This window comes from Nitrosomonas marina (assembly GCF_900111605.1).
GTDB lineage: Bacteria > Pseudomonadota > Gammaproteobacteria > Burkholderiales > Nitrosomonadaceae > Nitrosomonas > Nitrosomonas marina_A.
Map to the genome: position 1 here is coordinate 57,672 of NZ_FOIA01000004.1, position 97,055 is coordinate 154,726.

A 97,055-nucleotide genomic window follows, 5' to 3' on the forward strand; every position below is an offset into this window, starting at 1 on the left:
AGCAAGCGCGCCAATGGCTGGATTGCATTTTTTCGTATCCATGACGGTATTTTTTGGTAATACTGATTGTAATATTCTCCCTGGTATCGCCGATAACCGCCAAATAATTCATCGCCCCCTACGCCACTAAGAATAACCGTTACATCTTTTCTGGCGAATTCGGAAACCAGGAAGGTTGTGATAAACGCAGTGTCTGCAATCGGTTCATCCATGTGCCATAAAAGCTTGGGCAATAAATGTACAATGTCGGGCCTAACGATGATTTCGTGGTGTTCTGTGCCGAATAAATCGGAAACCTGTCTGGCATAGGGAAGTTCGTTGTAGATTTGTGCCGGTCCATTCATATCAAAACCAATGGCATAGGTTTTCACCGGTTGTGAAGTATGCTTTGCCATCAAACCGACAACCAGACTTGAATCGATACCGCCGGAGAGGAACGCACCTATCGGTACGTCACTGACCATTTGCGACGCGACAGACGCTTCCAGTTGTTCGCGAATCGCGCGTTTCCACTGACTGACAGAGTAGGCGCGCTGGTTGTAATCCGGCCGCCAGTATTCATTTATTGTAAAACTTCCCCGAGTCGCCCTGATATATGAAGCGACCGGTAGTTTTTTAATCCCTTCAAAAATAGAATGCGGCGCCGGGACATAACCCAGTTGAAGATATAACCCGGTAGCAATAGTGTCCAGCTTTGGTGTCAATCCACGAAACTGAAATAGCGCTTTCGCTTCCGTTGAGAACAAAAGAACATTGTCATCCAGATAATAATACACTGGTTTAATGCCAAGTCTGTCGCGGGCAATGATCATAACTTCTTTATCTGCGTCCCACAGTGCGAGTGCATACATGCCGTTTAAATGGTGCAGAAACGCTTCGCCGTACTGCTCGTAGAGATGAATGACAACTTCCGAATCGGAGTGCGTGGAGAAACGATGTCCTTGATTGATAAGTTGTTCTCTAAGCGTTTGGAAATTATAAATTTCACCGTTACATACAGCTGCAATACGCTTGTTTTCGTTAAATAAGGGTTGGTGTCCGCCGGACAAGTCGATAATCGACAGGCGGCGCATGCCAAGAGCAACTTGGTCGGTGACAAAGGCGCCCTCATCGTCAGGCCCGCGGTGGGCTGTAACACGCCCCATACGATTCAGTAACGAGGCATCAAGCTGAGTGTTGGCACGTAACGCGATGCCGCCGTAAATTCCACACATAGATATGGACTCAGAGTTGTATTATCGTAAGAAGAAAAAATTGATGTTTGTTTGTATTGTATCTATAACACTTGAACAAGTTTGTACGCGGCTTAATTCAGGCTTTTACGCCAGAAGCTAAAAAAATTGCCTGACAGGTGCTTCATGTTATTTTGTTGCGGATATTGTTGTGGGTGTCGGGTCGTTTTTTTCATCTTCCAGGATTTTTATCGTCATAACCAAAATGGCCAGGTAATGGTAAAAAAGATCGAAATAAGCCAGTCCCAAAAAAGCGCCGCCGACAGCATATCCAATAAATGAAACCTGCAGCATTGCGGCCAGGTCAAGTGCCCATTTGTTTTGACCGGTATCCTTGCAGATTCTAATGATTTTGTTTGCACTTCGCCAATATTGTACAAACAACATCAAAAAAATAAACAAACCAACAAAACCATGCTCGGCCAGAATTTCGAAATAAATACTATGATAATCGTGAAATGTGGCAATGCCTTGCTCTATCTGGTGTGGTACATAGCGCTCATAATTTTCAACTGTATGGCTTTCATAGCCGCCACCGGTGAAAGGTCGGTCAAGTGCCATGGCATATCCGAACTCCCACGCTTTCAAGCGAGACATGGCAGATCCATCCTCTTCATAATTTTGTATGGTTGCCATACGGTCGTGCCAGGATTGCGGCATGACCATGTAAAAAAACGGGGACAGCATCAGTAATGCTATAAAGATTACCATCTTGCGCGAGCTTTTAAGCCACAGGAAAACTGAAACGGCAGAAATTGCCAGAAATGCACCGCGGGACTGTGTTCCGAGTATTCCGATGGCAATAAGAAACATAGATAACACTAATCCATAACGTATCCATTTGTTTTGAGAATGTAAATATAAATACCAGACCAGCGGCAGGATCATGACGAGAGCCAGGCCAATCTCAGTATTGCCTGCTATAAAGCCACCCCGTGGGCCCAGTACATGCGAACCGCCGCCTGTCGTCAAAGTAAAAATGCCGCCTTTAAAGCCATAGAAACCGATTGATATAACGATGATCCAGACAAAAATGTGAATTTTTTCCCTGTCGACCAATGCAAATAGAGTCAGGAATATGACTAACTGTATCTTTATTATTTTTTCCCATTGGGACCATGCAACATCCGGGTACATGGCAAATATAGTCGATATCAGCATCCAAATATTGAAAAATATCAGCCAGCCCATTGTTGGCGACCAGAAAAATTTCAGTTTCTTTGATGATACAAAAAAGGAAATCAGGGTTACCAACCCGATAATCTGTGCGAATGGGAAATAGAATGCAAAGCTCCATCCTAATCGGTGAGGGTTCATATATCCGATCCATGACCAAAGATAGATTCCCCAGTGCGGCCTTTTAAATACATAGGGCAGCAATCCAAAAACGATCAGGAAAATCAATAAATCTCTCAAATACCGCCTCCTCTGACAGTCCAGTCATCAGACGCGTGTACTAAACGAATTATTACATTTGGTCGGTGCATGCTTGATAAACTTGTATTGTTAATTGTTGCAGGCAGTGTTGTATATTTTGTCAAGCATTCGGTCTAAATTGATAAGGCAATACATACAAATATGCTGGTTAGTTTGCGAGCGAATACATCGGGAGTCTTACTACTGGATGTTTCTGCTGACAAGACTCAGAAATCCGTAGTGCGATTGTTGTTAATTGTAATCCAGAGTTGTTTTTGTTTAAGGCTTGATTTATGCGCATTGTCTGCCGCTTCTCGTGGTTTAAGCTGGTGGTGTTGTGCAGAAGGATCACTGCCGGTTGATCTTTTTGCAAACTATTCATGATAGTTAAGTTGGCGTCATGTCTAAGTTATACTGTCCGGAATAAAATTTATATTTTTACAGTGCGGCTTTAAGTGTTTTTCACAAAACCGGATTAGATAATTTCTATTCCTTCATTGCTGAACATTTCAATTAAGGCAATCAACGGTAAACCGATCAACGCATTGGGGTCGTCACCACGCATGTATTCCATTAATGCAATTCCAAGACCCTCTGATTTTGCACTGCCAGAACAGTGATAGGGTTGCTCTTTACTCAGATAATTTTTAATCTGCTGATCGCTCAGGTACCGAAATTTGACATGATAGGGAATCACACGGGTCTGCAGTTGATTCGTATGGCTATTGAGCAAGCACAAAGCTGTATAAAAGGTGACTTCATTGCCGCGTATTAACTGTAATTGTTTGAATGCGTTTGCATAGGTCAGCGGTTTGCCAAGATGTGTTCCATTAAATACAGCCACCTGATCAGAACCGATAACCAGTACCTGCTGTCTATATTGCTTAGCTACTGCATGTGCTTTGGATTCAGCCAGACGCCGGGCAGTTTGTTCAGGTGCTTCATCAGGCAGGATTGATTCTTCAATTTGAGGACTGACGGATTCAAAAGGTATTTGTAATCGTTCCAGTAATTCCCGACGATAAACAGAACTCGATCCAAGAATAATAGTACGTGAATTTTTTTTTTTGCTTGAAGCATCCATTTTCATTTTTTGACACTTAAAGATAAAGAATATAACATGCGCGCCTTATGTCTGTGCGATTTGTAATCAATGCTCTTGATTTTGTACGCAAAGCAGGAGAACGTCATGGTAAAATACAGCTCGCCGATTTAGAGCGTATTCAGGATTTTCTTCATGAGAATGGCGGTGACGTCGAATATAGGATCAATGGGATTGTCGGGCGGGACAATAAACCATATCTGCAATTGCAGATAAAAGGAGAAATGCATCTTTGTTGTCAGCGATGTCTGGGCAGTCTGGTCCATCAGCTTGAGATACAGACTTCGCTGTTGTTGGTCGAAACTGAAGCAGAATTGATCCAGGCGGATGAGGATGAAACTGTTGATGCATTATTGGCGATTGCAGACATGGATGTACAAGATTTAATTGAAGAAGAGATTATTCTGAGTCTTGCGATTTCCTCGCGTCACAAAGAGGGCGAGTGCGATGTCTATGATTCAAAGCGGTATAAAGCGACAGAAAATTCAGATTCTGAGAGTCCGTTTGCAGCATTGAAGTCGCTGAAAAAGATACGCTGAAAACGATATAGTATTTGTAAAGGAGTTATTGTATATGGCTGTTCAACAAAATAAAAAGTCACCGTCAAAGCGCGGCATGCATCGGTCGCATGATGCGTTGAAGAATCCTCCCCTGGCAATAGAGCCGGGCACTGGCGAGGTGCATCTGCGTCATCATATTAGTCCAAACGGTTATTATCGCGGAAAAAAAGTTGTAAACACCAAGTCGGACGATTAACCTTTCTTTTCATCTTCTGTTTTCTCCGTTTCAAGTGTTGATATACAGCTGGCCAGAAAGGCTTCGAAATTGAATATAACAGTAGCGATCGATTGTATGGGGGGGGATCATGGCCCCCATGTGACTGTACCTTCGGCAATTAATTTTCTTCGTTGTGATCCTGAAGCCAATATCATTCTGGTAGGTATTCCGGAAGCCATCGAATCGGAGTTGCGGGTACAAAAGATTAATTCCGGTCATCGCGGCATACAAATTCATCCGGCCAGCGAAATTGTCGGTATGGACGAATCGCCTGCGCTTGCGCTGCGCAACAAAAAAGATTCATCAATGCGTGTTGCAATCAATCTGGTCAAAACAGGTGAGGCTCAAGCTTGTATCAGTGCCGGCAATACTGGTGCGCTACTTGCTACATCGCGTTTCGTTTTGAAAACGATTCCAGGAATTGATCGCCCCGCACTGGCGGTGATTTTGCCAACTGTAACCGGCCACACATATGTGCTGGATATGGGTGCCAATGTAAATTGCACAGCAGAACATTTATTGCAGTTCGGCGTCATGGGCGCTTCACTAGTGTCTTCTGTTGAAAATAAAGTTGCGCCCAGTGTCGGGTTGCTGAATATCGGCGAGGAGGAAATCAAAGGTAATGAAATCGTTAAACGGGCGGCTGATCTCCTTCGTAGTAGCGGGCTTAATTTTTATGGTAATGTAGAAGGCGATGATATTTATAAAGGAACTACAGATGTTGTCGTTTGTGATGGTTTCGTCGGTAATGTCACGCTAAAAACATCAGAGGGGCTGGCACAGATGCTTGCAACTTATTTGCGCGAGGAGTTTAAACGTAACCTGTTGACAAAGCTGGCGGGTGTTTTTGCGGTGCCAGCTATCAATGCATTCAAGCGCCGAGTAGATCATCGTCAGTATAACGGAGCAAGTTTTCTTGGGCTGAAAGGCATCGTGATTAAAAGTCATGGCTCTGCGGATACTATTGCTTTTACAGCTGCGATTAAACGAGCTTCGGATGAAGTGCGCGGAGGAATGTTACGCCGCATCAGCGAACGTGTAGCCGAACTTTCTCAATAATCCTGAATGATTTTTTGATTGTTACGAAAAAATTTATAAATAATGTATTCACGAATCACAGGAACCGGTAGCTATCTGCCCGAAAAGATTTTGACCAATCATGACTTGGAAAAAATGGTGGAGACAAGTGATGAATGGATACGAACACGCACAGGAATTACGCAACGACATATTGCGGAAAAAAGCCAAAAAGCAAGCGATCTTGCTTTGTATGCCAGCCAGGAGGCCATGAAAGCTGCGAACATTGCCAGCAGTGACATTGATCTGATTATAGTGGCTACAACGACGCCGGATATGGTCTTCCCTAGCACGGCCTGCATTTTACAGCATAAGCTGGGTGCGGATAATTGCCCTGCCTTTGATGTGCAGGCTGTGTGCAGTGGTTTTGTATATGCGCTGGCTACTGCCGATCAGTTTATTCGTTCGGGAAAATGTAGAAATGCGCTTGTGGTTGGTACCGAGATTTATTCCAAAATACTGGATTGGAATGATCGCAGCACCTGTGTTCTATTTGGTGATGGTGCTGGTGCAGTTGTGTTGTCTCAGAGCGAGCAGCCCGGCATTTTATCGAGCCACTTGCATGCAAGTGGCAGTTATAAGGACGTATTGTCGGTGCCTGGCAGTATAGAGAGCGGCGCTGTTCAGGGTAATCCTTACATTAATATGGAAGGTGGCACGGTTTTTAAATTTGCAGTAAAAGTACTGGAAGATGTGGTGAGAGAAGCTGTTGAGGAGAACAAGTTGAAACCTTCGGATATCGACTGGCTGATACCCCATCAGGCCAATATACGTATTATACGTTCAACTGCGCAAAAGCTGGGCATACCGTTGGATAAAGTCGTTGTGACAGTTGATAAGCATGGTAATACATCAGCCGCATCCATTCCGTTGGCATTGGATATTGCGGTTAAGGATGGGCGTATCCGTCAAGATCAGCTAGTGCTGCTAGAGGGCGTTGGCGGCGGTTTTACCTGGGGAGCGGTACTACTTCGCTGGTGATATTGATGAAATTTGCATTTGTTTTTCCTGGTCAGGGCTCGCAGTCGATCGGCATGATGAATAATTATGCAGATGTACCGGCTATACGTGAAACATTTGACGAAGCGTCCGATGTGTTAAGTCAGGATTTCTGGTCGTTGGCGAGCGATGGCCCGGCAGAATTACTGAATCTGACAGTCAATACCCAGCCGCTTATGCTGACGGCGGGTGTAGCGGTATATCGATGTTGGCAGGCACTGGGGGGTGACCGGCCTGCGTTCCTGGCTGGCCACAGTTTAGGTGAATATACTGCGTTGGTTGCCGGGGGAGCGCTAAACTTCTCTGATGCGCTCGAGTTAGTACGTTTCCGTGCTCGTGAAATGCAACAGTCAGTTCCTGAAGGTGTTGGTGGAATGGCCGCGATACTGGGTTTGGAAGATGCGGTTATTGAAGCGATCTGCCAGGATATTACAGAATCAGCCGACCAGGAGTCCATTGAGGCTGCCAATTATAATTCGCCGGGTCAGGTGGTCATCGCCGGCCATAAGAGTGCGGTGTTGAAAGCTATCGAGATGGCCAAGGAAAAAGGGGCGAAGCGGGCAGTAATGCTGCCGATGAGTATTCCATCACACTGCCGGTTGATGAAACCGGCTGCGGACAAAATGCAGCATCAGCTATCTCACACAGCCATGCGTTCCCCCGATATACCAATTATTCATAATGTCGATGTGCAAGTACACGATAATGTGGATACGATCAAGGGGGTTTTAACGAGTCAGCTATATAGTCCGATACGATGGGTTGATACGATAAAAACACTTGCTGCTGAAGGTGTTACGCATATTGCTGAATGCGGCCCGGGGAACGTTTTAACCGGACTTAACAAGCGTATCGACCGCAGTGTCCAGTATCTGTCATTTTCGAGCAGTGATGCGGTCAAAAAGGGGCGCGACGTTCTTTCGTGATAACACACTGGCAGTATTCGGGCATAATACGTGCCAGCAAGAATTTTATGGAGTCTGAATTTGCAAAATAGGATTGCATTAGTTACAGGTGCGAGCCGCGGTATAGGGCGGGCAATTGCACAGAAGCTTGGGTCGCATGGCGCCATAGTAATTGGTACGGCTACAACGCAGACAGGTGCGGATTCGATTGGCCAATATCTGAGTAATGCGGGCATTCGAGGGGCTGGAAGCGTTCTGAATGTAAGAGATGCTGATCAGGTTAATAGTGCGTTCGAAGCTATCCGTGAGAAATTTGGTGAAGTTGAAATTTTAGTCAACAATGCAGGGATTACGCGTGATAATCTTCTTGTGCGCATGAAGGACGAAGAATGGGATGAAATTATGGAAACCAATCTCAAATCTGTTTTTCGATTGTGCAGAACTGTGTTGCGTGCCATGATGAAAGCGCGTTATGGGCGTATTATTAATATTTCTTCTGTAGTAGGTACTATTGGAAATATAGGGCAGGCAAACTATGCGGCCGCCAAGGCGGGTATGTTTGGTTTTGGTAAATCTCTCGCGCGCGAGGTGGGCAGCCGTAATATTACGGTCAATTGTGTGGCACCCGGCTTTATCGATACCGATATGACCAGGGCGCTCAGTGAAGAACAACAACAAAGCCTGATTCAGCACGTCCCGTTAGGAAGACTGGGGGCCGCTGAGGAGGTTGCATCGGCAGTTGCTTTTCTGGCCTCTTCTGAGGCCGGTTACATTACCGGTTCAACGCTGCATGTCAATGGCGGTATGTATATGGATTAACAATGAGTGCGAGTGTTACTCAACTATTTGTTTTTATTGTAAAAAACTTGCAAAATGTTGTTGGCCGCCTGCACGAACACAAGCCAGATATTTGTTTTGCAGATTTTTAAAATTTGTTAATATATCAAAATCTTTTTCTTATTTTGAAGGAAGCATTTAAATGGAAAACGTAGAACAGCGCATTAAAAAAATCGTAGCTGAACAACTTGGTGTAAAAGAAGAGGAAGTCAAGAATGAGTCATCATTTGTAAACGATTTGGGAGCAGATTCTCTGGATACAGTGGAGTTGGTAATGGCGCTTGAAGAAGAATTTGAATGCGAAATTCCAGATGAACAGGCTGAAAAAATCAATACTGTTCAAGAAGCAATTGATTACGTTACTGAGAACGCAGGTAATTAACACTTATTTGTAATTGAACGGAGTTATTTTGTCCAAACGCAGGGTGGTTGTAACCGGGATGGGTATTATCTCACCCGTTGGCAATACAATTTCAGAAGCATGGGAAAATGTAACCGCTGGCAAGTCGGGTATCCGCCGTATTACCCGGTTTGACGCATCAGCTTTTACCTCACAAATTGCAGGAGAAGTAGAAGGTTTTGATGTCAGTGAATATTTACCAGTCAAAGAGGCGCGCCGTATGGATGTTTTCATTCATTACGGTATGGCAGCTGCAATACAGTCCATAAAGAATGCAGGCATAGAAGACATATCCGGTCTGGAGGCTGAACGTATCGGTGTAAATATTGGTTCTGGAATAGGTGGTTTGCCTATGATCGAGAATACTGATGAAGCCTATCATAAAGGTGGGCCGCGTAAAATCTCCCCTTTTTTTATTCCCAGTACAATCATTAACATGATTTCGGGTAATTTGTCCATAAAATATGGTTACAAAGGGCCCAATCTTGCAATCGTAACTGCATGCACAACAGCCACGCACAGTATTGGAAATTCTGCGCGCATGATTGAATATGATGATGTCGATATCATGATTTGCGGAGGAGCTGAGTCCTGCGTTACTCCATTGGCAATAGGTGGATTCGCGGCTGCCAAGGCATTGTCGGTGAGTAATGATAATCCACAAACAGCGAGTCGGCCTTGGGACCTGTCGCGGGATGGTTTCGTGTTGGGAGAAGGCGCAGGGGTATTGGTGCTGGAAGAAATGGAACATGCCAAAAGCAGGGGAGCGACTATTTACGCAGAGCTGGCAGGATTCGGTATGAGTGCAGACGCCTATCATATGACTGCACCCAGTGAAGACGGAGAGGGCGCATCACGGTGTATGGAAAATGCACTAAAAAATGCGCGAATGAATCCATCGGAGATTGATTATGTGAATGCGCATGGAACGTCAACACCTTTAGGCGATATTGCAGAGACAATCGCTGTCAAACGTTGTTTTGGTGAGCATGCCATGAAACTGGCGGTGAATTCGACAAAATCAATGACCGGACACTTACTCGGTGCTGCGGGGGGGATCGAAGCTATATTTTCTACATTAGCTGTTTATCATCAGATATCACCACCGACAATCAACCTTGAAAATCAGGATGCGCAATGTGATCTCGATTACGTCGCCAATGAAGCGCGGGAAATGAAAATTGAGGCTGCATTGTCTAATTCTTTTGGTTTTGGTGGTACCAATGGCACGTTAGTATTTCGTAAAGTGTAGATAGATTCGTTGGCGCATGCTTTCGCTAAAACGCCTGTTTATTTTTCTCTTCGGATTTGTTTTTATAGCCATCCTGACTCTAGGATGGCTTTATTATCATTATCATCGCAATTTACCTTTGCCGGTTGTGCCTTATGAGTTTTCAATTGAACCAGGCAGCAATTTAAAGCAGATAAGTAGCCAATTGGTTCATGAAGGTATACTTCCAAACAGCTGGTCCTTCGTTTTGTTATCACGCTTGCTTGGAAAAGAGTCGGCCATCAAGGCCGGTGACTATCGACTGACACAGGAAATTTCTCAAATAGCCCTGCTGGCATACCTGATTAAAGGTGATATACGGCAAAATGAAGTCAGATTTATTGAAGGTTGGACATTTTCTCAGTTCATGGAAGCGTTGTATGCACACCCAAACATACAGAATACAACCATCGGATTGAATGAAGAAGAAATTCTTCGTTTAATTGGCGCCAGCGAAAATGCCGCAGAGGGTCTTTTCTTTCCTGATACCTATTACGTTATTAAAAACAGTAAGGATGTAGAGGTCTTGCAACGCGCCTATCGGGCAATGCAAAAACATTTACAGGAAGCCTGGTCAATGCGGAAGGATTCATTGCCGCTGGAATCTCCGTATGAAGCGCTGATTCTAGCATCTATAGTCGAGAAAGAAACCGGATTGGACAGTGATCGTGCAGAGATTGCGGGCGTTTTTATCAATCGGTTGCGTATCGGTATGCGCTTGCAAACTGACCCGACTGTGATTTACGGTCTAGGAAACCAGTTTGATGGTAATTTGCGTAAAATAGATCTGCAGACGGATCATGACTACAATACCTATACACGTTCCGGTTTGCCGCCAACCCCGATAGCAATGCCCGGTCTTGCATCTATTTATGCAGCAGTTAATCCGGCAGCGACCGATTCACTCTATTTTGTTGCAAAAGGTAATGGAGAGTCGATTTTTTCTACCAACCTCGCAGACCATAATCGGGCTGTCGCTAAGTATCAGCGACAGCAAAAAAAATAAAAATGTTAAGCCAAAAATTTACATCTGAAATCTGTGAGATTGCATGACTCAATTTTCGATTGTTGTTCCGACACTGAATGAGTCAGAAAATATAGATTTACTGTTAGCACGTCTTTTTGCATTAAATATTCCATCCGACACGTTTGAAGTTATTTTTGTCGACGACAGTTCAAACGACGGCACACCCGAGAAAATACGCAACTGGCAGAAACATACCAATATACATTTGATCGAGAGATCCGGTAAACCAGATTTGACGGCTTCGATTCTGGCCGGAACGGATGCAGCACAAAGCGATATCATTGTTGTCATGGACGCCGATTTAAGCCATCCGCACGAGCAGTTAAAAGCCTTGGTTGAACCTTTACTGCATGATCAATATGATGTGGTTATTGGCAGTCGGTATATAGATGGGGGTGGTGTTCATGGATGGCCTTTTTATAGGCATATGCTGTCGCGCATTGGCGGCTGGCTGGCTCGCCCTTTTTGTGATGTCAGTGACGCGACCTCAGGCTTTTTTGCATTTCGGCGCGAGTTCGCCGCGACCGTTTCAAAACAGGCCCACGGTTACAAGATTTTACTCGAGATTCTGATGGCCAACGACGGTAATCTGCGTATCAAAGAGATTCCAATCTGTTTTCGTGACCGTGCACATGGTGCTTCTAAGCTTTCATTTTCTCATCAACTGACTTATTTGCAGCGCTTGATGACACTGGCAGGCGGTTCGGTTTCCGCAGGTACAGCAGGTCGTTTTGCAGTAGTAGGGTTGTTGGGCATGGTGGCCGATGTTCTAATGTTCCAGTGGATGATCAGTCGCGAAACCGGGCTCGCTCTGGCGCATATTGCCAGTTTTCTGGTAGCGATTTGCATAAATTATGCAATGAACGCAACTTGGTCGTTTCGTGCCAACGATATTTACCATTTGCAGTGGACTCAGTTTATACGTTTTCTTACGATTGGCGCGCTTTCGCTGCTGTTGCGAGGCGGAGTGCTTGCGTTATGTGTGCATATACTGAATATGTCGCCATCTGTGGCCATATTTCCTGCCATTGCTGCAACTGCCATGGTTAACTATCTGGGCACCGCTTTTTATGTTTTTCCAAACGGGCAACATTTTCCATCGCAGCATATGCGCTGGCGTGTTGCTGCAGTCGGTGTCGTGGGATTCTGTATTCTGTTACGCCTAATCTATCTTGGTCTTGCGCAACTAATACCGGATGAGGCTTATTACTGGCAATATGCTCAACATATGGATTTGAGTTTTTATGATCATCCACCGATGGTTGCCTGGCTGATCTGGTTGAGCACTGCCATTTTTGGTGATAATGAAGCGGGAGTGCGTGCAGGGGCATTTGTGTGCAGTCTGTTGGTGTTGGGGTTTCTTTATGCTTACGCGCAGAATCTATACGATAAATCAACTGCATTCCGGGCGATACTGTTGTTTTCTGTGTTGCCAATGGGTTTTGCATCCGGATTTTTGATGACACCGGATGCTCCGCTGGCAGCCGCCTGGATGGCTGCGCTTTTTTTTATGGAGCGGGCGCTTGTCGCGGATCAACAGTCGGCATGGCTGGGTGTGGGTGTGGCATTCGGCCTCGGCATGCTATCCAAATATACATTGGGCTTACTGGGGCTGGCTGCGTTGGTTTTTGTGTTAATCGATCCTGTGGCACGCCGATCGATGGCGCGACCGCACCTTTATCTGGCGATTATTCTTGCATTGCTTATTTTTTCACCGGTGTTAATCTGGAATTTCCAGCATGACTGGGCGTCTTTTGTATTTCAATCGACGCGACATGTGGCAAACAGCAGTCAGTTTTCAGTTCATTTTTTGATTATTTACATAATCATTCTGTTAACACCTGTTGGTTTTCTTGCTGCGGTTCTGGCGCTGACTCAACACGCTGGTAGCGAAAAACAGAATATATTTCCATACAAATCAGGAGCCAGAAAGCAGCTGTTTATACAGATCATGACCGGTGTACCGTTTTTGGTGTTTCTGGTTTTCAGTACATTCGACCATCCAAAATTTCATTGGACAGGACCTATCTGGCTTGCGGTATTGCCGTCTATCGCCTGGATGCTTGTTAAAACGGAAGGTGTGAACAGATTTGCTGCCTGGGTGCAGCGTACATGGCAACATACAATCGCGATTTGTCTGCTAGTGTATGCATTTACTTTGCATTATCTTGTTCTGGGAGTGCCAGGAATCCCTTATCATTTGTTCACAGAGCATTATTTTTGGCGCGAAACAACCTATGTGGTTGAGCAGATTGCGGAAGAAGTCAGAAAGCAATCCGGTATGGAACCAATAGTTGTCGGTATGAGTAAATGGTCGGTTGCAAGCAGTTTATATTTCTATAATCATGCGCGTGGTGATCTTGATATTCGCTCGCGAAATTTGTTTGGTGACAGTGGCGCAATGTACAGTTACTGGTTTCCATCTCAGCTACCTACAAACAGAGCAATTATTCAGGTTGGCATGAAACCGGCTCACCTGGATCAAATTCGCGAGGGTGATAATTTGAAACAAATGCTGATTCAACCCGGTGCAGTTCAGTATCGTACGATCCATAACAATGGAATAGTTCTAAGACGTGTCTATTTTCGTGTAGCCAGAGGGTTTAAAGGAGTGCCCGCTTGAGAGGCGTTTCATCTTTTTTCTGCTTGCTGAACAGCATTCTCATAATAATCTCGTCAAACTAATTTGCATCAACCGAGATTTATGTCGACAGTTTAATATATGACAAAACCGTTAATTATCCCGGTTAAGAACGACTTTTTCTGCTTTTAAATCGTATCTTGCGGAGTGATTTGTAAATCAGATGTGGCAGTAAAATATAAAGCGGCATGCGAATCAAATGGCTGCGCAGGTACATTAGCAGTCGTGCAAGTGATGCGGACAGCATCGGTTTGTCCGGGTGCTGCGGAAATAATGCTAATGGCACCAGCCGGTGCATTATCCACAGTTTCAGCCTTCCTGGTCGTGCATGCAGACGAACAAGGGCTTTTCCAGGTACAGGCGTATTGAATATCAGTTGACTGAAATACAGGCCATAAAACACGGTCTTGCTTAATTTCAACTGGTTGGAGCGATCAATTAACCACGTCCAGAAATCAGGCGTTCGTTCACTAAAAAAAACCATTAAATCATGCAGGTCCAGCAAATCCCTGAGATCGTTAGCGAGCTCATTATTCTGAAACAGATTTACGGCGCAATGAATGACCATATCAACCGGACTCAACAGTCTGATGGTTGAATTCTTGACTGGAATGGCAGCGTCGAAGAGCAGTTTTGGGTCGATTTTCACCCGATTGGTCAGGGGTATCAGTGTATGATGAATATCGACCTCAGTTTCTCGTTCGGCATGTACCAACGGTGGAATCTCATGGCTCCATACGCGGTAATAGTGCTCATCGTAGGCTGAAAGCGGGCGATGCTTCCAGCCTTTGACCACAAGTAGTGACTCAATGTCTGCCAGATCCGACTGGTGGACCAGTAAATCGAGATCGACGGATAAACGTCCCGATGCGTGCGGTATCGCTGCTAAACTGTATGCGATGCCCTTTAGTGCGATAATTGAGGTGTCAAAGTCATTTAGTGCCCAAAGAACTCTGTTTAACTCCCATCGGTTAAGCTGTTGCAGTTTTTCAACCTGAACGAGTCCCGATGTCAATTGAGTGGAGACTCTTGGCGGAACCTGATCCCAGGTACCATATTCCTTTACGAGTAATCCCAAGCGTCCGAGTAATTTTACACGCCTTGCCATCCGGATCAGCAGTTCCCAATCCGAGTCACAATAGCGAGTGAGACAGGCGGGGTTGGTTAATCCGTTGAGTAAAATCTGACAATGCGGGGGAAGATCAAGTTTCATTGGTCAGTTGATGCAAAACTTCCATGACGCTGTCGAAATCAGAATATACTAGTTTAAAGCAATCACAACTGCGAATCAGGTCGGCAACTGCGCAAAACCCAGTCGCGCCTAGTGCTTCATAATTGAATGCGTTGCTTGCAAGCATCATAAACGCTTCAGAATCGGAAATTGCTTCAATTTTAACCGGCGTATCAGCTATCCATTTGGGAAAAATTATCCATCTGGCCTTACAGGTATGTTTCGACAGTAAAATACTTTTTTCTGGTGGACGGACATGCGCAACGGTTCCTTTTTGGGTGTTTGGTATGGGGCGACCCATAACTATATCGGGTAGATAGTTGCGGATGACGGCGATAGATTCGTTTTTAAGCGGCATTAAACGTGGAATCGGAAGAAAAAGTTGCTGCTGTGTGTCCATCAGTCCAAACTCGTCAGAAAACAGGCGGAATCCCTGATAAGACAGGACTGTGCATAAAGTTGTTTTTCCGCTTCCCGGCCAGGCAGGAAATAAAATTACGTGACCGTTTTTTTCAACTACAGCCGAATGTAGTAGCAACAGGTGATTGACCCGGACAGCTATAGCCAGATTAATGCCCCATTCCAGTACTGCAAGTGCTTGTTCCTGAGGGAAACTTTCAAAAGGAGACTGGCCATCCAGCAGAAAACGGATATTACGTTTGAACGGATTCCTGAGGGAACGTTCTGTCACGATTCGTACATGAAATTCGGCGATTTCATCTTGTGTTATTCGGTAATGACTGTAGAGCAGATAAAGTTGTTCAATCAGTGGTTTGTATGACGTATGGATGCAGACATTGAAAGGACCAATTGCAACTCTCAGTCCTTGTCTGTGTAATAGCATATGAAATTCTTCAAATGGAATCTGGTTGACCACCATGTCAAGAACCCACAAATGATTTTTTGACTAGTCCCAATGTGTCAAAATGATAAAGTACCTTTTCTATATTTCGCTGAAAATCATGATCTGGTTCTTGCTGAAACTGCACTGCCAAATAAGCGCTGATTTCTTCAAGTGTTGCCGGCTTCTGATCAAGGTAAATGAGCATTTTCATGCTCATGTGATTTAAAAAGTGAGTTTTGCCGGAATCTGGCTGGAAAACAGTATACTCTTCGTCCCAGTTTTCAATCAGCAATGTTTCAAAATGATTTGTTCGCCAGTGCATGCTTGTGCAGAATCAATCTAAAAACTGGAGTTTATCATTAGACTGAATCAAAGGAACATGCACCGCCCATTGTTAAATCGGTTCAGGTGCTTGTGGAAGCTGTATGCTGCAGACAAAAATAGCTAAACAAACAAAAGACTGCATCTAAAATCCAAGAAGATACAGTCATGATGAGTTTTCTGACGGCTTGTCTATCTTATGTCGACTGCCTTGCCGAATATTTGCGTCAGCTCGAATTGACAGAATGTGTAATCAGGTTTTGGCTGGCTACCAGGTCGGATTGATGTTGATACCCGTTTTACTCATGATCGAAGTATACGCAACAGCCGAAATCATGATTCCACCGCGAGCATGGCATTCCTCCAATTGCTGCATTTTACTGGTTAAAACTGTTTCAGCACTTGCGGTGAGGTCAATCTTGGGCTCTTGGATAAGTGTTGCCTGCGGAAACTGACCGAGATCATAAGGGCCGCCGGGAATTTGTGTTTGCATCGGATCGGGAAAAACACACAGTAATTGAGGGCCGTTGATTGTGTCTTTGAAAACGGCATTTTCGATAGAATCCGCTTCCCCCGTGATATTGCTGGTACGAGCCAAAGCCGCGCCACTATATAGCGTCATGACAACCGGCACCGCCACTGTTCCTTTTAATAATTTTCTTCTCTTATGCTTATGAATGTTATCCATGGACGCTTTAAGTGACTGCCGTGCAGTTTCAGTTTGTAAGTGTGATCGTTTTTCAGTCATGCTTGATAAATCTCGCAGGTGTATTCATCAATAATGGATACAATATAGTCTTATCAATAAATAAGCAAGTATCGGGCCAGTTTGATAGGCAAATAAATTAATTCAGAAATACAACAAGTTGCTAATCGATCGTCATTTATGCCGGGGCGGTTGATAAAAAAGTGTCAAGTTTTTCGACATTCTTGATCAATTCATGTTCACTTTTTGTTTATATTTTCTGTTCTTTTATTGTAGATAATATGGTACAAAACCGGTAGTACCAGCATGGTTAGCGTCGTCGATGTAAACGTACCGCCAATAACGACAGTAGCTAAGGGTCGTTGTACTTCTGCGCCAATACTAATGGCCAGTGCCATCGGCAGAAATCCGATAGCATCAGTCAGGTCTGTCATCAATACCGGTCGCAGACGTGTCAATGCACCCGTTTTAATTGCGTCGTCCAGTGAATAACCCTTTTCTCTTAAGTTGCGAATAAATGATAGCAGTACCAGGCCATTCAATACAGCGATACCTGATAAAGCAATAAAACCAATAGCCGCAGATATCGAGAATGGAATGTCGCGCAGCCATAGTGCTAAGATGCCGCCTGTAAATGCAAAGGGTACGCCAGTGAAGACCAGCAACCCGTCACGCAGGTTTCCAAACATCAAATAGAGCAGAATAAAAATTAGACCGAGTGCAATGGGTACAATGATGATTAAACGTTCCGTTGCTGAAACCAGTTGTTCGTATTGACCGCCCCATACAATCCAGTAACCAGGTGGAATTTTTATTTCTTCTGCAATTCGTGCCTGTGCCGCATGTACAAAAGTGCCGAGATCGGTGCCGCGGACATTTGCGCTGACAACCACCCTGCGCTTGCCATTCTCACGGCTGATCTGGTTCGGGCCGGTTATGACCTCGAAATCAGCAATGTCATCTAGTGTCAGATAGGCCGGGGGTGGCAACGCATCTGGTTGCAGGTTTAATGTTGCATTCGGCAGTTCGATAGGTAATCGTTTAAGTGCTTCTATATCCCCGCGTAACTGTTCGGGTAAACGTACCAGGAGGTTGAAACGCCTGTCACCTTCGTAAATAAGGCCGGTAGACATGCCGCCAATGGCGATAGCGACAATATTCTGAACATCCGATACATTTAGGCCGTAGCGTGCCATTTTAGCCCGATCCAAATGAATAGAGAGCATGGGCAGACCGGTTATTTGTTCTATTTTTGCATCAGCGGCTCCCGGAATAGTCTCTATGATCGCCAGAATTTCATCGCCAACGTCATGCAAGATATCCATGTCGTCGCCAAATATCTTTACTGCGACGTCGGCGCGAACACCTGAAATCAGTTCATTAAACCGCATTTGTATCGGTTGCGTGAATTCGTAATTGTTGCCGGGTACATCGAATACTGCTTTTTCCATGGCGGCAATAAGCGCGTCTTTGGTTTTGTATGGACCTTCCCATTGGTTCTGGTCTTTCAGAATAATGAAGATGTCAGCCACGCTGGGTGGCATAGGATCGGTTGCGATTTCTGGTGTGCCGATTTTTGAAAAAACCCGTTCAACTTCGGCGAACGATTTGATTTTCTTCTCCAGTTCATTCTGCATTTCGATCGCAGTTGACAGGCTGGTGCCCGGAATGCGGATGGCGTGCAATGCAATATCACCTTCATTCAAGCTGGGCACGAATTCGCTGCCAAGTCGGGTGGCGAGTAATGCGGAAAGAATCATAATCATTACTGCAAGTGTTACGGTCAGCGCTTTGTTGCGCATTGCCCACAGCAGCATCGGTAGATAAATCTGTTTAAAGCCTTTTACGGTCTTGTTTTCCGTATCTTGTATGTCGCCGGTCAGAAACAGGGCAACTGCTGCGGGTACAAAGGTAATGGATAGAATGATTGCGCCGACCAGGGCTGCTACAACAGTGTAGGCCATTGGGTGAAACATTTTTCCTTCTACCCCTGATAAGGCAAAGATAGGAATATAGACGATCAGGATTATGGTTTGACCGAACAGCAGTGCGCGCCGCGTTTCTTTGCTGGCTGAAAAAACAATTTCCAGGCGCTCGGGAAGTGTCAGAAGTCGTTTTAGTCTCGCCTGTTCTTGCGCCAGATGCCTGATGCAGTTTTCAATAATAACGATAGCGCCATCGACGATGATGCCAAAGTCCAGTGCACCAAGGCTCATCAGGTTGGCGCTGACATTATTTGCAGCCATGCCTGTTAATGTGAAGAGCATTGATAGCGGAATCACCAGCGCGGCTATCAGTGCAGCGCGCAGGTTGCCGAGAAATAAAAACAGTACAACAATAACGAGAATAGCGCCTTCCGTTAGATTGGATGCGACTGTTTGTATGGTTTTGTCAACCAGTGTGGTGCGATTGTATACAGGTGCCGCCACAATACCTTCTGGCAGGTTGCGGTTGATTTCCCGTAATTTCTGTGCGGCCGCTTCAGACACTATCTGGCTGTTTTCACCGATTAACATATGGACAGTACCGAGCACGACCTCTTTGCCGTTCTGGGTGGCGGCGCCGTTACGCAGTTCTTTGCCGAGAATGACATCTGCTACATCCTTGATACGGATTGGAATGCCCTGTCGATTATCGAGAATGATTTCGCCGATCTCGGTAAGGTTGGTGACTTGCCCGGGCACCCTGACCAAATATTGTTCGCCGCTTTTCTCAATGTAACCAGCACCAATATTCAAATTGTTTTTTGCCAGAGCGGATACAACATCCTGAAGAGTCAGACCCCTGGAAATAAGCTTTTCCGGGTAGGGAGTTACGTGAAACTGCTTGACATATCCACCGACAGAATTCACCTCTGTGACACCTTTGACAGTAAGTAACTGAGGTCGAATTATCCAGTCCTGGATTTCCCGAAGATCAGTTGCTGTGTAGTTGGTACCATCTGGTTTTTTTGCACCTTTTTGTGCATCAACAGTCCACATGAATATCTCACCCAGTCCGGTTGAGATCGGTCCCATGCGAGGCTCGATTCCAACCGGCAGTCTGTTCCTGACTTCCTGTATACGCTGGCTGACCAGCTGGCGTGCAAAATAAATATCGGTTCCGTCTTTGAAAACCACCGTGACTTGCGAGAGCCCATAACGGGAAAGTGAGCGTGTATAGTCGAGTTCGGGAAGCCCCATCATGATAGTCTCGATTGGAAAAGTAATCCTTTGCTCGGCTTCCAAAGGTGAATAACCGGGTGCCTCCGTGTTGATCTGTACCTGAACATTGGTAATATCCGGTACAGCATCAATGGGAACTTTTTGATAGCTGTAAACTCCCAGTAAGAACAAGGCAAAAACCGCTACCATGACTAGGCCGCGATAATTTATTGATATCTGTAATATCCGTTCGAACAAGATGTGATCCTTTTGTTGGTAATGATTGTTCGCGAATGCTGCCAGCTAAATAGTGATGGAGCCGTAATCAGTGATCATGCTCTGCGCCAGATTTGCCAAGCTCCGCCTTGACAGCAAAACTATTGCCTGAGGCATACCGTTCACCAGCATGGAGTCCACTTAGTACCTCAACTTTCTCACCATCGTTTATGCCGAGTTCGAGCGGGCGAGCTTCAAAATAATCACCATAGCGACCAAAAACGACAGTCCAGTCGAATAGGGTCTGTAAACCATCCATGTAGACGGCAACTGGCACCTCGATTTCTTCGGTGCTGATGTTTCCGCTAACAAACATACCATCGCGCCAGAGACCTGAGGTATTGTCGAGAATGATGCGTGCCATTGCAGTGCGTGTTTGTGTATTCAGCATCGCGCTGATGTATGTAATTTCACCGGTTCCCGTTATATTTGTGGCCGTAGACTTGATAACCGCTTTTTGTCCGAGTCTAATAGCGCCTAGATCTTTTGGAAATACTGTTAAGTCCGCGTACATTGTGGAAGTGTCGACCACTGTAAAAATTTCAGTATCTTCTTTGATAACTTGGCCGCGAGCGACGGATTTAGTCGTGATCAAACCTGAGATGGGTGATCGAATTTCGTATCGTGTCAGATTTTTCAGGCTGCTAACGGCTTCAGGCCTGTCACCGATAGCATGTAATTTTGCCTCGGCGAGTTCCAGAGCGATTTCAGCTTCTGCTTTTAATTGCTGTGTTGTCAGATACTCCTGTTTTGCTGTTATTTTCTCTTCCCATAACTGTTTTTCGCGTTCGAAATTGATGTTGGCTAAAGTGAGTCTTTTTTGTGCGGCCAGATACTGACTGCGCAAATCGGCGAGTAATTGGCTTTCAACAACCGCAAGAACAGTACCTTCGCTGATTTGTTCGCCGAGATGGCGCGGCACTTCCAGCACTATTCCCGGAGCCCGGGGAACGACGCGTACGATATTGTGATGATTGAATGCGATGATGCCGGGTAACTGTAGATTTGGACGGATAGTTGCAGGTCCGGCGGTTTCAATGCGGATACCTGTGCTGGTTAATGTGTCAGTAGTCATTTCGATGCGCGCTTCCACTTGACTGTATCCCCAGTTAAATTCTTTGCCATCCCGCTCCGCGGTTATCGCAATATCAAATGAGTGTGGTTCGTCGACAACTTGATCGCCAAGTAAATAATCGCCAACAGGTCTAAACGAAAAAAGCTGGGCAGATCGGCCCAGTCTGGATAGGGTAATTCCAACATTTGCCTGGTCAGGCGGAATTGGTTGATCGCCTTCGTAGAGATATAGACGAAATTGCGGATCAACACCTTTCTCAAAAATGGTTATTTCCACGCTAAAATTGTCGGCAGTGAAAATTCTGCCGCCCCTGGGACCAATCTGTTCTTTATGTGCGGAATCTTCATTGGCGGCATCGGAAAAAGTGTGTTGGTTGTCGTGTTCTGCAAAATCTGATTTTTCAAGATTCAGAATTAGAGTACCCAGAATTGCACCCACGACGATGACGAGAACGATAGGCTTTATATTGGTTTCGCTCACAGCTTGCTCCTTGAATTCATGCAGCGATAGTTTGTTTTCAGGGTTTGTTGAAATTTTCTATGGGTTCGGCAATTAATCGTTCAATTTCATTAATCAATCGCTGGTAATCAGCCAAAGCCTGTAAATACAGCGTCTGATTCTGGAACAGAGTGCGCTGAGCATCTAGTAATTCAAGAAAATTAAATCTTCCCAGTTCGTAACCTCTGCTAGCCATTCTGAAAGTTTCTCTGGCACCTGGCAGTATTTCGTTTCGCAGTTTATTGATTTGTGTATCCGCTGAAATTAACGATTCGTATGCCTGTGTAAGCAAAGCCCTTAATTGCAAATCGACAGCCGCCTGTTTATCCGCTGCCCTGTTTACGCGCTGTTGAGCAGCCAGGAGATTGCCTTGATTACGATCAAATACGGGAAGCGGAATCGACAAGCCCACCAATGCGGTCGTGTCATTGGGTATGTCATGGCCGTACCGCCGGATTCCAGCTGTAATGGTGACATCCGGGATGCGGCGTGCTTTTTCCAGGAGGAACAGTGCCTCGCGTTGTTCAAGATTCTTAAGGCTGCGAAGCGCTAGCGGGTTCTGCCGTACCCGGACTTCAAGTAACTGAAAATCGGGTATAGCTACAAATGATTCAAGATTCCCAAGTGCGCGTTCAAAGCGTGGTTCCGGGTTTCCCCAGAGTAATGCCAGTTGTTTGCGAAATGAAACCAGGTTGCGCTGCGCCTGTTCTACCTCGATTTCTGCTGTGGCAAGCGCTACTTGTGCTCGTGTTTTCTCCAATGGCGGCGCTTTCCCGGATTTTACTCGCTTGGAGGCTGCGTCAACTACTTTTTGGGCCAACTCCTGTCCGGCCAGGGCAAGCTTCATTCGTTCCTGTCCGGCCAGCACTTCCAGGAAAACATTGGCAACTTTTGCTATCAGGTCCAGTTGTCTTGCTGCATAGTCCTGTTCGGCGCTTTCCTGTGTCAATTGGGCGGCAAGTCTGCGTGCAGATCGTTTTCCGCCTATTTCAAATAACTGGCTGATGCGAATAGAATCGAATCTTGCTGCAGGTCCATGCGAGCGGGAAGTGACATCTTCGGTGTCTAATTGTATGACCGGGTTAGGTAATAGTCCTGCCTGTGTAACGAGGCCTTGTAATGCCAGCGTTTCTTTTGCAAAAGCGGCCAAATCGGGATTATGCAGCAGTGCCAGTTGGATTGCATGACTTAATGTGAGCTCATTTTCCTCTGCTGGTGTGTGCTGGATGATCGATGTCCCGGTTTGGTGACGGGCAGAAGCTCCTGGAGCATTGCTTTCCGCAACCGAAACCGCAGCAATAAAGAAGCTGAGTATTAGCAACAATAACAACCGGTATATAAAGTGGCGTGGTGATGACTCTGTTACTAATTCGTTAATGCGCACGTTGAACTCTTGAGAGATCGCTATTTTGTTGCAATGGAGCAAAATGTGCAGATATAAAGTTGCAAAGCAGATTCTGGCAGTTGTCGAAAATCGCGCGGTAAACGATCGTGGCTTTGGTGTGTCGAAGTGATGATTTAATTTTAGTTTAGGTAAAATGCAGTATCTTAATGCGTTCGGTTTTCTCTCAATTTTAATCAGCGAAGGTATTGATATAACGGTATAATAGTTGGTCTGGGTCGGGTGTGTTCTGGTACAGGTATGCTGATGTATCGAAGTTCGTTTTATCAGCGGATACATGATATATCTGTGCTTGTCAGTGCGTTGCCGAGCAAGGCAGTTTAAAAATGCTTGAAGAATATGTGTAATTCATCGGTGAAGACTGTCTCCCTGATCGGTATGCCAAGGATATTTTCAGTATAGCGATCAATGCCAATGCAGGAATAACCGTGTTAACAGAATGATTTCTCATAAAAATAAGACGCATTTATAAGGCCGAGTATTTTTTCTACGCCACTTTTACCATCTGTTAATCTTATCACATGACTATGGTTTTTTTGACTTGCTGCACCTGATGTGTACTAGCATGTCGATTTTTACGCACTAATCTTTTTTTCAAATGCCATAACAGGCTTCCCTATTTTTTAATTCTTTTTTTGTATGGCTTGTTGCCTGATGCATCACCGCTTGTGCGCGGACTGGTGTGAGTATTTGCGTGCGGCGTAGTGGTTGGTCGGGTTTTGGTCAATGTTTTCTATGTAACACTATGTTCAAAATGAACTTTGATTAAGTCTTTGTCATATATATAGAAATATCTTTGTTTTTTCTTGACGTGTGGTTTTTTTTTGATTAAAGTGGAAATAACTGTGGAATTGTGGTTAATAGTGGGTAGAAGTAGTTCGAATTAACTTATCCTGTAACAATCAGAGGGCGACATGTTTCGAGGTGTCACGCAGCTCAGTTTGGATGCAAAAGGCAGAATTGCGATACCCGCAAGGTATCGCAATGAGCTGGCTTCCAAATGTTCCGGACATTTGATCGTGACCGCCGATCCGTCTAAATGCCTCCTGATTTACCCCCAGCCAGTGTGGGAACCTATTGAGCAAAAATTAAGCGAGCTTTCCGGTTTTAATTCGAGAGTGCGAAGCATGCAGCGATTGTTGATCGGTAGTGCCTGTGATGTGGATATGGACGGAGCCGGGCGCATCCTGATTTCGCAACCGTTGCGCCGCTATGCGGGATTATCCAAAGACGTGGTTCTGGTTGGGCAGGGGGAAAAATTTGAACTTTGGGATGAGCAGCAATGGGATCTGCAAATTGAGGAGGCAGTTTCTTTCAGCGAGGATGATATGCCGCCAGAATTGGAAGGATTTTCCTTGTGAAGTGGCGGTGATGGTTTGTCAGAGCATATTACAGTTTTGTTGCATGAGGCCATTGAGGCGTTGGCAATTAAACCGGAGGGTGTTTATGTGGATGGGACCTATGGAAGAGGTGGTCATAGCCGGCTGATCTTGTCGCGTTTGAGTCAGCATGGACAACTGATTGCCATAGACAGAGATCTGGCAGCCGTCGCGGCAGGAGAGCAGATGGTGCAGGCGCATTCGGCACGTCAGATGCCGAGATTCGAAATCCGGCATGCTGCTTTCTCTCAAATGCGCCAGGTGCTGCATCAAATGGGTGTACAGAGAGTGGACGGGATTTTATTGGATCTGGGTATGTCCTCGCCACAATTGAATGCTGAGAGGGGTTTTAGTTTACGGGCGGATGGTCCGCTGGATATGCGAATGGATGTCAGTAAAGGGATGACAGCCGCGCAGTGGATTGAAACAATTTCTGAAACTGAATTAGAAAAGGTGATTAGAGAATATGGCGAAGAACGGTATGCTCGGTCGATTGCAAGAGCGATTGTTGTGGCAAGAGCGCGGCAGCCTATTGTTACCACATTGCAACTTGCCAAGATTGTTACAGCGGTCGTGCGCTCACGTGAGCGTAAGCGGGAGGGCCAGCAGAGTCCGGCGACGCGTACTTTTCAGGCGATACGGATCGCTATCAATCAGGAACTTGAGGAACTGTCGTTAGCATTGCAGCAAAGTGCGGACCTGCTGAAGGTTGGCGGTCGGTTGGTTGTGATTAGCTTTCATTCTTTGGAAGACAGAATGGTAAAACGTTTTATGCGAGAGTCTGCGGGAGTTGATAGGGTGCCGCGTAACATACCTTTGCGGGAAACGGAGCTGCAGCGATTCAGTCATCGGCAATTTAAAGTAATTGGAAAAGCAATACGCCCAAGGCAGCAGGAAATTGAGGCAAATAGCCGGTCCCGAAGTGCAGTAATGCGCGTGGCTGAGCGCGCATGATGTATGTTTAAGATTAATTTGGTTCTGGTTGCGTTGCTGGTGATATGTGCTTTAGGCGTGGTGGCTGCACAGCATGAAGCGCGCAAGTTGAACATGGCCTGGGAAAATGAAAGAAAGGTTGCACGCAAACTGGAGATTGAATGGGGAAAGCTGCAACTAGAGCAAAGTACGCTTATCGCGCGCAGACAGATTGAAAATGCTGCCAGAATGCAATTGAATATGGAGGTTCCATCTGCAGATTATGTTCAAATTATTTCAACCAGAAAAGTGGATGAGTCGCGTTGGGTAGTGCTTGATAATGCTAAGACATATTAATCGAACAGTGGTCGCGCAAGTCAGTATGCCCGCAGGGCGTGCGAGAGTGCTATTGGGTCTGTTGATTTTGGGAATGACTGGTTTGTTAGTGCGCGCAGCTTACTTGCAGGGCATGCAAAATGATTTTTTGCAGCAGGAAGGCGAGGCGCGCTTCAGTCGGGTTGTTGAAATGAGCGCGGACCGGGGAATGATTATTGATCGTAATGGAGAAATACTGGCTATCAGTTCACCCGTTGCCTCTGTGTATGCCGATCCACAATTAATCGCAATTAATCCTACGCAATTAAGAGAGTTGTCAGGTTTGCTCGCGATGGATGAAGCCGAAGTTGAGCGGAGGATTAATCGCGAGCAAACACGCTTTGTGTATCTTAAGCGACAGATTGTGCCAGAAGTGGCCGAACGTATCCATGCATTAAAAATTCCGGGTATCGCGTTTGAAACAGAGTTTAAGCGGTATTATCCCGAAGGGGAAGGAACGGCGCATGTTGTCGGGTTCACCGATATCAACGATCAGGGGCAGGAGGGTGTGGAGCGTGGATGGAATGCGGTACTTGCGGGTGAAATAGGTAGTCGTCGAGTAATCAAGGACAATAAAGGGCGAATAATAGAAGATGTAGAAAATATTCGTGTGCCAAAACCGGGGCGGGATGTTGCTTTGTCACTCGATAGACGAATTCAGCATATTGCGCATCGCGAATTAAAGAAAGCTGTTGCAATCCATAAAGCCAAGGCTGGCAGTATCGTGGTATTAGATGCACAAACTGGCGAGGTGCTTGCCTTGACGAATTTTCCAGTTTACAACCCAAATTCACGATCGAGTATCACTAGCGAAAGAATTCGAAATCGAGCCCTAACTGATACGTTTGAACCTGGTTCGACGCTTAAACCTTTTCCTGTTGCGGTGGCGATTGAAACCGGTCATGTCAATCCGGGCACTCAGCTTCAGACATCTCCTGGAACATATAAAGTTGGCAGGTCGGTGATTCGGGATGTAAGCGATAAAGGTATGCTGTCGGTTGCAGAGATCATTCAGGTTTCAAGTAATGTCGGTATGGTCAAGATAGCTTTGTCGCTGCCATCGCAGACATTGTGGGAGATATATGACAATGTCGGTTTTGGTATGCCTGTTGGCACAGGTTACCCGGGAGAAGCAAACGGTCTGTTGCGTCCCTATAACCGGTGGCGGCCGGTCGAGCAGGCAACCATGTCATTTGGTCATGGTATTTCAGTTTCTTTGATACAGCTGGCTCGCGCTTACACAATTTTTACAACTGGTGGCGAACTCAAGCCGGTTACTCTGGAGAAACAAGAGTTTCCAGTGATGGGGCAGCGAGTTATATCCAAGGAAACGGCAATGGCCGTCAGTCAAATGCTTGAAATGGCTACCCAGCCTGCTGGTACAGCCCCGCTTGCCCAGGTAAATGGTTATCGCGTAGCCGGTAAAACCGGGACGGCGCATAAACTAATCGATGGTAAGTATGCAAAAAAACAATATATTTCCTCATTTGTCGGGTATGCGCCTGCTTCAAATCCGCGTCTTATTATCGCTGTAATGTTGGATGAGCCATCCGCAGGAAAGTATTTTGGTGGTGCAGTAGCGGCGCCGGTATTCAGTCAGGTGATGTCGGGAGCGTTGCGTATTTTGAATGTGCCGCATGATGCTGCTGCAAATAATATAGTGAGATATCTGTTTGTTTCGCCGGAAGAACAAGAGGGATGATGCCAGTAAGGTTTGAACGTATGAGTAGATCATTTGATGTTCATCAACTGAAAAAACTGGGTGTGCCCATTGCAAACCTTGCTACTGACAGCCGGTGCGTTCAGCCAGGAGATATATTCCTCGCTTATCCGGGACGGAAAGTCGACTCACGCAAAATGATAGCGCAGGCAATATCAGCAGGTGCCAGTGCAGTTGTATGGGAAGCACAAGGGTTTGCCTGGAATCCTTTGTGGAAAGTGCCGTCACTAGCTGTTCCAGGCTTGAAAGAAAAAATAGGACTGATCGCGGACATGGTATATGGCCATCCATCAAGCAAATTGTGCGTAGTCGGTTTTACCGGAACAAACGGCAAGACATCGTGCAGTCACTGGTATGCACAGGCAATGAGTATTTTGCAAAAAAAAACGGCCGTGATCGGAACGTTGGGTAACGGTTTTGTGGATGAACTGGAACCAACAGTGAATACCACTCCCGATCCAGTATTTTTACAAAAATGTTTGCGGCAATTTTTGCAGCGTGGCGCAGAAAATGTTGCAGTTGAGGTTTCTTCGCACGGGATTGAGCAGGGAAGAATTAATGGTACCGCGCTGGCTGTTGCGGTATTGACAAATTTGTCTCGTGATCATCTGGATTATCACAGAGATATGGATGCTTATGCTGCAACCAAGGCACGGATGTTTTTCTGGCCAGACTTGAAATATGCGGTGCTCAATCTTGACGATGTGCTTGGAATTGAACTATTACAACAGCTTGGGCAAAAGCCCATCCAAATTATCGGATACAGTTTTCAAAAAGATGTTGTCAGCTCTGTTTCTCAGCAATGCAATATGTTATACGGCTCGAATCTAGAATCCGATTTGCAGGGCCTTTCGTTTGATATTGAATATCAGGATAATTTTGATAGATTGGAAGTTGGGTTGGTGGGCAGGTTTAATGCAGTCAATTTACTGGCAGTGGCGGCAGCGCTGCTTGCAAGTGGCGTTACCTTTCCAGAGGCAGTGCGTGCCCTGCAGGCCGTAAAGCCAATTACAGGGCGGATGGAAAAATTCGGAGGAAATGGTCGGCCGGTCGTCATCGTTGACTACGCGCATACACCGGATGCCTTGGAAAAGGTATTGATGGCTTTACGAGAGATGCTGCAGCACAAGTCATTAAGAAAAGCAAGTCGTAAAACAGGTCGTTTGCATTGCGTGTTGGGGTGTGGCGGAGACAGAGACAAAGGCAAGCGTCGACTGATTGGCGAGGTGGCTACACGCATAGCAGATGAAGTTATTTTCACAAGTGATAATCCACGTAACGAAGATCCTGAAGCAATCATCGACGATATCATTGCGGGTGCGGTCAGAGCAAACTACCAGATGGAGGTCAATCGCGAACTGGCAATTTACCAGTCAATCAGCAGCGCATCAGACAGCGATGTCGTATTGGTTGCCGGCAAGGGACATGAAGTATTTCAGGAAATCAAAGGTCAGAGATTCCCATTGAGTGATGCAGCCGTTGTACAACAGGTGTTGCATGATTTGTCGGTCAGAAAAAGAGGGCGGGCATGATGCAATTGCAAGAGGCCGCCCAAATATTACATGCGCGCTGGCGGGGAGAAAACGTCTGGTTCACAGGAGTGAGCACGGATAGCAGGACCTTGCGAAAAGGTGATCTTTTTGTTGCATTATCCGGCGAGCGGTTTGATGGGTGCCGGTTTGTGGAAGATGCGCATAATAACGGTGCGGTTGCTGCTATGGTAAGTCAGAAAACTGAAGCTGACTCGGTATCAACAGAGATGCCGTTTATTTTTGTCGACGATGCGCGTATAGGTTTGGGGCAATTGGCAGCTTACTGGCGCGCACAGTTTTCTATGCCACTTATAGCGGTTACCGGTAGTAACGGTAAAACAACGGTGAAGGACATGCTGGCCTTGATTCTGGGTCAGTCCACTTCCAATCTGATTGATGCGTTCGAGAATTCACCGGCTAAACCTGTCGTTTTGGCTACAGAAGGAAATCTGAATAATGATATCGGTATGCCGCTCATGCTGTTACGGATGCGCGATTTTCATCGATTTGTTGTAATTGAGATGGGTATGAATCATATGGGTGAGATTGCCTATCTGACGCAATTGGCTAAACCTGATGTGGCAATCATAACCAATGCCGGCCTGGCGCATATACAGGGGTTAGGGTCAGTTGAAGCGGTTGCCCAGGCCAAAGGCGAGATTTTTTCAGGTTTGAATGCCCGGGGAACTGCTGTGATTAATGCAGATGATCAACATGCACCTTTGTGGCGCACACTTGCCAGTGATCGAACAGTTATTGATTTTGGACTTAATAAAAAGGTTAATCCGCAGGTTTTTGCGGAATATCAGTCAGATATTGGTGGCAGCAAATTATTACTCCATTTGCCAGACGGCGGAATTGAAGTCGATTTGCAGGTGCCGGGTGTGCACAATATCCGTAATGCATTGGCTGCTGCCGCTGCAGCAGTGGCTGTTGGTGTTGATAAAAAATCAATTGCAGCAGGATTGCATTCTTTTAAAGGTGTGCAGGGGCGTCTGCAGAAAAAGCGTGGTCGTCACAATTCTGTGCTCATTGATGACAGTTATAACGCAAACCCTGAATCAGTTCGTGCTGCTCTGGCGGTGTTGTCTACTGCCAAAGGGAAGAAGGTTTTGGTGCTTGGCGATATGGGTGAGTTGGGTGAGCCGTCGATTGATCTGCATCGCATAATCGGCAAAGAGGCGCGGTTAGCCAAATTAGACAAGCTGTTAACAATCGGGGAATTGAGCAAATATACGAGCGAGGCATTCGGACATAATGCTCAGCATTTTACTGACATGAACTCGCTGCTTGATTGCGCTGAACAATTGTTAAATGCTGATGTAACAATGCTGGTCAAGGGGTCGCGTTTTATGCGTATGGAGCAGATCATGAAACGACTGGTAAATCCTAGTGCTGAAGGGAAATAACGTGTTGTGTGATTGTGCTCATAAAACACAGAAGAATTTAAAAACAATGCGGACAGACAATGATGATACGACTTGAAATAGTGCGACTGGAGAAACCGTTATGTTGCTAGAGTTTTCGCAATGGTTGGCTCAGGATATACGCGCATTCAATGTTTTCAGCTATATTACCTTACGTACTATGCTGGCTGCGCTGACCGCTCTCGCAATCTCATTTTTGATTGGGCCAACCATGATCCGTAAGCTCACAGCGTATAAAATCGGCCAATCGGTTCGTGACGACGGTCCACAAACACATTTGATTAAAGCTGGCACGCCGACAATGGGCGGAGCTTTAATTCTCGTTGCAATTGTGTTGACAACTTTACTATGGGCAGACTTGGGTAATCAGTATATCTGGGTTGTGCTTCTGACTACGCTGGGATTTGGAATTATCGGCTGGATTGATGATTATCGTAAAGTCGTTTATCGGAATCCAAAGGGGTTGTCAGCCCGTAACAAGTTTTTCTGGCAATCAGTGATTGCATTGATTGTTGCGCTGTATCTTGCGTTGACAGCCGAATTGCCCGAACAGACAGAAATGATTGTGCCTTTTTTCAAGGAAATAGCGATTCCGCTGGGTATGGCTGGCTTCGTCGTTTTGACTTATCTGGTTATAGTCGGCACCAGTAATGCAGTCAATCTGACAGACGGACTGGATGGTCTGGCTATCATGCCGACAGTAATGATTGGCGGCGCTTTGGCAATTTTTGCTTATGTGGCAGGTCATGTTGTTTTTGCAAACTATCTTGGTATTCCGTATATACCGAATGCCGGAGAATTGTCGGTTTTTTGCGGTGCCTTAGCGGGTGCCGGACTGGCATTTCTCTGGTTTAACACATATCCGGCAGAAGTGTTTATGGGGGATGTCGGTGCCTTGTCTCTGGGCGCGGCACTTGGTGTGATTACTGTAATTGTCCGGCAGGAGATTGTGTTAATTATTATGGGCGGCGTGTTTGTGATGGAAGCGCTGTCAGTTATGTTGCAGGTGGCTTCGTTTAAACTGACCGGACGGCGTGTATTTCGAATGGCACCGCTGCATCATCATTTCGAATTAAAGGGATGGAAGGAGAATCAAGTTGTTGTAAGGTTCTGGATTATTACCATTATTCTTGTGTTGGTGGGTTTGTCGACATTAAAGCTAAGATGAATCTGAAGGGAAGGCATGTGCTGGTACTGGGTATGGGTGAAACAGGGTTGTCAATAACAAAATGGATGATTCGTCAGAACGCAAAGGTGCGTGTGGCGGATAGCCGTTGCAATCCCCCGAACACAGCGGTTCTTGAAAATATGAAACCTGGAGTTGAAATTTTTAGAGGTGCTTTTGATGAAAAGATTTTTGACGGCATTGAGCTGATCGCCATGAGTCCGGGCGTGCCAATGGCGGATCCGTTCGTTCAACAGGCTATCGCACGTGGTGTGCCGGTTGTGGGTGACATGACATTATTTCAATGGGCGTTGAATCAATCCGGAATCGTAAATTCAAGAATAATCGCAATAACCGGAACAAATGGGAAGACAACAGTAACCGCAATGGTGGGAGCCATGTTGATACAGGCTGGGTATGATGTTGAAGTAGCAGGAAATATAGGACCTGCGGTACTGGATGCATTAATGTTGCGACTTGACAGTGGAAAGCTGCCAGATCTGTGGGTTCTCGAGGTATCCAGCTTTCAATTGGAATTGACGGCGCATCTTAATGCGGATGCGGCGACTGTGCTTAATTTGAGCGAAGATCATCTGGATCGTTATGCGCACATACAAGATTATGCCAATGCAAAAGCCAGAATATTCAAACACGAACAGCATGGTGCGGGTATACAGGTGCTGAATCGGGATGATGTCGGTTCAATGGCCATGGTGTCGATGGAGAAAAGGCAATTGACATTTGGGTTAAGCGAACCGGAGACGCCGATGGATTTCGGTATCGTTCGCAGTCATGGTGATGACTGGATGGCAGAAGGTGATGTGTTGTTAATGAGAACTTCTGAGCTCGGTGTGAATGGTTCCCACAATGCTGCCAATGCTTTGGCTGCACTGGCACTGTGCCGTGCGCTAAATGTGCCTGCTGATCCACTGGTAAACTCGCTGCGGGAATTCAGGGGCCTGCCGCATCGAATGGAAAAAGTAGCGTCCTTTAATGCAGTGACGTTTATTGATGATTCCAAAAGCACCAATGTTGGTGCAACGATTGCCGCACTAAATGGGCTGCCGCAAAAGGTGGTGTTAATCGCCGGTGGTGATGGTAAGGGTCAGGATTTTTCCGCATTACATGCTGTAGTTGCTGCACAGGCACGTGCTGTTATCTTGCTAGGACGGGATGCGGGCATGATCGCAGAAGCTATTGATGGCTGCAGGGTACCGGTTTTGCGAGCGGCAACCATGCAGGAGGCTGTGCAGAAGGGTTTTTTGCTGGCACAAAAGTATGATGTGGTGCTGCTGTCACCGGCATGTGCAAGTTTTGACATGTTCAGAAATTATGTGCACCGCGCTGAAGTATTTGTTGCAGCAGTAAGGGATCTTGAAACAAGAATGTGTGACTTCGGAGAGAAGAGGCATTAGAAATGATTTACCGAATGAACCATACCCCGTCTTACAGTCTGCCCGAGTTCGATCAGGCTTTGATATGGTCTGTTCTGTTTTTGCTGGGAATCGGATTGGTGATGGTCTATTCTGCATCTGCTGCTATTGCTGAAGCACAGTTTGGTAGCGATCAATCCGCGCATTATCTAGTACGTCATGTGATCTATTTGTTGCTAGGCATAGTGTTCGGTGCTGCGGCTTTTCAAGTCCCTGTTCATATCTGGCAGAAGTATGCCATTTTTTTGTTGCTGGCTGGAATAATACTGCTGGTATTGGTGCTGCTACCTGGGGTCGGGCGAGAAGTCAATGGTAGTCAACGATGGATTTCGCTGTATGTGGTGAATCTTCAGCCTTCAGAAATGATGAAGTTGTTTATGATTATCTACGCGTCTGATTATGTTGTGCGCAAAGCGGCCGATCTGAATTGCTTTTATAAAGGTTTCTTACCGCTATTCGCGTTGATTGTCGTTATGGGATTTTTGTTATTGCAGCAACCGGATTTTGGTGCTGCTGCTGTGATTACAGTGTTAACAATCGGTATTTTGTTTTTGGGTGGCGTCAGCATAAAAATATTTGCTGGACTTTTGAGTTTGTCAGCAGTCGCCATGTTTGTACTGATCTATGTGGCAAACTATCGTTTGGAACGAATAATCGGTTTTATGGATCCTTGGGCTGATCCGCTCGGTAAGGGCTATCAGCTCAGTCATGCTTTGATTGCATTTGGTCGGGGAGAATGGTTTGGGGTTGGACTGGGCGGCAGCGTGGAAAAATTATTCTATCTACCCGAGGCACATACCGATTTCCTGCTGGCTGTATTGGCTGAAGAACTTGGTTTTGTGGGTGTGGCTGTTGTAATTGTGTTGTTCGCGATTCTGGTGACACGTGCTTTTGCGATAGGACGCCAGTCTGCCAGGCTGGAATGTCACTTTGCTGCGCTAGTGGCCCAGGGCATCGGTTTGTGGATCGGTATGCAGGCCATTATTAATATGGGCGTTAATATGGGTGTATTGCCAACCAAAGGGTTAACGTTGCCATTGATGAGTTTTGGAGGCAGCAGCATTACAGCGGTATGTTTTGCTCTGGCTATATTAATGCGGATTGATTGGGAAAACCGGCAACGATTACGTGGAGTGCAAAGGGACGATGCATGGCATTCAGCGTGAATTCGGGCATTAATGATGGCACAAACGATTTTGATAATGGCAGGTGGCACAGGGGGACATGTTTTTCCCGGCCTGGCTGTTGCAGATTATCTCAAGTTGTCTGGTTGGCGGATTGTTTGGCTGGGTACTAAAACGGGTATGGAAAATAGATTGGTAGCACAACAAAACTATGAAATCGAAGCTATTGATTTTGCAGGCCTGCGGGGAAAGCGTGCGATGACCTGGATGACTCTGCCGTTTCGACTGTTGCGGGCAATGATGCAAAGTATGCGGATACTGCGCAGGGTGCGGCCTGATGTGGTGCTGGGTATGGGTGGCTATCCTGCTTTTCCTGGCGGAATGATGGCTTCTTTGCTGAATATACCTCTCATTATCCATGAGCAAAATTCCGTACCGGGTTTGACCAATAAAATACTGGCAAAACTGGCAGACAAGGTGCTCCTGGGTTTCCCTGAAGCAATCAAAGGGAATCCGGCAAAGGTAGTCGTTGTAGGAAATCCGGTGCGTGAGGAGATTGCTGGGATGGAGGCGCCGGAGCAACGATTTTGTGGTCGCAGTGGTGTGCTCAGGCTACTGGTGGTTGGTGGCAGCCGGGGAGCACACGTGTTGAATAAAGTTGTGCCCCAGGCATTAAGTATGTTGCCTGAGAATCAACGGCCGACAGTCGTTCATCAGGCCGGAAAAGGCAATCTGGAAGCGCTGCGTGCAAATTATGCGACTCATGGAGTGAAAGCTCACCTAACGGAATTCATTGATGATATGGCGGCACAATATGCTGCTTGCGATTTGGTACTGTGCAGAGCGGGTGCACTGACGGTTTCAGAATTGGCTGCGGCTGGAGTTGCAAGCATATTGGTACCCTATCCCTATGCTGTAGATGACCACCAGACGGCTAACGCTCGATTTTTGAGTAAGCATCAAGCAGCCGTTTTATTGCCGCAAATCGATTTGAGTCCGGAGAATCTGACGAATGTATTGAAAGGACTTGCGCGCGACAAGCTGCTGGCGATGGCAGACGCGGCACGCAAGCAGTCAATGCCGGATGCAACCAGGCAGGTTGGACAGATCTGTATTCAGGCTATTCAGGCAAATGAGGTGTCGTCGTGAGACATAAAGTTAGACATATCCATTTTGTAGGCATCTGCGGTGCCGGTATGAGCGGAATTGCTGAAGTGATGCTGAATCTGAAATACCAGATCAGCGGTTCAGACCTATCAGATAATTGGGTGGCACAGCGGCTCAAAGGTCTCGGCATAAAAGTTTATACCGGTCATGCTGCTGAGCAGATAGCAGGCGCAGACGTAGTGGTGACCTCGACGGCAGTCAAACCGGATAATCCGGAAGTGATTGCAGCACATGAAAAAAATATTCCGGTCGTGCCCCGTGCGTTGATGTTAGCTGAATTGTTAAGGTTAAGGCGTGGTATTGCGATAGCAGGAACGCATGGCAAAACTACGACGACCAGTTTGGTAGCCAGCATATTGGCAGAAGCAGACATGGATCCGACATTTGTCATTGGGGGTAGGTTAGAAGCTGCCGGTTGCCATGCGAGACTTGGCAGTGGCGAGTTTATAGTAGTTGAAGCGGATGAATCTGATGCCTCATTTCTGTATTTGCAGCCCGTTCTGGCAGTTGTGACCAACGTAGATGCGGATCATATGGAAACTTATGGCCATGATTTTACCCGTCTGAAGCAAACTTTTGTCGAGTTCATGCATCATCTCCCTTTTTACGGTATGGCGGTCTTATGTATCGATGATGCCAATGTGCGTACCCTCATGCATGATATTACCAAACCGGTTACTACATACGGATTTTCTGAAGATGCCCAGATTCGAGCCCTTGATACTGAACATCACAACGGTCAGATGCATTTTACAGCTTTGATTGGTGTGAACGGTTCAGCACGCAGGCTGCCGATTCATTTGAATTTGCCAGGTCTGCATAATGTACAGAATGCGCTGGCAGCTATTGCTGTGGCGAATGAAATTGGTGTGCTCGATGCAGCAATCACCAGGGCACTAGCGTCTTTTAAGGGTGTTGAGCGGCGTTTCCAGTATTATGGCGAGATTCGTTTGTCCAGGCAGCGAAGCTTTGCACTGATTGATGACTATGGTCATCATCCGGCTGAAATTGCAGCGACCCTGGATGCGGCACGAGGCGCTTTTCCCGGTAGACGTCTTGTATTGGCATTTCAACCCCATCGCTACACACGAACCCGCGATTTGTTTGAAGATTTTGTCAAGGTGCTTTCTCAGGCGGATGTGTTATTGCTCGCGGAAGTGTATTCGGCCGGCGAAGAACCAATTGTTGCAGCGGATAGTAAGTCGCTGACGAGGTCGGTACGCATCAAGGGGAAAGTTGAACCGATATATACCGCAAACGTAGAGGAGTTGACAGCGGCTATTTTAGATGTGGTCGAAGATGGTGATTTGGTACTTGTGATGGGGGCTGGGTCAATTGCTAAGGTCGCGCCCGAAATTGTAAAAAAGCAGCAGAAGTTGATGATTATCAATGAATGACTGGTGACTAGAAAACATGAGGAAGCGTAGCTGATGTGCGCAGTATTTCAAATGTACAGACAAAAGACTTGCCGTCCATCAGGAACCAGTGAGGCGAGTTTATACGGTGTGTCCGGTGAAATTCGGATCAATGAACCGATGAGCCGCCATACTTCCTGGCGTACAGGTGGCAATGCGCGCAGATATTATTTACCGGCTGATCTGGAAGATTTGAGCGTATTTTTGCAAAAGCTCCCAATCGATGAACCGGTTTATATGGTTGGGCTGGGTAGTAATCTACTGGTGAGGGATGGTGGTTTGCCTGGAACCGTGATTGCAGCACATGCCCGGCTAAATGATTTGCAAATACTGGATCGCGATCAAACCGGCGGACTGGTTTACGCAGGCGCAGGGGTAGCTTGTGCCAAGGTGGCGCGTTTTGCAGCCAGAAATCAGCTTGTCGGAGCTGAATTTCTGGCCGGTATTCCTGGAACGATCGGCGGCGCATTGGCAATGAATGCAGGATGTTATGGTACAGAAACCTGGCAGCTGGTTGAGCAGGTCAGAGTGGTTAATCGCAGTGGAGAGATTGGATTACGGATGCCTGATGCATACACAATCGGCTACCGCAGTGTGAAATTGAAAACTGAATCCTATAATCAATCAGAATGGTTTGCTGGGGCTTATATCAGGCTGGAATCAGGTGATGAATCAGAGTCGAGGGAAAAGATCAGGCGCCTGTTGGCATTGAGGGTCAGCAGTCAGCCATTGAACAAGCCGAACGCAGGTTCGGTATTTAGAAATCCTCCAGGTAATCATGCAGCACGCCTGATTGAGTCGTGCGGACTCAAGGGTTCGCAAATTGGTGGTGCAATTGTTTCTATCAAGCATGCGAATTTTATCCTGAATACAGGGCACGCATCAGCTAAGGATATTGAAGGGCTGATTTTGATGGTGAAGGATAAGGTCGAGCAGGAAACGGGTGTGGCTTTAATACAGGAAGTGCGGATTATCGGTGCAGCTGGGAGAGGAACATAATGACTAAACAGGATTTTGGCAAAGTGGCGGTATTGTTTGGGGGATGTTCGGCCGAGCGTGATGTTTCACTGCAGAGTGGACAAGCTGTACTCGAAGCGCTACGTCATAGTGGTGTGGATGCGCACCCATTTGATCCGGGAAGAAAGTCGCTGGCGGCGTTAGAAGATGAACGGTTTGACAGGGCTTATATTGCTTTACACGGACGCTTTGGTGAAGATGGTACAGTTCAGGGTGCGCTTGAATTGATGCGCATACCCTATACAGGCAGTGGCGTAATGGCCAGTGCGCTGGCTATGGACAAATGGCGTACAAAATTGTTGTGGCAGGCGGTAGGTGTTGAGTCTCCGCGCAGTATGTTGCTTACAGTGCATAGCGATTTTGAAAAAGTTGCACAAGTGCTTGGATTGCCATTGATCGTCAAACCGGTGCGCGAAGGGTCTACCATCGGCTTGAGCAAGATCGACCATGTCAGGGATATCGATGCAGCATATCGCCTGGCAGCAGAGCATGACGCGCTCGTACTCGCGGAGGAATATATCGCTGGTACCGAACTGACAGCGGCAATACTTGGCGAAATGCCGCTGCCTCTGGTCAGAATAGAAGTTGCCGGAGGGTTGTATGATTATGAAGCCAAATATCTTTCTGACAAGACCCGTTATTTTTGCCCCAGTGGTTTACCGGAAGATCAAGCAGGATTGATACAGTCCCAGGCATTGCTTGCCTACCAGGCAATCGGCTGCGAAGGATGGGGACGTGTTGATCTGATTTTAGGTGAAGATGGCCGGTTTTATTTTCTGGAAGCGAATACCTCGCCTGGAATGACAAGTCACAGCCTGGTTCCCATGGCAGCCAAAGCTGCAGGTATCGATTTTGAAGAGCTGGTTCTGCAAATATTGAGTTTATCGCATGTGGGATAGTCACCGATTTTTGAGTTTTGTGTCGAATATGCTGTTTCTGATGACAGCGGTGGCTGTGGTTTTTTTTCTGGTGCAGCACTATGGTTTGCCGCGTTTTTTGCCATTGAAAACCGTATATATCCAGGGAATGGAGGCTGATCGTGTTGAATTCAAGCATATTAACCGTGAGCAGATCAAAAAAATTGTGCAGCATCATGTGCAGGGAAACTTTTTGTCTGTTGATCTGGTCGCGGTGCGCGATGCTTTCATTGGTTTGCCGTGGGTGCGGGATGCCAGGGTGGAACGGACCTGGCCGCTAGCGTTGAATATCAGGTTAGAAGAACATCAGGCGCTGGCTCACTGGGGTAGTCATGCTCTGGTAAATACGTACGGCGAAGTATTTCGTGTCGTATCAAATGAAAAGATGCCGGTTTTTACAGCACCTATGGAAGCAAATTCACAGGAAATCACACGACGCTACCGACACTTCAATAAGGTGTTGGCGCCATTGCATCAATCAATCGCAGAAATCAATTTGTCATCTCGGCATGCATGGCGATTGCAATTGAATACAGGGACAGTTCTTGAATTAGGCAGACATGACGTTGATAAACGGTTAATGCGGTATGTTTCAGTCTACAACCACAGCATAGCGCACTTGAGTCAGGATAAGCCGCTCGCATATGTGGATTTACGCTATACCAATGGATTTGCAGTATATATGCCCGAAGCAGAAAAACCATTGAAAGGTAAGAATATATTAAAGAAAGAAACTTGAAATCAGGGAGATGTGACTAGATGGGTAGAGCTAGGGAAAGTAGAAATCTGATTGCCGGGCTAGATATTGGCACCTCTAAAATTGTAGCGATTGTTGCGGAAATACTGCCGGAAGGAGGGGTTGAAATTATTGGTTTGGGCAGTCATCCATCCCGTGGTTTGAAGAAAGGTGTGGTCGCAAATATTGAAACAACTGTCAATGCCATTCAGCGTGCGCTGGAAGAGGTTGAATTGATGGCGGATTGCAAAATCAATGAAGTCTTTACCGGAATTGCTGGCAGCCATATTAAAGGGATCAATTCTGATGGTATGGTGCCAATCAAGGATAAGGAAGTCACTGAAGCGGACGTCGAGCGCGTGATGGAAGCCGCCAAAGCTGTGAATATACCAGCCGACCAGCAAATTCTGCACATCCTGAATCAGGAATTCATTATTGATGGTCAGGAAGATGTACGTGAGCCCGTGGGTATGAGTGGTATTCGTCTTGAGGTAAAAGTGCACATTGTTACAGGGGCCGTGTCGGCAGCCCAAAATATTGTTAAATGTGTACACCGTTGCGGACTTGAAGTGCGTGATTTGATTTTGCAACCACTGGCTTCGGCGATGGCAGTGCTTACTGAAGACGAGAAAGACCTGGGTGTCTGTTTGGTTGATATTGGTGGTGGCACGACTGATATAGCAGTATTTACTAACGGCGCTATTCGCCATACTGCCGTGATCCCAATAGCTGGTGATCAAATTACAAACGATATCGCGATGGCGCTACGTACACCGACCAAGAACGCTGAAGACTTGAAATGCCGTTACGGTTATGCACTGAGAAGTCTGGCAGATACGCGAGAAATGATTGAAGTGCCGGACGTTGGCAACAGAGGCTCGCGTCAGCTTTCCGTACAAACGTTGGCAGAAGTGATAGAACCGCGTGCTGAAGAACTCTACACCTTGGTGCAGGCAGAGTTGCGGCGCAGCGGCTTCGAGGAATTACTGTCATCCGGCATTGTGATCACAGGTGGAAGCGCTTCTTTGCGCGGCATGGTGGAGTTGGGCGAGGAGATCTTTCATATGCCTGTGCGTCTGGGGGTGCCTAATTATAAAGGGAACTTGCAGGATGTCGTGCATACGCCGAGGTATTCGACTGGTGTGGGGCTCATTATGACAGGTATTGAACACATCAGGTTACATCAGCATTTGCGGCTGCAGGGTGGTTCGGCAAAACAGATTTTTGCCAGGATGAAAAGCTGGTTTCAAAGAAACTTTTAGTTGAATAATTTTATATATTAATGTTTTTTCATTGGTTTTTGTCATACTGATCTAAAGGAGGGGTGCTATGTTTGAAATTATGAACAACGAAACACAGGAAGCAATAATCAAGGTAATTGGGGTAGGTGGCTGTGGATGTAATGCAGTCGATCATATGATCCAGAACGAAATGAAAGGCGTGGAATTCATTAGCATGAATACCGACGCGCAGGCATTGAAGAATACCAAAGCAGATATTATTCTTCAGCTAGGATCAGGGATAACCCGGGGCCTGGGCGCAGGTGCCAATCCTGATATCGGGCGCGAGGCAGCATTGGAGGATCGGGACCGCATCGCTGAGATGATTCAGGGTTCCGACATGTTGTTTGTGACTGCAGGAATGGGCGGTGGTACGGGTACTGGCGCCGCGCCGGTTGTAGCACAAGTGGCCAAGGAAATGGGTATTCTTACAGTTGCCGTGGTCAGCAAACCGTTTGCATTTGAAGGCAAACGCTTGAAAGCGGCGCAATTGGGTATGGAAGAATTGTCACAGCATGTCGATTCATTGATCGTGATACCGAATGACAAGCTGATGGCGGTTCTTGGTAACGATATCAGCATGCTTGATGCATTCAAAGCCGCTAATGATGTTTTGTATGGCGCTGTTGCAGGCATCGCAGAAGTAATTAACTGCCCTGGCCTGGTAAATGTTGATTTTGCGGATGTGAAAACGGTTATGTCTGAAATGGGTATGGCCATGATGGGCTCGGCTTTTTCAACGGGTGTAGACCGCGCGCGCATCGCGGCTGAACAGGCGGTAGCGAGTCCGTTGCTTGAAGACATTTCGCTCGCCGGGGCACGCGGTGTACTGGTCAACATTACCGCAAACTCTTCATTAAAAATGCGAGAAGTGCACGAGGTGATGGGTACTATTAAAGAACTGACAGCCGAAGACGCAACGATTATTATCGGTACTGTCATTGATGAAAACATGAATGAAGATTTGCGCGTTACCATGGTCGCGACTGGTTTGGGTAATGTTCATAATCAAAGCAAAAAGCCACTGTCAGTCGTGCATTCCCGCACCGGTACCGATGACCGGGAAGGGTTCATGGCTTCGGATGATCCCGCTGTGATACGGACTGGAAGAAGAAATGATGCGACTGTAGCCGCCATGCGTCAATCCGGTGTTGATCCGATGGATATACCGGCCTTTTTGAGAAGGCAGGCAGATTAAACAACCTGTATCGCCGGTTGAGAAAGACAAGCAATGTGCTTTCTAGCATGATGGTGTTGCTATCCTGGAAGAATAGCCAGTCGTGCTGGAAAGCTTGCTTTTATCTAGAAATGAACTGGTTCGTATAAAATGAAATTGTCGAGAAAGGGCCGGTTCAATCTTCTCGTTTGATATTTCGCGATATATTATTGTCAGCTTCAATTATCGGATCGGGCCTTGGTGTCATCAATCGGGTGCGGCCAGAAATGTTTCATGGCAAGAAAAGTAAATGAAGCAGACCAGGTGATCATAGCAAGTCCAACCAATCCTTCTGCGGCACTCAACATACGCACGGCACCGACCGGCAATAAATCACCAAAGCCTACTGTGGTATAGACGACTGATGAATAATAGATGTAGTCCAGCAAGTTGCCACTGTCCAGATTAGTTATATGCCCTAAATCCAGAAGCACTTGCATGATCATATAGCCAACGGCAAACAGGATGATTTCAATGACATGTGCTGCGAGCAGACCCAGCATGACAATGAGCATGCCAACCCGTTTATGAACATGAGCGCCAACTGCATGGCCTAAAAGCCGCAGGGCTTCGTAATGCAGCACGACACAACAGATGACGATGGCACTTGAAATGAATAAAGCACTTAAATGATCGGTATATTCATACATAACGATATCGATGATAAAAACTTATGGTTATAGCAGATGTCCTGATATAAAGTGACTGCAAAACTGTTGATAAAATTGCGGATGTAAATGTGCGAATCAGGCAATGAAATCCTGTAATCGTTGTGATTGTCAAATGGAGACGATTCGTTGTCAATTATCTATGACATAAATCCTTTAGTAGCATGTTTTGTCTACTGCACGCAGCCTGATCAGCTGGCCGCATCTTTAGCAAGGATGTTGCATTGTTTTATAGTTTCGTAATTATTATTTATGACCGAATGTAATACAGATGATTGTTTGCATGACGAAGCTGACCTTTCATCCTCAGAACACATAACCAATAATCTGGTTGAACAGACCAGTCGTTGCGTCTCATGCGGTTTGTGTTTGCCGCATTGTCCGACTTATCGTTTACTGGAATCCGAAGCCGATTCTCCACGCGGGCGTATTGCGATTATCAATGGCGCTGTTAAGGGCCGTATTCCGATGAATGAAAAATTCAAATTGCATCTTGACCGATGTCTGGCTTGCCGGACGTGCGAGGCTGTTTGTCCCAATCACGTGGCTTATGGTCAGATAATTGATGAAGCACGCAGGATGATCCGGAAATCAGAGACGAATCATGGCGAGGAAAATTCTGCAGAGACCGGCCGGTTGCAGATGTTGCGTTTGTTGAGTACTCTGGCCATGCGACCGGAATGGTTTGACCGTTTGCGCTGGTTGCTTTATTTGTTTAAGAAAAGTGGCGTATTGTCTGTAATACGCTGGGTGTGGCAGCATGTTTTTCGAAACCGGTTCGGCATGCAGACTGTATTGACGCAACTGCCGCCGGTGGTTTTTCCTTTTACAGGGAACCAATCCTGGCTCAGTGTTTCATGCACATGGCGTGATTTTTATCCCGCAACCGGTGAATCAAGGGGCACAGTGGAATTGTTTCTGGGGTGTATCGCGCGTTTAACGGATGCTGCGACATTGAATGCCAGCATTTATATACTGAACCGACTTGGTTACAGTGTGCGCGTGCCGTCAACACAAACCTGTTGTGGTGCATTGCATCAGCATGCTGGTGATGCTGAAAAAGCGGCACAACTCAGGGATAAAAACATGCAGGCCCTTGGTGCATCAGATGCGATAGCAATCATCAGTGTGGTCTCTGGTTGCGGTGCGCAGCTTAGTGAATATACAGACACGCTAACAAACAGTAAGGGGAAGAAAGTTGATGGAAATGTTAAATTTCCGGAGATATGCGATATCAGTAAATTTCTGGCAGCTACTCAAGGATGGGATCAACTTGCGATTGCACCGTTGACAAAAAAGATAGCTGTTCACGACCCATGCAGCTTACGCCATGTACTGCGGGATCATGATTATCCATATCAAATCATACGAAAAATTCCGGGTGCACAGTTGGTTTTTTTGGCGGATAATGATCAGTGTTGCGGGGCTGCGGGTACGTATTTTATCAGACAACCTGAACTGGCCGGCAGATTGCTGGATGGTAAAATAAACGCGGTGAAGCAATGCGATGCTGAGATACTGGTCACTTCTAATGTGGGTTGTGCTATGCATATAGCAGCACGGTTGCGTGAAAGCGGTTCTGAAATTGAGGTAATGCATCCTGTTACATTGTTGGCGCGTCAAATCCAACATCCAACAACTGGATAATCAATAATCAAGACCGTTTTTTTATTTTACAGAACACAAAGCAGAAAGAAGGCGATTATGAATATCGATAAATTAATCATAGGGTTTGATAGCGCGTTGCGGACACTGTTCACTCCAGCGCACACAGCCAGGTCAGTACCCGGAAGCGATTTGCCGGAGCCTGATTTGACCGTTCCCGAGAAGGATTTGTCAGCTGCTTTGATGCGCATTAATCATGTCGGTGAAGTCTGTGCTCAGGCACTATATCAGGGACAAAGCCTTACTGCACGCAATGAAGCAGTGCAGCAGACGTTGATGAAAGCAGCGCGCGAAGAAACTGAACATCTGGCTTGGACAGAACGGCGAATCGAAGAACTTGGAGGACGAAAAAGCTTTCTGAATCCTTTATGGTATGGTGGTTCGTTTACGATTGGAATGCTGGCTGGTGTCATGGGTGACAAATGGAATCTGGGATTTCTGGCCGAGACTGAAAAACAAGTGGGCGAGCATTTATCAGGACATCTGCATCGTTTGCCGCAGCACGATATCAAAAGTCGCGCCATTGTGGCTCAGATGCAGATTGATGAAGCCAGTCATGCAACAATGGCGTTATCGAATGGCGGTGCGGAGTTGCCTTTACCGGTTAAATTTGCAATGAAACTTAGTTCCAGCGTGATGACTCAAACAGCTTACTGGGTTTGAGAATTTCTTCAAGCTGCTGAAGTGGCTCGACTCATAAGGGTCATTAAAAGATCATTAAAAATGGAAAACGAGTTCGCCATGGAAAATATCAACTTAACGCATCATTTCCTGATAGCTATGCCAGCCATGGAGAATTCCTTTTTTTCCAAAACAGTAACTTATATATGTGAACATAATGAGCGTGGAGCGCTGGGACTGGTCATCAACCGGCCGATGGATTTGTCTCTGACCAATCTGTTCAAACAATTGAGTATTGAAATCAAAGATCCTTTCCAATATGAATCAATCGTACACTTCGGAGGTCCTGTGCAGATTGACTGTGGTTTTGTTTTGCACCAGCCGGTTGGAGAGTGGCAGTCTACATTGTCAATAAATGAAAAATTAGGACTCACAACGTCGCTGGATATTTTAAAAGCGATAGCAAGCGCTGAAGGACCGGACCAGATACTGGTTGCAATGGGCTATGCTGGCTGGGCTGCTGGTCAGCTTGAGCATGAAATGGCACAGAATGCATGGCTGTCGGTACCGGCTTCACTGAATGTCATTTTCGATTTGCCCTCGGAAGAAAGACTGCCAGCGGCGATGAAATTAATTGGCATTGACTACACCCGACTTTCCAATGATGTCGGTCATGCATGACAAACTGTTGCATGCTCTTTGAAAATTCGGAGAAATGACCGAAAAATCTGCAAATTCATCCAGCTTGATATTTAATACAGGTCAATTGCCTGTAGATTTATTAGCACAAGGAACGGTGCTCGCATTTGACTTCGGACAAAAGCGTATTGGTGTTGCTGTCGGAGATACTGCTCTAAGGTTGGCGCATCCGCTGACAACCATTGACAGCGAGAAAAACGAACAGCGTTTTGTTCTGATTGGCTCGTTAATTGAGAACTGGCAACCGGTATTATTGGTGGTCGGGCTGCCCAGTTACATGGATGGTTCCGCACATGAGATGACACGACTGAGCCAGCGTTTTGCGCGTCGTTTGGCAGGGCGCTTTAACATTCGAGTGCTTTTGGTGGATGAGCGCTTAACTTCCAAAACAGCGTCTGCCGCTTTGCAACAAGCAGGGGTATCAATCAGAAAACAGAGACAATACTTGGATCAGGTTGCTGCACAGCATATACTTCAGTCTTTTTTTGATGAAAACTATGTGCAACATACCACTGCCTGACGCGGAGAATCTGTTTGATCGACTGATTGATCAGATTCGTGCCGACAGCGACAACTATTCTGCCTTAATCGGGATACATACCGGTGGAGCCTGGCTGGCCGAACGCCTGCATCATGAGCTTTCAGCAGCGCAATCCCTGGAACCGCTGGGGCTGCTCAGCGTATCGTTCTATCGCGATGATTTTGATAGAATCGGCCTGCATGCGCAGGTCAAACCTTCTGAAATCCCGTTTAATGTCAATGGCGCGCATATTTTGCTGGTTGATGATGTTTTACAAACCGGACGTACTATACGTGCGGCCATCAATGAACTGTTCGATTACGGCAGACCGGCATCCATAAAACTGGCAACTCTCGTTGATCGTGGGGACCGGGAACTACCCATTTGCGCGCAGTATACCGGAACTGAACTTCACCTGCCTGAAGAAAAGATTTTAGTGTTTAACCGTGACTTCCAGGGACGATTTAGTCTCAGTCTGGAAAATAAGAAAGGTGTGGTAAACGGTGGGGAAAATTTGCCGGCATGATCAATCGAAATCCGCAATTGAATAAGCACCGCAAGCTCCAGCATCTGCTGACAACGGAAGGCCTTCCGGCAGAGATTCTTTTGCAGATACTGGATACAGCTGAGACATTTGTGGGAGTGACCGAGCGGGATGTCAAAAAAGTACCATTGCTACGCGGAAAATCAATTTTCAATCTTTTCTTCGAACCCAGTACACGTACACGGACAACTTTTGAAATCGCTGCCAAGCGATTGTCCGCCGATGTGTTTAATTTGAATATAGCGGTTTCAGCGCAGTCTAAGGGCGAGACCTTGCTTGATACGGTGAATAATCTGGCAGCCATGGACGCCGATATGTTTGTTGTACGGCATTCACAAAGCGGGGCTGCGCATCTGATAGCAAAACATGCGCGGCCCGGTATTCATGTTATTAACGCCGGCGATGGCCGTCATGCACATCCGACACAGGCGTTGCTTGATATGTTTACAATTCGTCGCTTTAAGCACGAGTTTCACAATCTGCGTGTTGCCATTGTAGGCGATATTCTGCATTCAAGAGTAGCGCGTTCCCAAATTCATGCATTGACCACTCTTGGCGTTCCAGAAGTGCGCGTGATTGCCCCGAAAACCCTGTTGCCCAGTAGGGTGGAACGTCTTGGTGTACATGTGTTTCATGATATGAGAAGCGGACTTAAAGATGTCGATGTTTTGATGATGCTGCGATTGCAAAAGGAACGAATGCAGGGCGCATATTTGCCGAGTTCTGAAGAATATTTCAAGAACTACGGGCTAACGCCGGAGAAATTGTCAATGGCCAGACCCGATGCGATCGTCATGCATCCAGGACCGATGAACCGTGGTGTGGAAATTGATTCATCAGTTGCTGATGGCGGCCAGTCAGTCATTTTACCGCAAGTAACGTTCGGCATTGCGATTCGTATGGCGGTGATGTCAATTCTGGCAGGCCAGCAAGTTTAGCAATCTAAAACTATATAGAAAAACAGTGTTCAGATGAAAATTCACATCAGAAATGGCCGTTTGATTGATCCTGGTACAGGTATGGACGCGATTCTGGATGTCTTTGTTGCTTCGGGTAAAATTCTTGCTGTTGGGGAGCCGCCTGCAGCATTTCAGCCGGATAATATTATCGAGGCCGATGGCTTGGTAGTGTGTCCGGGTCTGGTTGATATGTCGGTGCGTCTGCGCGAACCGGGTCTGGAATATATGGCGACTCTGGAATCGGAAATGAATGCCGCCGTGGCTGGTGGTGTAACCAGTTTTGCCTGTCCACCGGATACCGATCCACCGTTGGATGAGCCCGGTTTGGTGGAAATGCTCAAGCACCGTGCCAAAAACCTGAATCAGGCCCATGTTTATCCTGTAGGTGCGTTAACACAGGGACTACTGGGCGAACATTTAACAGAAATGGCGGAATTACGCGATGCGGGGTGTGTTGTATTCGGGCAACCCGATGGCATGATAGCCAACCTGAGGATATTAATGCAGGCAATGCAGTATGCATCGACATTTGGTTTCAGTGTGTGGCTGAGCCCACAGGATATGAATCTGGCTCACGAAGGCGTTGCGCACGATGGCGAAGTTGCTACCCGCCTGGGCTTGCCGGTTATACCGGTATGCGCGGAAACAATTGCAATTTCGAATATCATTCTGCTGGCAAAAGTGGTGGACGTGCATATTCATCTCTGCAGAATTTCAAGTGCCGAAGGTCTGGCAATGGTGCGCGCTGCCAAACAACAAGGTTTGTCGATCACCTGTGATGTATCGATCAATCATCTTCATTTATCGGATATGGATATCGATTATTTCGATGCTAATTGTCACATTATTCCACCTTTGCGAAACATCAGTGACCGTAATGCATTGCGCAATGCATTGTGGGATGGAACAATAGACGCAATCTGCTCAGATCATGCACCGGTTGACGAAGACGCTAAGATGCTGCCGTTTGGTCAGGCGGAAACTGGCGCGACAGGTGTGGAATTATTGCTGCCGCTTACTTTAAAATATGGCATGGAAATGAAGCGTCCGCTTGTTGAAGTACTGGCTGCGATTACGAACAAGCCTGCTGCAGTATTGGGTATAGATGCAGGACATTTAACACCGGGCGCGTCAGCGGATCTATGCATTTTCGATTCGGAGACTTATTGGAAAGTGACAGCAGACGCATTATTGAGCCAGGGAAAGAATACACCGTTTTTGGGCATGGAAGTGCCAGGAAAAGTCAGGTATACATTAATCAATGGTAACATTGTCTACCAATCAAAGCTTTAACCCTAAATCGTTAACGAAATTTAACTCCAGCATATGAATATGTCATCTAATCCATTACTCGATTTTTCGGGATTGCCCCGTTTTGATGAAATCAATACAGCACATGTAACGCCTGCAATTGAAACCTTGCTGACTGAAAACAGATCAACTATGGACAGCATTCGCAACGACCCCAACGCACCCACTTGGCAAACATTTGTGCAACCCATGGTGGATGCCAGTGAACGTCTATCGCGTGCCTGGGGACAGGTTTCACATTTGAATGCGGTCATGAATACGCCCGAGTTGCGTGAAGTCTACAATAAGAATCTGCCGCTGATCACCCAGTTTTACGCGGAGCTTTCTCAGGATCAGCGTTTGTTCGATAAATTCAAGCAATTGCGGGCAGGTGCCGAGTTCGACATGCTCAGTCCGGCGCGCAAAAAAATTATTGAAAATGAGCTCAGGGATTTTCGTCTGGGAGGAGCGGAACTGCCGCCGGAGAAGAAACAGCGTTTTCTCAAGATTCAGGAGACTCTGTCGGAGTTATCGTCAAAATTCAACGATAATCTACTTGATGCTACCAATGCTTTTTCATTAGTGATAGAAAATCAGGAAGAAATTTCCGGTATACCGGAAGACGTATTGCATACCGCGAAGCAACTGGCCGAGAAGGATTCAAAAAAAGGCTGGAAATTTACCTTGCATATGCCATCGTATCTGCCCATACAGCAGTATGCGGATAATCGTGCCTTGCGTGAAAAAATGTATCATGCGTTTTATACCCGTGCCAGCGAGTTTAGCAAGCCGAACAGCGAGTCGTCAGACACAAGCTGGGACAATATGCCAATAATTAAAAAAATACTTGAATTGCGAGAAGAAGAGGCGAAGCTGTTAGGGTACAACAATTTTGCGGAAGTATCGCTGGCCCCCAAAATGGCTACATCGCCAGAGCAGGTACTGGGTTTTCTCCGCGAACTGGCTGCCAAGGCCAAGCCTTATGCCGAGAAAGACCTGCAGGAACTGCAGCAGTTTGCAACAGAAACGCTGGGCTTGCCGAAGCTGGAGGCCTGGGATATTCCGTATGCCAGTGAGAAACTGCGTCAGGCGCGATACGCATTTTCAGATCAGGAAGTCAAACAGTATTTCCCTGAAGACAAGGTTTTGCCGGGCATGTTCAAGCTTGTTGAAGCGTTGTACCGTATCTCGATTGTACCTGCTGATTCCATAGAACTCGAACAAACGGTGCAATACTGGCATCCCGATGTCAAATTGTTCGACATTTTCGATGCCAGTGGTGACCTGATAGGACGGTTTTATATTGATTTGTATGCGCGTGATACCAAGCGCGGCGGGGCCTGGATGGATGGTGCGATTGCACGTCGACGTATTGATTGCGAGCGCGGCGGTCATGTGGTGCAGATACCCGTCGCCTATCTGACCTGCAATTTTTCAGGGCCAGTTTCGATCAATGGTCAGCAAAGACCGGCGCTGTTTACGCATAATGAGGTGATTGTGCTGTTTCACGAGTTTGGTCACGGCCTGCATCACTTGCTAACCCAAGTGGACGATCTGAGTGTTTCCGGTATTAACGGTGTTGAGTGGGATGCAGTGGAGCTGCCCAGCCAGTTTATGGAAAATTTTTGCTGGGAATGGGATGTACTAAAGGAGATGACGCGGCATGTCGAAACCGGGGAACCGTTGCCGCGGACGCTGTTTGATAAAATGCTGGCAGCCAAGAATTTCCAGAGCGGTATGCAAATGGTGCGCCAGATAGAGTTTGCCCTGTTTGATATGCATTTACATTATGATTTCGACCCTCACGGTGATAAATCCGTATTGCAGTTGCTGGACGAGGTGCGTCAGGAAGTGGCCGTTATTACGCCGCCTGCATATAATCGATTTCCTAACAGCTTTGCGCATATCTTTGGTGGTGGTTATGCGGCAGGCTATTACAGCTATAAATGGGCAGAGGTGCTGTCGGCGGATGCTTACGGTCTGTTTGAGGAAAATGCATCGAACAATTCAATCGGAGTGATGGACGCGAAAACCGGCTCCCGCTTTAGAGATGAGATTCTGGCCATGGGTGGCAGCCGGCCAGCACTCGAATCATTCGTGGCTTTTCGCGGCCGTGAACCGCAGATGGATGCGCTGTTGCGTCATAACGGAATGACGGTATGATTCCGATATGTATGGACACGCTTGGACATAGGACTGCATTAGATGCAGTTCCTATATTCAGGTTAGTTGCCGTACCAGCGCCATGCCGGCAAATAATGCACCGATTGACAATACAACGGAAGATGAGCCATACATAAACGCTGTTACCAGGTTTCCACGTTCATACAGTGTCGCGATATCGAGCGAGAATGTGGAGAATGTCGTAAATCCGCCAAGAAACCCTGTTACGAAGAACAGACGCAGCACCTCCGGTGGCTGCCAAAAATGTGCAAACAAGGCAATCAATAGCCCCATTATAAATGAACCGGAAATGTTTACAGTTAATGTTCCCCATGGAAAATGATGGCCGAATAAATGTGCTGCAGTCAGGCTGACACCGTAACGTGAAATGGCCCCCAGGGCACCACCCGCACCGATGGCTGCGATTGTTACAAGCATTTTGAATTCAGGAACCGGCTGAGTTTGATAATGAAAAATTACAGTTGTATAAAAAAGCTGCGTTTGTCTGTCAAATTATACCGATAACGCCAGTTGTTGAGTAGATTGCGATACTGATCAAAGCAATTATGACTGTCGTGAAATTTGACAACTGTTAATTGGCACGAGAATGATTATACGAAGTAGCAGGGTCATTTCTGCTCTATTTGGATTTTTGCTTCCGTGTCGGCAATATGCCTGAGTCCCCAGTGACTGGCAGCTTTAAGCACAGGGAGCAGTGAATGGCCTTTTCCGGTCAGTTAGGATATTTGTGGGTATTTTCTCAGGGGAGGCTTGAAATTCGCTGTACGTTTGTTTGCCAGCAAGTGCAACCCGGATTATTAGCAGCGTTTACTTATTGCCGATGATTTCAAGCGTATTGGTTATCGGGCATGGCGAATCGCATGGTGGGCATTATTATGGGCATATCATGGTTCTTTTTCATAATTCGAACATAAACCCATGGAATTTGAAGTGTAGCTATAAAGTAACGGTGATCTGATTGTATGGCGGCATGAATGCGATACTGAAATTTGATTGTGAAAAAGCCTGCTTTGGTTGCGAGTCTCTTTGAAGTCCCGGATCATACAGATCAATAGGGTTTTTTACGAACTCCCAACCTGTAAAGCATAAACGACAGTACATATTCTAGTACAAAAAAAACAGCAACCAGATAAACAATATCCAGAGCAGTTAATCGAAACGTCTGTATGACGAGTATTGCAGGAACCAGAGATTCGGGGACCTGGTCCAGCAGCGGTGCCATTGAGCTTGGTGGCAATCTGAGTCGCCGTTTGATGAAGCTCGAAAACAGATCGCCGCTCATGGCGCCTGCCGCGATCAGAAGCCCTGTTTTGATTTCATAACCCATCCACCATCCGAGAAGGCTGGTGATTACCAGTGAGCTGATCAAGCCGCGCCAGGTTTTGGTGTTTCCGAACAACCGATTATTGCCGGTCAGGCAGTAACCGCAATCAACCGGTCGTTTCCATCTGTTCTGGACCAGATAGCGTACCATAATCGGCGCGCCGTTGGCCGCGATAATCAGGATGAGCAGTTGTACAAAAGGGCTATCCATTTTATTTCTGAATTCGTGAATCAAAAATTTGCAGTCGTGTCCTTCGGCAAGCCGCCGATGTCCTGAACAGCGGTTGCATGCGGTGGTATGATACGATAATTCAGCAGGTCGTTTGTTGACGAGATTCGGTGCTTTGAGGAAACCCCCTGTTAGCTATGTCGGAATTTTTTACACATCGATGCCCTGATTGAAATCTTTGCGAGCAATTGTATAAATTAATATCTATTAATCAATAAGTTGATAATGTTGGCACGCAAATTGCTTATAATAACAGTGAGTAGTAAAAAAAGCCTTGAGTATTTCGCTTTTTGATTTGTTGCTTTGAGTCAATTAGATTAGAGGTTGGGGTAAATTTAGTTATATATGTAAATTAGCGAAACGCTAAATTTGTGAAGGAGTGATTAAAATGAAAAAAGAATCTAATGTAGTTTTAAAAACGGCAGTAGCGGCAGTTTTCGGATTGTCAATGGCCGGTTCAGCGCAGGCAGTACCATTTGGTGATGGCGGTGCAGCATTACAGGGTGTTTTGGACGGAATTACTGTAGCACCTACACCTGGTAGCAGCAGCGTTAACGTGACAACGGATGAAATCGGAGACGGAATCGACAGCTGGTGGTCAATCACCGGTGCCGGTGGTTCGGTTGCATCAATCATTGTTGAACTGGCAGCTTTTGCAAACGGCAATGAACTGGGTGTTTATGATCCAACAAATCCGGGTAGTCAAGTCACGGTTTTCTCTGGTGCTGCAACTGCTGGTAGCCAGGCTTTTCTGAGCATCAAAGTAGACGGGTCTGTGTTTGTCAACAATGTTGACTCTGGAGTTGATTTTAACGGTAATTTCTTTGGTTATTTTCTGAATGTAACCAACACCGGCAATAAATTCTATTCCGACACCAACCTGAATTTCGATGGCCTGGATCACATGGCTGCTTATCAAGGTACTAACACTGATACAATTCAGGTGCCAACCTTGGCAGCAGGCCTGTGGACAAACAACGAGTTCGTTATGGGATGGGAAGATCTGGCTGCGCCTGTTTCAGACAGAGACTATACCGACATGGTATTGATCGTTGAATCTGTGATACCTGTACCAGAGCCTTCTATCCTGGCGTTGCTTGGACTGGGTATGTTGGGTTTTGTAGGCAGCCGCCGTTTGAACAAGGCATGATTTAGAACCTGTTTTTTCAGGTTTTAATCGAGAGTTAAGTGTAAATAATAATATGCATAGAGCTTAACTTATCAATTGAAAGCCTCATGGATTTTTTCTCCATGAGGCTTTTTTTGAACATTTCAGATCTTTCTGACTGTTGTTGCGGAGGCTGCAGGACAGAATCTCAGTTATCCATTTAACAGTTCTCTCAGCACATAAGGCAATATGCCGCCATGCTGATAGTATTCTTTCTCAATCGCCGTGTCGATACGGCATAACAGCTTGACTTCTTTCTGTGAGCCGTCGTCCCTGTGAATGATCAGTGTCACGTCCTGTTGCGGTTCCAGATCGCCAAGTCCGAGTATGTCGAATTTCTCGTTGCCAGTGATATCCAGCGATTTTACCGAGTCACTGTTTTTGAATTGCAGCGGCAGCACGCCCATACCGATCAGGTTGCTGCGGTGGATGCGTTCATAACTGGATGCAATTACCGCTTTGACGCCGAGTAGCTGCGTTCCTTTCGCCGCCCAGTCCCGGCTGGAACCGGTGCCGTACTCCTTGCCGCCAAAAACAACGGTTGAAACACCCTGTGACCGATATTTCATTGCGGCATCATAAATACTCATTTCTTCCGCTTCCTGATTTTCAGACCGATAAAGCGTCACACCACCTTCGCTGCCCGGTACCATGAGATTGCGAATACGCACATTGGCAAAGGTGCCGCGCATCATGACTTCATGGTTGCCTCGCCGGGAGCCGTAACTGTTGAAATCATTCTGCGCTACATCATTGTCCAGCAGATACCTGCCGGCGGGTGAGGCCGCCTTGATCGCGCCGGCTGGGCTGATATGGTCGGTCGTGACGGAATCACCGAAAATACCCAGTGCATACGCATCTTTGATTTCGTGAACAATGTCATTCTCGTCGAGCTGTAGTGAAAAATTTTCAAAGAAAGGCGGTTCGGCGATATAGGTGGACGCAGGCCAGTTATATGTTTCACCGGCGGTCGAGGAAATATCGTTCCAAAGCGGATGATCCTTGGTCAGATCGCTGTAGAGCTTACGGAAAGTGTCGGCATTTGTGGCAAACTTCATCAGTACCTGTATTTCTTCACTGCTTGGCCAGATGTCTTTAAGCCATACCGGATTGTTTTCAGAGTCTGTTCCCAGCGGCTCGCTGGTAAGATCCTTCAGTACTGTGCCGGCAATCGCGTAGGCAACCACCAGCGGCGGTGAAGCCAGAAAATTCGCGCGGATGTTCGGGTGGATCCGGGCCTCGAAATTGCGATTGCCCGAGAGTACGGCGGCACAGACCAGATCGTTCTTGACGACCGCTTCCTCAATCGGTTCGGCCAGTGGTCCGGCGTTGCCGATACAGGTAGTACAACCATAACCCGCCAGGGTAAAGCCCAGTTTTTCAAGTGCATCCAGTAAACCAGTATGTGTAAGGTAGTCCGACACAACCCTGGAGCCCGGCGCCAGGGATGTTTTAATATGGCGCTTGACGGACAGTCCCTTTTCCACGGCCTTTTTTGCCAGCAATCCTGCTGCAATCAGAACGCTGGGGTTGGATGTGTTGGTGCAGGAAGTAATGGCTGCGATCAGAATATCGCCGTGGCCGAGCTCAATAGTGCCGTTGTTCAGCGGCGGGTCCGGTGTTTCAGTGCTGGGTGTAGGATGATTGCTGACCATTTCGGTTACATTGCGGTCGCTGTTATCGGACAGGCAACTCTCATCAGGAACATTCGTTTCAAGACGTGTGCAAAGTTCTGCTTCTTCTGCGTTCAGTTGACGTGTTTGATAGCGTTTTTCCAATTCATCGTGCTGTTTTCCGTATCCATTTTCTGCAACCGGTTTGCTGAAAAGCTCGGTGAAACGATCTTTCATTTCTGCCATATCGATACGGTCCTGCGGCCTTTTGGGGCCGGCAAGGGATGGCGAAACCGTGCTCAGGTCGAGCGTCAATACCTCACTGTAATCTATCTCACCCTGGCGGGGTACGCCATACATTTCCTGTGCTTTAAAATACTGTTGGAAAGCTGCAATATCGTCATCGCTGCGTCCCGTTCCTTTGAAATACTCAATGGTAGCATCGTCTACGGGGAAGAATCCCATTGTCGCGCCATATTCCGGCGCCATGTTGGCAATAGTGGCGCGGTCCGGGACAGTCAAGGACGCGGTACCTTCACCGAAAAATTCTACAAACTTGCCGACCACGTTAGCGTTGCGCAGCATTTCCGTAACCGTGAGCACCAGATCGGTGGCGGTTACACCTTCACGTAATTTGCCGGTCAGATTGACGCCGATCACATCTGGCGTCAGGAAGTACACTGGTTGTCCAAGCATGCCTGCCTCGGCCTCTATGCCGCCAACCCCCCAGCCTACGACGCCGATGCCGTTAATCATGGTGGTATGTGAGTCGGTTCCTACCAGCGTATCCGGATAAATGGTACCGCTGTTCTGGTGAACACCATGTGCAAGATGCTCCAGGTTTACCTGGTGAACAATGCCGATTCCCGGTGGTACGACCTTGAAGGTGTCAAATGCCTGCATGCCCCATTTGATAAACTGATAGCGCTCGTGATTGCGCTCAAATTCAATTTCCATATTGAGTTTGAGTGCATCCTTGGTGCCATAGTGATCAACCTGAATAGAGTGATCTACAACCAGATCAACCGGAACAAGTGGTTCGATGCGTTCAGGATTCTTTCCCAGTTTTTCAGCTGCGCTGCGCATGGCTGCCAGATCCACAAGCAATGGTACGCCGGTAAAGTCCTGCAAAACGATACGTGAGACAACAAATGGAATTTCATGTGTTCTTGCCGCATCAGGTTCCCATTTGGCCAGCTGCCTGACGTGTGTTTCAGTAATTTTTTTTCCGTCACAATTTCGCAGTACCGATTCCAGAATGATTCGTATGCATACCGGTAACCGTGAAATATTGCCGAGTCCGTGTTTTTCCAGTGCTGGAAGGGAATAGTACCGTGCCGTTTTCCCCTCAGAAATCGTCAGTTCCTGGATGCTGTTGAATAAATTTTGAGTCATGGTCCGTTCCTCGATAAAGCAAATTGTTTGTCGGTGAGGTAATGCCTAGTACTCTATCAATATGATATTGCCAGGTACAGCGTTACCGTGGTGTTATGGAGCAAGGCACAGTACGCGGGAAAGGGTTGTTCCCTTTTCAAGTACTGTAACACGGCTGCAGGACACCACGGTAACGCCCTGTGGGTGAGCTTTTCAGCGTCCATGGGCTGCGTTGTGTCTTTTGGTAATAGAGCGACTATTTCCTGCAAGACACGCCTTGCCATGAACACTGACAAGCGCACTGAACCCGGCAATATCATACTGATAGAGTACCAGTGTTTGAAGGTGGTATTGTATCGTGCGAATGCCTGAATATAAAGATTATGAACAGGGTAGTGCGCTGCAAATGCTTACAGCTGTTTGAACATTGAAACAGGAAACCGTAGATGGGGTGGCTGATGGGACTCGAACCCACGACAACCGGAATCACAATCCGGGACTCTACCAACTGAGCTACAGCCACCGTTGAAAGCGACGTGCTGTCGCCTCGTTTTAACCAAACTGGTAAGGTTTGACGTAATCAGAAACCAATTATCAGATAGGAACAGTATGGCGTGCCCGACAGGGATCGAACCTGTAACCCCCAGCTTAGAAGGCTGGTGCTCTATCCAATTGAGCTACGGGCACCTTACCGGACAAGCCTAATGTATATCTAAGGCAGTAATTGGTCGGGGTGGAGAGATTCGAACTCCCGACATCCTGGTCCCAAACCAGGCGCGCTACCAGGCTACGCTACACCCCGAAAAGGGTGAACTATACTCTTTCAACGCAAAAAGGTCAATTTATAGCGAGATGATTTATTCAGGTAAATAATTGCCAGCCGGGTAATCAGACTCTCTTCATGGAATCGAAGAAATCAGCATTGTTTTTGGTCGCTTTAATTTTATCCAGCAGGAATGCCATGGCATCCATGTCATCCATCGGATGCAGCAATTTGCGTAAAACCCAGATTTTTTGCAGAACATCTGGTTCGATCAACAGTTCTTCCCGGCGGGTTCCTGAACGGTTGACATTGATAGCAGGATAAATACGTTTCTCGGCCATGCGGCGTTCAAGATGGATTTCCAAATTGCCTGTGCCCTTGAATTCTTCGTATATCACATCATCCATACGTGATCCGGTATCAATCAATGCGGTTGCGATAATCGTCAGCGATCCGCCTTCTTCAATATTACGGGCCGCTCCAAAAAAACGCTTTGGCCGCTGAAGTGCATTGGCATCGACACCACCCGTCAAAACCTTGCCTGAAGCTGGTGCGACAGTGTTATAGGCGCGTGCCAGCCGTGTAATCGAATCGAGCAGAATAACGACGTCCTTTTTGTGCTCGACCAGGCGTTTGGCTTTCTCGATGACCATATCCGCCACTTGCACGTGGCGCATGGCTGCTTCGTCAAACGTGGATGAAACAACTTCCCCTCTGACGGAACGGATCATTTCAGTGACTTCTTCAGGGCGTTCGTCTATCAGCAGCACCATCAAAATGACATCCGGATAATTCGCTGCGATAGAGTGCGCAATATGCTGAAGCATTACTGTCTTACCCGATTTTGGGCTAGCTACAAGCAGTCCGCGCTGACCTTTTCCAATCGGTGCAATCAGATCGATAATACGACCGGTAATGTTTTCCTCGGCCTTGATGTCACGTTCAAGCTTTAATGGCTCGGTTGGAAATAACGGCGTCAAATTTTCAAAGAGTATTTTATTCTTGGAGTTTTCGGGCGGTTCACTGTTGACTTTGTCGACCTTGACCAGTGCAAAATAACGCTCGCCATCCTTGGGGGGGCGAATTTCTCCGTCAATTGAATCACCTGTATGCAGGTTAAAGCGTCTTATCTGGCTAGGTGAAATATAAATATCATCAGGCCCTGCAAGGTAAGAAGTATCCGGTGAGCGCAGAAAGCCAAAGCCGTCCTGTAAAACTTCAAGCGTGCCCTGACCATATATGCTTTCCCCTTTTTTAGCCTGATTTTTCAACAATGCAAAAATCAGATCCTGTTTTCGCATTCTGTTGGCACCGTCAAGTTCATTTTCGGTAGCCATTTTGATCAATTCGGTAACGTGAAGATGTTTGAGATCAGATAAGCGCATGAAGAAGCTCTTTGATATTGATAGTTAATACGTAGAAAAAAGAAATTTAACGTAAACGATGAACGTCGGAAGGAATGCTGCTGATGGGATAAAATATAGAGTTAGAAAAAAAGAGCGAGGCGGTTGGTCGCCAGCTCTCTATTGATTTAATATGTGAGCATAACGGCTTTAAAGATGGCTGTCAACAAATGCGGTAAGCTGGGATTTTGATAATGCACCTACTTTGGTTGCTTCAACGTTGCCGTCTTTGAACAGCATCAATGTTGGTATGCCCCGAATGCCATATTTTGGCGGGGTAACTTGATTTTCATCGATATTCAGCTTGGCGATTTTGAGGCGACCGTCGTATTCACCGGCAATTTCATCCAGAATTGGTGCAATCATCTTGCAGGGGCCGCACCATTCAGCCCAATAATCAACCAGGACAGGCAAGGAAGACTGTAAAACCTCAGTTTCGAAATTGGCATCAGTAACGTAGTGTATGTGCTGACTCATAAGATCCTCGTTAGAAATTAATTCCGGTTTTTTTTATGAAATGATGATGCTCAATGTGTCAATGCTTTCAGGAAGCTTTGCATAGAGCAATTCTCGTTAAGCAGAGTCGAAAACTCGATTAATTTGCAATCCTATATAAAAATCCGGTAAAAGGGAAGTGTCAATCGCAATCAATTGGCTTATGCATAAATTTTGGTTCATTATTTGTGGTTATCTGCAAAAAAATTTATTTACATTTTTTTTGGTTTTGCGATTGAAAGCTGTATGCCGGTCATGTGCATGATCAATATCGCTACCGGAAACTGAATTCAATCTGCGTGCAAAAAGAAACAGAGAAACAACATCGATGATTATGGTTTTACATGATGCCTGACTACTGGTTACAAGCAACGCAGGAATTGGCTGCCAGAGATGCGGTTATGCGGGATCTTATCCAGTGCTATGATGATGTCGCGCTTAAATCACGCGGCGATGCTTTCTGCACGCTTGCACGTTCGATTGTTGGGCAGCAGATTTCTGTAAAAGCCGCAGAAAGTGTGTGGCAAAAATTTCAAAAGGCCATACCGGATATGACACCGCATGCAATTCATGACGCTGATGACAGTATGTTGCGGGCTTGTGGTCTGTCGCTTCGAAAAATCAGCTATCTAAAGGACTTGTCGCGCCATTTCAGGGAAGATATGCTTGATGTTTCGGCATGGGAAGCAGCAGATGATGAAGCGCTCATCGCACAACTGGTCCGGATTAAGGGAATAGGTCGTTGGACTGCCGAGATGTTTCTGATTTTTCATATGTTGCGCCCTGATGTGTTACCGCTTGATGATATCGGTCTGCAACGTGCAATTTGCAGGCATTATTTTGATAATCAATCTGTCAACAAACAAGACATGCGAAAACTGGCCGAACGCTGGCAGCCATGGCGCTCGGTTGCGACCTGGTATTTATGGCGCAGTCTGGATCCGTTACCGGTAGAATATTGATCCATGGGTATTAAGATTTTGGTTAAACACGCATGTCAGGATCATTCGATCATTCAGATTGATCCGTCAATTTACTTCTGAGCACCGTGTGGTGACGGCAACGTGGATTGCATGCCTTTTTGCTTTGCCCGTAGATAGAATTACAAACAGCCTACGGCACAGATTTATCGGTACATTTTTTGAGACCAACATGACATATCGTATTTATCAATGAAACTTAATTATTTTGACCATAACGCAACTACTCGCGTTGATGATGTGGTGATGGAGGCGATGCTGCCTTACTTTCAACATGAGTATGGTAACGCGTCCAGCCGTCATGCCCTCGGAACGGTTGCAAGGCGCGCTATTGACAAAGCGCGTGAGCAGGTGGCGGCGGCAGTCGGGGTTCAGCCTGTACAGGTAATTTTTGCCAGCGGTGGATCTGAAGCAAACAATCTGTTTATTCGCGGAGCAGCGGACAGTCTGCAACCGGGTCATATGGCAATCAGTGCGGTTGAGCATCCTTGTGTTTTGAAACCAGCTCAGGCTCTGGCGCAGCGTTCAGTAGGACGCTGGACTTTGCAGCGACTGGCAGTTAATCAGCGCGGACAGACTGATCTGGCAGCGGCGCGGGAGGCGATGTCGACGAAAAAACCCGTACTGGTTTCTGTAATGCTGGCGAACAATGAAACCGGTGTAATTCAGGATGTTGCTGCAATTGCAGACTTCGCACGTTCGCAGGAGGCCTATGTGCATACCGATGCGGTACAGGGATTGGGTAAGATTACAGTCGATTTCGCAGCGCTTAATGTGCATGCCATGACGCTGTCGTCTCACAAAATTTACGGGCCCAAAGGAGCAGCCGCTTTGATTGTTGACAAGCGGTTGTTATTGAAGCCATTGATATATGGTGGTGGTCATGAGAACGGATTGCGATCAGGTACAGAGAATGTTCCGGCAATCGTCGGTTTTGGTGTCGCATGCGAACTTGCCAAAGCGCGCATGCTGGACACCGCGCAGCATGTTGCGCGACTGCGTGATACGCTGGAGCAGGGCCTTATTCGTATGGGGGCGGAAATTTTTGGTGCGGGCGCTGAACGTATTCCGAATACCACTTATTTCGCTCTGCCGGACGTAGAAGGGGATACACTGGTTGTAAAACTGGACAAGATGGGTTTTGCAGTTGCCAGCGGCGCGGCCTGTTCCAGTGTCAATCCGGGGCAAAGTCATGTGCTTGAGGCAATGCAGGTAGACCCGCTGCTTGCGCGCTGTGCAGTACGGGTCAGTCTCGGGCGCAGCAATACGCAGGCGCAGATCGAGGAGTTTCTGGCAGCGACGCAAAAAATTGTAGAAGCGCTCAGAAGTATGAGTAGCCTGTCCTTTTAACCGGTTGTTGTGCGGTTGTTGTATTTTGATACTTCAATTTTCAGCAACCTGCACGCTATTCGGGTTAAAATCTCGTACTCTATAATAAATGATCCGAATTCAAATACGTGAACGCTGTCAAAGCGATTATTCTGAGTGCCGGTCAGGGCCGGCGTTTGCTGCCGCTGACCGAAAATTCTCCGAAATGTCTGTTATCCGTTGCTGACAAACCTGTGCTGGCCTGGCAGATCGATGCGCTGCGCGCGGCTGGTGTGCGTGAAATATCCATTGTGGCGGGTTTTCAGGTAGGCCAGATAGAAGCATTGCTGCGGACTAATTATGCAGATTGCGACAAGATCAGGGTTGTGTTCAATCCATTTTATGAAGTAGCGGATAATCTGGCCAGTTGCTGGTTGGCACGCGACGTCATGGATAATGATTTTTTGTTGCTAAACGGCGACACAGTGATCGAACCGGCATTGCTGTCGCAAGTATTGAATTCGCCGTCTGCCCCGATTACACTGAGCGTGGATTTCAAAGAAAGCTATGACGCAGATGATATGAAAGTGCAACTTGATGCGGATGGCTGGGTCAAACAGGTCAGCAAGATTGTGCCGCCAAGCGACATTGATGCCGAGTCGATCGGTCTCGTATACTTCCGCGAAGAGGGGCCGGTTTATTTCAACCAGGCGGTTGAGGAAGCGCTGCGTCACCCAGCCGAATTGAAGTCCTGGTACCTGTCTATCATTGACAAGCTTGCTCGCCAGCGTCTTGTCAATTCGTGTTCTGTAAGGGGGTTTCGCTGGTGCGAAATCGACTTCATAGAGGACTTGGCCCGGGCTGGGATGCTTTTTTCGAAGTAATTGCAAGGAGCGAAGATGAATACGCCTGCTTTCAATGACACGATGCGCAAATTCGGTGCGCCACAAACGGTTATCCATTCGTTCCGACACTGGAGCGTTATGCTTCGTCCTGCTCAGGTCACGCTAGGCGCGTTGGTGCTGGCTGCGCATGAGCCTGCAAGGGCGTTCTCAGAACTCAGTGTAGACAGTTTTGCTGAACTGCGTGAAACAGTTAATCAAATTGAAAGTGCGCTGACCAGGGCATTCCAGTATGACAAAATTAATTATCTGATGCTGATGATGGTTGACCCGGATGTGCATTTTCATGTTATTCCTCGCTACGCGCAACCCAGGCAGTTTGATGATATTGAGTTCATTGATTCAGGCTGGCCTGCGGCGCCGAATCTGGGCAATGTGAACGAAACCGGTGAACGGACAAACCAATTGATTATCGAGCGAATTAAAACCTGCTGGTTATGAACGAAACTGAAGCGGATAAGGCCGGGAAAACTGCAATCGCATACCAGGCTGAACGAACGGTACAGCCGGAAAAAAACGGCGAGGTATTTTCACTGCGTGAGGCGCATAATCTGGTAAGCGACCTGATGACCCCGAATCCATGGATTTACTGGGCGGATTTTTTGTTTAATATCGTTGTTGGATGGACAGCGTTTTTTACTGCGCTGATGTCACCACTGTTTTCGCTGTGGCAGATCGGTGCTTATTTGATTGCCGTGCTGGCTTTGTACCGTGCAGCCATTTTTGTGCACGAACTGGCGCACCTGAAGAAAGGAACGTTTCAAACATTCCGTTTGGTGTGGAATTGCCTGTGTGGTATTCCCTTTATGATTCCGTCGTTTACGTATGACGGGGTGCATAATGACCACCACAGGCGGGATGTTTACGGCACCCTGGATGACGGCGAATATTTGCCGTTTGCAACTCGGAAGCCCATGGAGATGGTCGGTTACGTGCTGTTGTCTTTCATCCTGCCATTGCTGCTGCTGGCGCGCTTTCTGTTGCTGACACCATTATCCTATCTGATTCCGCCGTTGCGTAAAATTGTTTGGGAGCGTGCTTCGTCGCTGACCATTGATCCGAATTACAAGCGTGCGGAGAATGCCATTCGTAACGACCACAACTGGCGGCAGCAGGAACTGGCGGCTTTTCTGTTTTCTTTCGCTATCGTCTCACTGATAATGCTGGAGGTGATTCCGCTTTCGGTGCTCGTGCTCTGGTATCTGGTTGCAGTGATGGTTTTTATACTGAATTCACTGCGTACACTGGCGGCGCATGCGTACCGAAACCCGGGTGAGAAGCCGATGAGTCATGCTGAACAGTTTCTGGATTCCGTTAATGTTCCCGGTAATCCCCTAATAACGCCGCTATGGGCCCCTGTCGGACTGCGTTTTCATGCTACGCACCATCTTTTTATGAATATGCCATACCATAATCTGGGTAAAGCTCAGCGACGTCTGGTCAATGGGCTCAGTGATAATTCACTTTTTCTGACGACCATGCGTAAAAGTCTGTGGGATGCCTTGATGCGTATCTGGCAGGAGTCTGCGCGAGCAACAAATGCGTCTCGAAAAATGCATCACATTGAATGATGGCGGAATTTATTTCTGAAACAAAGGCGGGAACAGCTATAACACGGCTGGTGCTGTTGCGCCATGGCCAGAGTATTTGGAATCGGGATAAGATGTTTACCGGCTGGAGCGATGTTGCCTTAAGCTCAAAAGGCGAGCAGGAAGCTGAACGCGCCGGTGTTTTGCTGCAGCAGGCTGATTTCATCCTGGATTGCTGTTTTTCATCGACACTGCAGCGGGCGTTCGAAACGGCAAGAATTGTATTGTCAGCAATGGCACTCAAATTGCCTGTACAAAAATGCTGGCGCCTGAATGAGCGGCATTATGGCGCACTTGAAGGTCTTGGGCGTTTGGCGGCAGTTCGAAAATTTGGACTATGGCCGGTACTGCGCACGCAAATAAGTTATGATGGCGAGCCGCCCAGGCTTGAAATGGATGATGCGCGTTTTCCGGGCAATCAGTCCGGATACGCCGGAATAGACGTTAAAGAGTTGCCGCTAGGTGAAAGCCTGAGGCTGGCAGCGCAACGTCTGCAGCCCTGCTGGCAGCGTATTATTAAACCGGAACTGGAACACGGCAGAAATGTGCTGATCGTATCGCACAAAAACCTGCTGCGCACGTTAATGGGGCAACTCGAGCATTTGACACCGCAGCAGGTGATGAAGCTGAAACTGCCGACCGGCAGACCGCTTGTATATGAACTGGATCGGACATTAAAGCCTGTCAGACATTATTATATGGATGAAATATCTTGATTATCCGCGGTATCACATACTGTATGTCAATGTATGAACACTATCTACAGCTTCGCACCAATTGCGCAATCGAATGCCGAGATTCTGGTACTGGGCAGCATGCCGGGACGAGCGTCACTTGATGCAAACCAGTATTACGCGCATCCACACAACGCTTTTTGGCGAATCATGGGCGAATTGCTCAATTTCGATCCCAAACATACCGCTTATTCTAAAAAAACAGACGCCCTGAAATCTGCACGCATAGCGCTCTGGGATGTATTGCAATCATGCAGACGGAAAGGCAGTCTAGATTCCAGTATTGAAATCAAGTCCCAGACGGTCAATGATTTCTCCGCTTTCTTTACAACATACACACAGATTCGCGCCGTTTTTTTTAATGGTGCCAAGGCGGAAGACTGCTTCAGGCGATATGTGCTAAAAAACCACATGCCAGAGCTGCAGCAGCAGATGCAGTTTATCCGCCTGCCATCCACAAGTCCGGCGCATGCTGCGCTGTCATTTGCTGAAAAACGTAATCGGTGGGAGCAAATATTTCGCGCAAAATTGTCAGATACATATCCTGTGAGCTATTAATGCAATTCGATGACGAAGGGTAATTTAAAAAACTGGCCGGCTTATTGGGAGCAGCTGCGTAAGGCATTGCTCGACCCCAAAGTCGATGAGGCGTTGCTGGAAAAATCGTTGCAGGAGGCCCGGGAGAAAATGCCGGTGCCGGTATTGTGGCTGATTGGCAAGACGCAGGCGGGCAAGACATCGATTATACGGGCGATGACCGGCAGCGAGACGGCTGAAATCGGCAACGGTTTTCAACCGTGCACGCGGCAATCGCATTTTTACGATTTTCCTGCGGAGATGCCTGTGGTGCGGTTTCTTGATACACGCGGCCTCGGCGAGGTGGCATACGATCCAGCGGAAGATATCCGGTATTGCGAATCCAAGGCGCATTTGCTGATCGCCGTAATGAAAGTTGCGGATGTCAAACAGCAGGCGGTGTTTGATGTCTTGCATGCCATACGGATGCGCCACCCCGAGTGGCCGGTGTTGATGGTGCAGACGGGATTGCATGAATGTTATCCGTTTGGCGGGCAACATGCTCAGCCATGGCCTTATGATCAGGCGCCGTTGCCGGATACGGTGCCCTCCGATCTGAAGCGTGCCTTACTGGCGCAACGCGAAGCAATTGCAGATTTACCCGGTCATGCGGCTATTCGCTGGGTTGCCGTCGATCTGACGCAGCCGGATGACGGTTATGATCCACCAGATTATGGACTCGAGGCCCTGTGGCAGGCGATTGAAGCACTGTCATCGCTGGGACTCGAGAATCTGTTACGAAGTGACAGTCGAGTACATGATTTGTTTGAACAAACGGCGCATCAGCATATCGTCGGTTATTCCACTACGGCTGCTGGGCTTGGTGCTTTACCGGTGGTTGATCTGGTTGCTGTTTCAGCGGTGCAGGCAAAACTGCTGCACAGTCTGGCGGTATTATATGGCCAGCCTTGGGACAAACGTACGATTACTGAATTCCTCGGTTTAATGGGCGCGGGTGTGGCGACCGGTTATCTGGCACGCTGGGCCGGACGCGCGGTGGCCAAAGTCATCCCGTTTTTAGGGCAGACAGTCGGTGCGTTATGGGGTGCCAGCGCCAGTGGTGCTGCTACTTATGCGCTGGGAAAGGCTGCGGTTTATTTTTTCGTCAGACATCGGAACCATCTGAACGTGGATGCGGAAGCAATACGTCGTATTTATGCCGAGGAGCTTGAACGTGGCGCTGCCGTTCTGAAAAACCGGTTACGGGGTAAGTCCTGAATGAAGACGTTATTCCATGGCATAGACACGTTCAGGTTGCTGGGTTTTCTTTTGTTTGTCCTGCCGTTTTTTGTGTTGTTGGGATTAGGTATGGTCTGGTTGTGGCAGCAGGGCTATCTGCTGATCTGGGGGCTGGTTATGCTGGCATGCACTGGTCTTGGCTATGGGCTGCAGCAATTGCTGGTAAGGCGCGACCGCAAACTGCTTGCTGAAGCAGTGACAGAGCCGAATCCGGAATGGCCCCTCAGCGCAGATGAAGCATGGGATCGTATTCAGTCCCTGGTGCAAGACTGCGACCCGGCAGACTGGCCATTGGAAAAAGGCGACTGGATTCTGGCATTGGGCCGACGTGCGCTGGAAACCGTTGCGCGCTGTTACTATCCGCAAGTCGACAGGCCTTTGCTCGAGTTGACCGTGCCACATACGTTGCTGGTAATTGAACGCGCCAGTCGCGACTTGCGGCATGATGTCATGGAAAACATACCGTTCAGTAACCGGCTGAAAATCGGCGCCCTGTTTCGCATGCAGCGCTGGAGAGACAGTGCTGAACAGGTTTTTGACATTTACCGGGCAGGGCGGGCGATTGTCAATCCTGTCGATGCGTTGCTTGGAGAGGCGTGGCGTCATTTGCGAGAACGCAGTTACGGTCAGGCGCGCGACGAGTTACACCGCTGGTTTTTGCGCACCTATATTCGAAAAGTCGGGTATTACGCGATCGACCTGTACAGTGGCCGCCTGGTGCTGACCGATGATGAGCCGGTGACAACGCGTACCATGCGCTCTACCGCTGATATGCACCGTATGGATGAAACGGTGGGTGCGGATAAGGTCGAGGAAGAGCCATTGCGTATTCTGGTGCTGGGTCGTTCCAATGCTGGAAAATCAAGTTTGATTAATGCGCTTTTTGGAAAATTAACAGCGGCTGCCGATATCCTGCCTGACAGCACCGAGATGCTGAAACCATTCGCACTGTCGCGCGCAGGTTTAACACAGGCTTTGGTCTTTGACAGCCCAGGGTGCGACAGCAAATACTTCGACAGTAAAAAGCTGCACGATGCAGCCAGGAACGCCGATCTGATTTTATGGGTCAGCCCTGTCAACCGGCCCGATAGACAGATTGAGCGCGATTGTCTTGATTCGCTTAGGGTGTTTTTTTCAATACAGAAAACCCGCCGACCTCCGCCGTTGCTTGTTGTTGCTAGTCAAGTGGATCGATTACGACCGGCGGGTGAATGGAATCCACCTTACGATCTGGCGCATCCACAAAATGCCAAAGCCGCCAATATTAGTGCTGCAGTAGCGGCGATTGCCGGCGATCTTGCCGTACCGATTGATCATGTTATTCCTGTCTGTCTGATGGAAAATCATGTCTACAACGTAGACGATACATTGTGGGCGGCAATTCTAAATCACCAGGAAGAGGCTTTACGAGCACGCTTTCTGCGTTGTCTGGATGAAAAGAAAAATACGGAAAACTGGATTTTGCTGCGGCGTCAAATGATCAGTGCCGGACGTTTTCTCAAAGATTTGCCAAGCGTGCTCGAAAAGCGTTTGGGCGGTTAAAAAACTTTAGCACTGAGAGTAGGATCTCTGGGGAGTAAACAATTCTAAATGATTTCTGTTGTCTCTGAATTGGTGCCAGGCAAGACATGTGAAGCGTTGTTTGGGTATTTTCCAAAAGAACGGCAATTATTGCAACCTGAAACCATTCAAGAACCAACCTTAAGCTGGATTCATTTTGACCCATACAGCGTTATCAGCCGTTTTTGTCAAGCGTGACTTACTTCGCTTTCCCTGCATTGCTGATACTCATAGTGGGCGATAGTGGAAACAGTCTTCTCATTCAGAACTGGTATTGATAAATCTACAGATTGCAGAACGTCAGTTCAAACGAGACATCTTTTTCATACACTTTGACGCGTTGTCCGGATTGTGAAGGAATGAAACGGATATTCAGTGCATATTTGTTGGCGCTGATTTCAGGTACGCACGGAAAGTCTTCGCTGACACTGACACGCAGCATATGTGCAATATAATCCGAGCCGGGCTGTTGGAAAATACCCTGATACGCAATGTTCTGCGTCGTTTTGCCGCTACCTCTGAGCAGATAGAGAACAATGTCAAACGCATTGCGTATCGGCAGCATTGGCGCGAGCCACTCGTTAAAGTCCTTGCGGCGCAAGGAAGGGTCCAGATTCAGCCAATAATGGTAAGAGGGTAATTCAAATTCGCAAATGCCGCCAGGTATATTCGTGCGTTGCTTGATCGTCATCAGCCATTCATTATCACGCAAATGTTCGCCGACTTTGCCGGATATTTCCAGCATCGACCGGAAGGTGGTCTGGATATTGTCCAGCACGTTATCCAGCGCCGACTCAGAAATGTCCGGATTTTTTCGCAAAGTTTCAAGCAGTTGCTTTTGACGCTCAAGTTCCTGCAGCAAATCGGTTTTTATATCCGCACGACTGGTAACTTCCAGAATCTCGAACAGCGTCATTAACGATGCGTGATGTTGCATCGGCGAATCCTTGGCGGAGAAAAAGTCTATTTTCTTGAACAGATCTTCGAGTTTTAGCAGGGTGCGGATGCGCTCATTAAGCGGGTGTTCGTAACAGATCACGATAAGTCGTGGCTAATCCATAAGAAAACTTAATCTTGCCTCATACAGTAAAAATATACAAATTAATATTTGAAATCTGCAATTCAAGCTGGTGTTGATTTTAGGGTTGTATTCGTTTCATGAGTCTTTACAATAGCGTTTCAGTCACCTGATATTCAAAAGGAATAAATTGCCATGATGAACAAAAAAATCCGACAGGCGGTATTAGTTGCTACAACGCTGTTAGTCTGTGTTTTTTCCGGTACTTCCCTTGCCAAGGAACAGACCGTGAAGCCTGCTTTGACCATGGAGTTATCCGTTAAGGCAGCACTTGCTGCAATCAGTCAGTGCGAAAGTGATGGTTTCAATGTGAGCGTCGCAATTGTCGATCATGCCGGACTGTTGAAAGTACAGTTAAAAGCCGATGGTGCCGGTCCACATACACTGGACAGCAGCCGCCGTAAAGCATATACAGCAAACAGTATGCGTGGTCCGACGCAACGTTATGCCGAACTGGTTGTTAATAGTCCAGATTTGCATAGCCTTGCGCACATGAATGAACATATCCTTCTGCTTGGCGGCGGTTTTCCGATCAGAATGGGCGGTGAAATAGTCGGCGGTGTCGGTGTTGGCGGTGCGCCCGGAATAAAATTTGACGAAATCTGTGCGCGGGAAGCTTTGAAGGTTTTGCAGGCCGACGAACTGTTTGAATAGTTAGTTGCACGATGCGCTGTTGCCCGCGCTTTCGCCGTTTTCCATCGAGCGGACTTTTTCCAGACGCGCCAGCTCGTAGTGGATAAACGCGAGTGCGGTCAACACCGGCGAAAAAAAATTGACAATAGGTATATATTGCAGAAAACCAGTGAGCAAGCCTAATATCCATAACGGAAGTCGGTGAGAAGCGAGCAGTTTCTTGATTTCGGTAGGCGCTGCATGTTCTGATAAGGCATCGTAGCGAAATAATTGCTGATTCAGGAATGCCGCAGCAATGAACGGGACGATGATACCTGCACCAAATGCCCATAATGGCAGTGTAAGGACCCAGATCAGAATATACAGAAACGTTGCATAAAGCGCATTGACCAGACTGCCCACGATGGTGCCGCCGCTTTCTCGTTCAAGACGGGGGTAGCGTCTTTTTGCAACATGATTAATCAGTGCCGGCATTAAAAAAATGGCAGTAATAATCAATGTGGTGATTATCACCAGCGGGATGAAGAAAATGATATTAATCAACCATTGTATGCTGTAGGCCAGCCATCCAGGTGCCTGACTGTCTATCCAGTCTTTTACACCCAGTTCGTCAAAACCCAGATAAATAAATTCCGCAAAAAAATCCCAGAATATCCAGCCAATTAATAACCAGATCATACTGGCTGTTAATATCGGCCAGACCATGATCCAGATAATTTTCAACCGCAATAAATCGCGCGTTGCGTTTGCGATAGCACTTAAAATTTGTGACATAAACACCTTGAAGTAATGATGGTTAACCATAGGTCGGTCGAGCTCAGCGGTATTTTAACAGGCTGTTGGCTTGAGTGAGTTCTGATTGTCGTCTGGTATAGATGGTACAGACTATTTAAGCAGTGTTGCAGTGTCGAGTTTTTTAACACTCAAAAAAATTTTTTATGTTAATTTATATACCCGGAATTCTGTAGTGTTTATCTATTCACCGGTTTTTTTTAAAAGGAGTCGTTATGCTGATCAAAAGAACAGTTTGTTGTGTAGTTCTAAGTCTGGTTTTTTATGGTTCAGCCATGGCTGATACGAATGGGTCATCTGCACCGAGTGGCGACGGAAAACAGAACGGTTTCAGTGTGCCTCAGGAAGATAGGCATGCAACCGAGAACCTTCAGCGGAATCCCAAGGAGAAAAGCAAAGATGCCGCTTCAGGTAAACCATCCGAAAACGGTAAAAAGCCATCCATGGTTGATTTTTGCCGAAAAAACCCTTGCTAAATCCAATCAATAGATACAGTACGAAGGAGAGTGTGCATGATAAACAATCGTCATCTTTCTGGTATGTTTGCAAGTGCTGCGTTTGTTTTTGTTATTAATTCGAGCAGCAGCGCAGAAGGGCTTCACTGGTCGCATGAGGAACAAGCGATGTGGGGATCGATAGAAGACGCATCCCACACCGAAGTGCCACATATATTTCCGTTTGCGGAATGTGCCATTGGTAATCGGCAGTCTCCGATCGACCTTGCCGAGGCTGAGATCGAGCGAACAACAGAGTTAAACCGGTTAAGAATTTGGTATGATACAGATACGCCTGTCTTTTATAACAGTGGTCACGGTATACAGGTTAATACTTCTTTTGATTACACAGGCTATCTGGAAGTGGGGAATGAAACCTACCCGCTGATTCAATTCCATTTTCATGAGCCCAGCGAACACGTTGTCGGCGACAAACAATTTCCAGCTGAACTACATTACGTGCATGTCAGGGAAGATGGCAGGCTGGTTGTAATGGCAGTTGCTATTGAAGAGGGTGAGGTTAATGAGACTTTTCAGACTATTCTGGATAATATTCCTCAAACAGCGGGAGAAATGCGTGAGGGTACGGGCATTGTCATCAATCCGGAAACACTGTTGCCGCCCAACTTTCATAAGCCTGATTTTTATACCTTTGCAGGCTCTTTAACAACGCCGCCTTGTAGCGAAGGTGTGCAGTGGTACTTGTTGGCACGGGCGATTACAGTTTCAGCAGCGCAACTTGAACAGCTGAGAGGGTTTTATACCAACAATGCAAGATTACCTCAGGATCTGAACGGACGGACACTGCTGACTACACAATAAGTTTTCGGTCCATGTCTCAATTTGTGAAGATGAAAAATCAGCGAGCGTCCGTACAGGAGGATTCTGCCGGGATGTTGATGTCAATGTGCTGATTTTCCCGGTAGCGCACACTTGAATCGCGTGCTACCGGGAGAAAGATTAGAGTATATAATGCATAGTGCGTTCCTATTAGGAGGCGGTCGCCTCTTAAGGAAGGGTGTGACAGAAAGATTTTCAAGTGTAAAATGGTTCAGGTTTTTCGGCAGATCAGAGCGCGGTGTCCGAAATCTTTTCGAACACCGTTTCACCAAAACAAGCCATCGTTTAAGTATATTGAAAGTGGAACGCGTCACTTGGCCTTGTCGATAAATCTTTCAGCAACCTGAAGCAGGGCTATAAAATTGCAATCTAACACGGGGTGAATGTTATTCACGTTTTAAAAAAAACCGTTGATTATAAAATAAACCGTTGTTTTAAAGGGAGAGTTTTGTATGAGTATAGAAAGTGAATTTAAGGCGAAATTCGGAGGGTTCTGGAATTCACTGGTGATATTGTTAATCATCATTATTTGTTTACGTTTTTCCAGTCTGGAACTGGCCGAAGAAGATTTGGGCACCCGGGTAATGTGCTCACTGCATTTATTTCTGAGTTGTATTGGCGCAGGTATTGTGCTGGGTATTTTGCGGATATTTTTGTCCTTCTCAAACGATACCTACACGCGCGCGCCTGCGTCTGCCAATTTTACATCCGGTGTACGATACGGCATTGTGGCTGGTGGAGTTTTGATTCTGATTGTAGGCATGCTGCAGCTGGATAATTTCCTGGGGCCGCTGCAACCCGTGGTTGATGCGCTGTTTGGTAAGTTGTATGCGTTATTTGAATAATCGCAGATTGACAGTTGAATGACATTCTGGGAATGGTCAATCCAAGGTAAAAACAGACGACAGAGCAGAATTGATACATCATCAATGATTGTTTGAGCCTGTTTTTACCGGTTTGAGTTTGCAGCCATGGAGTTATCTGCAATTGATTAAAAGCTGTCAGGGCTATAATAGCTGACATGACCATGATGAGTCCTTGTACAGGGTTTTACGATGAACCATGTGGCGACTGGCTGCTCGAGCCTGAGCAACGCTATCTTATTTAGTTCTGTTTGCTTTTTTCCAGGGCCACAATGTATTTGTAGAGTTGGTCGTATTCTTTTTTGGACGGAGTGGCGAACAACGGATCATTTTGCATTCGGATTTCTTTTTCGATCTCGCGCCATTCGTTTTCAGAAAACATGCTGTTCATCAGTGGATAGACATGTTCTATTTCCTTTTCAAGATGCTTTTTTTGTAATTTGACGTAGTCTCTTGATTGGGTCAGCAGTTCATCAGCAGAAACAATGCAGTCTTCAGCAACGTTGTGGAACAGTTCCTGTACTTTTTTGGTTGCCGAAATGATTTCCTGATGTTCATTCTGAAGCTGTTCTATGAGCGAGCTTTCTTTGACATTTTTTTTCAACAGCCTGTTGAATATGATGTCTTCGGCAGGATGATGCCATTTGTCAGGGTAAGTTTGAATATAATCTAATGCACTGAGAATGATGTCCAAGTCAGCACTGCGCTGACTGTCAAAATCATAGCAGTCAATTTCGTGACTGAAACATTCAAGCAATCTCAGCAAATGAGAATGATCAGTATGCAGCTGGCGTTGAATTCTATGCATAACAATTTCTCCAATAGGTTGCTGTTTTGCGATTGGAAACTGGGACGCTTTCGACGTGTTTTCGTCTGCTGATGTGTGCAAACAGGGTTTGGGGCCGGGATTGTTGCAATGTTAATTCCTATCACCCTTTCCAGTCCATCCGCTGACATTTTCACATACGTATAATACTATGTGAATGCGCTTTCCAGATATACTTCTTATAAATCAATCCTATTTTTGACAAAATATTTCTAGTGAAAGTTTTTGTGAACGCTCAAATCTTTTTTTGCATATTATTGTTGCTGTTTTTCTGCCAGTCGGCACATGCTATTCAAGGACTCGAGACGCTAGATTCTGAAGATTTACTGATCAGTTATACAGAAAGAAGCAAGCTTGCACTGTCTTCTGATCATCATATGAGTATTAATGTTTTTCGAGACGGTCATGTCCTGATAGCTTTACCAGAAGCAATGAAAGGCGGTGGCTACTATCGAACGATACTGGACCAGGAAAAGATGGATAGTTTATGGAAATTGATGACTGAAGAATCAATCCTGACATTTGATGCGCGGCATCTCAGGAAAATGCTAACCAGCGAACGGCGATCATTAAAGGAATCGCGTGCAGTTGTGACCAGTGTATCGGATAAGGCGGAAATTCTGATTGAGTATTATCCAAACCGCTACAAGCATGCCGTTCTGACAGGTGAAAGTGATGATGTTATGCGGCGTATTGCATGGACCGATCTCAGGTGGGATGCTGAACAATATGCGCACATTGAAATCATTCAAATGCTGTCAGAAATACAGCATGCGTTATTGTCGATTCTTGATCGGGGTGATCTGCAGTCTGTACATCCCTGACACATTCAGGAAAACACGCGTTTTTGATAAAAGTTTACGATGTCATGCTGAATATTGAGGCGGTTAACAGTTTTTACAGATGGGCATTGGTTTTATTGTTTTTAGTCCTGCTATTCTGGATTTCAATCGCAGAAGCCGGAGTATTTGAGTTTGTCAGTGATGACGATGAAATCGATATTATTACGCACCCGACAGGGTATACCGGTATCGGCGGTGAGTTGATCGTGACAGTCGGGATCGCGCCATTGTCGCCACATGCGGACGAGATGGAAATACCGGTACAGAATGTAATCCAAACGTGGAATCAGCTTGTACCGACAACCGGAAATATCAAGATAGATGGCAATACTGTTCCACGCCGAATGTTTGATTTCGAATCGGTTGCGCTCCATGAACTGGGGCACTGTATTGGTCTGGGGCATCCCAATCTTGGCAGTGAGTCAGGACTGACCGGTGAAGAAAAAGACTATACTAAAGCCGTCAGTGGTGACAACGACAGGTTTGATTTGGATCGTGGTATGGATGGTATTATCGGCTCGGAGGATGATCTTCGCGGGGATGACATCAATCTTCACTGGTTCAACATGGAGAACAACAATCCTTTTTTACTGGCCGAAGTAGTTGATAAAACGACTTACAGCCTGGTGCTGGAAGATCTGCCACCAGGGCATCGTTTCGCTGCGAATGGCGATCGTTTTGTGTCACTTTTGCTAGGGTACGGCAATACCGAGAGCGTAATGCAGCAAGGTATCCTGCTGGGAGAAGCGCGTCGGTCCCTGGTTGCCGATGATGTCGCAACGCTTCGCCTTGCGATGAGTGGACTGGACAGACTGGCTGGAACATCAGACGATTACACATTAACCCTGCAATATGCGGGGATGACCGATACCGCTGATATTGTTTTGAATTTTGACAACAAAACCGCGTTTGCGGCATGCAGCATTACGGGGGTTTTTATTAACGATAAGCACGTGGCAATTCAGCAAGGTCAGATTTCGTTTAATACGGGCTATCAATGGTTTTTTAATCCGGTGCTTGATTCGACAATGCAGGAACAACCGGTATTATCCGTTCGAGTCAACGGACAGGCTGAATCCGCTACGCTGCAAAACGGTGACCGTTTGCTGCTAACCATTGGTCTGAATCCTGGAACAAAAAGTGGGAACCAGGCCGATTACTGGGTGCTTGCAATGACACCACTGGGTGACTATTGGCTGGATAGTCGATTACAGTTCGTTCGTTCTGATACGCCTGTGCGTGCGCATGGTGGGGCGATGATTGCTTTTTCCGATCTGAAAATCTTCGAGGGTGTGGCCGGTAACTTGCCCGCGGGTTCATACACGGTTATATTTGCCGTCGATGATAATCGTGACCAGATTTTCGACGAAACATATCAGCACTCTGTTTCCTTTACAATATTGCCCAGGTAATATTAAGACGGATTGTTTGCAGGAACAAAGAAATTGCATGTTATTATTAATGACTTACCTATGAATATAGGATTAAGTACGCTGCATTGATTTTATGTATGTTGAACCGAAGTGTTTCATTAAAAAAAGGAATAACGAATAACAATTTTTTGAGGATATTGATATGCTTTGTCCAAATTGTGGAGCACAAAACAGTGAACAGGCCGATTATTGTACGCAATGCGCCGCGCCATTGAAAACTGAAGCCGTACATTCAGCCCAGGTGCAGGACAATGATGCAACAAGAGCAACATCTCAGAGTGCAGATCATGACGATACAGTTGCTTCAACAGTGAGATCACAGGATTATTCGTCAAGAGAAAATGGTGCGGGTGAGCCGCTGAAACCACGCATTACCAACCTGGATTTTCAGTCTGATAAAGCGGCAAGTGAGAAACCCGTTGTTTCTCCAGGGTTGAATATCGGCATTTTTATTGGCACGCTGATACTTCCAATTATAGGAATCGCAATGGGTTTTACGTACATGAGAAAAGCGCATCCGGATGCAAAGCGGGCAGGTAAGAACTGGCTGATCTTTGGTCTTGTTATGATGTTAATCAATATTGCTGTTATTTACTTTTGACTGACTTAAGATTCAGTGTCAATGTGGCCTGTATTTGATTCAATATCCCCGTTTGGCGATCATAACATTGGCATGTCCGGGTTAAGTTATAGCGCTTGTGCCGTTGTTGATTTTCGATTTTACAGGGTTGTTTGCGTCTGGATCTTTTAATCTGTTCAGTTTGTCGTCTTCCAGTTTTTTGTATTGCCTGAAAGCCGAGCTAATTAAACCGAGGTAAGTTTGAAAAGCTTTTGGCGGAACTGTTAATAAAGTTAAACAATTCAGGTGTAGTTGCCGGTCATTCTGGCCATGGCCATCGGACGGCAGCACACGAGAAGGCCTGTTGGCAGCGGTATCGGGAAAGTCTGCCAGGAAAGCTCATTGTGTCGCTGTCTTTGGATGATAAACAGGAAGTATGGCTATAATTGAGGGAGTAATGCATGGGTCCTGACAAGAACACCCCCGTCGACTTTGTTCTTTCCCTGTTTCCTGCTAAACAGGATCTGCATGTATCTGAATTTTGAAATGACATTATAGTCATTTGAAATGTGAATGCCTGAGTTAAAAAAAGATAACCATTTAACGCAAGTAAAAATACACACTATTTTTAGTGTATAGAGATAGAGTGATCATTTTCACCCTGCCCTGTTGCGACACCCGAATCAAAGTTACAGATGCCTGAAACAAGTAAAACGCCTCTAATACCAAATCCATCAGCAACAACCCTTGAACACGGGGGTGGTTCTGAAATCGTTGATTGTGGTGCAGTACCCGATACTGAGACAATTAATGAATGGCCGGTTTTACTGGTGCTGGCCGCTGTACAGTTTGTGCATATTCTCGATTTTATGATGATAATGCCACTCGGACCGGCTTTTTTTAGATTGTTTGAGATTACGCCAAAACAATTTGGCTTGCTGGTTACGGTCTATACCTTCAGTGCAGCGGTGTGCAGTTTTTTAGTCGCGTTTATTGTTGATCGTTTTGATCGAAAACATGCACTGATTGTTCTCTGCTCGGGCTTTATGCTGGCCATGCTGCTGTGCGCTGCGTCTGTCAATTATCAGATGTTGCTGTACAGCCGGGCGATAGCCGGTATGTTTGGGGGATTGATGAGCGCAACTGTTTTTTCTATTATTGCCGATCTGATCCCGGAATGGCGCCGTGGCAAGGCGACGGGTACCGTTATGTCATCTTTTTCATTTGTGGCGGTTGCCGGTATGCCGGCCTGTTTATTTCTTGTTGGTTTGCTGAGTTGGCGCGCACCTTTTATTGTGTTGGCCATTTTAAGTTTCATCATTATTTTTACCGCAAACCGTTTGCTGCCGCCGGTAAAAACACATATTCATCAGGCCAATCAACATGGTCCTGCAGGGCAGCTAAAAAATATTTTTATGAACCGGAATCATATTTTTGCTTTTCTGCTGATCGGCATGCTGATGTTTTCGGCATATCTGGTTATACCGTTTATCAGCACATACATGGTGACCAATGTCGGTATGCATGTAAGCGAATTGCCGTATTTGTATTTTTTTGGTGGGTTATTCAGTTTCTTTACAGCGAATCTGTTCGGACGGTTTACAGATCGTTACGGCAGGCGGGTGATGTTTGGCGTGCTGGCTATGCTGTCGCTCGTACCGGTATTATGGATTACGCACATTTCAGAAGCGCCTTTATTTATGGCGCTGACGGCGTCAACACTGTTCATGATACTGGTGACGGGCAGGATTATTCCACTAATGGCGCTGGTTACTACTGCTGTCAGGCCGCATTTGCGAGGCAGTTTTATGACTTTCCATATGTCGATACAACAATTGTCGGCAGGACTGGGTTCGTTGCTGGCGGGATCCATGATGGTGATGACCGCGCATGGAAAAATGCTGCATTACGATACCGTTGGCACCCTTGCCGCATTTATTACTGTGATTGGTATTTTGCTGGTAACGCAGGTGAGATCGGTTGAAGAAATCGACGCGAAATTGCAATGATGACATGGAATTCAAATTTTTATAACGCTTCTCCGATTTTTGAACCCCTGACGCCGCTGGCTAAAAATTTTCAAGACTGCTGCGACTGGCCATCGCACCAGCAGCTTGGGTTTTTATTGAGAGAAACCGGAATTCGTGTTGAAGCAGGCTCCGGTCTGCCGATACAATTTGTTCCACAAAAAACTTCAAATAATAAAGATCCTAAACAACATTATGAGTCCAGGATTTTTCTGACTGGTAAAGTTTCTACACGGCAGGAAAACTGGCATGATTTTTTTAATGCGCTGGTTTGGATAACGTTTCCACGTGCTAAGGCAGCGCTCAACCGGATTCATTATCAAGAACTGATGCATGCGCCGCAGACAAATGTTGAGAAGCGTGGTCCATTGCGAGATGCGGCAACGCTTTTTGATGAATCGGGTGTTGTAGTTTTAGGCAGCCGGCCTGTGTTAATCGAATTACTAAAGCAGCATGAATGGAAGAAGGTGTTCTGGCAACGAAGATCAACTGTACTGTCATCAATGCGATTTATTGTGTTCGGTCACGCATTATTTGAAAAAGCATTGAGACCGTATGTCGGCTTGACCGGTAAAGGCCTCTTTATTCGGGTTGACGACATGTTTTTGCGTCAATCACTGTCAACGCAATTGCGGACGATTGATTCGTGGCTGGCTGATATTTTGTCGTGCCGGTCGTTTTCCAGTGCCGACTTATCGGCTATTCCGATACTGGGTTACCCGGGTTGGTCAAGAGACAATATGACAGAAGATTACTACGAAAACCGGCAGTATTTTCGTCCATTGAGGCGACGAGAAAATCCGGTAAACAGTCTTCATGTCAATCGTGAATGATTGACAGATAATTGATTTAACTTAATGTGAATTATATGGTAGGGTCAGCTATTGAAAATTGTCGAGATTGCCTATCAGGCGAAAAATGCAAAAAATCAAATGATGTGTTATAGGAGAATTTCTGACTTTTTTTCTTGTATCGTAACAATTGCTCAAATGTTTTTCTGTGATCGGAGAGTGGTAGTTACTTTTATAAAGCCAGGCTGCTGTATTGTTATTCCGGGGATAAAATTTTGAACAAGCCGGTACTGAGTGTCGGGCTGGTTGGCCCACTGCCGCCGCCATACGGCGGTATGGCGAATCAGACACGCCAATTGACAAACCTTTTGCAGCAGGAAGGTGTCCAAGTGGTATTGGTCCAGGTAAACGCGCCCTACCATTTTGCCTGGGTGGGTAAGATACGCGGTATTAGAGCGCTTTTCAGGTTAATACCATATTTGCTCCGGCTTTGGCGAGTTGCCGGACAGGTTCAATTGTTTCATATCATGGCCAATTCCGGCTGGGCATGGCATCTCTTTGCAGTACCTGCTATTTGGATTGCACGGTTCAGGAGTACGCCCGTGGTAGTGAATTACCGAGGCGGTGAAGCAGAGGTTTTTTTTAAAAAATCATTCCGCTGGATCAGACCCAGCCTCAACAGAACAGATGCCATCATTGTACCGTCAGGTTTTCTTGAAGCGGTATTCAGTCGATACGGATATACGGCCGGAATTGTTCCCAATATTATTGATCTAAGTCGTTTCCAAACAAGATCATCGGCATATAAGGCAGATCGTGCCGATTCACCGCATATAGTAGTCACACGCAATCTGGAAGCGATTTATGATAATGCCACAGCCATTCGGGCGTTTTATATCATCAAGCAGTCAATTCCAGCGGCGCGACTGACTGTTGCCGGAGAAGGACCGGAGAAAGCGATGCTAAAGACGCTGGTAGCCGATTTGTGCTTGCAGGATTCGGTAAGTTTTACCGGTCGGATCAGCAACGACGCGATTGCAACGCTGTACCAAGATGCAGATCTGATGATCAATGCCAGTCTTGTCGATAATATGCCGATCTCGATACTGGAAGCCCTTGCCAGTGGCGTACCGGTCGTTAGTACCGATGCCGGTGGTATTCCATACCTTGTTGAGCATTATAAAACCGCGCTGCTGGTGCCGATGAAAGATCCTGGGGCTATGGCCGATGCAATGCTACAGATTTTGAAAAACCCTGAGCTGGCTGATAGTCTGAGAAACAGCGGTCTGGATTTACTGGAACGCTATACCTGGAATTCAGTCAAGCTGCGTTTGTTTGGCATATATCAGCAAGTACTAAAGCATGAACGACACTGATGGAGCACCTATGAAAACAGCACCAGCCGTTACCAGCAGCCTTTATACAGCCTGGGTGTCCGGTTGTTTCTTTCCGTTGCATGAAAAGCTGAAAAAGCATACGAGCGTTGCTTTACGCAGGCAACTGGAAGAATCGCAGTGGTGGGACATCAATCGTCTTCAGACCGCGCAAATGAAGAAGTTGAGAGAATTTCTGACCCAGGTGCAATTTCATGTGCCCTACTATCGACAAGTATTTGCGGAGTCTGGATTCAATCCTGCCGAATTGAATTCCTTGGCCGATTTAACACATCTTCCTTTTTTGACCAAAGCGATTATCAAACAAAATACCGAATCAATAAAATCCGGTATTGCCCATGATCTTGCACGTTACAATACCGGTGGTTCCAGCGGCGAACCGCTTGTGTTTTTTATTGGTAAAACGCGCACCAGCCATGATATTGCAGCGAAATGGCGGGCGACGCGTTGGTGGGGTGTGGATATAGGGGATCCCGAAATCGTGATCTGGGGCTCACCAATAGAGCTTGGAGCACAGGATCGACTGCGCAACCTGCGGGACCGAATATTGCGCACCAAACTGCTGCCGGCCTTTGAAATGTCCGATCAGAAAGTAGACGAATTTCTTTCAGAAATACGTGCGATGCGGCCCAGGATGTTGTTCGGATATCCCTCCGCCCTATCACATATTGCGCGCCATGCCGGTATGCGAGGTATTCGCATGGATGATCTGGGAATACAGGTCGCTTTTGTGACGTCTGAACGACTGTATGATGATCAGCGCCAGCAGATCAGTGATACGTTTGGTTGCCCAGTTGCAAATGGGTATGGTGGACGGGATGCGGGTTTTATCGCACATGAATGTCCTGATGGTGGTATGCATATCAGTGCTGAGGATATTGTTGTCGAAATTATTGATGCACAGGGTAATCCATTGCCGCCGGGCAAGTCGGGAGAAGTCGTGGTCACGCATATGGCTACGCATGATTTTCCATTTGTCCGCTACCGTACAGGCGATATGGCGATTCTGCATGACAAGCCCTGCACCTGCGGACGTGGCTTGCCGCTGATACGGGAAGTGCAAGGGCGCAGTACTGATTTTATCGTTGCGCAGGATGGTACTGTCATGCATGGCCTTGCGTTGATTTATGTCTTGCGTGATCTGCCACAGATTGAGGCGTTTAAAATCGTGCAGGAAAATCTCGATTTCATGCATGTTTATCTTGTGTGCAGAACAGATTTGGATAAACCGCTTCAGCAGCATATCGAACGTGCTTTTAAAACACGACTGGGACAGGCAGTGAATGTGCTAATTGAACAAGTCACGCATATTCCCGCTGAAAAATCGGGTAAGTTTCGCTACGTGGTCAGCAAAGTTGTCAGCAGATAAATTGTGATGAAGTGATGTCATTGACAGCAGGAAAAAAATAATTCAGGCAAAGCCTTCTGCACTTATAGCACCCGCACAACCTATTGACTTTGATTGTGGTCTAAACTGGGCAGATAGATGCGCGGGCAGCTTTCAAGTTGCCAGGCTCCGTAGCTTTTCGTTGAAGTGATGATTGGTATTTTGGTCTGGTGTTATTCAAGACAATATTGGTGATTTTTCTTTCTTAGCGTACGCCTGGCGTAATATGCGAAACCCACGGCGTTTCGTTGCGCGCGAAGTATCCAGTCATGCGCTTCTCGACCCAGCACCGGATCGATAGGTTTGATTGCGCCGGCGGCACGGGCGAGCAATTGCATTTTTGCGGCTCGCTCGAAAGCTATTGCCAAAAGACATGATTCTTCTATGCTGGAACAGGCAACTAGCAGTCCATGATGCGCCAGTAGAATTGCGCGCTTTTTACCGATTGCCTGAGCGATCAGTTCGCCTTCCTCGTTGCCGACGGGGACGCCTGGCCATTCCGGCAAAAATGCCACATCATCGTAGAGCACGCAGTTGTCCATATGCGAGATTTCCAATGGGACTTCAAGCATGCTCAGCGCAGCAGTATGGACAGCATGGGTGTGAATGATGCACTGAACGTCCGGGCGAGCACGGTACAACCAGGAATGAAAACGATTTGCTGGATTGGCCATGCCATCGCCCTGCAATACCTCCAGATTTTCGTTTACGAGCAGTAAATTGCCAGCGCATATTTCATCAAAACCCAGACCCAATCGTTGAGTCAGGTAAGTTCCTGGTTTTTCAGAGCGCGCAGTTATTTGACCGGCGAGAGCGGAGTCGTGTCCATTATCGAAGAGGATACGGCATGTTAACGCAACTTTTTGAGCCAGGCTGTATTGCGTGCCTTGCAGGTGAATGTCCATCTGATCGAAGGATTGCTTGATCAATTCTTTTTTATCAAAATTGAATGTGTCAGTGCCCATATGCTTTAGATTGTTTTATTTAGGTCAACCAGTGTATGGATTGATCGGTATTGAATCGTTATAAATCTCACCATGGTATGGTCTGACCATCGTAGGCGAAAAACCTGCCGGAATCGGTGTGTGTCAATTCATCAATGACATGGCGCATTCCCGATACGCTCTTTTCGGTCGATATTAATGCATTCGGACCACCCATGTCTGTTCTTACCCAGCCGGGATGTAATAATCCCACAATTATTCCTTTTGATTCCAGATCAATCGCCAAGCTTTTCATAACGATATTGACAGCCGACTTGCTTGAGCGATACACATAGCTGCCGCCGCCACGATTGTCGGAAACGCTGCCCATTTTGCTGGTTATTGTTACAATCTTTTTTAGTTCGCTTTTTGCGATCTGTGGATAGAATGCGTCCGCCATCTTTAATGGTGCCATTGTATTGATTCGGAATGCATAAGCCCATGCCTCGTAGTCTATCTGATGAAAACTGGTATCGCGGGTTACCGGATAGACGCCCGCATTATTGATAAGAATATCAATCGCTTCTGTCGACAGTGTTTGGGACAATTGTTCAATTTGCGAATGATTATTTGCATCGAGTGCGTGTATCTTAATTGCATCCGGATTCTGTGAAGCCAGTCGGTTCAGTTCATCTGAAGTCGAAGGATTCCGTGTACAGGCGTGAACGAGCCAGCCGTCATGCGCATACTGGCGTACAAATTCCAGACCGATACCCCGGTTTGTGCCGGTAATCAAAACTGTTTTCATGCGATTTGTGGTTCCTATCTATAATTTCTTAAACAACACGTAGTAGATATTTAATTCTGGTTTTCTTTTTTGAATTCAAAAGACGCTTCCCCAACCGGGCCAGTTTATAGTAAAGCATATCAAAAAAATGCTCCCAGTACAGGGATTACGGGGTTGTGAAAATTTAATTTTATCAATCAACGGATTAAATTCAAAACATATCGTCAGATGAAAACCTATATATATGTGAAAATTTTTTCAGGTCTTGTCTAACCTGTCGTTGCTAGGGTATAGTTCGGGCTCAGCCAAACATATGTTCAAGCAGGAGAGCGCGCTCAGGAGCCAAATATTCAGAGCGCCGCCGAAGGCGTAACTCCCCGGAATCGCTCAGGCATGGTCAGACATTGTTTCTCCCTGGGAACCGCTTGAAACAGGCAATCTGGAGAGTGCCAGGCAATCGAGCCTGGCCACCGAAGGGGCACGCGGTTTAATATCCGTAAATCTCTCAGGTAAAAGGACAGAGGGGTGTGTTAGAGGACATCATGTGTGTATGATGACTTATTTTTTATACCGGGAGAATAATCCGTGCTGAAAAAAACACCCCTGAATCAGACGCATCGTGAAATGAACGCCAAAATGGTTGATTTTGGCGGTTGGGACATGCCGTTGCACTACGGATCTCAATTGGATGAACATCACAAAGTTCGTCAGGATGCGGGCATGTTTGATGTCTCTCATATGCTGCCGATTGACATTAAAGGCGAGAATACACGAGATTTTCTGCGAAGACTGGTTGCCAATAATGTTGACAAGCTGACCATTCCCGGAAAAGCGCTATACACTTGCATGCTGACACCGCAAGGTGGGGTCATAGACGACCTTATTATCTATTTTTTATCTGACACCTGGTTTCGTATCGTTGTCAACGCAGGCACTGCCGACAAGGATGTAGACTGGATCCTTAAGCAGCGGAATATAATTGCTCCTGATCTTGAGGTTTTACCGCGACGTGATCTGGCCATGATCGCGGTGCAGGGACCCAATGCACGCTCTAAGGTATGGCAGGTGCTTCCGGAAGCAAAAGCTGCAACGGAAGAATTGAAACTGTTTCAATCCGTTACGCAGAACCATTTTTTCATCGCGCGCACCGGCTATACCGGTGAAGACGGTTTTGAAATTATGCTGCCCGGAGAGGAGTCGCCGGCATTTTGGAAAGCACTGCATGGTGTTGGTGTGGCACCTGCCGGGCTTGGCGCACGCGATACGCTGCGTCTTGAGGCCGGTATGAATCTCTATGGACAGGATATGGATGAAACAATATCGCCAATGGAGTCAGGGCTCGGCTGGACGGTCGATCTGAAGAGTGATCGTGATTTTATCGGCAAACAGGCACTGCTCGATTCAGAAGTTACTCAACATCTGGTCGGGCTGGTATTGCTTGATCGTGGTGTGCTCAGAAGTCATCAGAAAGTGGTTGCGCAACGTGACGGCAACGAATACGAAGGAGAAATCACCAGCGGCGGGTTTTCGCCGACCATCAATCAGTCTATCGCTCTGGCTCGTATTGCTGTCGAAATTGCTCCGGATGAAGAAGTGAATGTGTTGGTCAGAGATAAGAAATTGCGCGCCAAAGTGGTAAAATACCCATTTGTACGGAACGGAAAAGTTCTGGTTTAATTTGGGATCATCAATCAATATCAAATCCGGAGTAAATATATGAGTATTCCAACAGATCTGAAATATACCAAGTCACATGAATGGGTGAAGCCTGAAGCAGACGGGAATGTCAGCGTCGGCATTACAGATCATGCCCAGGAGTTGCTGGGAGACATGGTTTTTGTTGAGTTGCCGCAGGTCGGTGATACATTTGCACAAAAACAGGAATGTGCTGTAGCTGAGTCCGTTAAGGCAGCGGCGGATGTCTATTCACCGGTTTCGGGTGAAGTAATCGAGGTTAATTCAGCACTGGTCGACAATCCCGAGAATATCAATCAAGACGCCTTTGGCTCCTGGCTTTTCAAATTAAAGCCCAGCAATCCAGCAGAAATTGATGAATTACTTGACGCAGATGGGTATCAGGCATTGCTGGACAGTGAAGAGCACTAGCAGGAAATTTTTATTATCCAGCTGAACATCTATTTACACCATCATTCTATTAAGAGGTTTTTCATAATCCACCATGCCGTTTATTCCACACACACAAGATGATATTGCTGAAATGCTGGCAAGCATTGGTTCAGACTCTATTGAAACACTTTTTGATGAAATTCCCGATGATTTGAGGAGCGGTCGGTTAAACAATGTTCCGCCCGGGCTGAGCGAAATGGAAATCAGCCGGTTAATGATGGAACGCGCCGCTCAGGATGGTTTTTACCAGAATTTTATCGGTGCTGGTGCTTATGATCATCATATACCCGCCGCTGTCTGGCAAATCACAACCCGTGGTGAATTTTATTCCTCGTATACGCCTTACCAGGCTGAAGCCAGTCAGGGGACCCTGCAGTTACTGTATGAATATCAGACGATGATGGCCTCACTGACGGGTATGGATGCCTCCAATGCCAGTCTGTATGATGGAGCAACTGCGCTGGCTGAAGCTGTGCTGATGGCTGTTCGATCACATAGATCCTCCCGGCGCATTCTGATGCCGCAAACTGTACACCCGGTATACAAGAAAGTTGTGCGAGCCATTGTTAGTAATCAGAAAATTGATATTGTTGAGGCACCTTTCTGTGCAGAATCCGGGCGGGTTTTGCCGGAATCACTGGAAAAATTTGACGATGAGGAGTTTGCCGCAATTGTTATACCTCAGCCGAATTTTTTTGGTGTGCTGGAACAGGTCAACGAGCTTACTGACTGGGCACACAGAAAAAAAACGCTGGCGATCGGCGTTGTTAATCCAGTTTCCCTGGCCTTGTTAACGCCACCCGGAGAATGGGGAAGTAACGGTGCTGATATTGCGGTTGGCGAGGGACAGCCTTTGGGCATACCTCTTTCAAGCGGTGGTCCGTATTTTGGCTTCATGGCATGCAAGAATAATCTGATTCGTCAGATTCCCGGCAGGATTATCGGTCGTACTAACGATCTTGATGGCAAACAGGGTTTTGTCCTGACGCTCCAAGCCCGTGAGCAACATATTCGAAGATCCAAAGCAACTTCAAATATTTGTACCAATCAGGGTTTAATGGTTACTGCCGCGACAATTTATATGTCCCTGCTCGGCCCGGATGGTCTGCGCCGCGTTGCGGAACACTCACATGCCAACACTATGGATCTGCTGCAGCAGCTGGAGAAAATATCCGGTGTAAAAAAAGTTTTCAATAGCCCATTTTTTCACGAAGCAGCTCTGAAACTCCCTAAACCGGTCAATTTGGTTCTGGCAAGGATGAAAGAGAAAGGTATACTGGCCGGTTTTGATCTTCAGGCGTTTTATCCAGAGATGGGCGATACATTACTGGTATGCGCAACTGAAACAAAAACTGCTGCGGATATCCAGAACTACGTTACGCAATTTGAACAGGCGCTTAAATAATCAATGGGATAACGTGCATATTGCACGTTATCCTGGCACCTGACACACAAATCCATTGAAACCTTAATAAAGAAGGAATGATTATGGTCACACACTTAGGTAATCCAATTCGTATTGAAGGCACTTTCCCGGCAGTCGGTCAGAAAGCGCCGGATTTTTCCCTGGTTAATCGGGATCTGGAAGACGTTACGCTTGATCGTTTCGTTGGCAAGAAGAAAGTGCTGAATATTGTTCCAAGTCTGGATACACCCGTTTGTGCGCTTTCCACGCGCAAATTTAATGAAAAAGCCAGTAATATGGACAATACGGTTGTACTTATTATTGCCGCTGATTTACCTTTTGCTATGAGTCGTTTTTGCGACACAGAACACCTGGACAAAGTGATTACGCTGTCAACCATGCGTGGTGCCAACTTCATGGAAGACTATGGCGTGGCTATCGCAGAAGGACCGTTTGCAGGCATTACTGCTAGAGCTGTTATCGTTCTGGACGAAACAAATACAGTCGTTCATGCTGAACTTGTTCCGGAGATTGCAGATGAACCCAATTATGATGCCGCATTAGCTGCATTGAAATAACTTTTATACGCTGTTACCAAGATGCTGATATTTGAACATGCACGCCCAGGGCGTCGAAATTATTCACAAGCGCCAACAACAACCGCAAGTACAGAGGGTATTCCGGATCAATTTCTGCGCAAGAAACAGCCATTGTTGCCAGAAGTATCCGAAATGGATACAGTCCGGCATTATACGCGGTTGTCACAAAAAAACTTTTCAATTGACACCGAGTTCTATCCACTCGGTTCGTGCACTATGAAATACAATCCGCGCGCGTGCAATGCGCTGGCCATGCTGCCGCAATTCTTAGGCAGGCATCCGCTTGCACCGGAAGACACTGGTCAGGGTTTTCTTGCCTGTATGTATGATTTGCAGGAAATTTTAAAAGACGTAACCGGTATGGCCGGTATCAGCCTGGCACCGATGGCTGGGGCGCAAGGTGAATTAATTGGCGTCATGATGATTCGTGCCTATCATGAATCTCGTGGCGATCATGATCGAACGGAAATTATCGTCCCCGATGCGGCGCACGGAACCAACCCAGCAACAGCCGTCATGTGTGGATTTAAAGTAGTTGAAATTGCCACTGACAAGGAAGGTAATGTCGATCTCAATGCCTTGAAAGCGGCAGTTGGCCCGAAAACGGCGGGGTTAATGCTGACAAATCCTTCAACGCTGGGTGTTTTTGAAGAAAATGTCACCGAAATGAGTCGCATCGTGCATGAAGCCGGTGGACTGTTATATTATGACGGCGCCAACCTGAATGCTGTACTGGGTAAGGTCAAGCCTGGCGATATGGGGTTTGATGTTATTCATATAAACCTGCATAAGACTTTTTCAACGCCACATGGCGGTGGCGGACCTGGATCGGCGCCTGTCGGTGTGGCCAAACGATTGCTGCCCTTTCTTCCGGTACCTTTTGTGTCATCCGAGAACGGAACATACAGCTGGGTTACCGAAAAAGAAAGACCGCAATCAATCGGTCGCCTTTCCGCACATATGGGAAATGCAGGCGTTTTACTGCGGGCATACATTTATGTGCGTTTGCTGGGTAGAGATGGCATGAATCGTGTGGCCGAATTTGCTACACTGAATGCGAATTATTTGATGGCGGAGCTAAAAAAAGCCGGATTCGAGATTGCCTTTCCGACGCGGCGTGCCAGCCATGAGTTTATCGTTACTCTAAAAGATATCAAGGATAAAACGGGCGTTACCGCGATGAATCTCGCCAAGCGTCTGTTAGATAAGGGATTTCATGCGCCAACAACGTATTTCCCGATTCTGGTTCCAGAGTGCCTGCTAATCGAACCAGCTGAAACCGAATCCAAACAGACGCTGGATGCCTTTGTTACCGCTATGAAGGAGATTCTTGCTGAAATTAAAGAGCAACCGGATCTGGTCAAGAATGCGCCGCATACCATGCCGCTCCGCAAACTTGACGATGTCAAGGCGGCGCGTGAGCTTGATCTATGCTGGAAACCGGACGCTTAGACCGGTATCAACTATTCTTTTTTTTCGGATTGATTGATATTTCTATTTCCTGGAAATAAACAAGCAGCTAGTTGATGATCCTCTTTTGTTAATTAAAACAGCAATTGAGTATCATCAACCATCAGAACAAAACCGATAACTATTAGACTGATTTGCCTTGATGCACAATCAGGTGTCCTTTAAATAATCCATTTAATTCAATGTTATGCGAATACTGATATGCGGTTCTATCGCTTACGATAATATTATGGTTTTTCCCGATCACTTCAAAAACCATATTCTTCCTGAAAAAATACACGTTTTGAATGTTGCCTTTTTGGTTCCGGAAATGCGCCGAGAATTCGGTGGATGCGCTGGTAATATTGCCTATAATCTGAAAATGCTCGGCGGGGAACCTATCATGATGGCAACTGTGGGCGACGATATACAACCTTATATGGAGCGGTTTGAAACACTGGGACTTGATCAGTCGTGTATTCTGCATGTCAAAGATACCTTTACTGCACAAGCATTCATAACCACTGATCTGGATGATAATCAGATTACTGCATTTCATCCCGGTGCAATGAATTTTTCTCATTTAAACTCAGTCAATGATGCATCACAGATCAAACTCGGCATTATTGCGCCCGATGGTCGCGACGGTATGTTGCTGCATGCACAGGAGCTTCATGCAGCGGGTATTCCGTTTATCTTTGATCCGGGTCAAGGATTGCCTATGTATAATGGCGATGAACTGACAGATTTTATTAATAAAGCCGATTATATTGCGGTCAATGATTACGAAGGCCAGCTATTGCAGGAACGAACCGGAATCACATTGACGGAAATGGCGGAAAGAGTCAAAGCGCTGATCGTGACACTTGGAGCCGAAGGGTCGATCATCTATGCTGATGGCAGGCAAATTCGAATACCCTGCGTCAAGCCTGTTGAAATTGTTGATCCGACCGGTTGTGGTGACGCATACCGCGCAGGATTGTTATACGGTATTATCAACAATATGGATTGGCAAACGGCAGGACAGCTTGGATCATTGATGGGAGCGCTAAAAATTGCGCAGCGTGGTGGGCAGAATCATCAATTCACGCGTGACGAAATTGATCAATACTATTATGAAAATTTCTCGAACCGGCTTTTTTAGAAGTCGCAGGCGCAATAAAGTGTGATTTTTGCCGGTATGCTGGATCGAACAGATGACAAAGTGTTTTTTCAGCCTGAACATATCACATTAAAAAAGCGGATATGAAGCTATTGAGCTGGAATATTCAGTGGGGGCGCGGTATGGACGGCAGGGTTGACCTGCAGCGTATCGTGGAAACCATTTGCCGACTGGACCATTTTGATATCATTTGTCTTCAGGAAGTAGCTGTCAATTTTCCGGAATTGCCTGGCAGTCAGGGAGAAAATCAGCTCGAGATATTATTATCGCTTTTGCAGGGTTACACGGCAGTTTATAGCCCGGCAACGGATATTCCCGACGGGCATGGCAAACGAAGTCAGTTTGGCAACATGATTCTCTCCCGTCTGCCAATTGGTCAGGTCTGGCGGCATTTGCTTCCCTGGAATGCTGAACCGGAAACCCCCAGTATGCAACGGACCTTGATAGAAGTCGTTATTTTTACAGCTTCTGGCCCGGTTCGTGTGCTTACTACACATCTTGAATACTACTCAAGACGCCAGCGTGAAATTCAGATTGAGGCAATTCGCCGCCTGCATGTTGAGGCGCATAGCATGGCCGGTCGTATATTCGAATCTGCTGAAAAAAATGGACCCTTTAAGGCCCATCAACGGCCTTCCGAAGCGATCTTATGCGGAGACATGAATTTTCCTGTATCGTCAGACGAGCGTTTGCAGTTACTGGCACCATTCGAAAACGATGTGCCGGCTTTTTACGATACCCGCACTTTATTATACCCTGATGTGCCGCATACACCGACTGTTGGCATACATCCTGTTGATTTTGTTGATCAACCAGAATGCTTTGATTATATTTTTATAACCGAAGGGCTGAAAGGTCATTTAAAATCCTTTCAAACTGACTCTGAAACTCAGGCGTCAGACCATCAACCTGTCTGGATCGAGTTGAGTTAAGGTTGCCTCTATCGTTTTTAAAATAAACGATAAGATGAAGAAGCAGACTACTGAAAGCGATTCCCTCTTTGTACATGCAATACCATGGCTACGCATATCTTTCATTGCTTTTAGCCGTTAATTTTTTATTTCTGTAATGTTGTATCCGGAACCTATCGATAATCCATCAATAAATGGTGTTCTGTGGTATTGTGCAGATTTGCCGATGCGGTTTTGTGACTGATTAAATAGCTAGTACTCAATCAATATGATATTGATTGAGTACTAGGATTCTGGTAAAGCTATTGTTGAATAGGGAGGGGTTAAAATGAAACGGATACTGACAGCATTCGCTTTAATACTTTGTACGACGAATACGGTCAACGCAGCGGGGCCGTATGACGGAATATATGCCCTGAATTTTAGTGGCTTTTTAGCCGGTTATGCATCCATTCATGAGAATAATGGTGTGATTATTGCGGTGGTTTTGGAGCCCTCTCCGTCTGATTCGACCTGGGAGGCAATTGCGGGAACGCGTAATGGTAACGTTGTCCGTTTGAATTCCATTTTTGGCACAGTCAATCTAGTGATCGATGTAACCTTCAACGGGGATAACGCAACAGGAACGGCGGTTATCATAGCTTGCAGTGACGACGATGACGATTCGTCAAATGACAGTGAAAATTGTGATATCCCTGCAGGTACAGCTCTAAATTTAACCAAAATATTTTAGTACTGCATTATCGACGCGTTTTCAGCATGATAAGACACATTTGCTGAGTTTAGGTGGCTGTTGCCCCGATTATGTCGACATGATATGCATAACCAGAATCAGGTAGATACTATTGATGATGCTCAAGTTATTCTGGGAAAAACTGCTTACAACAATCTGGTTTGTGCCTGCTGTCATAGCTACAGGTCTTGTTATGTCATCTATCGGGTTTCTGAATCTAGACCAGCATGTTGATATTCGTAACTGGCCCTGGATAAATACGCTACAAATTGGCACCTCAGGTGTTCGGCAGGTGCTTGCGGTTACGACTAGTGCAATCATATCGGTGACGGGTGTTGTTTTTTCAATTTCTGTAGTTGCATTGACGCTGGCTGCAAACCAGTTTGGATCAAAAATCCTGCATAACTTTTTGCGTGATAACAAAACCAAAATGGTGCTGGGATTACTTATTGGAAGTTTTCTATACGGTCTTGCACTGCTGTCATTTATTGATACGCATGCGACAACCTCCCAGCAGATGCCTATTATTTCTGTTGCCATTAATCTGCTGTTGACAGTGCTGTCTATCATCGGTCTGATATATTTCATTCACTACATTTCTACCACAATTCAGGCAGATCAAATTATCTCATTAATAGGCGAGGAACTGAATCAGGCAATTGATGAATCGTTACTCGATTTGGACGAACAGGTCACTACGGATTCTGTCAAGCAACGGTGGGATATCACCGTGCATGCAATGCCATCGGAAACGATGGTGGCTTCAGTGAGTGGTTACGTGGAATTTGTTGATATAGAACAACTCAGGAAAATCGCTGAAAATGAGAATCAGCATATTGAATTGTTTCTGCGGCCTGGCGATTTTGTTATCGAAAATTTGCCAATCCTGCGAGTATTTCAAGAAGGCGGAATCAACGAAGACTGTTTTGGCAGGCTAAGATTGTGTATATCCCTTGGTCGGAAAAGAACGCCATTTAGTGATATAGAATTTGCAATTATGCAACTACTGCAGATTGCATTGCGTGCCATGTCACCAGGTGTCAACGATTCCTTGACAGCGACTGCCTGTATAGATTGGCTCAGTTCGTCACTGGGCCGCATGGCAAACAGAGAATTTCCATTGGAATATCTTGAAGATTCCAACGGTGTGGTACGCATCAAGAAACGCGAATTCTGTTTTGTAGATGCGGTTGATACCATGTTTCATCCATTGAGGCAGAATGTCACAAATAATGAAATGGTCATGATTCATCTACTCGAAACGATCTCGAGAATCCTGCAGGTTTCAAGAAAACCTCAGTATTCAGAAGCACTATACAACCATGCCAAATTGATTATGGAATCATCGAAAGAAAGCTTTCGCAATCCCTCGGACACGCAGGAAATTATCAAACGATTTGAGAAATGCCAAATCATATATGAGCATGCCAGGTCCAAATTTCAGGCTGACAGGACACCAGTATTTGAATCATCGGCCAGATTCAGAGTATGAATACAACATTCGCGGCACTGATTCTTAGCCTGATGTGTGTCGCAAGCCCATTATATGCCGATCAGTTAGCCGACATAATTGCGGGTAAAACTGAATCGGAACAGGCTGCTGTCAGCCAAAAGGTAATTGAAGTTAATGCTTCCGTGCAAGACGATAAGAAGATTCAGCAGCGTCTGCAAAAAATTTTCTCTGAAATTGATACCTTAAAAAATATTACCATTCGAGTTAGCAACGGAATTGTCACATTGCAAGGCACGGTTAATTCTGTTGCAGCTGAAAATAAAGCAATACAACTGTCTCAGCAGGTCAAAGGCGTCGTCGAGGTAAAGAATGAACTGGTGATCACGCATGATATAAAAGAGCGTCTGGAAAGTACATGGCTGAAGCTTGAAAGAGCCGCGAAAGAAGTATTGACAAGCTTTCCTGTTTTCTTGCTGGCAGTTATCATTTTTATACTATCCTGGCTTTTTGGTCGGTGGATTTCTCGACGTCAGCGTCTTTATCGTAGAATCGCGCCCAATTACTTTGTTGCAAACTTGCTTGGACAAATTACGCAGCTGTTTTTCATATTGCTTGGATTGGTTCTCGCATTATCGCTGCTCGAACTTACCGCTTTACTGGGTTCAATACTTGGGGCCGCGGGTATTATTGGGCTGGCGGTCGGTTTTGCCGTCAGGGATACTGTAGAAAATTATATTGCCAGTATATTATTGAGTTTAAGAAATCCATTTGAAGTCAATGATCTTGTCGATATCGACGGTATTGAAGGCAATGTAGTGCGTCTGACCACGCGCGCAACCATCTTAATATCTCCTGATGGTAACCATATTCGTATTCCCAATTCAAGTGTCTTTAAAGCCGTTATTATCAACTATACGCGTAGTATGGAACGGCGTTTTCAGTTTGACGTGTGTATAGATACTAATCAGGACCTGCTGAATGCACAGACGCTCGCCTTGAAGACATTGCATTCCATCGAAGGCGTACTGGATGATCCCCAGCCGATGGTTACCATTGAAAAACTGGGTGATTCCAGCATTGTTTTGCGAATATATGGCTGGACCAATCAGGAAAAATACAGTTTTCCAAAAGTGCGTAGCGAAGCCATTCGGCAGATAAAACAGGCTTTTGACCAGGAAAACATTGTGATGCCGGAGCCTATTTATCAAATCAAAATGGTCGGATATGAAGCTTATGCTGATGTTATTCAGAAAGAAACCGGTGAACAGCAAACGCCATACGCGATCAGTCGTCAACCTGGGGTAATTGCGGATGTTTCAATCGATATCAGTAATGACGATACCATCGAGAAAATAGTCGAGGACGAGAATGAAGGCGGCGATACCGAGAACTTGCTCGATAAAAACGCTGCTCAGGAATAATCCGGCAGTTCTGAATTGGTGCTGCACGCATTTCAGATATTTACAGTCATTCCGCGGCTTTGCCGGCAGTATTCAAAAGATAAATTGTCGTACCCGGTATTTGATCGGGCCTGTCAAACTTTCGGTGCATGCATTGACGATGTTTCCATCCGGACATACGGTACGTGCTCGTTTTGAGCATCCGGTGCTATCCGGTCCAACGAAAATGAATATTCTTCGGAGCACGATACCGTACCTGGTATTGTTGCGAGAAGCGTGGCGGATACGAATCGGCCAGTTATCTGTTACTGGCCCACTGGACCAGTTGTTCTACGGCCGGGGGCCTCTTCTGCCTAATAGCCAGAACACAAGCGCAAGTACTAATCCGACAAAAAACGCAATTTTTGCCATTTCCACGGCAGCACCGGCAATTCCCCCGAAGCCCAAAACACCGGCAATGATGGCTATAATCAAGAATGTAACTGCAAGATTCATCATGTGTAAATCCTTTATCAAAGCGTGTTCTACCCTTGCTCTTGTTCAGAATATGAAGCAGAATTTGCGTGTAGCCTCACTTGCTTTTGGATAACTTAGTACATAAGATTTCATTTCGAATATCAACTTCATATGTCGAATTAAAATTTGGAGCTTGAACCAGCAGGCAGCAGCTTCTGGTCTGATTCAATTTTTCAAGGCAATACTCACCTGAATCGTATGCGTCCGTTACGTCCGTCTAGAATTTTTATAGTTTTAATGCTTCGATAAATTTCGGAGCGAGTGGCAACAACTCATCGATACGGCTGTTAGGCCAGGTTGGGAGTTTTGTAAGCGTATCTTTGAGCCACGCGGCCGGGTCAATGCCATTGAGTTGTGCGGTGCCAAGCAGGGTTTGAATGGCGGCAGCACGTTGACCGGCGCGTTCTGATCCGACAAAGAGCCAGTTCTTTTTGCCGACGGCTATAGGGCGGATTACATTTTCTACCGGGTTATTGTCGATCGGCAGGTGGCCGGTGTGTGCATAGCGCACCAGACTAGGCCAGCGTTTGAGCGTATAGTCGAGTGCTTTGGCGGATGCGCCGCCATTTGCAGTTTGCATACGGGTTTGCATCAGCCAATCATGTAAAGCATCAAGTGTCGGCAGGCTTTTTTGTTTTCGTAGTTGCTGACGCGCTTCGATGGTCAGTTGTTTGCCTTCTGTCTCGATTGCATAGAGTTCACCGATACGTTGCAATGCTTCGAATGCCATCGGGCTGCCATTGGCCTGGTGCAGGTCGAAGAATTTACGCCTGGCGTGTGCCCAGCACGCCAGTTCAATACAAGGCGACTGTTCTCGAAAGAACAAGGCTTTGTATCCGGCATAATCATCAACCAGCAGATGGCCTTGCCAATTTTGCAAAAAATCTTGCGCATGCCGGCCACTGCGACTGGTTTGATAGTCGAACACAACAATGCGCGGCCCGGGGTCGAGATCATTGCTGCGGTAGGCCCACAGATAGGCTTTGCGGGTTTTGCCGTTGCCGGGCTCAAGTTGCGCCACCGGCGATTCATCCGCGTGAAGAGTGTTTCCCTGCAAAAGATGCCATTTCAGCTGGTCTGCCAAAGGTTGCAACGCGACCCCGGTACGGCCTACCCATTCAGCCAGTGTCGAGCGTGAAAGCGTGACCTGTTCTCGTGCTGCAATCTGTTCCAGGCGGTAGAGCGGCAGGTGATTGAGGTATTTGTTGCTGATCACCCAGGCCAGCAAACC

General features: G+C 46.6%; 88 protein-coding genes, 3 tRNA genes and 1 riboswitch (1 of these 92 only partly in view). Of the genes, 65 read left to right on the top strand and 26 right to left on the bottom strand.

Going from position 1 to position 97,055, the window contains the following annotated elements:
* The 3 genes from asnB to BMY62_RS02850 all read right to left on the bottom strand — a co-directional run.
* Positions 1-1,214, bottom strand: partial view of an asparagine synthase (glutamine-hydrolyzing) gene (gene asnB / locus BMY62_RS02840; protein ID WP_090656313.1) — the 5' portion only. 718 nt of this gene lie to the left of the window's left edge; 1,214 of the gene's 1,932 nt are visible here — the first part of the coding sequence; it begins with the start codon at positions 1,212-1,214; its stop codon lies off the left edge, out of view.
* Positions 1,215-1,361: 147 nt separating this feature from the next.
* Positions 1,362-2,648, bottom strand: a complete 1,287-nt coding sequence (locus BMY62_RS02845; protein ID WP_177170275.1) for a putative O-glycosylation ligase, exosortase A system-associated — start codon at positions 2,646-2,648, stop codon at positions 1,362-1,364.
* Positions 2,649-3,123: 475 nt separating this feature from the next.
* Positions 3,124-3,738 carry a Maf family nucleotide pyrophosphatase gene (locus BMY62_RS02850; protein ID WP_305728780.1) on the bottom strand — a complete coding sequence of 205 codons (615 nt, stop codon included), beginning with the start codon at positions 3,736-3,738 and terminating at the stop codon, positions 3,124-3,126.
* Positions 3,739-3,779: 41 nt separating this feature from the next.
* Between BMY62_RS02850 and BMY62_RS02855 the strand changes: the two genes are divergently transcribed.
* The 10 genes from BMY62_RS02855 to BMY62_RS02900 all read left to right on the top strand — a co-directional run bounded on the left by BMY62_RS02855 (position 3,780) and on the right by BMY62_RS02900 (position 13,665).
* On the top strand, positions 3,780-4,289 hold the full coding sequence (locus tag BMY62_RS02855) for a YceD family protein (protein WP_090656322.1): 510 nt from the start codon (positions 3,780-3,782) through the stop codon (positions 4,287-4,289).
* A gap of 34 nt (positions 4,290-4,323) precedes the next feature.
* Complete coding sequence (gene rpmF / locus BMY62_RS02860) at positions 4,324-4,506, top strand: 50S ribosomal protein L32 (protein WP_090331132.1); 183 nt, start codon at positions 4,324-4,326, stop codon at positions 4,504-4,506.
* Between the two features lie 69 nt (positions 4,507-4,575).
* Positions 4,576-5,586 (top strand): phosphate acyltransferase PlsX, encoded by a 1,011-nt coding sequence (plsX, locus tag BMY62_RS02865; RefSeq protein ID WP_090656325.1) that lies wholly within the window; start codon positions 4,576-4,578, stop codon positions 5,584-5,586.
* 42 nt (positions 5,587-5,628) lie between these two features.
* A complete protein-coding gene (locus tag BMY62_RS02870) occupies positions 5,629-6,585 on the top strand; it encodes a beta-ketoacyl-ACP synthase III (protein ID WP_090656328.1) in 957 nt (318 codons plus the stop codon).
* 5 nt (positions 6,586-6,590) lie between these two features.
* Entirely contained in the window at positions 6,591-7,529 is a 939-nt protein-coding gene (fabD, locus tag BMY62_RS02875) for an ACP S-malonyltransferase (RefSeq protein ID WP_090656332.1), read from the top strand.
* A 54-nt stretch (positions 7,530-7,583) separates the two neighbouring features.
* A complete protein-coding gene (fabG, locus tag BMY62_RS02880; RefSeq protein ID WP_090656580.1) occupies positions 7,584-8,327 on the top strand; it encodes a 3-oxoacyl-ACP reductase FabG in 744 nt (247 codons plus the stop codon).
* Between the two features lie 160 nt (positions 8,328-8,487).
* Entirely contained in the window at positions 8,488-8,727 is a 240-nt protein-coding gene (gene acpP, locus BMY62_RS02885) for an acyl carrier protein (RefSeq protein WP_090627989.1), read from the top strand.
* Positions 8,728-8,755: 28 nt separating this feature from the next.
* Positions 8,756-9,997, top strand: coding sequence for a beta-ketoacyl-ACP synthase II (gene fabF, locus BMY62_RS02890; protein WP_090656335.1), 1,242 nt, complete (start codon positions 8,756-8,758; stop codon positions 9,995-9,997).
* Between the two features lie 16 nt (positions 9,998-10,013).
* Complete coding sequence (mltG, locus tag BMY62_RS02895) at positions 10,014-11,021, top strand: endolytic transglycosylase MltG (RefSeq protein ID WP_090656338.1); 1,008 nt, start codon at positions 10,014-10,016, stop codon at positions 11,019-11,021.
* A gap of 43 nt (positions 11,022-11,064) precedes the next feature.
* Positions 11,065-13,665 carry a glycosyltransferase family 39 protein gene (locus BMY62_RS02900; RefSeq protein ID WP_090656341.1) on the top strand — a complete coding sequence of 867 codons (2,601 nt, stop codon included), beginning with the start codon at positions 11,065-11,067 and terminating at the stop codon, positions 13,663-13,665.
* Positions 13,666-13,789: 124 nt separating this feature from the next.
* Here BMY62_RS02900 and BMY62_RS02905 read toward each other — a convergent pair whose 3' ends face one another.
* The 7 genes from BMY62_RS02905 to BMY62_RS02935 all read right to left on the bottom strand — a co-directional run bounded on the left by BMY62_RS02905 (position 13,790) and on the right by BMY62_RS02935 (position 23,161).
* Positions 13,790-14,896: a nucleotidyltransferase domain-containing protein gene (locus tag BMY62_RS02905; RefSeq protein WP_090656344.1), complete on the bottom strand. Its 1,107-nt coding sequence runs from the start codon at positions 14,894-14,896 to the stop codon at positions 13,790-13,792.
* Positions 14,886-15,794 (bottom strand): HprK-related kinase A, encoded by a 909-nt coding sequence (locus BMY62_RS02910; protein WP_090656348.1) that lies wholly within the window; start codon positions 15,792-15,794, stop codon positions 14,886-14,888. Before BMY62_RS02910 ends, BMY62_RS02905 begins: the two co-directional genes overlap by 11 nt.
* Before the next feature lies 1 nt (position 15,795).
* Complete coding sequence (locus BMY62_RS02915; protein ID WP_177170276.1) at positions 15,796-16,050, bottom strand: HPr-rel-A system PqqD family peptide chaperone; 255 nt, start codon at positions 16,048-16,050, stop codon at positions 15,796-15,798.
* Positions 16,051-16,347: 297 nt separating this feature from the next.
* Positions 16,348-16,827, bottom strand: a complete 480-nt coding sequence (locus BMY62_RS02920) for a hypothetical protein (protein WP_090656354.1) — start codon at positions 16,825-16,827, stop codon at positions 16,348-16,350.
* 197 nt (positions 16,828-17,024) lie between these two features.
* Complete coding sequence (locus BMY62_RS02925; RefSeq protein ID WP_090656357.1) at positions 17,025-20,186, bottom strand: efflux RND transporter permease subunit; 3,162 nt, start codon at positions 20,184-20,186, stop codon at positions 17,025-17,027.
* A gap of 67 nt (positions 20,187-20,253) precedes the next feature.
* A complete protein-coding gene (locus BMY62_RS02930; RefSeq protein ID WP_090656360.1) occupies positions 20,254-21,759 on the bottom strand; it encodes an efflux RND transporter periplasmic adaptor subunit in 1,506 nt (501 codons plus the stop codon).
* A 37-nt stretch (positions 21,760-21,796) separates the two neighbouring features.
* Complete coding sequence (locus tag BMY62_RS02935) at positions 21,797-23,161, bottom strand: TolC family protein (RefSeq protein WP_256207403.1); 1,365 nt, start codon at positions 23,159-23,161, stop codon at positions 21,797-21,799.
* Between the two features lie 932 nt (positions 23,162-24,093).
* On the opposite strand from BMY62_RS02935, the gene mraZ reads away from it, so the two are divergent.
* From mraZ to ftsZ, 16 genes are all read left to right on the top strand, one after another.
* Complete coding sequence (mraZ, locus tag BMY62_RS02940; protein ID WP_090656367.1) at positions 24,094-24,540, top strand: division/cell wall cluster transcriptional repressor MraZ; 447 nt, start codon at positions 24,094-24,096, stop codon at positions 24,538-24,540.
* Positions 24,541-24,555: 15 nt separating this feature from the next.
* Positions 24,556-25,512, top strand: a complete 957-nt coding sequence (rsmH, locus tag BMY62_RS02945; RefSeq protein WP_090656371.1) for a 16S rRNA (cytosine(1402)-N(4))-methyltransferase RsmH — start codon at positions 24,556-24,558, stop codon at positions 25,510-25,512.
* A gap of 3 nt (positions 25,513-25,515) precedes the next feature.
* Entirely contained in the window at positions 25,516-25,827 is a 312-nt protein-coding gene (gene ftsL, locus BMY62_RS02950; protein WP_090656374.1) for a cell division protein FtsL, read from the top strand.
* Positions 25,811-27,547 carry a peptidoglycan D,D-transpeptidase FtsI family protein gene (locus tag BMY62_RS02955; RefSeq protein WP_090656378.1) on the top strand — a complete coding sequence of 579 codons (1,737 nt, stop codon included), beginning with the start codon at positions 25,811-25,813 and terminating at the stop codon, positions 27,545-27,547. Before ftsL ends, BMY62_RS02955 begins: the two co-directional genes overlap by 17 nt.
* Positions 27,548-27,567: 20 nt before the next feature.
* Positions 27,568-29,097 (top strand): UDP-N-acetylmuramoyl-L-alanyl-D-glutamate--2,6-diaminopimelate ligase, encoded by a 1,530-nt coding sequence (locus BMY62_RS02960; protein WP_256207404.1) that lies wholly within the window; start codon positions 27,568-27,570, stop codon positions 29,095-29,097.
* Positions 29,094-30,506, top strand: coding sequence for a UDP-N-acetylmuramoyl-tripeptide--D-alanyl-D-alanine ligase (locus tag BMY62_RS02965; protein ID WP_090656380.1), 1,413 nt, complete (start codon positions 29,094-29,096; stop codon positions 30,504-30,506). Before BMY62_RS02960 ends, BMY62_RS02965 begins: the two co-directional genes overlap by 4 nt.
* A gap of 100 nt (positions 30,507-30,606) precedes the next feature.
* Positions 30,607-31,692, top strand: a complete 1,086-nt coding sequence (gene mraY / locus BMY62_RS02970) for a phospho-N-acetylmuramoyl-pentapeptide-transferase (protein WP_090656384.1) — start codon at positions 30,607-30,609, stop codon at positions 31,690-31,692.
* Entirely contained in the window at positions 31,689-33,104 is a 1,416-nt protein-coding gene (murD, locus tag BMY62_RS02975) for a UDP-N-acetylmuramoyl-L-alanine--D-glutamate ligase (RefSeq protein WP_090656387.1), read from the top strand. The genes mraY and murD overlap by 4 nt, the downstream gene beginning before the upstream one ends.
* 2 nt (positions 33,105-33,106) lie before the next feature.
* On the top strand, positions 33,107-34,288 hold the full coding sequence (ftsW, locus tag BMY62_RS02980; protein ID WP_090656390.1) for a putative lipid II flippase FtsW: 1,182 nt from the start codon (positions 33,107-33,109) through the stop codon (positions 34,286-34,288).
* Positions 34,289-34,303: 15 nt separating this feature from the next.
* Positions 34,304-35,395, top strand: a complete 1,092-nt coding sequence (murG, locus tag BMY62_RS02985; protein WP_218142927.1) for an undecaprenyldiphospho-muramoylpentapeptide beta-N-acetylglucosaminyltransferase — start codon at positions 34,304-34,306, stop codon at positions 35,393-35,395.
* A complete protein-coding gene (gene murC / locus BMY62_RS02990; RefSeq protein ID WP_090656396.1) occupies positions 35,392-36,810 on the top strand; it encodes a UDP-N-acetylmuramate--L-alanine ligase in 1,419 nt (472 codons plus the stop codon). The genes murG and murC overlap by 4 nt, the downstream gene beginning before the upstream one ends.
* A gap of 51 nt (positions 36,811-36,861) precedes the next feature.
* Positions 36,862-37,827: a UDP-N-acetylmuramate dehydrogenase gene (murB, locus tag BMY62_RS02995; protein ID WP_090656586.1), complete on the top strand. Its 966-nt coding sequence runs from the start codon at positions 36,862-36,864 to the stop codon at positions 37,825-37,827.
* Positions 37,827-38,744, top strand: a complete 918-nt coding sequence (locus BMY62_RS03000; protein ID WP_090656399.1) for a D-alanine--D-alanine ligase — start codon at positions 37,827-37,829, stop codon at positions 38,742-38,744. Before murB ends, BMY62_RS03000 begins: the two co-directional genes overlap by 1 nt.
* The gene (locus BMY62_RS03005; RefSeq protein WP_090656402.1) at positions 38,734-39,501 is read left to right on the top strand and encodes a cell division protein FtsQ/DivIB; all 768 of its coding nucleotides are present in this window, start codon (positions 38,734-38,736) and stop codon (positions 39,499-39,501) included. Before BMY62_RS03000 ends, BMY62_RS03005 begins: the two co-directional genes overlap by 11 nt.
* Positions 39,502-39,521: 20 nt before the next feature.
* Positions 39,522-40,760, top strand: coding sequence for a cell division protein FtsA (gene ftsA / locus BMY62_RS03010; RefSeq protein WP_090656405.1), 1,239 nt, complete (start codon positions 39,522-39,524; stop codon positions 40,758-40,760).
* Between the two features lie 67 nt (positions 40,761-40,827).
* Positions 40,828-41,976, top strand: coding sequence for a cell division protein FtsZ (gene ftsZ / locus BMY62_RS03015; RefSeq protein ID WP_090656409.1), 1,149 nt, complete (start codon positions 40,828-40,830; stop codon positions 41,974-41,976).
* Between the two features lie 197 nt (positions 41,977-42,173).
* Here ftsZ and BMY62_RS03020 read toward each other — a convergent pair whose 3' ends face one another.
* Positions 42,174-42,644, bottom strand: coding sequence for a potassium channel family protein (locus BMY62_RS03020; RefSeq protein ID WP_090656412.1), 471 nt, complete (start codon positions 42,642-42,644; stop codon positions 42,174-42,176).
* A 270-nt stretch (positions 42,645-42,914) separates the two neighbouring features.
* Here BMY62_RS03020 and BMY62_RS03025 point away from each other — a divergent pair, with 270 nt between their 5' ends.
* From BMY62_RS03025 to BMY62_RS03060, 8 genes are all read left to right on the top strand, one after another.
* On the top strand, positions 42,915-44,309 hold the full coding sequence (locus BMY62_RS03025) for a (Fe-S)-binding protein (protein ID WP_090656415.1): 1,395 nt from the start codon (positions 42,915-42,917) through the stop codon (positions 44,307-44,309).
* Between the two features lie 54 nt (positions 44,310-44,363).
* Entirely contained in the window at positions 44,364-44,990 is a 627-nt protein-coding gene (gene coq7, locus BMY62_RS03030) for a 2-polyprenyl-3-methyl-6-methoxy-1,4-benzoquinone monooxygenase (protein ID WP_090656418.1), read from the top strand.
* Between the two features lie 78 nt (positions 44,991-45,068).
* The gene (locus BMY62_RS03035; protein WP_090656589.1) at positions 45,069-45,629 is read left to right on the top strand and encodes a YqgE/AlgH family protein; all 561 of its coding nucleotides are present in this window, start codon (positions 45,069-45,071) and stop codon (positions 45,627-45,629) included.
* Between the two features lie 34 nt (positions 45,630-45,663).
* Positions 45,664-46,167, top strand: a complete 504-nt coding sequence (gene ruvX, locus BMY62_RS03040; RefSeq protein WP_090656422.1) for a Holliday junction resolvase RuvX — start codon at positions 45,664-45,666, stop codon at positions 46,165-46,167.
* Complete coding sequence (gene pyrR, locus BMY62_RS03045) at positions 46,154-46,693, top strand: bifunctional pyr operon transcriptional regulator/uracil phosphoribosyltransferase PyrR (protein WP_256207408.1); 540 nt, start codon at positions 46,154-46,156, stop codon at positions 46,691-46,693. The genes ruvX and pyrR overlap by 14 nt, the downstream gene beginning before the upstream one ends.
* Positions 46,690-47,649 carry an aspartate carbamoyltransferase catalytic subunit gene (locus tag BMY62_RS03050; RefSeq protein ID WP_090656428.1) on the top strand — a complete coding sequence of 320 codons (960 nt, stop codon included), beginning with the start codon at positions 46,690-46,692 and terminating at the stop codon, positions 47,647-47,649. Before pyrR ends, BMY62_RS03050 begins: the two co-directional genes overlap by 4 nt.
* 33 nt (positions 47,650-47,682) lie before the next feature.
* Positions 47,683-48,963: a dihydroorotase gene (locus BMY62_RS03055; RefSeq protein WP_090656432.1), complete on the top strand. Its 1,281-nt coding sequence runs from the start codon at positions 47,683-47,685 to the stop codon at positions 48,961-48,963.
* A gap of 33 nt (positions 48,964-48,996) precedes the next feature.
* Positions 48,997-51,123, top strand: a complete 2,127-nt coding sequence (locus BMY62_RS03060) for a M3 family metallopeptidase (protein WP_090656435.1) — start codon at positions 48,997-48,999, stop codon at positions 51,121-51,123.
* 57 nt (positions 51,124-51,180) lie between these two features.
* On the opposite strand, the gene crcB is transcribed toward BMY62_RS03060, so the two are convergent.
* Both crcB and BMY62_RS03075 read right to left on the bottom strand, forming a co-directional pair.
* Complete coding sequence (crcB, locus tag BMY62_RS03065; protein ID WP_090656438.1) at positions 51,181-51,561, bottom strand: fluoride efflux transporter CrcB; 381 nt, start codon at positions 51,559-51,561, stop codon at positions 51,181-51,183.
* 631 nt (positions 51,562-52,192) lie between these two features.
* Positions 52,193-52,678, bottom strand: a complete 486-nt coding sequence (locus BMY62_RS03075) for a CDP-archaeol synthase (RefSeq protein ID WP_090656441.1) — start codon at positions 52,676-52,678, stop codon at positions 52,193-52,195.
* Positions 52,679-53,084: 406 nt separating this feature from the next.
* Here BMY62_RS03075 and BMY62_RS03080 point away from each other — a divergent pair, with 406 nt between their 5' ends.
* Complete coding sequence (locus BMY62_RS03080) at positions 53,085-53,846, top strand: DUF4114 domain-containing protein (RefSeq protein ID WP_090656444.1); 762 nt, start codon at positions 53,085-53,087, stop codon at positions 53,844-53,846.
* Positions 53,847-54,016: 170 nt separating this feature from the next.
* On the opposite strand, the gene BMY62_RS03085 is transcribed toward BMY62_RS03080, so the two are convergent.
* The 6 genes from BMY62_RS03085 to trxA form a co-directional block, all read right to left on the bottom strand.
* Positions 54,017-56,872, bottom strand: coding sequence for an aconitate hydratase (locus tag BMY62_RS03085; protein ID WP_090656447.1), 2,856 nt, complete (start codon positions 56,870-56,872; stop codon positions 54,017-54,019).
* A gap of 426 nt (positions 56,873-57,298) precedes the next feature.
* Positions 57,299-57,374: transfer RNA gene (locus BMY62_RS03090), tRNA-His, on the bottom strand.
* A gap of 87 nt (positions 57,375-57,461) precedes the next feature.
* Positions 57,462-57,538, bottom strand: a tRNA-Arg gene (locus tag BMY62_RS03095).
* 38 nt (positions 57,539-57,576) lie between these two features.
* Positions 57,577-57,653, bottom strand: a tRNA-Pro gene (locus BMY62_RS03100).
* A gap of 86 nt (positions 57,654-57,739) precedes the next feature.
* Positions 57,740-58,999 carry a transcription termination factor Rho gene (gene rho, locus BMY62_RS03105; RefSeq protein ID WP_090656450.1) on the bottom strand — a complete coding sequence of 420 codons (1,260 nt, stop codon included), beginning with the start codon at positions 58,997-58,999 and terminating at the stop codon, positions 57,740-57,742.
* 168 nt (positions 59,000-59,167) lie between these two features.
* Positions 59,168-59,494 carry a thioredoxin TrxA gene (gene trxA, locus BMY62_RS03110; RefSeq protein WP_090627887.1) on the bottom strand — a complete coding sequence of 109 codons (327 nt, stop codon included), beginning with the start codon at positions 59,492-59,494 and terminating at the stop codon, positions 59,168-59,170.
* A 365-nt stretch (positions 59,495-59,859) separates the two neighbouring features.
* Here trxA and BMY62_RS03120 point away from each other — a divergent pair, with 365 nt between their 5' ends.
* The 9 genes from BMY62_RS03120 (at position 59,860) to BMY62_RS03160 (ending at position 68,382) form a co-directional block, all read left to right on the top strand.
* Positions 59,860-60,474, top strand: a complete 615-nt coding sequence (locus tag BMY62_RS03120) for a DNA-3-methyladenine glycosylase family protein (protein ID WP_256207405.1) — start codon at positions 59,860-59,862, stop codon at positions 60,472-60,474.
* Between the two features lie 210 nt (positions 60,475-60,684).
* Positions 60,685-61,842: a cysteine desulfurase family protein gene (locus tag BMY62_RS03125; RefSeq protein ID WP_090656460.1), complete on the top strand. Its 1,158-nt coding sequence runs from the start codon at positions 60,685-60,687 to the stop codon at positions 61,840-61,842.
* A gap of 107 nt (positions 61,843-61,949) precedes the next feature.
* Complete coding sequence (locus tag BMY62_RS03130) at positions 61,950-62,684, top strand: phosphocholine cytidylyltransferase family protein (RefSeq protein WP_218142928.1); 735 nt, start codon at positions 61,950-61,952, stop codon at positions 62,682-62,684.
* A 15-nt stretch (positions 62,685-62,699) separates the two neighbouring features.
* On the top strand, positions 62,700-63,143 hold the full coding sequence (locus BMY62_RS03135) for an HIT family protein (RefSeq protein WP_090656464.1): 444 nt from the start codon (positions 62,700-62,702) through the stop codon (positions 63,141-63,143).
* Complete coding sequence (locus tag BMY62_RS03140; RefSeq protein WP_090656467.1) at positions 63,140-64,273, top strand: fatty acid desaturase family protein; 1,134 nt, start codon at positions 63,140-63,142, stop codon at positions 64,271-64,273. Before BMY62_RS03135 ends, BMY62_RS03140 begins: the two co-directional genes overlap by 4 nt.
* Positions 64,273-65,007: a 2,3-bisphosphoglycerate-dependent phosphoglycerate mutase gene (locus BMY62_RS03145; protein ID WP_090656594.1), complete on the top strand. Its 735-nt coding sequence runs from the start codon at positions 64,273-64,275 to the stop codon at positions 65,005-65,007. Before BMY62_RS03140 ends, BMY62_RS03145 begins: the two co-directional genes overlap by 1 nt.
* 33 nt (positions 65,008-65,040) lie before the next feature.
* Complete coding sequence (locus BMY62_RS03150; protein ID WP_090656470.1) at positions 65,041-65,583, top strand: DNA-deoxyinosine glycosylase; 543 nt, start codon at positions 65,041-65,043, stop codon at positions 65,581-65,583.
* 9 nt (positions 65,584-65,592) lie between these two features.
* Positions 65,593-66,819, top strand: a complete 1,227-nt coding sequence (locus BMY62_RS03155; protein ID WP_090656473.1) for a YcjF family protein — start codon at positions 65,593-65,595, stop codon at positions 66,817-66,819.
* Positions 66,820-68,382, top strand: coding sequence for a GTPase family protein (locus BMY62_RS03160; RefSeq protein WP_090656476.1), 1,563 nt, complete (start codon positions 66,820-66,822; stop codon positions 68,380-68,382).
* Positions 68,383-68,683: 301 nt separating this feature from the next.
* On the opposite strand, the gene zapD is transcribed toward BMY62_RS03160, so the two are convergent.
* Positions 68,684-69,439, bottom strand: a complete 756-nt coding sequence (zapD, locus tag BMY62_RS03165) for a cell division protein ZapD (RefSeq protein ID WP_090656479.1) — start codon at positions 69,437-69,439, stop codon at positions 68,684-68,686.
* A 174-nt stretch (positions 69,440-69,613) separates the two neighbouring features.
* Between zapD and BMY62_RS03170 the strand changes: the two genes are divergently transcribed.
* Positions 69,614-70,132, top strand: coding sequence for a GlcG/HbpS family heme-binding protein (locus BMY62_RS03170; protein WP_256207406.1), 519 nt, complete (start codon positions 69,614-69,616; stop codon positions 70,130-70,132).
* Here BMY62_RS03170 and BMY62_RS03175 read toward each other — a convergent pair whose 3' ends face one another.
* Positions 70,133-70,885: an EI24 domain-containing protein gene (locus BMY62_RS03175; RefSeq protein ID WP_090656481.1), complete on the bottom strand. Its 753-nt coding sequence runs from the start codon at positions 70,883-70,885 to the stop codon at positions 70,133-70,135.
* Between the two features lie 233 nt (positions 70,886-71,118).
* Between BMY62_RS03175 and BMY62_RS03180 the strand changes: the two genes are divergently transcribed.
* The 3 genes from BMY62_RS03180 to BMY62_RS03190 all read left to right on the top strand — a co-directional run bounded on the left by BMY62_RS03180 (position 71,119) and on the right by BMY62_RS03190 (position 73,082).
* Positions 71,119-71,379, top strand: a complete 261-nt coding sequence (locus tag BMY62_RS03180) for a hypothetical protein (protein ID WP_090656484.1) — start codon at positions 71,119-71,121, stop codon at positions 71,377-71,379.
* A gap of 36 nt (positions 71,380-71,415) precedes the next feature.
* Positions 71,416-72,219, top strand: coding sequence for a carbonic anhydrase (locus BMY62_RS03185; RefSeq protein ID WP_256207407.1), 804 nt, complete (start codon positions 71,416-71,418; stop codon positions 72,217-72,219).
* 470 nt (positions 72,220-72,689) lie between these two features.
* Positions 72,690-73,082, top strand: coding sequence for a hypothetical protein (locus tag BMY62_RS03190; RefSeq protein WP_090656487.1), 393 nt, complete (start codon positions 72,690-72,692; stop codon positions 73,080-73,082).
* A 259-nt stretch (positions 73,083-73,341) separates the two neighbouring features.
* Here BMY62_RS03190 and BMY62_RS03195 read toward each other — a convergent pair whose 3' ends face one another.
* Positions 73,342-73,908, bottom strand: a complete 567-nt coding sequence (locus BMY62_RS03195) for a hemerythrin domain-containing protein (protein ID WP_143058742.1) — start codon at positions 73,906-73,908, stop codon at positions 73,342-73,344.
* A gap of 245 nt (positions 73,909-74,153) precedes the next feature.
* On the opposite strand from BMY62_RS03195, the gene BMY62_RS03200 reads away from it, so the two are divergent.
* The 7 genes from BMY62_RS03200 to BMY62_RS03235 all read left to right on the top strand — a co-directional run bounded on the left by BMY62_RS03200 (position 74,154) and on the right by BMY62_RS03235 (position 82,341).
* Complete coding sequence (locus tag BMY62_RS03200) at positions 74,154-74,750, top strand: hypothetical protein (RefSeq protein WP_143058743.1); 597 nt, start codon at positions 74,154-74,156, stop codon at positions 74,748-74,750.
* Positions 74,751-74,773: 23 nt separating this feature from the next.
* A complete protein-coding gene (locus BMY62_RS03205) occupies positions 74,774-76,180 on the top strand; it encodes a zinc metalloprotease (RefSeq protein ID WP_143058744.1) in 1,407 nt (468 codons plus the stop codon).
* A gap of 163 nt (positions 76,181-76,343) precedes the next feature.
* Positions 76,344-76,802, top strand: coding sequence for a zinc ribbon domain-containing protein (locus BMY62_RS03210; RefSeq protein WP_090656502.1), 459 nt, complete (start codon positions 76,344-76,346; stop codon positions 76,800-76,802).
* A 653-nt stretch (positions 76,803-77,455) separates the two neighbouring features.
* Positions 77,456-78,769, top strand: coding sequence for an MFS transporter (locus tag BMY62_RS03220; protein WP_090656510.1), 1,314 nt, complete (start codon positions 77,456-77,458; stop codon positions 78,767-78,769).
* The gene (locus BMY62_RS03225; RefSeq protein WP_090656513.1) at positions 78,766-79,620 is read left to right on the top strand and encodes a DUF3025 domain-containing protein; all 855 of its coding nucleotides are present in this window, start codon (positions 78,766-78,768) and stop codon (positions 79,618-79,620) included. Before BMY62_RS03220 ends, BMY62_RS03225 begins: the two co-directional genes overlap by 4 nt.
* 233 nt (positions 79,621-79,853) lie before the next feature.
* Entirely contained in the window at positions 79,854-80,954 is a 1,101-nt protein-coding gene (locus BMY62_RS03230) for a glycosyltransferase family 4 protein (RefSeq protein WP_090656515.1), read from the top strand.
* Between the two features lie 10 nt (positions 80,955-80,964).
* Positions 80,965-82,341, top strand: coding sequence for a phenylacetate--CoA ligase family protein (locus BMY62_RS03235; RefSeq protein ID WP_090656603.1), 1,377 nt, complete (start codon positions 80,965-80,967; stop codon positions 82,339-82,341).
* Between the two features lie 191 nt (positions 82,342-82,532).
* Here the strand turns inward: BMY62_RS03235 and BMY62_RS03240 are convergent, their stop codons facing one another.
* Both BMY62_RS03240 and BMY62_RS03245 read right to left on the bottom strand, forming a co-directional pair.
* The gene (locus tag BMY62_RS03240; protein ID WP_090656518.1) at positions 82,533-83,324 is read right to left on the bottom strand and encodes an aldolase; all 792 of its coding nucleotides are present in this window, start codon (positions 83,322-83,324) and stop codon (positions 82,533-82,535) included.
* A 67-nt stretch (positions 83,325-83,391) separates the two neighbouring features.
* Positions 83,392-84,090 (bottom strand): SDR family oxidoreductase, encoded by a 699-nt coding sequence (locus tag BMY62_RS03245; RefSeq protein WP_090656521.1) that lies wholly within the window; start codon positions 84,088-84,090, stop codon positions 83,392-83,394.
* A gap of 408 nt (positions 84,091-84,498) precedes the next feature.
* Positions 84,499-84,600, top strand: a riboswitch (glycine riboswitch).
* Positions 84,601-84,654: 54 nt separating this feature from the next.
* Here BMY62_RS03245 and gcvT point away from each other — a divergent pair.
* The 10 genes from gcvT to BMY62_RS03295 all read left to right on the top strand — a co-directional run bounded on the left by gcvT (position 84,655) and on the right by BMY62_RS03295 (position 95,329).
* Positions 84,655-85,746: a glycine cleavage system aminomethyltransferase GcvT gene (gcvT, locus tag BMY62_RS03250; protein WP_090656524.1), complete on the top strand. Its 1,092-nt coding sequence runs from the start codon at positions 84,655-84,657 to the stop codon at positions 85,744-85,746.
* Between the two features lie 39 nt (positions 85,747-85,785).
* Entirely contained in the window at positions 85,786-86,175 is a 390-nt protein-coding gene (gcvH, locus tag BMY62_RS03255) for a glycine cleavage system protein GcvH (protein ID WP_090656527.1), read from the top strand.
* 73 nt (positions 86,176-86,248) lie between these two features.
* Positions 86,249-87,601, top strand: coding sequence for an aminomethyl-transferring glycine dehydrogenase subunit GcvPA (gcvPA, locus tag BMY62_RS03260; RefSeq protein ID WP_090656530.1), 1,353 nt, complete (start codon positions 86,249-86,251; stop codon positions 87,599-87,601).
* A gap of 83 nt (positions 87,602-87,684) precedes the next feature.
* Positions 87,685-88,179, top strand: a complete 495-nt coding sequence (gene tpx, locus BMY62_RS03265) for a thiol peroxidase (protein ID WP_177170277.1) — start codon at positions 87,685-87,687, stop codon at positions 88,177-88,179.
* A 21-nt stretch (positions 88,180-88,200) separates the two neighbouring features.
* Positions 88,201-89,652, top strand: a complete 1,452-nt coding sequence (gene gcvPB / locus BMY62_RS03270) for an aminomethyl-transferring glycine dehydrogenase subunit GcvPB (protein WP_090656533.1) — start codon at positions 88,201-88,203, stop codon at positions 89,650-89,652.
* A gap of 205 nt (positions 89,653-89,857) precedes the next feature.
* Positions 89,858-90,793, top strand: a complete 936-nt coding sequence (locus BMY62_RS03275; protein ID WP_090656536.1) for a carbohydrate kinase family protein — start codon at positions 89,858-89,860, stop codon at positions 90,791-90,793.
* A 101-nt stretch (positions 90,794-90,894) separates the two neighbouring features.
* Complete coding sequence (locus BMY62_RS03280) at positions 90,895-91,743, top strand: endonuclease/exonuclease/phosphatase family protein (protein ID WP_090656539.1); 849 nt, start codon at positions 90,895-90,897, stop codon at positions 91,741-91,743.
* 307 nt (positions 91,744-92,050) lie between these two features.
* Complete coding sequence (locus tag BMY62_RS03285; RefSeq protein WP_090656542.1) at positions 92,051-92,455, top strand: hypothetical protein; 405 nt, start codon at positions 92,051-92,053, stop codon at positions 92,453-92,455.
* 115 nt (positions 92,456-92,570) lie between these two features.
* Positions 92,571-93,947, top strand: coding sequence for a DUF2254 domain-containing protein (locus BMY62_RS03290; RefSeq protein WP_090656546.1), 1,377 nt, complete (start codon positions 92,571-92,573; stop codon positions 93,945-93,947).
* Positions 93,944-95,329, top strand: coding sequence for a mechanosensitive ion channel family protein (locus BMY62_RS03295; protein ID WP_090656548.1), 1,386 nt, complete (start codon positions 93,944-93,946; stop codon positions 95,327-95,329). The genes BMY62_RS03290 and BMY62_RS03295 overlap by 4 nt, the downstream gene beginning before the upstream one ends.
* Positions 95,330-95,638: 309 nt before the next feature.
* On the opposite strand, the gene BMY62_RS03300 is transcribed toward BMY62_RS03295, so the two are convergent.
* Both BMY62_RS03300 and tnpC read right to left on the bottom strand, forming a co-directional pair.
* The gene (locus tag BMY62_RS03300; RefSeq protein WP_090656550.1) at positions 95,639-95,806 is read right to left on the bottom strand and encodes a DUF1328 domain-containing protein; all 168 of its coding nucleotides are present in this window, start codon (positions 95,804-95,806) and stop codon (positions 95,639-95,641) included.
* 244 nt (positions 95,807-96,050) lie between these two features.
* Positions 96,051-97,055, bottom strand: a 1,005-nt coding sequence (gene tnpC, locus BMY62_RS03305) for an IS66 family transposase (RefSeq protein WP_143058745.1), incomplete at its 5' end; no start/stop codon positions are given.

Excerpts from the sequence above, each read along its gene's own strand:
- BMY62_RS02920 (WP_090656354.1), bottom strand. The coding sequence starts at position 16,827 with ATGACTGAAAAACGATCACACTTACAAACTGAAACTGCACGGCAGTCA.
- mltG (WP_090656338.1), top strand. The coding sequence starts at position 10,014 with ATGCTTTCGCTAAAACGCCTGTTTATTTTTCTCTTCGGATTTGTTTTT.
- tpx (WP_177170277.1), top strand. The coding sequence starts at position 87,685 with ATGGTCACACACTTAGGTAATCCAATTCGTATTGAAGGCACTTTCCCG.
- gcvPB (WP_090656533.1), top strand. The coding sequence starts at position 88,201 with ATGCTGATATTTGAACATGCACGCCCAGGGCGTCGAAATTATTCACAA.
- murG (WP_218142927.1), top strand. The coding sequence starts at position 34,304 with ATGGCACAAACGATTTTGATAATGGCAGGTGGCACAGGGGGACATGTT.
- crcB (WP_090656438.1), bottom strand. The coding sequence starts at position 51,561 with ATGCTTGTAACAATCGCAGCCATCGGTGCGGGTGGTGCCCTGGGGGCC.
- BMY62_RS03170 (WP_256207406.1), top strand. The coding sequence starts at position 69,614 with ATGATGAACAAAAAAATCCGACAGGCGGTATTAGTTGCTACAACGCTG.
- ruvX (WP_090656422.1), top strand. The coding sequence starts at position 45,664 with ATGACCGAAAAATCTGCAAATTCATCCAGCTTGATATTTAATACAGGT.
- BMY62_RS03220 (WP_090656510.1), top strand. The coding sequence starts at position 77,456 with ATGCCTGAAACAAGTAAAACGCCTCTAATACCAAATCCATCAGCAACA.
- BMY62_RS03190 (WP_090656487.1), top strand. The coding sequence starts at position 72,690 with ATGAGTATAGAAAGTGAATTTAAGGCGAAATTCGGAGGGTTCTGGAAT.
- BMY62_RS03285 (WP_090656542.1), top strand. The coding sequence starts at position 92,051 with ATGAAACGGATACTGACAGCATTCGCTTTAATACTTTGTACGACGAAT.
- trxA (WP_090627887.1), bottom strand. The coding sequence starts at position 59,494 with ATGAGTCAGCACATACACTACGTTACTGATGCCAATTTCGAAACTGAG.
- BMY62_RS03185 (WP_256207407.1), top strand. The coding sequence starts at position 71,416 with ATGATAAACAATCGTCATCTTTCTGGTATGTTTGCAAGTGCTGCGTTT.
- BMY62_RS03035 (WP_090656589.1), top strand. The coding sequence starts at position 45,069 with ATGGAAAATATCAACTTAACGCATCATTTCCTGATAGCTATGCCAGCC.
- BMY62_RS03280 (WP_090656539.1), top strand. The coding sequence starts at position 90,895 with ATGAAGCTATTGAGCTGGAATATTCAGTGGGGGCGCGGTATGGACGGC.
- BMY62_RS03020 (WP_090656412.1), bottom strand. The coding sequence starts at position 42,644 with ATGTATGAATATACCGATCATTTAAGTGCTTTATTCATTTCAAGTGCC.
- BMY62_RS03005 (WP_090656402.1), top strand. The coding sequence starts at position 38,734 with ATGTGGGATAGTCACCGATTTTTGAGTTTTGTGTCGAATATGCTGTTT.
- mraZ (WP_090656367.1), top strand. The coding sequence starts at position 24,094 with ATGTTTCGAGGTGTCACGCAGCTCAGTTTGGATGCAAAAGGCAGAATT.
- BMY62_RS02910 (WP_090656348.1), bottom strand. The coding sequence starts at position 15,794 with ATGGTGGTCAACCAGATTCCATTTGAAGAATTTCATATGCTATTACAC.
- rho (WP_090656450.1), bottom strand. The coding sequence starts at position 58,999 with ATGCGCTTATCTGATCTCAAACATCTTCACGTTACCGAATTGATCAAA.
- BMY62_RS03060 (WP_090656435.1), top strand. The coding sequence starts at position 48,997 with ATGAATATGTCATCTAATCCATTACTCGATTTTTCGGGATTGCCCCGT.
- BMY62_RS03290 (WP_090656546.1), top strand. The coding sequence starts at position 92,571 with ATGATGCTCAAGTTATTCTGGGAAAAACTGCTTACAACAATCTGGTTT.
- BMY62_RS03160 (WP_090656476.1), top strand. The coding sequence starts at position 66,820 with ATGAAGACGTTATTCCATGGCATAGACACGTTCAGGTTGCTGGGTTTT.
- BMY62_RS03300 (WP_090656550.1), bottom strand. The coding sequence starts at position 95,806 with ATGATGAATCTTGCAGTTACATTCTTGATTATAGCCATCATTGCCGGT.
- fabD (WP_090656332.1), top strand. The coding sequence starts at position 6,591 with ATGAAATTTGCATTTGTTTTTCCTGGTCAGGGCTCGCAGTCGATCGGC.
- BMY62_RS03210 (WP_090656502.1), top strand. The coding sequence starts at position 76,344 with ATGCTTTGTCCAAATTGTGGAGCACAAAACAGTGAACAGGCCGATTAT.
- BMY62_RS03180 (WP_090656484.1), top strand. The coding sequence starts at position 71,119 with ATGCTGATCAAAAGAACAGTTTGTTGTGTAGTTCTAAGTCTGGTTTTT.
- BMY62_RS03155 (WP_090656473.1), top strand. The coding sequence starts at position 65,593 with ATGACGAAGGGTAATTTAAAAAACTGGCCGGCTTATTGGGAGCAGCTG.
- BMY62_RS03240 (WP_090656518.1), bottom strand. The coding sequence starts at position 83,324 with ATGGGCACTGACACATTCAATTTTGATAAAAAAGAATTGATCAAGCAA.
- BMY62_RS03195 (WP_143058742.1), bottom strand. The coding sequence starts at position 73,908 with ATGCATAGAATTCAACGCCAGCTGCATACTGATCATTCTCATTTGCTG.
- gcvPA (WP_090656530.1), top strand. The coding sequence starts at position 86,249 with ATGCCGTTTATTCCACACACACAAGATGATATTGCTGAAATGCTGGCA.
- BMY62_RS03245 (WP_090656521.1), bottom strand. The coding sequence starts at position 84,090 with ATGAAAACAGTTTTGATTACCGGCACAAACCGGGGTATCGGTCTGGAA.
- BMY62_RS03275 (WP_090656536.1), top strand. The coding sequence starts at position 89,858 with ATGCGAATACTGATATGCGGTTCTATCGCTTACGATAATATTATGGTT.
- BMY62_RS03140 (WP_090656467.1), top strand. The coding sequence starts at position 63,140 with ATGAACGAAACTGAAGCGGATAAGGCCGGGAAAACTGCAATCGCATAC.
- BMY62_RS03125 (WP_090656460.1), top strand. The coding sequence starts at position 60,685 with ATGAAACTTAATTATTTTGACCATAACGCAACTACTCGCGTTGATGAT.
- ftsL (WP_090656374.1), top strand. The coding sequence starts at position 25,516 with ATGTTTAAGATTAATTTGGTTCTGGTTGCGTTGCTGGTGATATGTGCT.
- murB (WP_090656586.1), top strand. The coding sequence starts at position 36,862 with ATGTACAGACAAAAGACTTGCCGTCCATCAGGAACCAGTGAGGCGAGT.
- BMY62_RS03175 (WP_090656481.1), bottom strand. The coding sequence starts at position 70,885 with ATGTCACAAATTTTAAGTGCTATCGCAAACGCAACGCGCGATTTATTG.
- BMY62_RS03000 (WP_090656399.1), top strand. The coding sequence starts at position 37,827 with ATGACTAAACAGGATTTTGGCAAAGTGGCGGTATTGTTTGGGGGATGT.
- mraY (WP_090656384.1), top strand. The coding sequence starts at position 30,607 with ATGTTGCTAGAGTTTTCGCAATGGTTGGCTCAGGATATACGCGCATTC.
- BMY62_RS03075 (WP_090656441.1), bottom strand. The coding sequence starts at position 52,678 with ATGGATAGCCCTTTTGTACAACTGCTCATCCTGATTATCGCGGCCAAC.
- murD (WP_090656387.1), top strand. The coding sequence starts at position 31,689 with ATGAATCTGAAGGGAAGGCATGTGCTGGTACTGGGTATGGGTGAAACA.
- BMY62_RS03225 (WP_090656513.1), top strand. The coding sequence starts at position 78,766 with ATGATGACATGGAATTCAAATTTTTATAACGCTTCTCCGATTTTTGAA.
- BMY62_RS02850 (WP_305728780.1), bottom strand. The coding sequence starts at position 3,738 with ATGAAAATGGATGCTTCAAGCAAAAAAAAAAATTCACGTACTATTATT.
- BMY62_RS02900 (WP_090656341.1), top strand. The coding sequence starts at position 11,065 with ATGACTCAATTTTCGATTGTTGTTCCGACACTGAATGAGTCAGAAAAT.
- BMY62_RS03120 (WP_256207405.1), top strand. The coding sequence starts at position 59,860 with ATGCCTGACTACTGGTTACAAGCAACGCAGGAATTGGCTGCCAGAGAT.
- BMY62_RS03080 (WP_090656444.1), top strand. The coding sequence starts at position 53,085 with ATGAAAAAAGAATCTAATGTAGTTTTAAAAACGGCAGTAGCGGCAGTT.
- BMY62_RS03150 (WP_090656470.1), top strand. The coding sequence starts at position 65,041 with ATGAACACTATCTACAGCTTCGCACCAATTGCGCAATCGAATGCCGAG.
- BMY62_RS03055 (WP_090656432.1), top strand. The coding sequence starts at position 47,683 with ATGAAAATTCACATCAGAAATGGCCGTTTGATTGATCCTGGTACAGGT.
- ftsA (WP_090656405.1), top strand. The coding sequence starts at position 39,522 with ATGGGTAGAGCTAGGGAAAGTAGAAATCTGATTGCCGGGCTAGATATT.
- BMY62_RS03050 (WP_090656428.1), top strand. The coding sequence starts at position 46,690 with ATGATCAATCGAAATCCGCAATTGAATAAGCACCGCAAGCTCCAGCAT.
- acpP (WP_090627989.1), top strand. The coding sequence starts at position 8,488 with ATGGAAAACGTAGAACAGCGCATTAAAAAAATCGTAGCTGAACAACTT.
- ftsW (WP_090656390.1), top strand. The coding sequence starts at position 33,107 with ATGATTTACCGAATGAACCATACCCCGTCTTACAGTCTGCCCGAGTTC.
- BMY62_RS03235 (WP_090656603.1), top strand. The coding sequence starts at position 80,965 with ATGAAAACAGCACCAGCCGTTACCAGCAGCCTTTATACAGCCTGGGTG.
- ftsZ (WP_090656409.1), top strand. The coding sequence starts at position 40,828 with ATGTTTGAAATTATGAACAACGAAACACAGGAAGCAATAATCAAGGTA.
- BMY62_RS03145 (WP_090656594.1), top strand. The coding sequence starts at position 64,273 with ATGGCGGAATTTATTTCTGAAACAAAGGCGGGAACAGCTATAACACGG.
- BMY62_RS03295 (WP_090656548.1), top strand. The coding sequence starts at position 93,944 with ATGAATACAACATTCGCGGCACTGATTCTTAGCCTGATGTGTGTCGCA.
- gcvH (WP_090656527.1), top strand. The coding sequence starts at position 85,786 with ATGAGTATTCCAACAGATCTGAAATATACCAAGTCACATGAATGGGTG.
- BMY62_RS02855 (WP_090656322.1), top strand. The coding sequence starts at position 3,780 with ATGTCTGTGCGATTTGTAATCAATGCTCTTGATTTTGTACGCAAAGCA.
- BMY62_RS02955 (WP_090656378.1), top strand. The coding sequence starts at position 25,811 with ATGCTAAGACATATTAATCGAACAGTGGTCGCGCAAGTCAGTATGCCC.
- BMY62_RS03025 (WP_090656415.1), top strand. The coding sequence starts at position 42,915 with ATGACCGAATGTAATACAGATGATTGTTTGCATGACGAAGCTGACCTT.
- BMY62_RS02870 (WP_090656328.1), top strand. The coding sequence starts at position 5,629 with ATGTATTCACGAATCACAGGAACCGGTAGCTATCTGCCCGAAAAGATT.
- BMY62_RS02905 (WP_090656344.1), bottom strand. The coding sequence starts at position 14,896 with ATGAAACTTGATCTTCCCCCGCATTGTCAGATTTTACTCAACGGATTA.
- BMY62_RS02965 (WP_090656380.1), top strand. The coding sequence starts at position 29,094 with ATGATGCAATTGCAAGAGGCCGCCCAAATATTACATGCGCGCTGGCGG.
- BMY62_RS03085 (WP_090656447.1), bottom strand. The coding sequence starts at position 56,872 with ATGACTCAAAATTTATTCAACAGCATCCAGGAACTGACGATTTCTGAG.
- rpmF (WP_090331132.1), top strand. The coding sequence starts at position 4,324 with ATGGCTGTTCAACAAAATAAAAAGTCACCGTCAAAGCGCGGCATGCAT.
- BMY62_RS02960 (WP_256207404.1), top strand. The coding sequence starts at position 27,568 with ATGAGTAGATCATTTGATGTTCATCAACTGAAAAAACTGGGTGTGCCC.
- BMY62_RS03135 (WP_090656464.1), top strand. The coding sequence starts at position 62,700 with ATGAATACGCCTGCTTTCAATGACACGATGCGCAAATTCGGTGCGCCA.